At 56.0% G+C, this 115,343-nt stretch carries 99 protein-coding genes and 2 tRNA genes (1 of these 101 running past the window's edge); 35 read left to right on the top strand and 66 right to left on the bottom strand.

The window, feature by feature from the left end:
- On the top strand, positions 1–733 hold the 3' portion of the coding sequence (locus RQ935_RS00500; protein WP_311496733.1) for an amino acid ABC transporter ATP-binding protein. The gene continues 206 nt to the left of window position 1, outside the view; 733 of the gene's 939 nt are visible here — the last part of the coding sequence; the start codon falls outside the window, past its left edge; its stop codon occupies positions 731–733.
- On the opposite strand, the gene RQ935_RS00495 is transcribed toward RQ935_RS00500, so the two are convergent.
- The 4 genes from RQ935_RS00495 to RQ935_RS00480 form a co-directional block, all read right to left on the bottom strand.
- Positions 728–1,363, bottom strand: coding sequence for a serine/threonine protein phosphatase (locus RQ935_RS00495; protein WP_311496732.1), 636 nt, complete (start codon positions 1,361–1,363; stop codon positions 728–730). The two genes, RQ935_RS00500 and RQ935_RS00495, sit on opposite strands and share 6 nt — an antisense overlap.
- Before the next feature lie 68 nt (positions 1,364–1,431).
- Positions 1,432–2,136, bottom strand: a complete 705-nt coding sequence (locus RQ935_RS00490; protein WP_311496731.1) for a histidine phosphatase family protein — start codon at positions 2,134–2,136, stop codon at positions 1,432–1,434.
- Positions 2,137–2,189: 53 nt separating this feature from the next.
- Positions 2,190–3,302 carry a helix-turn-helix transcriptional regulator gene (locus RQ935_RS00485; RefSeq protein WP_311496730.1) on the bottom strand — a complete coding sequence of 371 codons (1,113 nt, stop codon included), beginning with the start codon at positions 3,300–3,302 and terminating at the stop codon, positions 2,190–2,192.
- 86 nt (positions 3,303–3,388) lie between these two features.
- Positions 3,389–3,601 (bottom strand): hypothetical protein, encoded by a 213-nt coding sequence (locus RQ935_RS00480; RefSeq protein ID WP_307741762.1) that lies wholly within the window; start codon positions 3,599–3,601, stop codon positions 3,389–3,391.
- Between the two features lie 225 nt (positions 3,602–3,826).
- Between RQ935_RS00480 and yicI the strand changes: the two genes are divergently transcribed.
- Genes yicI through RQ935_RS00460 form a run of 4 tightly spaced genes read left to right on the top strand, consistent with a single transcriptional unit; the run spans position 3,827 to position 9,225 of the window.
- A complete protein-coding gene (gene yicI / locus RQ935_RS00475) occupies positions 3,827–6,181 on the top strand; it encodes an alpha-xylosidase (protein ID WP_311496729.1) in 2,355 nt (784 codons plus the stop codon).
- Positions 6,182–6,201: 20 nt separating this feature from the next.
- Positions 6,202–7,437, top strand: coding sequence for a sugar ABC transporter substrate-binding protein (locus RQ935_RS00470; RefSeq protein WP_311496728.1), 1,236 nt, complete (start codon positions 6,202–6,204; stop codon positions 7,435–7,437).
- Positions 7,438–7,450: 13 nt separating this feature from the next.
- A complete protein-coding gene (locus RQ935_RS00465) occupies positions 7,451–8,380 on the top strand; it encodes a carbohydrate ABC transporter permease (RefSeq protein ID WP_295026938.1) in 930 nt (309 codons plus the stop codon).
- Positions 8,377–9,225 carry an ABC transporter permease subunit gene (locus RQ935_RS00460; RefSeq protein WP_307741765.1) on the top strand — a complete coding sequence of 283 codons (849 nt, stop codon included), beginning with the start codon at positions 8,377–8,379 and terminating at the stop codon, positions 9,223–9,225. The genes RQ935_RS00465 and RQ935_RS00460 overlap by 4 nt, the downstream gene beginning before the upstream one ends.
- Positions 9,226–9,242: 17 nt before the next feature.
- On the opposite strand, the gene RQ935_RS00455 is transcribed toward RQ935_RS00460, so the two are convergent.
- The 7 genes from RQ935_RS00455 to glgA all read right to left on the bottom strand — a co-directional run bounded on the left by RQ935_RS00455 (position 9,243) and on the right by glgA (position 19,959).
- Complete coding sequence (locus RQ935_RS00455; RefSeq protein ID WP_307741767.1) at positions 9,243–10,382, bottom strand: ROK family protein; 1,140 nt, start codon at positions 10,380–10,382, stop codon at positions 9,243–9,245.
- Positions 10,383–10,416: 34 nt separating this feature from the next.
- Positions 10,417–11,736: an FGGY family carbohydrate kinase gene (locus tag RQ935_RS00450; RefSeq protein ID WP_311496727.1), complete on the bottom strand. Its 1,320-nt coding sequence runs from the start codon at positions 11,734–11,736 to the stop codon at positions 10,417–10,419.
- Between the two features lie 83 nt (positions 11,737–11,819).
- Positions 11,820–12,986: a xylose isomerase gene (xylA, locus tag RQ935_RS00445; RefSeq protein ID WP_296180704.1), complete on the bottom strand. Its 1,167-nt coding sequence runs from the start codon at positions 12,984–12,986 to the stop codon at positions 11,820–11,822.
- Positions 12,987–13,246: 260 nt separating this feature from the next.
- Positions 13,247–16,441, bottom strand: coding sequence for a bifunctional [glutamine synthetase] adenylyltransferase/[glutamine synthetase]-adenylyl-L-tyrosine phosphorylase (locus RQ935_RS00440; RefSeq protein WP_311496726.1), 3,195 nt, complete (start codon positions 16,439–16,441; stop codon positions 13,247–13,249).
- A 60-nt stretch (positions 16,442–16,501) separates the two neighbouring features.
- Complete coding sequence (locus RQ935_RS00435; RefSeq protein WP_311496725.1) at positions 16,502–17,845, bottom strand: glutamine synthetase family protein; 1,344 nt, start codon at positions 17,843–17,845, stop codon at positions 16,502–16,504.
- A gap of 59 nt (positions 17,846–17,904) precedes the next feature.
- The gene (locus RQ935_RS00430) at positions 17,905–18,693 is read right to left on the bottom strand and encodes an ABC transporter ATP-binding protein (protein WP_311496724.1); all 789 of its coding nucleotides are present in this window, start codon (positions 18,691–18,693) and stop codon (positions 17,905–17,907) included.
- 36 nt (positions 18,694–18,729) lie between these two features.
- A complete protein-coding gene (glgA, locus tag RQ935_RS00425) occupies positions 18,730–19,959 on the bottom strand; it encodes a glycogen synthase (RefSeq protein WP_311496723.1) in 1,230 nt (409 codons plus the stop codon).
- Between the two features lie 167 nt (positions 19,960–20,126).
- On the opposite strand from glgA, the gene glgC reads away from it, so the two are divergent.
- Together glgC and serB are read left to right on the top strand one after the other, a co-directional pair.
- On the top strand, positions 20,127–21,365 hold the full coding sequence (gene glgC / locus RQ935_RS00420; RefSeq protein ID WP_311496722.1) for a glucose-1-phosphate adenylyltransferase: 1,239 nt from the start codon (positions 20,127–20,129) through the stop codon (positions 21,363–21,365).
- 3 nt (positions 21,366–21,368) lie between these two features.
- A complete protein-coding gene (gene serB, locus RQ935_RS00415) occupies positions 21,369–22,289 on the top strand; it encodes a phosphoserine phosphatase SerB (protein WP_311496721.1) in 921 nt (306 codons plus the stop codon).
- 48 nt (positions 22,290–22,337) lie between these two features.
- On the opposite strand, the gene RQ935_RS00410 is transcribed toward serB, so the two are convergent.
- The 13 genes from RQ935_RS00410 to RQ935_RS00350 form a co-directional block, all read right to left on the bottom strand.
- A complete protein-coding gene (locus tag RQ935_RS00410) occupies positions 22,338–23,399 on the bottom strand; it encodes a cell division protein FtsQ/DivIB (protein ID WP_311496720.1) in 1,062 nt (353 codons plus the stop codon).
- A gap of 74 nt (positions 23,400–23,473) precedes the next feature.
- Positions 23,474–24,973 carry a UDP-N-acetylmuramate--L-alanine ligase gene (gene murC, locus RQ935_RS00405; RefSeq protein ID WP_311496719.1) on the bottom strand — a complete coding sequence of 500 codons (1,500 nt, stop codon included), beginning with the start codon at positions 24,971–24,973 and terminating at the stop codon, positions 23,474–23,476.
- A 2-nt stretch (positions 24,974–24,975) separates the two neighbouring features.
- Positions 24,976–26,148, bottom strand: a complete 1,173-nt coding sequence (locus tag RQ935_RS00400) for a UDP-N-acetylglucosamine--N-acetylmuramyl-(pentapeptide) pyrophosphoryl-undecaprenol N-acetylglucosamine transferase (RefSeq protein ID WP_311496718.1) — start codon at positions 26,146–26,148, stop codon at positions 24,976–24,978.
- 117 nt (positions 26,149–26,265) lie between these two features.
- Positions 26,266–27,618, bottom strand: coding sequence for a putative peptidoglycan glycosyltransferase FtsW (locus tag RQ935_RS00395; protein ID WP_311496717.1), 1,353 nt, complete (start codon positions 27,616–27,618; stop codon positions 26,266–26,268).
- On the bottom strand, positions 27,593–29,080 hold the full coding sequence (murD, locus tag RQ935_RS00390) for a UDP-N-acetylmuramoyl-L-alanine--D-glutamate ligase (protein WP_311496716.1): 1,488 nt from the start codon (positions 29,078–29,080) through the stop codon (positions 27,593–27,595). The genes RQ935_RS00395 and murD overlap by 26 nt, the downstream gene beginning before the upstream one ends.
- Complete coding sequence (mraY, locus tag RQ935_RS00385) at positions 29,077–30,177, bottom strand: phospho-N-acetylmuramoyl-pentapeptide-transferase (protein WP_311496715.1); 1,101 nt, start codon at positions 30,175–30,177, stop codon at positions 29,077–29,079. The genes murD and mraY overlap by 4 nt, the downstream gene beginning before the upstream one ends.
- Positions 30,174–31,625, bottom strand: a complete 1,452-nt coding sequence (murF, locus tag RQ935_RS00380; protein ID WP_311496714.1) for a UDP-N-acetylmuramoyl-tripeptide--D-alanyl-D-alanine ligase — start codon at positions 31,623–31,625, stop codon at positions 30,174–30,176. Before murF ends, mraY begins: the two co-directional genes overlap by 4 nt.
- Before the next feature lie 72 nt (positions 31,626–31,697).
- Positions 31,698–33,248: a UDP-N-acetylmuramoyl-L-alanyl-D-glutamate--2,6-diaminopimelate ligase gene (locus RQ935_RS00375; RefSeq protein ID WP_311496713.1), complete on the bottom strand. Its 1,551-nt coding sequence runs from the start codon at positions 33,246–33,248 to the stop codon at positions 31,698–31,700.
- A 6-nt stretch (positions 33,249–33,254) separates the two neighbouring features.
- A complete protein-coding gene (locus tag RQ935_RS00370; RefSeq protein ID WP_311496712.1) occupies positions 33,255–35,063 on the bottom strand; it encodes a penicillin-binding protein 2 in 1,809 nt (602 codons plus the stop codon).
- Positions 35,064–35,156: 93 nt separating this feature from the next.
- The gene (locus RQ935_RS00365; protein ID WP_308535105.1) at positions 35,157–35,573 is read right to left on the bottom strand and encodes a hypothetical protein; all 417 of its coding nucleotides are present in this window, start codon (positions 35,571–35,573) and stop codon (positions 35,157–35,159) included.
- Entirely contained in the window at positions 35,566–36,705 is a 1,140-nt protein-coding gene (gene rsmH / locus RQ935_RS00360) for a 16S rRNA (cytosine(1402)-N(4))-methyltransferase RsmH (protein WP_311496711.1), read from the bottom strand. Before rsmH ends, RQ935_RS00365 begins: the two co-directional genes overlap by 8 nt.
- Positions 36,706–36,856: 151 nt before the next feature.
- Positions 36,857–37,288, bottom strand: coding sequence for a division/cell wall cluster transcriptional repressor MraZ (mraZ, locus tag RQ935_RS00355; protein WP_296180737.1), 432 nt, complete (start codon positions 37,286–37,288; stop codon positions 36,857–36,859).
- 293 nt (positions 37,289–37,581) lie between these two features.
- On the bottom strand, positions 37,582–38,001 hold the full coding sequence (locus RQ935_RS00350; RefSeq protein WP_311496710.1) for a DUF3040 domain-containing protein: 420 nt from the start codon (positions 37,999–38,001) through the stop codon (positions 37,582–37,584).
- 164 nt (positions 38,002–38,165) lie between these two features.
- Here RQ935_RS00350 and RQ935_RS00345 point away from each other — a divergent pair, with 164 nt between their 5' ends.
- A complete protein-coding gene (locus tag RQ935_RS00345; RefSeq protein WP_311496709.1) occupies positions 38,166–39,476 on the top strand; it encodes a hypothetical protein in 1,311 nt (436 codons plus the stop codon).
- A gap of 31 nt (positions 39,477–39,507) precedes the next feature.
- On the opposite strand, the gene RQ935_RS00340 is transcribed toward RQ935_RS00345, so the two are convergent.
- Entirely contained in the window at positions 39,508–40,557 is a 1,050-nt protein-coding gene (locus RQ935_RS00340) for a PAC2 family protein (protein ID WP_311496708.1), read from the bottom strand.
- A gap of 115 nt (positions 40,558–40,672) precedes the next feature.
- Between RQ935_RS00340 and RQ935_RS00335 the strand changes: the two genes are divergently transcribed.
- The 3 genes from RQ935_RS00335 (at position 40,673) to RQ935_RS00325 (ending at position 46,412) form a co-directional block, all read left to right on the top strand.
- The gene (locus tag RQ935_RS00335) at positions 40,673–43,081 is read left to right on the top strand and encodes an AAA family ATPase (RefSeq protein WP_311496707.1); all 2,409 of its coding nucleotides are present in this window, start codon (positions 40,673–40,675) and stop codon (positions 43,079–43,081) included.
- 68 nt (positions 43,082–43,149) lie between these two features.
- Positions 43,150–44,391, top strand: a complete 1,242-nt coding sequence (serA, locus tag RQ935_RS00330) for a phosphoglycerate dehydrogenase (protein ID WP_311496706.1) — start codon at positions 43,150–43,152, stop codon at positions 44,389–44,391.
- 221 nt (positions 44,392–44,612) lie between these two features.
- The gene (locus RQ935_RS00325) at positions 44,613–46,412 is read left to right on the top strand and encodes an AMP-binding protein (protein WP_311496705.1); all 1,800 of its coding nucleotides are present in this window, start codon (positions 44,613–44,615) and stop codon (positions 46,410–46,412) included.
- A gap of 44 nt (positions 46,413–46,456) precedes the next feature.
- Here the strand turns inward: RQ935_RS00325 and nrdR are convergent, their stop codons facing one another.
- Together nrdR and RQ935_RS00315 are read right to left on the bottom strand one after the other, a co-directional pair.
- Positions 46,457–46,909 (bottom strand): transcriptional regulator NrdR, encoded by a 453-nt coding sequence (nrdR, locus tag RQ935_RS00320; RefSeq protein ID WP_311496960.1) that lies wholly within the window; start codon positions 46,907–46,909, stop codon positions 46,457–46,459.
- A gap of 94 nt (positions 46,910–47,003) precedes the next feature.
- On the bottom strand, positions 47,004–47,441 hold the full coding sequence (locus RQ935_RS00315; RefSeq protein ID WP_311496704.1) for a LysM domain-containing protein: 438 nt from the start codon (positions 47,439–47,441) through the stop codon (positions 47,004–47,006).
- A gap of 236 nt (positions 47,442–47,677) precedes the next feature.
- On the opposite strand from RQ935_RS00315, the gene lexA reads away from it, so the two are divergent.
- On the top strand, positions 47,678–48,361 hold the full coding sequence (gene lexA / locus RQ935_RS00310; RefSeq protein ID WP_311496703.1) for a transcriptional repressor LexA: 684 nt from the start codon (positions 47,678–47,680) through the stop codon (positions 48,359–48,361).
- 20 nt (positions 48,362–48,381) lie between these two features.
- Here lexA and RQ935_RS00305 read toward each other — a convergent pair whose 3' ends face one another.
- Positions 48,382–50,454 (bottom strand): ATP-dependent DNA helicase, encoded by a 2,073-nt coding sequence (locus tag RQ935_RS00305; RefSeq protein ID WP_399531802.1) that lies wholly within the window; start codon positions 50,452–50,454, stop codon positions 48,382–48,384.
- Between the two features lie 13 nt (positions 50,455–50,467).
- The gene (hflX, locus tag RQ935_RS00300) at positions 50,468–52,036 is read right to left on the bottom strand and encodes a GTPase HflX (RefSeq protein WP_311496702.1); all 1,569 of its coding nucleotides are present in this window, start codon (positions 52,034–52,036) and stop codon (positions 50,468–50,470) included.
- 15 nt (positions 52,037–52,051) lie between these two features.
- Between hflX and RQ935_RS00295 the strand changes: the two genes are divergently transcribed.
- The 3 genes from RQ935_RS00295 (at position 52,052) to RQ935_RS00285 (ending at position 54,799) form a co-directional block, all read left to right on the top strand.
- Positions 52,052–53,035: a hypothetical protein gene (locus RQ935_RS00295; RefSeq protein ID WP_311496701.1), complete on the top strand. Its 984-nt coding sequence runs from the start codon at positions 52,052–52,054 to the stop codon at positions 53,033–53,035.
- A gap of 18 nt (positions 53,036–53,053) precedes the next feature.
- On the top strand, positions 53,054–53,698 hold the full coding sequence (locus RQ935_RS00290) for a methyltransferase (RefSeq protein WP_311496700.1): 645 nt from the start codon (positions 53,054–53,056) through the stop codon (positions 53,696–53,698).
- Positions 53,699–53,869: 171 nt separating this feature from the next.
- The gene (locus RQ935_RS00285) at positions 53,870–54,799 is read left to right on the top strand and encodes a hypothetical protein (protein WP_311496699.1); all 930 of its coding nucleotides are present in this window, start codon (positions 53,870–53,872) and stop codon (positions 54,797–54,799) included.
- On the opposite strand, the gene miaA is transcribed toward RQ935_RS00285, so the two are convergent.
- The 5 genes from miaA to recA all read right to left on the bottom strand — a co-directional run bounded on the left by miaA (position 54,740) and on the right by recA (position 59,450).
- Complete coding sequence (gene miaA / locus RQ935_RS00280) at positions 54,740–55,699, bottom strand: tRNA (adenosine(37)-N6)-dimethylallyltransferase MiaA (protein WP_311496698.1); 960 nt, start codon at positions 55,697–55,699, stop codon at positions 54,740–54,742. The genes RQ935_RS00285 and miaA overlap by 60 nt on opposite strands.
- 10 nt (positions 55,700–55,709) lie before the next feature.
- Positions 55,710–57,206, bottom strand: coding sequence for a tRNA (N6-isopentenyl adenosine(37)-C2)-methylthiotransferase MiaB (gene miaB, locus RQ935_RS00275; RefSeq protein ID WP_311496958.1), 1,497 nt, complete (start codon positions 57,204–57,206; stop codon positions 55,710–55,712).
- Positions 57,207–57,294: 88 nt separating this feature from the next.
- A complete protein-coding gene (locus tag RQ935_RS00270; protein ID WP_311496697.1) occupies positions 57,295–57,780 on the bottom strand; it encodes a CinA family protein in 486 nt (161 codons plus the stop codon).
- Positions 57,781–57,810: 30 nt separating this feature from the next.
- Positions 57,811–58,341, bottom strand: coding sequence for a regulatory protein RecX (locus RQ935_RS00265; protein WP_311496696.1), 531 nt, complete (start codon positions 58,339–58,341; stop codon positions 57,811–57,813).
- A complete protein-coding gene (gene recA, locus RQ935_RS00260; RefSeq protein ID WP_311496695.1) occupies positions 58,338–59,450 on the bottom strand; it encodes a recombinase RecA in 1,113 nt (370 codons plus the stop codon). Before recA ends, RQ935_RS00265 begins: the two co-directional genes overlap by 4 nt.
- A gap of 444 nt (positions 59,451–59,894) precedes the next feature.
- Here recA and RQ935_RS00255 point away from each other — a divergent pair, with 444 nt between their 5' ends.
- Complete coding sequence (locus RQ935_RS00255; protein ID WP_311496694.1) at positions 59,895–60,728, top strand: exopolyphosphatase; 834 nt, start codon at positions 59,895–59,897, stop codon at positions 60,726–60,728.
- Between the two features lie 28 nt (positions 60,729–60,756).
- On the opposite strand, the gene RQ935_RS00250 is transcribed toward RQ935_RS00255, so the two are convergent.
- The 3 genes from RQ935_RS00250 to RQ935_RS00240 all read right to left on the bottom strand — a co-directional run bounded on the left by RQ935_RS00250 (position 60,757) and on the right by RQ935_RS00240 (position 63,673).
- Entirely contained in the window at positions 60,757–61,605 is an 849-nt protein-coding gene (locus RQ935_RS00250; protein WP_311496693.1) for a metal ABC transporter permease, read from the bottom strand.
- Positions 61,605–62,453: a metal ABC transporter ATP-binding protein gene (locus RQ935_RS00245; RefSeq protein WP_311496692.1), complete on the bottom strand. Its 849-nt coding sequence runs from the start codon at positions 62,451–62,453 to the stop codon at positions 61,605–61,607. The genes RQ935_RS00250 and RQ935_RS00245 overlap by 1 nt, the downstream gene beginning before the upstream one ends.
- Before the next feature lie 122 nt (positions 62,454–62,575).
- Positions 62,576–63,673, bottom strand: coding sequence for a metal ABC transporter solute-binding protein, Zn/Mn family (locus tag RQ935_RS00240; RefSeq protein WP_311496691.1), 1,098 nt, complete (start codon positions 63,671–63,673; stop codon positions 62,576–62,578).
- 134 nt (positions 63,674–63,807) lie between these two features.
- Here RQ935_RS00240 and RQ935_RS00235 point away from each other — a divergent pair, with 134 nt between their 5' ends.
- Positions 63,808–64,233, top strand: coding sequence for a transcriptional repressor (locus RQ935_RS00235; protein ID WP_311496690.1), 426 nt, complete (start codon positions 63,808–63,810; stop codon positions 64,231–64,233).
- A 21-nt stretch (positions 64,234–64,254) separates the two neighbouring features.
- Here RQ935_RS00235 and RQ935_RS00230 read toward each other — a convergent pair whose 3' ends face one another.
- Positions 64,255–65,520 carry an alpha/beta fold hydrolase gene (locus RQ935_RS00230; RefSeq protein WP_311496689.1) on the bottom strand — a complete coding sequence of 422 codons (1,266 nt, stop codon included), beginning with the start codon at positions 65,518–65,520 and terminating at the stop codon, positions 64,255–64,257.
- 277 nt (positions 65,521–65,797) lie between these two features.
- Between RQ935_RS00230 and rlmC the strand changes: the two genes are divergently transcribed.
- The 8 genes from rlmC (at position 65,798) to RQ935_RS00195 (ending at position 74,488) form a co-directional block, all read left to right on the top strand.
- Positions 65,798–66,826: a 23S rRNA (uracil(747)-C(5))-methyltransferase RlmC gene (gene rlmC / locus RQ935_RS00225; RefSeq protein ID WP_399531799.1), complete on the top strand. Its 1,029-nt coding sequence runs from the start codon at positions 65,798–65,800 to the stop codon at positions 66,824–66,826.
- A gap of 207 nt (positions 66,827–67,033) precedes the next feature.
- A complete protein-coding gene (locus RQ935_RS00220; RefSeq protein ID WP_004013070.1) occupies positions 67,034–67,561 on the top strand; it encodes a DUF7010 family protein in 528 nt (175 codons plus the stop codon).
- Positions 67,562–68,709: 1,148 nt separating this feature from the next.
- Positions 68,710–68,946, top strand: a complete 237-nt coding sequence (locus tag RQ935_RS09790) for a TIGR04076 family protein (RefSeq protein WP_399531676.1) — start codon at positions 68,710–68,712, stop codon at positions 68,944–68,946.
- A gap of 311 nt (positions 68,947–69,257) precedes the next feature.
- On the top strand, positions 69,258–69,860 hold the full coding sequence (locus tag RQ935_RS00215) for a DUF4097 family beta strand repeat-containing protein (protein ID WP_311496687.1): 603 nt from the start codon (positions 69,258–69,260) through the stop codon (positions 69,858–69,860).
- A 378-nt stretch (positions 69,861–70,238) separates the two neighbouring features.
- Positions 70,239–70,718, top strand: coding sequence for an ABC transporter permease (locus RQ935_RS00210; protein WP_311496686.1), 480 nt, complete (start codon positions 70,239–70,241; stop codon positions 70,716–70,718).
- Positions 70,719–70,785: 67 nt separating this feature from the next.
- Positions 70,786–72,162: an MFS transporter gene (locus tag RQ935_RS00205; RefSeq protein WP_311496685.1), complete on the top strand. Its 1,377-nt coding sequence runs from the start codon at positions 70,786–70,788 to the stop codon at positions 72,160–72,162.
- 45 nt (positions 72,163–72,207) lie between these two features.
- The gene (locus RQ935_RS00200) at positions 72,208–73,545 is read left to right on the top strand and encodes an MFS transporter (RefSeq protein WP_311496684.1); all 1,338 of its coding nucleotides are present in this window, start codon (positions 72,208–72,210) and stop codon (positions 73,543–73,545) included.
- Positions 73,546–73,591: 46 nt separating this feature from the next.
- Positions 73,592–74,488 carry an aldo/keto reductase gene (locus tag RQ935_RS00195; RefSeq protein ID WP_311496683.1) on the top strand — a complete coding sequence of 299 codons (897 nt, stop codon included), beginning with the start codon at positions 73,592–73,594 and terminating at the stop codon, positions 74,486–74,488.
- A 45-nt stretch (positions 74,489–74,533) separates the two neighbouring features.
- On the opposite strand, the gene RQ935_RS00190 is transcribed toward RQ935_RS00195, so the two are convergent.
- The 5 genes from RQ935_RS00190 to RQ935_RS00170 form a co-directional block, all read right to left on the bottom strand.
- Positions 74,534–75,784 (bottom strand): AAA family ATPase, encoded by a 1,251-nt coding sequence (locus tag RQ935_RS00190; protein ID WP_311496682.1) that lies wholly within the window; start codon positions 75,782–75,784, stop codon positions 74,534–74,536.
- 294 nt (positions 75,785–76,078) lie between these two features.
- Positions 76,079–76,474: a type II toxin-antitoxin system VapC family toxin gene (locus tag RQ935_RS00185; protein WP_311496681.1), complete on the bottom strand. Its 396-nt coding sequence runs from the start codon at positions 76,472–76,474 to the stop codon at positions 76,079–76,081.
- On the bottom strand, positions 76,474–76,749 hold the full coding sequence (locus tag RQ935_RS00180; protein WP_296180580.1) for a type II toxin-antitoxin system Phd/YefM family antitoxin: 276 nt from the start codon (positions 76,747–76,749) through the stop codon (positions 76,474–76,476). Before RQ935_RS00180 ends, RQ935_RS00185 begins: the two co-directional genes overlap by 1 nt.
- Before the next feature lie 174 nt (positions 76,750–76,923).
- Complete coding sequence (locus RQ935_RS00175) at positions 76,924–77,562, bottom strand: hypothetical protein (RefSeq protein ID WP_311496680.1); 639 nt, start codon at positions 77,560–77,562, stop codon at positions 76,924–76,926.
- A 111-nt stretch (positions 77,563–77,673) separates the two neighbouring features.
- On the bottom strand, positions 77,674–77,955 hold the full coding sequence (locus RQ935_RS00170) for a DUF5915 domain-containing protein (protein WP_311496679.1): 282 nt from the start codon (positions 77,953–77,955) through the stop codon (positions 77,674–77,676).
- A gap of 83 nt (positions 77,956–78,038) precedes the next feature.
- Between RQ935_RS00170 and RQ935_RS00165 the strand changes: the two genes are divergently transcribed.
- Both RQ935_RS00165 and RQ935_RS00160 read left to right on the top strand, forming a co-directional pair.
- Positions 78,039–78,236: a hypothetical protein gene (locus RQ935_RS00165; protein ID WP_311496678.1), complete on the top strand. Its 198-nt coding sequence runs from the start codon at positions 78,039–78,041 to the stop codon at positions 78,234–78,236.
- The gene (locus tag RQ935_RS00160; RefSeq protein ID WP_311496677.1) at positions 78,220–78,633 is read left to right on the top strand and encodes a hypothetical protein; all 414 of its coding nucleotides are present in this window, start codon (positions 78,220–78,222) and stop codon (positions 78,631–78,633) included. The genes RQ935_RS00165 and RQ935_RS00160 overlap by 17 nt, the downstream gene beginning before the upstream one ends.
- A gap of 277 nt (positions 78,634–78,910) precedes the next feature.
- Here RQ935_RS00160 and ileS read toward each other — a convergent pair whose 3' ends face one another.
- From ileS to RQ935_RS00120, 8 genes are all read right to left on the bottom strand, one after another.
- A complete protein-coding gene (ileS, locus tag RQ935_RS00155) occupies positions 78,911–82,198 on the bottom strand; it encodes an isoleucine--tRNA ligase (protein ID WP_311496676.1) in 3,288 nt (1,095 codons plus the stop codon).
- Positions 82,199–82,548: 350 nt separating this feature from the next.
- On the bottom strand, positions 82,549–82,767 hold the full coding sequence (locus RQ935_RS00150; protein WP_297724064.1) for a helix-turn-helix transcriptional regulator: 219 nt from the start codon (positions 82,765–82,767) through the stop codon (positions 82,549–82,551).
- Positions 82,768–83,250 (bottom strand): DUF2975 domain-containing protein, encoded by a 483-nt coding sequence (locus RQ935_RS00145; RefSeq protein WP_311496675.1) that lies wholly within the window; start codon positions 83,248–83,250, stop codon positions 82,768–82,770.
- A gap of 108 nt (positions 83,251–83,358) precedes the next feature.
- Positions 83,359–84,228 (bottom strand): carbohydrate ABC transporter permease, encoded by an 870-nt coding sequence (locus RQ935_RS00140; RefSeq protein ID WP_282921443.1) that lies wholly within the window; start codon positions 84,226–84,228, stop codon positions 83,359–83,361.
- Positions 84,225–85,145, bottom strand: coding sequence for a sugar ABC transporter permease (locus RQ935_RS00135; protein ID WP_311496674.1), 921 nt, complete (start codon positions 85,143–85,145; stop codon positions 84,225–84,227). Before RQ935_RS00135 ends, RQ935_RS00140 begins: the two co-directional genes overlap by 4 nt.
- Positions 85,146–85,228: 83 nt before the next feature.
- A complete protein-coding gene (locus RQ935_RS00130) occupies positions 85,229–86,497 on the bottom strand; it encodes an extracellular solute-binding protein (protein WP_311496673.1) in 1,269 nt (422 codons plus the stop codon).
- A 54-nt stretch (positions 86,498–86,551) separates the two neighbouring features.
- Positions 86,552–87,766: a hypothetical protein gene (locus RQ935_RS00125; RefSeq protein WP_311496672.1), complete on the bottom strand. Its 1,215-nt coding sequence runs from the start codon at positions 87,764–87,766 to the stop codon at positions 86,552–86,554.
- Positions 87,763–90,870: a glycoside hydrolase family 38 C-terminal domain-containing protein gene (locus RQ935_RS00120; RefSeq protein WP_311496671.1), complete on the bottom strand. Its 3,108-nt coding sequence runs from the start codon at positions 90,868–90,870 to the stop codon at positions 87,763–87,765. Before RQ935_RS00120 ends, RQ935_RS00125 begins: the two co-directional genes overlap by 4 nt.
- A gap of 101 nt (positions 90,871–90,971) precedes the next feature.
- On the opposite strand from RQ935_RS00120, the gene RQ935_RS00115 reads away from it, so the two are divergent.
- Both RQ935_RS00115 and RQ935_RS00110 read left to right on the top strand, forming a co-directional pair.
- A complete protein-coding gene (locus RQ935_RS00115; RefSeq protein ID WP_311496670.1) occupies positions 90,972–92,000 on the top strand; it encodes a LacI family DNA-binding transcriptional regulator in 1,029 nt (342 codons plus the stop codon).
- 134 nt (positions 92,001–92,134) lie between these two features.
- A complete protein-coding gene (locus RQ935_RS00110; RefSeq protein ID WP_311496669.1) occupies positions 92,135–92,527 on the top strand; it encodes an MmcQ/YjbR family DNA-binding protein in 393 nt (130 codons plus the stop codon).
- 120 nt (positions 92,528–92,647) lie between these two features.
- Here the strand turns inward: RQ935_RS00110 and RQ935_RS00105 are convergent, their stop codons facing one another.
- The 8 genes from RQ935_RS00105 to guaB all read right to left on the bottom strand — a co-directional run bounded on the left by RQ935_RS00105 (position 92,648) and on the right by guaB (position 104,278).
- A complete protein-coding gene (locus RQ935_RS00105) occupies positions 92,648–94,753 on the bottom strand; it encodes a neutral/alkaline non-lysosomal ceramidase N-terminal domain-containing protein (protein ID WP_311496668.1) in 2,106 nt (701 codons plus the stop codon).
- A gap of 260 nt (positions 94,754–95,013) precedes the next feature.
- Positions 95,014–96,906 carry an ABC transporter ATP-binding protein gene (locus RQ935_RS00100; RefSeq protein ID WP_311496667.1) on the bottom strand — a complete coding sequence of 631 codons (1,893 nt, stop codon included), beginning with the start codon at positions 96,904–96,906 and terminating at the stop codon, positions 95,014–95,016.
- Positions 96,903–98,621 carry an ATP-binding cassette domain-containing protein gene (locus tag RQ935_RS00095; RefSeq protein WP_311496666.1) on the bottom strand — a complete coding sequence of 573 codons (1,719 nt, stop codon included), beginning with the start codon at positions 98,619–98,621 and terminating at the stop codon, positions 96,903–96,905. Before RQ935_RS00095 ends, RQ935_RS00100 begins: the two co-directional genes overlap by 4 nt.
- Complete coding sequence (locus tag RQ935_RS00090; protein ID WP_307741815.1) at positions 98,618–99,736, bottom strand: GuaB3 family IMP dehydrogenase-related protein; 1,119 nt, start codon at positions 99,734–99,736, stop codon at positions 98,618–98,620. Before RQ935_RS00090 ends, RQ935_RS00095 begins: the two co-directional genes overlap by 4 nt.
- 84 nt (positions 99,737–99,820) lie before the next feature.
- Positions 99,821–101,134, bottom strand: coding sequence for a tRNA guanosine(34) transglycosylase Tgt (gene tgt / locus RQ935_RS00085; protein ID WP_311496665.1), 1,314 nt, complete (start codon positions 101,132–101,134; stop codon positions 99,821–99,823).
- A gap of 17 nt (positions 101,135–101,151) precedes the next feature.
- A complete protein-coding gene (locus RQ935_RS00080) occupies positions 101,152–101,841 on the bottom strand; it encodes a queuosine precursor transporter (protein ID WP_399531662.1) in 690 nt (229 codons plus the stop codon).
- Between the two features lie 135 nt (positions 101,842–101,976).
- Positions 101,977–102,699: an exonuclease domain-containing protein gene (locus tag RQ935_RS00075; RefSeq protein ID WP_311496664.1), complete on the bottom strand. Its 723-nt coding sequence runs from the start codon at positions 102,697–102,699 to the stop codon at positions 101,977–101,979.
- A gap of 43 nt (positions 102,700–102,742) precedes the next feature.
- Complete coding sequence (gene guaB / locus RQ935_RS00070) at positions 102,743–104,278, bottom strand: IMP dehydrogenase (protein ID WP_311496663.1); 1,536 nt, start codon at positions 104,276–104,278, stop codon at positions 102,743–102,745.
- Positions 104,279–104,539: 261 nt separating this feature from the next.
- On the opposite strand from guaB, the gene RQ935_RS00065 reads away from it, so the two are divergent.
- A complete protein-coding gene (locus RQ935_RS00065; RefSeq protein WP_004006969.1) occupies positions 104,540–104,830 on the top strand; it encodes a WhiB family transcriptional regulator in 291 nt (96 codons plus the stop codon).
- 178 nt (positions 104,831–105,008) lie between these two features.
- On the opposite strand, the gene ddaH is transcribed toward RQ935_RS00065, so the two are convergent.
- Positions 105,009–105,791: a dimethylargininase gene (ddaH, locus tag RQ935_RS00060; RefSeq protein ID WP_295026814.1), complete on the bottom strand. Its 783-nt coding sequence runs from the start codon at positions 105,789–105,791 to the stop codon at positions 105,009–105,011.
- A 212-nt stretch (positions 105,792–106,003) separates the two neighbouring features.
- Positions 106,004–106,297, bottom strand: a complete 294-nt coding sequence (gene groES / locus RQ935_RS00055; protein WP_036324231.1) for a co-chaperone GroES — start codon at positions 106,295–106,297, stop codon at positions 106,004–106,006.
- Positions 106,298–106,498: 201 nt separating this feature from the next.
- On the opposite strand from groES, the gene RQ935_RS00050 reads away from it, so the two are divergent.
- The 4 genes from RQ935_RS00050 (at position 106,499) to RQ935_RS00035 (ending at position 111,037) form a co-directional block, all read left to right on the top strand.
- On the top strand, positions 106,499–107,764 hold the full coding sequence (locus tag RQ935_RS00050) for a class I SAM-dependent methyltransferase (protein ID WP_311496662.1): 1,266 nt from the start codon (positions 106,499–106,501) through the stop codon (positions 107,762–107,764).
- A gap of 30 nt (positions 107,765–107,794) precedes the next feature.
- A complete protein-coding gene (gene tsaD, locus RQ935_RS00045; RefSeq protein ID WP_311496661.1) occupies positions 107,795–108,907 on the top strand; it encodes a tRNA (adenosine(37)-N6)-threonylcarbamoyltransferase complex transferase subunit TsaD in 1,113 nt (370 codons plus the stop codon).
- Between the two features lie 148 nt (positions 108,908–109,055).
- Positions 109,056–109,919: a formyltetrahydrofolate deformylase gene (gene purU, locus RQ935_RS00040; protein ID WP_295026808.1), complete on the top strand. Its 864-nt coding sequence runs from the start codon at positions 109,056–109,058 to the stop codon at positions 109,917–109,919.
- Positions 109,920–109,942: 23 nt separating this feature from the next.
- Positions 109,943–111,037 carry a diacylglycerol kinase family protein gene (locus tag RQ935_RS00035; protein WP_295026806.1) on the top strand — a complete coding sequence of 365 codons (1,095 nt, stop codon included), beginning with the start codon at positions 109,943–109,945 and terminating at the stop codon, positions 111,035–111,037.
- Between the two features lie 295 nt (positions 111,038–111,332).
- Here RQ935_RS00035 and RQ935_RS00030 read toward each other — a convergent pair.
- A tRNA-Pro gene (locus tag RQ935_RS00030) sits at positions 111,333–111,406 on the bottom strand.
- A gap of 73 nt (positions 111,407–111,479) precedes the next feature.
- On the opposite strand from RQ935_RS00030, the gene RQ935_RS00025 reads away from it, so the two are divergent.
- Positions 111,480–111,550: transfer RNA gene (locus RQ935_RS00025), tRNA-Gly, on the top strand.
- A 482-nt stretch (positions 111,551–112,032) separates the two neighbouring features.
- On the opposite strand, the gene RQ935_RS00020 is transcribed toward RQ935_RS00025, so the two are convergent.
- From RQ935_RS00020 to RQ935_RS00005, 4 genes are all read right to left on the bottom strand, one after another.
- A complete protein-coding gene (locus RQ935_RS00020) occupies positions 112,033–113,424 on the bottom strand; it encodes an ABC transporter ATP-binding protein (protein ID WP_311496660.1) in 1,392 nt (463 codons plus the stop codon).
- Complete coding sequence (locus tag RQ935_RS00015) at positions 113,421–114,107, bottom strand: energy-coupling factor transporter transmembrane component T (RefSeq protein WP_311496659.1); 687 nt, start codon at positions 114,105–114,107, stop codon at positions 113,421–113,423. The genes RQ935_RS00020 and RQ935_RS00015 overlap by 4 nt, the downstream gene beginning before the upstream one ends.
- On the bottom strand, positions 114,100–114,696 hold the full coding sequence (locus tag RQ935_RS00010) for an MptD family putative ECF transporter S component (protein WP_311496658.1): 597 nt from the start codon (positions 114,694–114,696) through the stop codon (positions 114,100–114,102). Before RQ935_RS00010 ends, RQ935_RS00015 begins: the two co-directional genes overlap by 8 nt.
- 35 nt (positions 114,697–114,731) lie before the next feature.
- The coding region (locus tag RQ935_RS00005; protein WP_311496657.1) for an ATP-binding cassette domain-containing protein at positions 114,732–115,343 on the bottom strand (612 nt) is incomplete at its 5' end.

Here is a 115,343-nt window from a genome sequence, read left to right as displayed (position 1 = left end):
GGTCTGCGTTCTCATTGGACCTTCCGGATCGGGTAAATCAACAGTTTTGCGCTGCATTAATCAGCTGGAAACCATCACTTCGGGTCGGATCTACCTGGACGGGGAGCTGCTGGGTATGTCCGAGGAAAAGGCTCCCCTACCGGGACGGAGACGCTCGTGGTACCTGAAAACCGGCGCTTTGACGGAACGCAACACGGTACTGCGCGAACTGCCCGATAAAGTCGTGTCCGCCCAACGGGAACGCATCGGCATGGTATTCCAGCGCTTCAACCTGTTTCCCCACAAAACCGCCCTGGAAAATGTCATGGAGGCCCCGGTTCACGTTTTGCGAAAATCCCGGGACGAAGCTACCGAACAGGCTCGGCAGCTGCTCGATCGGGTCGGCTTGGGCGACCGAATGGAGCACTACCCTTCCCAACTATCTGGCGGCCAGCAGCAACGAGTGGCGATTGCCCGCGCTTTGGCGATGGATCCTGAACTGATGCTGTTCGACGAACCGACTTCCGCTCTCGACCCTGAACTGGTCGGAGAAGTGCTGCAGGTCATGAAAGATTTGGCTCGGGACGGCATGACCATGATGGTGGTGACTCACGAAATTGGTTTCGCCCGCGAGGTCGGTCACACCTTGGCTTTCATGGACGAGGGGCAAATCATGGAAATGGGCAGTCCCGCCGAGGTCTTGGATAATCCCCGCGAGGCCCGCACCCGCGAGTTTGTCTCGAAGGTGCTATAGGCCAAACCACGCCTGAATCAGCTCGGTTCCACCATTTGCCGCCATGCCAAAGCCTATGGCCAGCGACACTGCTGCGACTGGAATGGCTGTCAGGAAATCCACTAGCGCGTGCTGCTTGGTGAACTGGGTAGCCAGGACGATAGACACGGATATCAGCACAAAAATCGTGCGTAGCCACCACGGCATTTGACCGGTCGCCACGGCCGCGAAAGCAATCATCATCGAAGTGGAACAGTGCAGGCTGGGGGCACAATTGACCCCGCGATAGCTGGTCTTGTACACCAGTGCCAACAGACGCTCGGTCGGACCCTGCCCCAGCTCCTGACGTTGAAAAGTCGTGGGAAATGCGAGGTAGGCTGCAACCGAGACGACCACGCAAAATATCCACGCCATCTGGAGCGCCACCCAGTTTTCTGGTGAAAAATAGTAGAGCCAAACCGGGAATATCACGATGAGCGGAAACCACAGCACATACGGATAGACGAAAGCGGGAATGCGCGGAATGCGCTCATCCAGGCGGCATTGAGGATTATGAAACACGTGCTGAAAACGCTCCGAGCCGAAGTACAGGATAATCTGCAACAACAGGACGGCGGCCTGGATAATTATCAACTTGGTTAGGGTGTTCACGTTTCTATAGTTTTCTGTTCTGCAGATTTCTGGGACTGTGTCGCGTCATTGATACTGAGCGGGTGAACTCAGCTAAGCAGCACGGATTCCAGCTGTTCGCGGGCTTCTTTGGAGGTACGCGGTTGAGCTCCGGGCACCACCGGCCAATCTTCCAGGCGTCGATCCGACCACAGCTCAGCTTTCCAACCGGCGGTCGGGCTGCCGGTGGCCATCGTGAGTGAGCAGTTTTGGCAAGGAAACTGCGCCAACAGGTCGAGGGTCAGTCCCTCGATGCGGTTTGCGCCCCACACGCGCATAATCGCGCCGTGAATGACTGCAGCCACGGTGGCCTGCGGATCGTCCTCCAGCCCGGCGCACAGCCGCGCAATGCCCCGGTCAAAACGCGCCAAGGTTTGCGCCCCGGTTTCCGCTCCGGACATCCGCCGGTCCAGGTCGCCGGTCACCCAGCCAATAGCAGTATTGAGGTATTCTCTGGTGTCCTGCTGGGTCGTGGACATTTCCAGCAGCCCGGCTCTCACTTCACGCAAATCCGGATCCACCTGTACGGGAAGGCCCAAGCTCTGAGCCAGCGGTTCGGCGGTTTGGCGCGCCCGAAGGATGAATGAGCTGGCCAAACGCTGCGGAGCCGCCCCCACCAACTTGTGATATTTATCAACCAAAGCCGCCGCCTGCTGGCGCCCCCTGGCGTTCAAAGGACGCCCCGGCCAGGCCGTATCCAAAGCCCCCGAGAGGTTCGAGTCGGTTTGCCCATGACGAATCAATACCAGTCGCAACGTTTTTCCTTTCTCACCCGCACCCAACCTTAGCTTGTTTTGCCGCCCCGGGTCTATTTGGCGGATTTGTTATCCAGTATCGCGTGCAGAATGGCCACAAGCGCCCCATAGATAGCCAAAGCTACCGGGAAAATAACCCAGCTCATGCCCCAGTTTTTACTGATGAAGCCGTAGGCAAGGAAAACCGCCAACACAATAAGCCAATAGGCTGTGGAAATGGGCTCGATAATCCGAGCGGAGCGCTTGTCCGGAGCCGCCACTGATTCCTCTTGTAAAAGCTGGCGCAAGGCTCTCATTGGAATGGACGCACTGATGAACAGGTAGACGGCGAAGCCGGCAACAGCGACCCCTGCGGGTACCAAACTGACCAGTGTAGTGGTATTACCAGAGGAATCTTCGCTCCACATTGAACCGAGCAACACCATGACAACGGCTGCCATACACAGTAATCCCCCGCCAAACAGTTTGGTGACATAGGTTTGATGGAATTTTTCCCGGCGTTGTTTAGCCATGCCATCCACCCCGTAAGCCGTTTCAAAGGGTTCCTTTTCCAGGTATTCGAATGGTTTAACTCGCATTCCATAGGCAGTGAGCGCAGCCACGCCGGTTCCTACCAGTATCACCATTCCCACCATACCAATGCTTAAGCTTAAGTTTTCCGAAAGTCTCACTCCCGGAAAATCAATGAGGAATGTAAACAGCACCAGAAAGGCAGCCCCAAAAATGCACAGCGCGGTTCCCCAGGCGGCAAGTTTGGAACTTTGTGTTTTCACGTCCAGCAAACCCACCGCTTCTTCCATGGAAACGACGCGCGGCGAGGAGGGGGAGGCATCACTGACGGCGGGTTCCTGAACAGATGTGGTAGCATCGGACATCTCCAGTTCGTCTTTGACCAGGAAATCCGTACTCACCGAGAAAATCTTGCTCATATCCAAAATTCTTGTAATGTCAGGTATTGATTGGGCGCTTTCCCACTTGGAAATCGCCTGCCTGCTGACACCTAACTCGGCCGCTAAGTCTTCCTGTGACCAACCGTTCTTCTTCCGTAGCTGAATGATTTTCTCTGCCATTATCATTTCTAATGCTCCTAACTTAGATTCTTTCGAGTGCCATCGCACCCTCAAATCATTGTGAGAAATTCCCCAGTTGCATTCCAGCACCTCCACCTTGAATCTAATCTATATTCCGCAACTTGTGGTTGCATTTTGCAGGTGAGCGGTTGCTCAGTTCTCTTCGGAGAGTCGGCAAGGGGTTATTCGTAAAAGATTTGTTCCACGACCCCGCGTGCCAAGCGAGCGGTGCGCATCCAGTCATCGGTTAAATCTTGGTGCGCCCCTTCTGCATAGCCCAGCAGCGCCGCGGTAGTCACCAAGAGACGATCGACGGGCAGCACATCGAGCTTTTTCCCGGTAGTCCGCCCTGAACCCAACACGTTGGCGGCGCGAGCGGTATTAGTACTTGCCACTAGCAATGTTCGGGAGCAGCAGGGTAGCAATTCAAATGCTCATCTCAATGAAATCTAGCCCCCCTCATACCAGGACATGTTTTCCGCAAGAATGTGCCAATAAAGTATTTTGTTTTAAGTCTTGACTTAATTGCTGGCGTAGAGTAATCTGGCAACAACGAGTTTGATTGCCTGGCATCCAATGAAGTAGCCGGCAACGCATAACCTAACCTCGAGGGAGGGACAATGAAGTTTACTGACGGCTATTGGTTGAATCGCGATGGATGGAAAGTATTTCACCCCCGCCAGATAGTAGACGTACAGGTGAAAAACGAAACGGTGAGAGCTGTCGCTTCCACCAAGATATTGAATAAACGCGGAGACGAACTCGACTCGACCCAGTTGACCATCAGCCTCACACCTGTATCCGACGGAATAATCAAAGTTAGGCTCGAGCACTACCGCGGTTATCTGGAACCCGAACCTCATTTTGCGCTTAACACTGAGGCTTTCGGGCAAGTACAAGCAGATAAAGAGCACCTACGTGCTGTGGTAATAGCAGGTGATTTACAGGCTGAAATTTCAGGCGCTGACGATTACAACCTCGTTTTCACCAGTCCTGACCACGAACTTACACGGTCAAAGTTACGGTGCGAAGGTATTGCGATTTCCCCGACAGGCGAAAAATACCTCCATGAACAGCTGGTAATACAGCCCGGAGAATCCGTTTATGGCCTCGGTGAACGTTTCGGACCGGTAGTGAAAAACGGCCAGATTGTGGATATGTGGAACGCAGACGCGGGCACCGCTTCCGAACAAACGTACATCAATGTTCCGTTTTACCTGACAAATCGCGGTTATGGAATTTTTGTAAATCACCCTGAAAAAGTTTCTTTTGAAGTCGCGTCAGAGGTTAACACGCGCGTTCAGTTCTCAGTTCCAGGGGAATTCTTGGAGTACTACGTCATCTACGGCCCTACCCCCAAAGAAATCTTGAACCGATACACGAAATTGACCGGTCGTCCTCCCCAGCTTCCTTCCTGGTCTTACGGATTGTGGCTCTCGACCTCATTCACCACCGATTATTCAGAGGATACAGTCAACAGTTTCATCGATCAGATGGAGCAACTTAGCATCCCCCTCTCGGTGATGCACTTCGACTGCTACTGGATGCGCCCCTCGCACTGGTGCGATTTCACGTGGGATCCGGAAAAATTCTCAGACCCGCATGGTATGCTGCGTAGGCTGCACGAACGGGGTATAAAAGTTTGTGTCTGGATTAACCCCTACGTTGGTCAACAGGGTGAAATTTGGCAAGAGGGGAAAGACAAAGGGTATTTCTTGAAAAATGCCGACGGCTCGGTGCGCCAGTGGGATCATTGGCAGTCCGGCATGTCGTGGGTAGACTTCACCAATCCTGACGCTAGGCAATGGTACAAAGAACATCTGAAAACTTTGCTTGACCAAGGAGTAGACTGTTTCAAAACTGATTTCGGCGAACGTGTCCCCACGGACGTAGTTTGGCACAACGGCGCTAATCCCGAACGGATGCACAACTATTACACTCACCTCTACAACCAGACTGTTTTTGAAGCCATCAAAGAGGTTCGCGGGCACGAGGAAGCCATCGTGTTTGCGCGATCTGGCACCGCTGGTGGCCAGCAATTCCCGGTGCATTGGGGCGGAGATAGCGAACCGACTTTTGAGTCTATGGGCGAGACTCTCCGCGGCGGCCTGTCGCTTGGACTGAGCGGATACGGGTATTGGAGCCACGACATGGGCGGATTCGAAGGAAAACCCAACCCGAACGTGTTTATTCGATGGCTGCCTTTCGGTTTGTTATCTTCCCACTCACGGCTCCACGGCTCGTCCTCTTACCGGGTACCTTGGATTTATGGGGATGCGGCAGTCAAGACTGCCCAGCGTTTCACCGCTTTGAAAAATCGCCTCATGCCTTACCTGATGACAATCGCTCGAGAAGCGAGCCAAACCGGGACCCCGATGTTACGCCACATGATACTGGAACATCCCGAAGACAGAGGTTCAGCAAACGTCGATACCCAGTACTATTTAGGTGACAAAATCTTAGTTGCCCCGGTGTTTACCGATGGAGGGACTGTTCAGTACTACCTACCGACCGCGGGTTGGACTAACTTTCTGGATGGCACCCGCAAAGACCAGCTTGGCTGGCATATCGAAACTCACGAGCTGGATTCTCTTCCAGTGATGATTCCAGACGGCACGGTGCTGCCTCTAGGCGCTAACTCGAAACGACCTGATTACGACTGGAACGAGGGCGTCTGCCTCTACATTTTCAATCCGCCACCGGGCGAAACTACGCTCAGAGTGCCCGGCCAGTATGACGATGAGTTGTTCCGCATTTCCCGCCAGGGTCCGGAAGTTGAAATTCTCAGCGAATCAGAGAAAACTTGGTCCGTTTGTGTTGTCACCAACCAAGATGTTCAGGTAGTCAGTGGCCAGGTAACTGATGAGTCTTTCTGTCCAGAAGTCGTTTCCGGGCTAAGAATACTGCCGCAAACCGGGCCAGATGTCGGTAACAAGCGTGTTATATCTTATCAATTCATTGAAACAAACAAGTAACTAATACGAAGGAGAGGACTATGGAAGTCAGTATGAGAAAGCGGGCTATTGCCTTGGCCGCCGCAGCTCTAGTAGCGATGAGCGGTGCCCTAACTGCTTGTAGCTCAGCAGGAGGCTCCGCCAGCAGCTCAGGGGAAATCGAAGTCTGGGATTATGAGGGCCAAGGAGTTTCCAATGAAGCAATGGAATCAGCCGTCAAGGCCTTTGAATCTGAGAATCCTGATTTAAAGATTAAACGCACCTCATTTGCTTTTGGAGATTTATCCAAATCTATCGTCCAAGGCGGTGTAGGTGGCGAAGTGCCTGATGTGGCCATTATCGACAACGTAGACAACCAGAATTTTGCTGCCCTCGGTCTGCTCCAAGACATTACCTCGGAAGTGTCTTCGCTGAAAGACGAATACTTCGAAGGACCGTGGAACTCTACGCAACTGGACGGCAAAACGTTTGGGCTTCCCATGAACTCAAATAACCTGGCTTTGTTCTATAACAAGACTATGTTTGCCCAAGCCGGTATCACGGAGCCGCCAAGTACTTGGGAGGAATTGGCCACCACAGCCAAGAAACTTGCTACCGGCGGAAAATCCGGCTTGGCGATTTCAGGTGTCAAGAATGAACAAGGGACTTTCCAAGTACTGCCCTTTGTTTGGCAAGCCGGCGGCGACATTGACAATTACGCTAAGTACGGTGGCGAAGCCTTGAGCTTCCTCAAAAAGATGATTGACGATGGCGCTATGTCCTCGGCCGTATCTAACTATTCCCAGGAAGATGCCCGCACCCAGTTCACGACAGGACAAGTGGCAATGATGGTCAACGGTCCGTGGGAGATTTCCAACCTAAAGGACGTTGACTTTGAGTGGGGCGTAGCTCCTTTACCGAAGGGACAACGTGTTGCGACAGGTCTGGGCGGTGAAAACATCGTGGCTTTCGCGAGTGCCAAGAACCCGGAAGGAGCACTGAAATTCGTGAAGTGGATGGCCTCTCAGAAGGGCGTTCAGACATTCTGCGATATCTCAGGACAGCTCTCACCCCGCCCGGATTTATCCGGAAAGTTGAAGCTATCCACCGATGCGAATATGCAAGTCTTTGAAAAACAAATGCAAGATACGCATGCACGCTCGTACGGTGAGAACTACAACAAGATTTCCGAAGCCGTTCAGCTTTCCATCCAGGAAGCTTTAACCGGAGCTAAGAGCCCTGAAAAAGCCGCTAAGGATGCTGAAACAACTATTTCTGAACTCTTGCCCAAGAAATAAAGTTAGGGTAACCATGTCAGCGGAAGTATCCAACAAGACAAGCGGAAAAATTAAGAAAAAGCAGGACAGCCAGCTACGCCTGGGACTGCTCTTGGCGACTCCAGCCTTGATTTACATCATCGTATTCATGGCGTTTCCGCTTTTCTACAATTTTTTCCTGAGTCTCACAGAAGCTAACGGTGCGAACCTAATTTCCAGAACATTTACGTTCAATAATTTTAAGAACTACTCAACAGTTCTTAATGATCACGGATTCTGGAACGGTCTGGTTCTATCGTTAATTTTCACCATTGCATGCTTGATAACTCAATACGTCATAGGGTTTGCCTTGGCGTTATTTTTCAGGAGACCATTTCCAGGCAACGGCGTCATGCGAGCCTTGCTACTTGTCGGTTGGATACTTCCGCCAGTGGTTACTGGCACCATATTTAAGTGGATATTTGACTCAGATTACGGAATTTTAAATTACCTCCTTATAAATATGGGAGTAATTGACGAAGGCATCAAATGGCTAACAGTAGGTCCAACCGCACTTTTAGCAATCATTATTGCAAATCTGTGGGTCGGAATCCCCTTTAATCTTTTACTGTTGCTTTCCGGACTTCATACTATTGACGATTCACTTTATGAAGCTGCCCATGTCGATGGGGCAAATCCGTGGCAACAGTTCTGGAAGATTACCTTCCCTCTGATGAAACCTGTCTCGATTTCTGTCTTATTGCTTGGAGTAATTAACACCTACAAAGTCTTTGACCTGATTTATACCATGACCAAAGGCGGCCCGGTAGACGCCACCACCACCCTGCCCGTCTACACCTATCTGGAGACATACAAGCTCTTCCAGTTCGGTAACGGCGCTGCAGCGTCAGTTCTCACCTTAATACTGCCTTTGGTTCTTTCCTGGTTCTATGTACGTTCCCTAAATGAGGAGGATTTACGATGAAAAATGTTCGTTTATCCAGTCAGAGCAAAACAACTATTTTCAAATCTGTGATTGGGTGGCTTATAATTGTCATCTACCTCTTCCCTGTTTATTGGATGATAAATACTTCATTCAAAACAGGTAAGGAAATGTTTGCTAACCCACCCACGCTTATTCCGCAAGACTTTTACCTCGGTTCTTACAAAGCTGTTTTCACAGGAAATTACGGCACATGGAGCGCGCTGCTTAATTCGATAATCATTTCAGTTTCGGTGCTCTTGCTTACCCTGGTTATCGCTATTCCATCATCTTACGCTGTTGCGAGATTACGGACTCGCACTACTACCTCAATGATGGTTTTGTTAACAGTAGTACAATTACTGCCAGCTATCGCCATATCAATTCCTATGTTCGTAATGTTCCGACAAGTCGGTTTGGTAAACACATACGTATCGGTCATTTTGGCGGATATTTCCGTAACTTTACCTTTTGCTGTCATTTTGCTAAGACCGTACTTTAAACAGTTCCCTTATGAAGTAGAAGAAGCGGCACAGCTGGATGGTTTGAATACTTTACAGACTATCATTAGAATCGTCATGCCAACGATTAAACCCGGAATCGTCATGATTGGATCCTTCTCTTTCCTTATGGCTTGGGGAGAATTTACCTTTGCGTTGACCTTAACCACAAATCAAAATATTCAACCGCTCACTGTGGCTTTGAACCGGATTATTGGTCAGTACGGAACCAACTGGAACGATCTAATGGCGGTAGCAACAGTCATAGCGTTGCCTGTGTTGCTGATCTTTATATTCCTGCAGCGCTACATCGTAGCGGGTCTGGCCGGAGGTGCCACAAAGGGATAAAACTGCGTGGGTGTCCCCTACCGGGTGAATTTTCCGAACTCGGTAGGGGCATCTAGGAGCGCTCGGAACCCCCGGATGGCAGCTCCCCGCACAGCTGGCATCTCGTAAGCTGAGCTGGTAATTTGCAGGGATCTTTGCTCGTCAGCGATGGTGTGCAAATGCATCAGTCGGGTTACCTCGGCCTTGTATTCAGCAAAAAAGTTGGTCAAATCTCCGCCGATGATGATGAGAGACACATCTAAGATATTTGTAAGAGCGGCCATGGCCAGGCCTAATGCCCGGGCAGATTCGACTAAGGCAGCTTCATTCCCACGCCGGGTTTCCAGCGCCTCCCGGCCTACATATCTTTCCAGGCAACCTTGCGCCCCGCATTTACATTGAATTCCGCGCGGGTCAATGGTCAGGTGTCCGATTTCCCCCACCCAGCCATGACAGCCCTGATAGAGCTGCCGGTTCTCCACAACGGCGGCGCCGACCCCGATTCCGCCTGAGATATAGGCAAATGTATCCAGTCCGGAGGGACAACCCGGGTGTTTCCACGTTTGGGCCCATGCCGCCATGTTCGCCTCGTTGTGGACTTCAATCGACTTTACCGGGAACTGAATGGAACGCCTTATCTGTTGGCACACATCAACGTTAGACCACCCCAGGTTCGGGGCATAGATGACTCTCCTGTTGTCACCGTCAACCAAGCCAGGCACTGACACCGTCACGGAAAAAATTATTGTTTCGACGGAAAGCTGGGAAACAACCCCATTCAACTCGTGGCCGACCCGGGAAAAAACTTCCTCTGGTGGTAATGATGGGACCTCGAGTTCAAATCGTTTCCAGCACAGTTCCTGGCCTCCCAAGCCCAACCCCAGCAGGCGAATTTCGGAAACCCCAATATCCACTCCCAGTGAGACTAAATTATTGTTCCCCACTAGGACTCTGCCCGGACGACCGGGACCGCCCGTCATAACGGGCGGTAGCTCCTGAATTAACCCCAAAGCGACCAGCTGGTCAGAAAGTCGCGTTGCCGTAGCCCTGGTTATTTGCACCCGGGAAGCAATTGCGGCGCGAGTGAGAACTTCATCAGGACCGGAAGAAAGCACCTCATGGAGCACTCGTCTCAGGTTCATGGCACGCTGGGTGGAAACAGAGACGAACTCTTGCATAACGCTCCTTACGGACCCGAAATCCCCAACAGCGTTATCTTATCAAGTCACCAGCCTGTTTGGCCGCTCCTAACGCCACGTATTCTCCCGGTGGCGCCACCTCGATTTCTATACCAAGCTTGGAGGGCAGTATCTGGGTAACGGCAGGAGATTTAGCTCCTCCACCAATCAGGGTGGCTTTGTTAACCTCAACTCCGCACCCTTGGATTGCTTGCAGGGCATAATCGATAAGTCCCACCAGCCCTTCCACGGCGGCTCGGGCTAGGTGGGCTGGGGCATAGTTTCTCAGAGTCATTCCCCGGATTTCGGCAGTGGCATTAGGCAAATTCGGAGTGCGTTCGCCCTGGAAATATGGAATCATCTGTAACCCGTCCGTATCGGGAACTTGCAAGGCTAGCTGGTCAAAAGTAGACACATCTACACCCAAGAGAGCTGCAGTTTTGTCCATAACTTGAGTTCCGTTCAAAGTACAGGCCAAGGGGAGCCAATTGCCGGTGGCATCCATGAATCCTGTAACAGAGCCAGATTTATCAATAACCGGCTTATCGGAAACTACCGAAACCACACAAGAGGTTCCAATCGAAATAGCCGCTTCGCCAACTCGTAAACCTAAGCCCAAAGCTGCACCCGCATTGTCCCCATAACCCGGAGCTATTTTTGTTCCCGCTCTCAGCTCGATCTCGGGAATGTCGCGAGTTACTTCCCCGCCCAATTCCTGAGGAGATACAACTTTAGGTAAGACGAGTTGCCGTGCCTTGTCCTCGGGAATTCGCAAAGCGTGCGCCAGCAAATCATACCGATACTCACCGATGTGAGTATCTAAATATGCAGTACCGGAAGCATCTGAGCGATCAGTGAACAGTGAATGGATATCTGCACTGCCTTGTATTCTCCAAGATAACCAATCATGAGGTAGGCAAACCGCGGCAACGCGCGACCAGGATTGTGGTTCATGATCAACTAGCCACCTCAACTTCGTAATGGTCAATGAGGCTACAGGAGCACAACCACAGGATTCAACCCAGAAATCTAATCCTTTTTCCTCCACAAGTTGCTTAGCGGCAGCAGCCGAACGGGTATCGTTCCACAGTAACGCATCACGCACGACAGTCCCGTTTTGATCTAAAGTGACCAAACCGTGCTGTTGAGCTCCCACGCTAACGGCTTCCACATCAGCCAGTCCCCCAGCTTGTTTAGCCGCAGAGATAAAGGCTTCCCACCAACGCTCCGGATTGACTGAAGTCCCTTCCGGATGTGGCGCACTTCCCTGTCGAAGAATCTGTTGACTCTCAGTGTCCCAAACCAACACCTTGGTGGATTGAGTAGAGGAGTCCACACCAGCTACAACGGCCATTTTCTGCTCCTAAAGCCCACACATCTATGAAAAATGTTAATTCACACGTGGGTGTGAGACGACGAATCGATTTCGACTAGTCCCTACCCTACGAGGTGACGCATGGCTTGTTGATACAACTCCACGAAGTGATATTCACGCTGAGCGGCCTGCTCCGGGTCAACGGTAGGACTGTTCATGAACTCCGCGTAGGTTTCGCCCTCATTCATGGTAGGTTCGCCCAATTCGAACACTGAAGCCGCTTCCATGAGTTCCTTGGTCAGCGGATCGGCCCGGAAAGCTAACGCTTTGTCTTTCAGCATCAGATACATTTCCATATTGGCCGCCGCGGAAGCCCAAACCCCTTCGAATCCCTCAGTACGCGAGGGCTTATAGTCGAAGTGAATCGGGCCATCGTAGCGGTTCCCGCCGCCGGGGAACCCATTGACCAGCAGGTCCACTGTAAAGAAAGCTGAGGCCAAGTCTCCATGACCGAAGCATTTATCCTGGTCGTACTTCAGCCCCGATTGACCGTTCAAGTCGATGTGGAAAAGTTTCCCGGCGTTCAGCGCTTGCGCCAGAGCGTGGTTGTAGTTCAGGTTTGCCATCTGTTCGTGGCCTGTTTCCGGGTTCAAGCCCACGATGTCCCCATTGTCAAGCTGGGCGATTAACGCCAACGCGTGACCAACCGATGGCAGGAAGATGTCACCACGAGGTTCATTTGGCTTGGGTTCCAGCCCGATGCGCAAGTTGTAACCTTTTTCTTTGATGTAGCCGGCAACAGCGTCTAGACCTTCCTTGTAGCGTTCAAAAGCGGCGTTAAGATCCTTGGAGGAATCGTACTCAGCACCTTCGCGACCTCCCCACATGACGAAAGTCGAGGCGCCCATTTCCGCAGCCAAGTCAACGTTTTTCAGAATTTTCTTGAGGCCGAAACGACGAATCTCCCGGTCGTTGTTCGTCAACCCGCCATCTTTAAAGATGGGGTGGGTAAACGTATTGGTAGTCACCATTTCGATAACTAAACCAGACTGGTCGCAAGCCTCTTTGAACTTTTTAATGATGGATTGGCGCTCAGATTCCGAAGCTGAAAAATTGAACACGTCATTGTCGTGGAAAGTCACTCCCCAGGCTCCAAGTTCAGCAAGTTTCTGGGCGTATTCCCAAGGATCTAAGGCGTCCCGGGTTGCCACACCGAATGGGTCAACCCCCTGCCAACCCACTGTCCAAATCCCGAAAGAGAACTTATCTTCTTTACACGGCTTACGCATTATCTGTGCTCCTTTACACTCGTGGCGTTCATTACCAGCGATTCTATGCTTTATTCCCCGCTGATGTGATAGCCTCCAAAAACCTATTTTGTTTAGTCTTAAAACTAACACGCTAGCTCTAGAGAGTCAAGGGTTTTACTAATCTTTCACGTCCCGAAAACTAAGGTTCCTCCGGGGTGCCCATGTGCCGCGCCGCACCCACACTTTTGCGCGTTGACCCAATCACCAGGAACATAAGAAACACAGAGCATCGCAAGGCTCTAATCGTAAAAGATTTGTTCCACGACCCCGCGCGCCAAGCGAGCGGTGCGCATCCAGTCATCGGTTAAATCTTGGTGCGCCCCTTCTGCATAGCCCAGCAGCGCCGCGGTAGTCACCAAGAGACGATCGACGGGCAGCACGTCGAGCCTTTTCCCGGTAGTCCGCCCCGAACCCAACACGTTCGCGGCGCGAATCGACATGGCCATCATCCACGCAGTGCGCAGCATTTCCGCGTCCGGGGCGGAAATCAGCCCCGCGCTTACAGCCGCGCGCAGGGCGTCTCCGGTAGACACACAGCGCAGCCCCGGCACGTCGCTGGCGTGGCACATCTGCAATAATTGTACCGACCATTCCACATCAGATAGCCCCCCTGGACCCAGCTTGACGTGGCGCACCGCCGCCGCGGTCTTCCCCGCACCAGTAACCTGTCCTCCGCCAATCCGTTCCGCCTCCATGCGGGCTTTCAAGCGACGGATTTCTTTCAGCTCTTTCGCCTCCGGAGGGGTGTCAAATCGCACCGGATCCACAATTGCGGCAAAATCCGTGCGCAAGGCCGGCGAACCCACCACGGGACGAGCCCGCAGCAGGGCCTGACGTTCCCACGCACTGGCCCACCGGGCAAAATAATCCTCCAGCAACCCCAAGTCCTTGGATACTGGCCCGGAGCGACCCTCGGGACGTAAATCAGTGTCGACGCGCCAGGCCCCAGCTTGGGCTCCGTTCAAGATTGAGCTGACGGCATTAACCAGGCTCGCTGCCTCCGCCGCGGCTCGTTTGCGAATTTCTGACGCCGCGGGGTCGGTTTCCGTGCCCGCTGCGGGGGATTCCGCCACCGGCGCGGTCGGCAAATATCCCGCCGCCGGATTGCCCGGCTCTCGCCACGGACGATAGTAAAACACCACGTCAGCGTCCGAAGCATAGCCGGATTCACCGCCGCCGAACCGACCCATGCCCACGACTAAGTGGTCGGCGTAATATCCCCCGGACGCCAGGGCACGAGTCGCCGGCGCAACCTGCGAGGACTGTGGCTCCCCACCACCCTTGTGACCGCGAGCAGTCGGGGCCTGCTGCACGTTGAGCTTTCGCAACGCCAAATCGAGAGCCCCAGCGAGGACCGCTTCACCCACATCGGTCAAACGCTGAGCAGTCCGCAGCGGGTCAATGCCTTGCAGCACGTCCACCATAGCCGCCCGCAACAACTCCCGACCCCGCACTGCCCGCAGCCGCGCGGCTTGCTTGTCCAGATCAGGTTGGCGCTCAAAAGACGCCAGGATTTCGCGCTCCAGCTCCTCGCGAGTCCGCCCGCGTAACTGCGCTTCGTCGTCAAGCCACTTAATAGCGTCGGGATTAGCGGGCAACAACCCCGCCACCAGCGGCGAAGACGACAGCAACCGAGTCAAACTCCGGGCGGCCGTACCCGAATCGCGCAGCAAACCCAGATACCAATGCGTATCCCCTAACGCGTCTGACACTTGCCGGAAAGCCAACAAACCGCCGTCCGGATCCACCCCATCGGCGAGCCAATCCAGCAGCACCGGTAACAGCTGGCGTTGAATCGCCGCCCGCCGACTCACCCCGGTGGTCAAAGCCTCGATGTGCTCCAAGGCTCGTTTCGGATCGCGGTATCCGATAGCTTGCAGCCGGGACTGCGCGGCGGCGCTATCCAAGGCGGCCACCCCCGCCGACAGCTTCGCCATGGCGGGCAGCAGCGGGCGGTAATAGATTTCCTCGTGCAGTCCCCGGACCTTTTGACGCACCTCCTGCCAAGCCTGGGTCAGTTTTTCCCCTTCAGAAAACCGGGTCACGTCAATGGAACGCGCGACTCTGCGCAGCTGGGCATCCTGGGGAAACAGGTGGGTGCGGCGCATCCGATCCAGCTGGGTGCGATGCTCAATGACCCGCAAGAAACGGTAATAGTCCGCCATTTCCTCGCCTTGCTCGCGGCCGATGTAGCCTCCGGTGATGAGGGCTTGCAAAGCATCCAAGGTCGCGCGCACCCGCAGGCTCTCATCGACCCGGCCGTGCACCAGCTGCAGCAACTGCACGGTAAACTCCACGTCACGCAGCCCCCCGGCGCCGAGCTTGATTTCACGCCCGGCTTTCTTTGGATCCAACAGTTTTTCCACCCGCCGGCGCATGGCTCGCGTATCTTCCACAAAGCCCTCGCGTTCCACCGCGGACCACACAAAAGGACGGATGGTACTCAAGTAGCGAGCGCCCAGTTCGCGGTCCCCCGCGGCCGGACGCGCTTTCAGCAGCGCCTGGAACTCCCAAGTCTTCGCCCAACGCTGGTAATAGTCCAGGTGAGACTCCAAAGTACGAACCAGGGCGCCGTCCTTACCCTCAGGACGCAACGCGGTGTCCAGCACCCACAGTGCCGGTTCCGGGCCGGTCGCGGAGCAATAGGAGCCGAGCGCTTGAGCGATAGCGGTGGCACGCCGGTTCGCCTCGGCGCCATCCAGGTCGACGCCGTCCCGGGCTTGTCCCACGTAGATAACATCAACATCAGAAATATAGTTCAGTTCCCGCGCCCCGGTTTTCCCCATCGCCACCACGGTAAAAGCAATCTGTCCCTCCGGGTCGTGGTCGCGGCGTGCCAGGGCTAAACCGGCCTCCAAAGCCGCGTCGACCAGGTCGCTGATGCGCCGGGAGGTCGCCTGGAACTCGGATTTGGCCGCCGCCGTCCCCGCGTGTGCTAGGTCCTCAGCTGCCAGCTGCGCCAGCAGCGCGTAGTAAACCCGACGCAGTTCCAGGTCGTGAGCTTGCGGGTCAGCGACCCAGCACGGGTTTTCGTCGCTTCCCAGGTTCTTTGCCCCCACCGCGCTCAACAGCCGTGCCGAGTAAGTTTCCGGTTCGGGCTGCTGTTCCAGGGGCGCAAGGGCCGCCGGGTGGGTCACCAGGTAGCTGGCAAAAAATTCGGAGGCACCCAGGAGGCGCAGCGTGCGGTTTCCGATTTGGCGGGCACTCAGCGTCTCGGTTATGCCCGACGGGTGGCGGGCGTCCTCAGAAAAGATGCGGTCCAGGCTCAGGAGCACCTGGTCAGGGTCCGCAGTCTGACCCAGGTTCGCGATGAGTTTCGGAATCTCAATCTGGGGGGCTGCCTGCATAATGGCGGTCAAAAGGGTCTTGGCACGCCCGACATCTTCCACCCCGGAGGTCAGCAAGGCCACCGTCTCGGAATACTCTCGAGCCATTCTTTACCCCTTCAGCACCGCAGTCCCACCACCAACTGAGGCAGGAACCTTTGACATTGGCTAATGCAGATGCAGCAGCAAGCGTTTCTCTTGTTCTGTCACCTGGTGGCGGTATTCGGTCCACTCTGCCAGCCGGGTGCGCAAAACGTAATCAAAGACTTCTTCACCCAGAACCGCCGGCACCAACTCGGAGGCCTGCAGGTGGCGAATCGCGTCCTCCAAAGAGCGTGGCAGAGTCTCGATGCCGTAGGCTTTCCGTTCCGCATCGCTCATCTCCCACACGTTGTCTTCGGCTTCTTCGGGCAGTTCCAGGCGCTGTTCAATCCCTTTCAGGCCCGCCTCGATAATCAAGGCAAACCCAAGATATGGATTCATCGCGGGGTCAGGAGCCCGGTACTCGACCCTGGTGTAAGTGTGCAGACCCGGCTTGTGATCCGCCACGCGAATCAGAGCGGAAGGATTATGGTGACCCCAGCAGACGAAAGCTGGCGCCTCATCCCCACCCCACAGCCGCTTATACGAGTTCACGTGCTGATTGACGATAGCCGAGATTTCCTTGGCGTAGTGCAACAAACCGGCGGTGAACTGACGGCCCACAATGGACAGGTGGTCAGCCGCGGCGGGATCATAGAACGCGTTTTGGTCGCCCTCCCACAGCGAAAAATGCACGTGCATCCCGTTACCGGGAAAATCAATATCCGGTTTCGGCATAAACGTCGCCAGCAGACCTTTGACTTCTGCCAGGTCCTCTACCGCTTCACGCGTGGTCACCAGATTATCTGCACAAGACAGGGCGTCAACGGAGCGCAAGTCAATTTCGTTTTGTCCGGGACCCCCCTCGTGATGGGAAAACTCGACCGAAATACCGTACTCTTCCAGCATCCGCACCGCCCACCGGCGAAACGCGTTGCCCGGACCTGCCGATACGTGATCGAAGTAACCGCCCTGGTCCACCGGGCGCAGGCGCTCCTCCAGACTGCCGGGCTGTTTGAACAGGTAAAACTCGATTTCGGGGTGTGCATAAGGCACGAATCCCAGGGATTGGGCCCGTTTCATGGTGCGTTCCAGCACGTAGCGGGGGTCAGAATGCGAGCGGGTCCCGTCCGGGTTGTACACGTCACAGAACATCCGTCCGATAGTATCCTGCGGAATATCCGCAAGCTGGGGCATAATCTGGAACGTTTGAGCATCGGGGAAAAGCAACATATCCGATTCTGCCACGCGGGTGAAGCCTTCCACGGAGGAACCGTCGAAAGCCACCCCTTCCGTAAAGGCTCGTTCCAGTTCTACCGGCGCAATCGTGACAGATTTCAACACGCCCAACACATCGGTGAACATGAGACGCACATACTTTACGTCACGTTCCCCCACCTGGCGAATCACGTCTTCTTGGCGAGAATCCACGATTTTCTCCCTTCAATAGTCCTCTCCGGCGGTTTTCCGGATGCTCAAGGTCTCCTGAACTAAAGTTTCATTCTGGCGGTGTAACGTCCCTGCTCCGTGTGCGCTATGTCCAAGTCCAGGCCGTACATGGCGCTCATAGTCTCGCTGGTCAGCACGTTTTCGAGGGGTCCGGAAGCGAATACGCGGCCTTCCTTGAGAGCCAGCGCGTGGGTAAAGCCGGGGGGGATTTCTTCTAGGTGATGAGTGACCATGACCATAACCGGACTCTTCGGGTCACGAGCCAGTTCCGCCAAGCCGCTCAGCAGCAGTTCGCGCCCGCCTAGATCCAGGGCGGCCGCCGGTTCATCCAAAATCAGCATCTCCGGGTCAATCATGAGGGCTCTGGCCACCAAAACGCGCTGTTTTTCGCCCTGGCTCAAGGTGGCGAACTCGCGTTCTTTCAGGTCAGCCACTTCAAACATACTCATCAGGGCTTGGGCACGTTGCACGTCCACCGGTTCGTAACTCTCTCGCCAAGATGCCGTCACCCCCCAGATGGAGGACAGCACGGCCTTTTCCACGTTTTCCTGGGGAGGAATCTGCGCCGCCAGGGCTGGGGAGGCATACCCCACCCGCTGACGGATCTCGGCGATTTCGGTTTTTCCCAATACTTCGTCTAAAACTTCGACCCGTCCGCGCGATGGGTAAATCCTCCCCGCCAGCATATCGACCAGCGTGGTTTTCCCCGCCCCGTTAGGACCCAGCACCACCCAATGCTGTCCCAGGTGAATCTGCCAGTTGAGGCCTTGCAAAATGGAAGTGTGATTGCGCCACAATTCGACGTTGTCACACCGGGCGACCAAAGTCATACTGTTCTTTCCTATCCGCGGCTGGGCAACTTTGGGTTAATTGTGACGCTGGGCGATGACTTTTTCATATAACGCCATAGTTTTTTCCCCAATAGCCTCCCAAGTGAAGTGTTCTTGGGCGCGTTTGCGTCCGGCCTCGCCCATTGCCTGAGCCCGAGACGGGTCTGACAGCATCTCGGTGATGCGCTGAGCCATCGCCTGCTCGAACTCTTCGGGATGCAGGGGCTTGCCAGTACCGTCATTGACCTGTTCAATGGGCACCAAAAATCCGGTTTCCCCATCGACAACCACGTCGGGAATACCTCCGGTGTCGGTGGCGACCACGGGCAATCCGCAGGCCATCGCCTCTAGGTTCACAATTCCCAGCGGTTCGTAAATCGAGGGGGTCACAAACAGGGTCGAGCCGGTCAACAAGGCAATCATGTGAGCGCGGTCCAGCATATCCGCAATCCACACCACTCCCGGACGCTCCTGCTGCAGGTCGCGCACCAAGTTTTCAACTTCCTCCATAATCTCCGGGGTGTCAGGAGCCCCCGCGCACAAGACAATTTGGGCATCACGAGGTACGTCGCGCAGGGCCCGCAGCAGGTAGGGCAGACCCTTTTGACGGGTGATGCGCCCCACGAAAGTAATGGTGGGAGCCCCTTCTGTCAGTCCGTAGTCCGCCCAAACCTGGCTGCGGAATTCGGGGGTGATATTAGAAAAGTCCCAAGTCGCCAGGTCAATACCGTTGTGGATGACGTGGACGCGGTCAGGGTCGATGGTGGGATAACAACGCAGAATGTCGGCTCTCATAGCGTGGGACACCGCCACGATGGCGTCCGCGGCTTCGTAAGCAGTTTTTTCCGCCCAGGAGGAAATCCGATATCCCCCGCCGAGCTGTTCTGCTTTCCACGGACGCAGTGGTTCCAGGGAATGTGCAGAAATAACGTGCGGAATGTCATACATCAGGGAAGCCCAATGCCCACCCATATTGGCGTACCAGGTGTGGGAATGCACCACGTCAGCACCATCGGTACCAGCCACAAACTCCAAGTCCACTCCCAAAGTGCGGATAGCGGCGTTCGCGTCAGCCAGTCCCTCCAGATAGTCGTACCCGGTGACCCCCGGCTCGCCGCCTTCCGTGCCCGCGGCGCGCGGACCCTCAAAACAGTGCACCCTCACTTCTGCCCGCTGACGCAAAACCTTGGCAAGTTCAGTGACGTGAACACCTGCACCCCCGTAAACTTTCGGGGGGTATTCCCGACTCATCAAATCAACGCGCATAGCAACCTCGCTTCAACAGAAATGGACCCAGTTACAACCCGACCCGTCGTGTCCCCGGAAAATCCCTGGCCAGCGAACCGCGGCTGCACCTCTAACTTATCCCATTTGCAAGTAAAAGATGACCCAAAAGCCCCACAAAAGCTAAAAATTCTCTATAGGGTTAAAGCGTGGCACTATCAAAAGTTTTGACAATTATTCTCGCTGGCGGCGAAGGCAAACGCCTGATGCCTCTCACTGAAGACCGCGCCAAACCCGCGGTACCTTTCGGCGGACACTACCGCCTGATTGACTTCGCACTATCGAACGTGGTCAACTCCGGTTTCCACCGCGTCATCGTCCTGACCCAGTACAAGTCGCATTCCCTGGACAGACACATCGCCACAGCCTGGCATATGTCGAATATTCTGGGCAACTACGTGGCACCGGTTCCGGCTCAGCAGCGTACCGGAAAGCACTGGTACATGGGTTCGGCTGACGCGATTTTCCAATCTGAGAACATCATCAGTGATGAGCGTCCCGACTACGTGCTGATTATCGGGGCTGACAACATTTATCGGATGGACTTCTCGCAGATGGTGGCTGAACACATCGAGTCTGGCCTACCCGCCACCGTGGCCGGAATCCGTCAGCCGCTCAGCTTAGCATCTTCCTTCGGTGTCATTGAAGCTGACGCAACGGGTAAAATCGCAGCTTTCCGGGAAAAGCCCCAAGACGCGGTCGGGCTGCCCGATGCTCCGGATCAGATACTGGCATCGATGGGCAACTACGTGTTCAATACCGATGCCCTGCTCGAGGCACTGCAGCTGGACTCGCAAAACGAGGATTCCAATCACGATATGGGCGGGGATATCGTGCCGTATTTCGTGTCTCGCGGGGAAGCCCACTGTTACGACTTTATCCGCAATGAAATCCCCGGCTCGACTGAACGGGACCGGGATTACTGGCGTGATGTCGGTACTCTTGACGCCTACTACGAGGCCTCCATGGATCTCATCGCGGTTCACCCCGTCTTTAACCTGTACAACCCGAAGTGGCCGATTATGACGACTGTGGACGGCGAACTGCCCCCCGCGAAGTTCGTCTATGGGGACGACTCTCGCATGGGACACGCCATTGACTCTTTCGTTTCCAGCGGCACGATTATTTCCGGAGCCCGTTGTGTTCACTCGGTTCTCTCCCCGGGAGTCCGGCTGAACTCTTGGTCCGAAGTGACGGACTCGGTCTTGATGAACGGCGTGGTACTGGCGCGGCACGCGAGGGTCGACCGCGCTATCTTGGACAAGAACGTTTACGTTGGCGAGGGCGTCACTATCGGCGTTGACCTTGAACAAGACCGGGCGCGCGGTTTCCTGGTGACCGATTCCGGAATTACGGTGGTCCCCAAAGATACCCGCGTCGAGTACTAGCCCATGACAGAAACTTTGCTGCCCCTGCGCTTTACCTGCGTATGGGAGGGGGACTCTGCGGGCGTAGCGCCGGAGGCATTTTTGTCCGCGGTGGTTCGTGTCACCGGACTGAGTACCTCCGCGTCCCCCACCCGGTCTTTGTCAGAAAGTCTGCACCGGCTGTCCCTATACGTTCCTGCCGCACCCCCCACGACTCGTGAACAAAGAGCCGCGTGGATCCGCGCTATGGAGCCTGACCTGGGCTCAGAGGGACTGGCTGTGGCGATAACGACAGGAGAAATGGCGCAGCACGGTCCGGCCCTGGTGGTTTTGGACGGGGACTCCACGCTGTTTACCGGGGAAGGCATTGACCTGGTGGCCGCCCACGCCGGTACGCAGGCGGAAGTCGCTGCCATCACTGCCGCCGCGATGCGCGGAGAACTCGATTTTGCCCAGTCCCTGCGGCGGCGCATGGGAACCCTGCGGGGCCTTCCGGCCAGCGTCTTGGACCAAGTGCGCCAGGACTACCACTTTTCGCCAGGAGCAGCACAAATGGTGTCGGATTTTCATCACCGCGGCGTGAAAGTCGGGGTGGTTTCCGGCGGATTCAGAGAACTGGTTGCGCCGCACGCCACCGAAATCGGGCTGGATTTTGTCAAAGCAAACAGTTTCGAGGTGGCCAACGGCCAGCTAACCGGCAATCCCGAGGGCGATATTGTCACTGATGAAACCAAGGAAACCTGCCTGCGTTCCTGGGCAGCCGAACTCGAAGTCGACCTCGGTCGCTGCGTGGCGATGGGAGACGGAGCCAACGACCTGAAAATGGTGCGTGCTGCCGGTTTGGGAGTCGCCTACCTGGCAAAACCTGCCTTGCAAGCCGCTGCCGATGTGCGCCTCTCGTGGCCAAACTTGGCGGTGCTCTCTGCGCTCACCCTCCCGGACTGACTTTCTCAGCGCGAAAACTCTGTTCGCCCAGAAAAAGGCCGCTCACGTTCAGCGGGTCGAGGGACGCTCCGGGTTCGACACGTCCACGACTTTCACGCCCTGCACCGTAAACAAAAGTTTAGCTACTTGGGCTTTTTCTACCGAATCATGCGAATTGCCCCACACCAAGGTGCGGCCGTCACGCAGTTTGAACTGCAGTTGAGCCGGGTCGTCGGAAGTCACCGAGGCAATCATAGACCGCAGTTCCGCGGGCATATCCCCAAAAGCAGTCAAAGCCGCATCGACCAGTTTGCGGGTTTGCCCACCCAGTTTTTCCATGTCGACATCCAACTGCGGCAGCCCCGCAACGTCCCCAGGGGCAATCTCCAGGACGACTCCGGACCGATCCACCCCCACGACCTTGCCGTTTTGCCGCACGGTGGCTACCGGAACACGCTCCACCACGTGAATATTCAAACCGTGCAGCCAGGCCGGTGAGACCTGGACATCTTTCAGGGCGCTCATTTCGTGCAGCACCGTTTTGGCTACTCCCGCCGTGGCCAAACTGGTGATGGTGCGTCCCTCAAAACGCTGAGTGGCTTGGCACACCTCTTTAACGTCCACGTTGTGCGCACCCGTGACATGGCACTGTGAGAGTTGGTAGGTGAACAGCGGCGAAAAAAACACCACGTACAAAACGATGAGAATTCCCACCAACGCCCCAATCAGGCTGGAAATCCGCAGCCGTATCCGATGACGGCGAATGAACGCCTGCTCCTCCAACCGGTCCAGCAGCGAGTTATCTACGCTTGCCACCCGCAGCGAATCCCAGGGGGAACTCACCTCGAAGCGCGCCCCACCAGAGGGGGTCGCCTTCGGATTGTGTTTGCGCTGAGAAACCCTTTGGGCCGCTTTCACTGCCTCACGATTTGCCTTCGCAGCCTGCTTTTGAGCTTTCTTGGCGGCCTTTTTTTCGTCGCGTTCCTGTTTATCGAGTTGAGCCGGGGTCGGTTTTTTTGACTGCGTCTCAGGTTGGGCTGTTCCCGAGTCTGTCGTGTCAGCAGCGGCGGCGCGGTCACGAGGGCGGCGCGGGGAGTCCTTGTTGAGGTCAACGATTTTGGGGTCAACCACGGGGCGACGGTGCCGCCCCCGGCTCGCGTCGCGTCCCTCTGAGGAATTCCCAAGGGTGGGACGAGGAGGTGGTTTCACGCCTGGCTCGCTTTCGCCTGGGCAGCCTGTTCCACCGAGGCAAAGTCGTGTCCCGCGGCGATAGCGTGGCCCACGTGGGTGATGGAGCCCGCCCCTAAGAACAGCAGCAGGTCGCCGGGGCGGGCAGCCCGGAAAGCGTGCAGCCCTGCCGCGTACATATCCGCCACGTAGGTTCCTTGACCGAGGCGCTCGGTGATGATGTTGCCGTTTACTCCGGGAATCGGCGCTTCGCGGGCAGCGTAGACCGAGCACACGGTCAGGTCGTCCACGGCGGCAAAAACGCGGGCGAAAGCCTCAACGTTGTGGTAGGTCCGGGAATACAGGTGAGGCTGGAAACACACCAGCAGCCGGCCGCTACCAGCTAAGTCGCGGGCCGCCTGCAGAGTGGCCGCAATTTCGGTGGGGTGGTGCCCGTAATCGTCGTAAATGCGCACGTGATCGCGTTCGCCAACCAGCTGCATCCGGCGGCTGGCTCCAGAAAAAGTCCCCAACGCGGCGATGAACTGGGCCAAGTCCACGCCCAGGGCGTAGGCGGCTCCCAGCGCTCCGCCCGCGTTCAGCAGCATATGCTGGCCCCCTATCCGCAACTCGAGCTGCCCGTGAAACACCTGCTGACCAACATCGGTAACACTGACTTGGCAATGTCCGTGGCCCGGCCCCAGCTCGGGCTCGCTCAACTGCACTACGATGTCACCGGCTAGGGGAACCCCGAAACCATAGGAAATAACCCGCGCCCCGCCCACGCCGTGCCGCGCTGGCACCCGCTCGGCCAGCCTTTTGACCCCGGCATCATCGGCACACAGCACCAGCGCACCGCCCTCGCGCAGTCGAGCGGTAAAGTCCACAAAAGCTTGCTCGAAGGCCTCCGCGCTGCCCCAGTGATCGAGGTGATCAGGCTCTATGTTGGTGATAACTTCCACCGCGGGGGAATAGTTCAGGAAAGACCCGTCGGACTCATCGGCTTCAATAACAAAGGCGGAACCCGACCCCAAACGCGCACCGGTCCCCAGTTCGGCGATGACTCCCCCGATAGCAAAGGAAGGATCCGCGCCGATCTTCAGCAGGGCGTGGGCAATCATGGAAGACGTGCTGGTTTTTCCGTGCGCGCCGGCCACCGCCACTAAATCGTGGGAACGGGTGCAAAAATCTAAAGCTTGGGAACGGTGCCAGATTTCTAAGCCCAGAGCTTTGGCGCGAGCAGCTTCGGGATTGTCCTCATGTACCGCCGAAGTCACCACCACAATAGCGTTAGTTGGGACCTGTTCCTCCCGGTGTCCCACAAAAACGGTGATGCCCGCCGCGCGCAGCTGTCCCAGCGTATCGGCTTGCACCTGGTCGGAACCAGACACGTGATACCCCAGGTCATGCAGTAGCAGCGCGAGGACGCTCATGCCGGCCCCGCCGATACCGATTAGGTAAAATGCCTGGTCAGGTGGAACCTCATGGGCTTGTGCGACGTTGGACAAATTCGTGGAACTGTCTTTGATTTCGGGCATGATTAGGCCTCCTCGGGTTTCCCGGCCGTTTCGCCCAGGACTGTTAAGATGAGCGCGCAGAGATTCTCGGCGCCGCGAGTGGTGCCGACTTGGGCTGCCGCCGCCCGCATGACCGCGTTCTGCTCCGGGTCTAACAGGCGAATTAGCAGGTCAGCAGCCGCCTGCTCGGTCAGTTTCTTTTGGTCGAGCAGGAACGCCCCCGCAGCTTGCACGACACCTCGCGCGTTTAGGGCCTGCTCTCCGTTACCGATGGGCAGGGGCACATAGAGAGTGGGAATCGCCAGGGCGGTGTTTTCCGCGACAGTCGCCGCCCCCGCTCGACACACCACACAGTCAGCTAGGGCCAGACCGTAGTGCATCTCAGTGAGGTAGTCTCGCACCTGGTAACGCTGCTCCAGGTGGTGTGCAGCCACGAAATCCCTAACAGGACCGTCCTTGCCTTTCCCGGTCAAGTGAATGACTTGGGCGGAAGGGTTTTCCTGGAACACCCGCAAAAGCGCACCGGGCAAGACTTCGTTGAGACGCTGCGCCCCCAGGGAACCTCCGGTGATCAACACCGTGGGGTGAGAAGCCGGCAAACCGAAAAAATCGGCGGCTTCAGCTCGTGCCGCGTCCCTGGTCTGGGGTGCTTCCAGCTGACGCGCCAGTTCGAGAATGCTGGGGCGCAGGGGCAGGCCGACTACGCGGGTTTCGCCGTGTTTCGCTTTCAGCCCGGTGCCCTCAAAAGTCAGGCCGACTCCGGCGGCGTAGCGTGACCCTACCCGATTGGCGAGCCCTGGCCGGGCATTTTGTTCATGAATAACGATGGGAATACCCAGGCGTTTCGCCGCGAAGTACACGGGAGTGGAAACGTAGCCACCAAAGCCCACCACCAGCCGCACTCCCCGCGCTTGGAAAGTATCGCGCAGCGACGCCACCACACGACGCATCCGAACCGGCAAACGAACCAGGTCCGAACTGGGACGACGCGGCATGGGCAGACGGGGGATGGTCAACAGTTCATAGCCGGCGGCGGGAACCAGCTCGTTTTCCAGTCCCTCGGACGTACCCACCACCAGCGGCTCAAAGTCAAATTCGGTGGACTTCAGCGCGGCGACCGTCGCCAACAGGGGGTTCACATGCCCCGCAGTGCCGCCGCCAGCGAAAACAATGACCGGTTTCGAGATGTCACTCACACCCTCAACTTTAGCGTGTTTTGTCCAGAAACTTTTTCAGGGGCACGGTTCCCCCGGCGGTTGTCAGCAAAGTGTTCCCCCGGGTTCCGCGCCATGCCGACACCGCAGCGCCAGCGTTCAACGGTGTACCCGGCCGGGCAGCGAAACCGCCGCTCCGCGCTGCAAAGGACGCAGCCGAGCTTTCAAGGCTGCATCCGCTCCGGATTCGGCTCGTGCGAAACACATCGCCATGCCCATCGCTGCCATGATGGACAGCAGGGAGGAACCCCCGGAGGAAATCAGCGGCAGAGGCACCCCGATAATCGGGAGCAAGCCAACCACGGCTCCGATATTGATGATGGCTTGGGAAAAAATCCAGCCTATTAGGCCCGCCACGGTGTAGCTCACGAAAGGATTGGTTGCCCGGCTCATCAGCCGCAGCATCGTCAGGCACAGCACCACGAACAAACCCAGAACCAGGAAAGTGCCCAAAATTCCGAATTCCTCGCCCAGAATGGCGAAAATGTAGTCCGTATCCGCTTCGGGCAGATAGGACCATTTTTCCCGGCTGGCGCCCGGTCCGACTCCGGTCAATCCCCCGGTTGCCAACGACCACAAGCCGTGTTGGCGCTGGTAGCCGATACCGGTGGGGTCGGTGGTGGAGGCGTCCATGAAGCCAAAAACCCGCCGCCGGCGGTTGGCGGAACTCATTACGGCCACGGTGACCCCGAAAATTCCCAGCAAGACGATTCCCGCAAAGTAACGCCAAGGAATCCCCGCCACGAATATCGCCGTCAAAATGAGCGCCGCCATCACCATCGCGGTGCCCAGATCTCGACCGACCATGACCAAACCCAACGACCCCACCGCGGGCACCCCCACGTTGATGAGCCAACGTTTCTTGTCCCTAGCCTCCCGCAGTTCCGGATCGGCCAGGACCCGTCCCAACGCCACAGCCAAAGCCAACTTCATGAACTCGGAGGGCTGAATGGTAAAAACGCCGCCGAGGTTAATCCAGTTCGTGTTGCCGCCCGCGGACGCACCGTGCATGCCCGGCACGAACACCATAATCTGCAGCAACCACGCCGCCCCCAGGAACCACCAGGTCCACTTTTGATAAAAAGTCAGCGGAACCCTGGAAGCGATGAACAAAATCAGCAGCGCCGCCACATAAATGAGCGAACGTTTCCCGAAGGACAGAAACGGGTTCACCCCGCTTTCCAGGGCGGTGATGGTCGAGGCGGAAAACACCAAGATAAACCCGATTATGAACAGCAGCAGGGTGGTGACCAATACCAGGTAGTAGCTCAGAACCGGCTGGTTCTTCCATCCCTCGGACAAGTCGCGCAGAGCGGAGTGTTCCTGGCCCGGCGCTGCGGATGGGGCGGGGGCTGAGCTGGCGTCAACTAGGTTGGGCGCTGAGTTTCGCGAGGAAAACTTCGTCAGTTTCGCGTCTCGAGGTGCCTTAGGAACCTTGTTCCTCCCCGCCATCTTGGTTCTCCCCCAGTTTCCGCGCCGCCTGAGCAAACTGGTCGCCGCGCTCGTGATAGTTATTGAACTGATCCCACGAGGCACACGCCGGAGCCAGCAGCACGGTATCCCCCGGAGCGGCCAAAGCTCGCGCCTCTAGTAGCGTCCTTTCCATAAGATTGTCCCCCGGAGCGACCCGTTTCAGCGGGATTCCCGCGCCGTTTTCAGCAAATGCGCTCTCAAAAGGCTCGGGGTCCAGGCCAATCAGCACGGCGGCTTTCACTTTCGGAGCCGCGACCTGCACCAGGGAATGGAAGTCTTGGCCTTTCGCGTCTCCCCCGACTATCCACACGGCGCGCTTGTCGTCAATGTCACGCAGCGAAGCAGCCGCCGCGTGCGTATTCGTAGCTTTCGAGTCGTCGATGTAGGTCACGCCCTCGAAAGTGCCAACCACGGCGCGGCGATGTTTCGCCAGCTCGAACTCGAGAATTCCGCGGCGCACCCATTCGGGCTGTAAACCGTAGGCGCGTGCCAGTCCGGCTGCGGCCAAAGTATCGGCCAGCAGTGCTGAGGTCGGGACTTTCGCGCCGCTCAAGTGTTCCAGGTCGGCAAAGGTCGCCAGTTCGAGGGCCTGGGTTTCGTTGTGTTCCCCAAAAGCCCGGTCCACGATGACGTCCTCAATCACCCCCAGGAAGCCTGGAGCGGGAATGCCCGGAGTCAAGCCGATGCACTTTTCCGCAGGAAATCCCTGTTCCTGGACGAAACGTTTACTGAGCACCTTGGTCGGCAGCTCCTCGGTGGCGGGGTACAGAGCGGCACGCTGCACTCCGCAATAAATTTTCGATTTGTCCCAAGCGTAGTTGTCGGCGCTGCCGTGCCAGTCAATGTGATCGGGGGCAAAGTTCAGCCACACGGAAGCCCAGGGTTTCAGGCTGTAGGTGGAATGCAGCTGCGCCGACGACAGCTCCACCGCCAACGCATCCACAGCACCTTCAGCCGCCACTTGCACGATGGGTGTGCCGTAGTTGCCCACCGCAGTCGCCACCACGCCGCCGGTGATGAGCATTTGGGCCAGCATCCCGGTCGTAGTGGTTTTCCCGTTTGTGCCCGTAATGCACATCCACTTGCAGTTGCGGTTGCCAATGGCTTCCTGGATTTGCCAAGCCAGCTCGACTTCTGACCACATGGGGGCACTGGCCTCGGGAAGGCGATACATGGGATTATGAGGGGCAATTCCGGGGGACACCACGAAAAGTTTATGGCCTTTCCCGGCGGCCGCCTCTCCTTGAAGCTGTTCGCCGGTGGCGGTGCAGTAGTCGACCTGGTCGCCGAGTTCCTCACGAGCCTGTTGGAGTGCGTCTGGGTTCGCATCGTAGCAGGTCACGTGCGCTCCGAGAGTGGACAGCACAGCAGCGGAAGCGCGCCCCGACTTTCCCAGTCCCAAAACTCCGATGGAAGCGCCGGTGAATTGTGTATCTCTCACAGTTTTATCACCCAATCGAAATAGAACAGCCCCACCCCGGCGGCGGCCATCAGCCCGGCAATAATCCAAAACCGCACGACCACGGTAATCTCTTTCCAGCCCAACAGTTCAAAGTGATGATGAATCGGGGCCATCTTAAACACGCGCTTGTGAGTGGCTTTAAAGAATCCGACCTGGATAATGTCGCTGATAACTTCCATCACGAACAGGCCGCCGATGATAATCGCCAGGAACTCGGTGTGCGTGAAAATCGAGACTCCCGCCAGGATACCGCCCAGCGCCAGAGAGCCGGTGTCCCCCATGAAAATGCGGGCCGGCGAGGCATTCCACCACAAAAATCCAATCAGGGCTCCGACCACAGCCGCGCAGAATAACGCGATGTCCAGCGGGTCGCGAATTTCGGAGTAGCACGCCGGAGCGCTGGTACCGTCGATGCCGCAGCGCTGCGAGAACTGCCAGTAGGACATCAAGGCATAGCCGCCAAACACAAAAATCGAAGTACCAGTTGCCAAGCCATCCAGACCGTCCGTCAGGTTAACCGCGTTAGACCAGGCTGCCACCAGGAAGTTTGCCCAAATCAGGAACAGCACGACCCCCAGACCGAAACCGGCGAAAGCCAAATCCAAGTTCGTGTCCCGGATGACAGAAATCTTGGTGGAGGCAGGGCTCATACCCCGTGAATTTTCAAATCCCAGGGCCAGACCAGAAAATATGGAACCCACAGCCAGCTGACCGAGAATTTTCCCAGTCGGATTCAGCCCCAGGGAACGGTGCTGAGAAATTTTAATCCAGTCATCTAACCAGCCGATGAATCCCAGACCGACCAGCAAAAATATGAGAATCAGGGACGAGGCGCTGGGGCCTTTACCACTGGTGATGGCCTGGTGAATGTGGCCCGCTCCCCACCCGATGATGATGGCCAGGATAATGATGACCCCGCCCATGGTAGGGGTGCCGCGCTTCGTGTAGTGTGCGGTCGGACCGTCCTGACGGATAAACTGACCATACTGCCTTTTGACCAGCCAATTCGCATAGAACGGCGTGACCAGCAGCGAGAATAACAGGGCGATAAACCCGGCAGTCAATACCGCAGTCATCGGACGCGGCCCCTTTCCTCAATCTCTTGAGCCAGTTTCCACAGTCCCGAACCGTGCGAACCCTTAACCAAAATCAAGTCGCCAGGACGCACAATTTCCTGCAACAACCGACCGGCAGCGGTAGCATCCATCACCTGATGGCTTTCCCCATCACGCTTCAGCGCGGAATAGGCGCTTTCGATGTGTTTTGCCATGGGACCGACTGTCAACAGCACCGAAATTCCGAGGTTCGCGGCGTAACGCCCGATTTCCCCGTGCAGCTGCGGGGCAGTTTCGCCCAGTTCCAGCATGTCCCCCAGCACGATGACCACGCGCCGGGTGGCTCCCGATTTCGCAATCACGTCCAAAGCGGCACGCACCGAGTCCGGGTTCGCGTTATACGCATCGTCGATGAGGTCTACTCCGTCCGCCAAATGCACCAGGTTCATGCGGTGTTCGCTAACCGGAGTGGCTTTGGACAACACCGCCGCAATCTCGGCGGGAGTCATCCCGGCGACGTGCCCAATCGCCGCAGCCCCCAGCGCGTTATAGACGTGATGCGCACCCAGGAGCCGCAGCTGTACCGGGGCACTGCCCGCGGGAGTATGCAACAGAAAACTGCCCCGCGAAGCCTCGTCCAGACGCAAGTCGGTGACCCGCACCGGAGTGTTCTTTTTCGTCGAAAAGTACATAAGGCGTCCCGAAGTCCGCCCGCTCATCGCTTCCACGCGCGGGTCGTCAGCGTTCAAAATGGCCATACCCGAGGGCCCTAGGTTTTCCAGAATGGTGGCTTTTTCGGCTGCCAGAGCCTCGACCGAAGAGTACGCCTCCAGGTGCGCCACCCCCACCATCAAAACCAGAGCCACATCCAGGGGCGCGATGTCAGTCAGGTAGACAATGTCGCCGGGCTGCGAAGCGCCCATCTCCAAAACCAGGTACTCCGTCGCAGTGTCAGCTTCCAGAACCGTCAGCGGCAGGCCGACCTCGTTATTGAACGATGCCACGGGGGCGACAGTGGAGCCTTTGGTGGATAAAAGCTGTTTCGTCAGGTCTTTGGTGGTGGTTTTACCAGCGGAACCGGTGATTCCGATGACGAGTTTCAGTTTGCCGACTCCCCCGCGAGCTTGGGCTCGCAGTTGGCGCAGGTGCGCCCGTGCCAGCCGCCCCAGAGCGTACTGCGGGTCGGGGACCTGCAGTACTGTCAGCTGGTTCAGTTCGTCTGCGGTGGCCCACCCCTGGTCCAGAATCTCGGCGCGGTCGCTGCTGACGATGGCGACCTTTCCCCCGCGGCGAGCCACGGAACCCAAGAAGTGATGACCGTCTGTATTTTCTCCGGGCAACGCTACAAAAACATCACCCGTACTGACCAGCCGCGAATCGGTGTGCACCCTGCCTTGAATCCGAGTCGAGTTTTCCCCAGGTTCCAAACCAATCGCCTCACGTAGGGCGTCAAGGGTCATATCTATCAAAGGTGGACTCCTTCAAAAGGCAAACGAATCGGCTTCAATCTTATCCCAAGCCGGCTCCGGTCAGAAAAGGACTCAAGCTCGCTTCGCCAGAGCCTCGCGGGCGACCACTCGATCGTCGAGGTCGTACTGTCCATCCGGCGTGAACATGATGGGCTCATGACCCCGCCCCGTGATAACGACGGTGTCTTCGGGACGAGCATCTAAAATAGCTCGCTCAATGGCCACCTCACGCGGAGCGACCTCCACAAATTTGTCCTCGTGCCCTTTCATCCCCGCCATGATGTCCCGGCGAATCCCGCTGGGTTCTTCCTCGTGAATGTCCCCGTCCGTAACGTAGGTGAAATCCGCCAGCTCGGCGGCAATCTGACCCAGAATCGGACGCTTGCCCGGATCGCGCTGTCCATCCGCGCCCATGACCAGCAGCAACCGCCCTTTGGTCGAAATCCGCATGGTATCGAGCAAAATCTTGGTGGAATCCGGGTTGTGCGCAAAGTCCACAATCACCCGGGGTGCTTCACACAGCAACTCCATCCGTCCCGGCACGTCCAGACGGATGGGATTCACGGTGAGGTGGCGCAAAATGTCCCCATCTAGCTGACGTGGGCTGGGAGACAACCCCGTTACCACCATCACGATGGCCAGGGCGGCATTAATCGCGTTGAACGTACCAGGCATCATGACCTGCACGGACGCTTCTTTACCGTCAAAAGCCCGCAACCGCAGTTCGGTGAAACCCCCGTCCAATTCGATGATTTTCCCTTGCCAATCAGCCGGTAGACCCGTCAGGGACAGGGTCACAAAATCATGTTGCCCGCTGCGTTCCAGCTGCTCAGCTAGGCGTTGGCCCCACACGCCGTCAATGATGATAACCTGGCGATCGCTGCGCTGCTGGGAGAACAGCGAGGCCTTGGTCTGGAAGTACTTTTCCATCGTGCCGTGATAATCCAAGTGATCCTGAGACAGATTCGTGAAACCGGCGCAGGCAAAATGTAAGGGATCCACCCGTCCCATCGCCAAAGCATGCGAGGACACCTCCACCACCATGTGATGCACGTTTTCCTGCACCGTCGTGGCTGCGAAGGCTTGCACCTGAGGAGCTTGGGGGGTCGTGATGAAAGCGGGGGCGGTTTTCTTGCCCACCGCAGCCTCGACCGTGCCCACCAGCGAAGACAGGTGACCGACTCGATGCAGCAAATGACGCAAAAGGTAGGTGGTGGTGGTCTTTCCGTTCGTACCCGTCACGCCCCACACGCTCAATTGCTGACAGGGATTATTAAACGCAATAGACGCCGCCCGACCGGCTACGGAGGCCACATCGGGAACGATAATAGCGGGGATGTCCACGTCAGTGAGAAACGCCATCCCAGCCGGATCGGTCAGCACCGCCCCGGCCCCGCGCGCGGCGGCGTCCGCACCAAACTTGGCGCCATGCACATGAAACCCCGGCATCGCCACAAACAGCTCGCCACCGCGCACCACCCGGTTATCGATAACCGCGCCGCGCACACGGCCGTCTTTACCATGAACAGTGCCGTTCACGGCTTGTGCCAAATCCGCGACTTCGACCCACGGCAGGCGAAGCAAATCCGGTGCGTAAGGGTCAAAAGCAACTTCCAAAGTCATATTTCTCTAATCTCCAATCGGATACAACTGCGGCTTAGTGTCTGTGGGCGGGATTCCCAGCTCTCTAATCGTAGCCCCCGCAATCTCTTTAAACGCCGGGACCGCGACCACCGAACCGTATATCGAGGCAGAAGGGCGATGTACCACCACAGTTATAACCACGCGGGGGTTGTTGGCGGGAAACACCCCGGTAAATGACCCGACGGTCCCGGTTTGTGTGCCATTCGCTTGGATAATCTGGGTGGTTCCGGTTTTCCCAGCCACGGGGTATCCCTCGATTTGAGCACCGGGGGCACCGCCCTTCTCAGAGACAACCCCCTCCATCATGGTCAACAGTTTCCTCGAGGTGTCTTTCGTGTAAACCCTGGTGCCCGCGTCCACAGATTTCTTTTCCACGCTGCCGTCGGGTTTTTTCCAAGATTCGATGAGGTGAGGCTGCACTTCCACTCCCCCGTTCGCCACCGTGGCGATACCGTTGGTGACCTGGAGGATAGTCGCCGCGATACCTTGACCGAACATGATGGTGTAACGCTGGCGCCCGTCCCAGTTTTCAGGCGGAGCCAGCAGCCCCGCACTCTCACCAGGCAGTTCGACACCGGTGGGTTTACCAAAACCGAGTTGCCTCAGCTTTTGATACCTGTCGGTATCCGTAATCAGGTCGCCAACCTGGACAATCCCCACGTTCGACGATTTGGCAATAATCCCCGCCGCGGTCAGGGCATAGGTACCGTGGGCACTCGAATCGCGGAAACTTTGACCGTTGGACATGGTGATTTCACCCGGAATGGTAAAAGTATTGGTGGGCTCCACTTTGCCGGCTTCAAGGACCGCTCCCATAGTGTGAACTTTCAGGGTCGAGCCGGGCTCGTAAACCGTAGAGACAGCCTTGGAACCGCGATTCTTTTCGCTGGTTTTGGTAGGTTCTGAGGGGTTGACCGTGTCCGTCTCGCACAGGGCAAGGATTTTTCCGGTGCCGACCTCTTGGACTTCCGCCATGACGGATTGCGCCCCGAACTGGGATCGGGATTTCTCGACCACCTGCTGACAGGTATTTTGCAGGTCCAGCAGGATGGTCGTCTTAATGGTTTGTCCCGCAATAGCGTCTTTGCGATAGTTGTCCTGAACCGGGATGGTTTGTCCCCGCCTGCCAATCTCGGTGAAGTCTTTGCCGTCCACCCCGGCGAGCTTGCTATTTTGGCTCAGTTCCAGCCCCGCTAAGCCCACCCCATCAATGTTGGTGAAACCGACAATGTTTCCGGCCACGTTGCCGTTGGGATAAATCCGTTTCGTGATTTCTTCCGGCTCAATGCCCGGAATCCCCAGCTTCGCGACTTTGCGCCAGACTTCGGGGGTCACTTCTTTGGCGATATACACAAAGGTCGAGGGCTTTTTACCGGGTTGAGCAGTCAGTTTCCCACCCAGTTCGGCGGGGTCGGCTTTCAAAAGCGGAGCCAGCTTTTTCGCCGCTGCCGCCGGCCCGAAAGCCGCGACCTCGGGCCGGTCGAATTGGTCATAGATAATCTTTGGGTTGCCCTTCGCGTCTTTCCCTGCGGTTTTCGGCTGATAATAAGTATTGATTTTTACCTGATTGACCCCGATGTTGTAGCGTTTCACGGAGGTCGCCATCTGTCGGCCTGAGGAGTCCAGAATGTCCCCGCGTTGAGCCTTAATAATGTGGGTGCGACTGCGCTGTTCCTGAGCCGCCGCGGCAAGTTCCGGTCCCTGCACCAGCTGCACCACCACCAAGCGGACCGCAAAAATGCACAGCACCGCGATGATGGCCCCCGCCAACAGGTTTTTTCGGACTCTACTCACCTGACCAGTTTCGTCCAGCTCTGCCAGGTTTTCACGCTCCCACGCCGTGACCGCGAGGGGTTCCGCGCACCACAGACGCTTTCCCGCCAGCCCCTAATGCGCAGCTTTTCCCGGGATGATCTCTCCGGTCGACAACGTCACGTAGCCCTGTTCTCCGGCCGGAACCAATCCGATTTCTCGGGCTTTCTCGGCCAGGTATTGCGGTGATTGAGCCTCGCGAGCCTGGGTCACCAGGTCGGCTTGCTGATCCAGCAACAAGTTCAACTCGTTTTGCATGGCGTACATATCGTAGGAAGTCATCGCCAACTGGGTGTTGATGACGACGGGTACGACCAGCGCGGCGACGAGCATCGCCGCCACCGTCAGCCACATCGGCCACGTGATGCGGCGCTTCTGAAAAGTCGGGACCAGCTGAAGCTGCGGCCTCGGGACGCTCCGAACGGGAAGCGGCATCCCGGCGACGCTGCCGGGTTTACGCAAAGCCAGGCTGGAAGTAGCTGCGTTAGTCACGATGGTCTCCTTCGGTTAGGGGGTGGACAGGGTTTTGGGCACGAAGTTTCGTCAGGGTGGGAAACCGTTTTTCCGCCGGTTTTTGCTTGGTTTTCACAAGGTTCCCCGCGGGGGTTTCCGGGTCGGGTTCCCGCGTCTTTTCCACGGCTCGCAGCCGTAGCGAAGCGGCGCGCGGATTACGGGCAACCTCAAACTCATCAGCTAAACGCGAACCGTGTGTGAGGTCGCGCAACCAAGGCTGAGCCTGCTCAGGCACCACGGGCAACCCCTTGGGAACTGCGGGATGAATCCCCGCGGCAAAAGCCATCTTGACCAGGCGATCCTCGAGGGACTGGTAACTTTCGATAACGATGCGTCCGCCAACCCGCACACCAGCCAGCGCCTTCGTCAGGAACCGTTCCAAATCGCCCAGCTCGTCGTTGACCGCCACCCGCAAGGCTTGGAAAGTACGTTTCGCTGGATTTCCTCCGGTGCGGCGAGCCGGAGCGGGAATGGTGTCGCGGATGATCTCCACCAACTGGCCCGAAACTTGCAAGGGCTGTTCCACACGGGCCCTCACGATAGCTTTTGCGATGGGCCACGCGAACTTTTCTTCACCGTAGGTGTGCAGCACCGCAGCGATTTCTTCTGCCTCGGCTAGGTTCAAGAAATCCGCAGCGGTGAAACCGGCGGTTTGGTTCATCCGCATATCCAAGGGAGCCTCCGGATGGGCATAGGCAAAACCGCGCTCCGCTTCGTCCAACTGCAGTGACGACACTCCCAGGTCGGCCAAAATCCCGTCCACTTGGCTCAAACCGTGCTGTGCCAACACGCTGTCCAACTCCCCGTAAGTCGTGCCGGCGATACTGAGGCGATTGGCAAACTCACTGAGTCGGGATGCCGCCAAATCCCGGGCCTGCGGGTCGCGGTCGATACCGATAATGCGCAGCCGCGGGTGGCGCTCGAACAGATACGCGCTGTGTCCCCCCAAGCCGAGAGTGGCGTCAACCAAAACGGGACCCTGGATACTGCAAAAATCAGCGGTGGAGGAAAGTGGGGTGGCCACGTCTGGTGCGGTAGCCAAAGCGGGTGCCAGTAAATCAGCGCACACCTCAGCCAGCACCGGCTGATGGATTTCGGCAACTGATTTCACGTTTCTTCCTTTTCCTTGAGAGCGGCCCCCGGTTTTCCCAGCGGCTCCCGCGTTAGCCAGGTTTCCCACCGTGTCTGACTGCGGGGAAGAGCATTCAGAATCGGTAGGACACCAAACCCACGCGGGTTTATGCAGTTATCCGCGAGTTTCCTCACAGCAGTCCCGGGAGGATTTCTTCCGAGACTTCAGAGAAGTCCTCCTCGGCGGCAGCCAAGAATTCGTTCCAGGTCTTCAGGTCCCAAATCTCCACTCGGGAACCCGCGCCGAAAACCGCCAGGTCACGCTCCAAGCCGGCATATTCACGCAGTGCGGGCGGGATGTTAATCCGTCCTTGCTTGTCCGGAATTTGATCCGTCGCCCCGGACAGCAGCACGCGGGAAAAGTTCCGCGCCTGCTTGTGGGTGATGGGAGCCTGGCGAAGTTCCGTATACAGGGTTTGGAACTCGCCAGTCTCAAACGCATAAACGCAGTGGTCCTGACCCTTGGTCAAAACGACTCCGCCTGCGAGTTGCTCCCGAAAACGGGCAGGCAGTATCAGGCGACCCTTGTCGTCGAGCTTTGGCTCGTAGGTCCCTAAGAACACGTCCTTCCCTTTCGCCCCTCAGCATGATGCTGAACTTTGACCCGATACCTTTCAGGTTTTCGTTATACCCCACTTTACTCCACTTTCATCCACAAATTTGCAAAAACGCGATGAATTTTGCATTTTTTGCAAATTATTTATTGGAAATTCAGAGAATTACTCGGTGGAGGGAATTTTCGCAGCGAATGTCTCACGGGACGGGACCAGAACAAAACGGGAAACAAAAACCGGCTACCGAAATCGGTGACCGGATGAAAACAGGCGAGTCAGAGACTCACGGAAAAATCAGAGTGCTACTCGCCGTGCTGGCGGCGATCCCACCGCTCGTTTTGACGATCCATAAAGGACGAGTGCGAAGCTGACGCGCCGGCCGGCTGGCTACGAGGAGCCGGTTTCGAGGCAGAAGACTTCGAGCCGACCCCGAAAATTTTCAGAACCCCCAGGACGATAACAACAAACCCCAACACCCCGATAGCGGTACCCAAAAATTCAAAGCCCTTCAGGTAAGGCGTGGCGATGAGCCCTCCGATCAGGACTACTGCCCCAACCAGAACCAAGACGACCCCAAAAGCAACTCGCCGCGGACTGCTCGCTGCGGAACCACTGACCTTCGTGGAAGTCTGGCGCATCCTATCAGCCATTTTGGGATCTTCGTTGTGGAGCTGAGCCTCCATCTGCGCCAGGACTTGCTTCTCATAGTCTGACAATGCCATGACCATGTCCTTTCAGTGCGCGGCCGAGGAAAACACCCCAAACCCAAAACGAATGTGTTAACACAAACCAGTTTACCTGTTTTTACCCTCGTCGCGCCACAGCGGCCGGTACACGAATCCATCGAAACCTGATAAACAGCCACTTTTACTGGTTTAATTGTGCTATGCAAGCGTTGATTATTGGTCTGTGGTGGATTGTAGCGCTGGTATTAGCTGCGATTCTCATCTATCGAGCGCGCCCTCAGAACAGCGTAGAACGTTACCGCATCCGGGCTTATATCAAAGAAGTTGAGCCCCTCACCGAAAAAGACACCATGCGCTCCCTGCCTTACGAGGTCACTGTGCTCCTACCTTCCCAGGATCCAGGCGAAACCAACACTTACTACTACGTAACTTTGAACCCCGAAGACCTCCACGTCGGTCGTGCTCGTACCTGCGCCCGCAACCATATCCCGCTGCCGGTGTGGGTTTCCGCCGTTGATCCGCGCGACATTCGCTTCGAAAACTCGCGCTCTTGGAACACGGAAACAATCATCAACGCGGTTCTGCTCTTGGCCGCTCAGTTCATCATGACGGGTACTTGCCTGGTCAACATGGAACTTATCACGAGCTCCGACCCCTATTTCGTGCTGTTGTTCCCGCCTACAATACTGTTCTTTGCCTTCGCCGCCCTCTACGGCCTCATGCGCTTTGGACAAGCTGTCAGGGTGTGGGTGCGCGTGGCGTCCAACCCTGCCACCGTACCGGCGTCAATCAGTGGAATCCGGCGCATCAGCGGTCATGCCGGTCACCCCGGTGGTTTTGAAGTGTCCCTCATGTGGGCGCCGCTGGGAATGCCGGCACAGTACGGAAAAGTGCGGATTCCCGGCTTCCAGCGCCGCACCAGTCTGCTGCTGCAGAAACTGGTGCGAACCCAACTGGAGGAAGAAGCGAAAGGCGTGTGGCGGGTGACCCCGGAAATCCTCCAGAACCAGACTCGACCCCATACGGCAGTTTCCAAACTGCACACCCCCCAGGGGCCTACGACCGTGAAAATCACTGCCCTGCCGGCAAACGACCCTCGTTTCGACCCGCGCCCACCGAAAGTGCGGGCCGCTGCGGAAAAAGCCCGCCTGAAGCGCGAAGCGGAACTGTTGGCGCAGCGCGAAGCCTTTGAACGCGCCACGGCACGAGCCCGGATTGAGGAAGCTAACCGGGCGGAACTCGGTAGCGAAGAAAACAGTCTCGACGAGGTCGCCGCCCAAGGCCCCCAAGCGTGGTACTACCCGATGAATCCCTCGCGGGTGAACCTGGTGGGAGTGGGTACGGTTCCGGGGAATCGCTCGAACCTGGTTGGGCCCGGCATCGGCTGGCTTTGCATTGCATTACTGGCTGGGCTGGCTGTGGCGTGGCTGGGTTTCATCAGTCCCGAGCTTATGTTCCCGGTTTTCGAAGCCCCCTCCGGTGATCAGCCGCTGGGCGGCTGGACCCGCTAGTCGTCAGGTATTACAGGGATTCCCAGTAGCGTTAATCCTCCGGGGTGTCGCGGCGGTGCCGACCCCGGCGAGGACGGAACTGTTCGATATTGCGCTTTTCATAAGGCGTGTCGCGCAGCGAGGAAATTCCGGAGGCGTCGGCGACCGGGGGAACCTCTTCGTCAAGATTGGAGAGCTTAGCGCCGCGATTCAACCGGTCCGTGCGTTTCAAAAATTCTTCGAGACGGGCCCCGAGTTCTTCGGCGGTGGGCAGCGGCTCTTCGGGAGTCTCAATAATCGCCATCGGCTCGGCTTCGTCAAAGTGCTGTTCCAGAATATCGACGATGTGTTCGGCTTCCTCAGACTGCTCCACCATCTGGTTGATTTGTCCCAAAGTGAGGGTGGAAGCGGCTTCGATGTCTCCCACCGGCAGTGCCAGACCGGTCTTGGCAGCCACCGCGGACATAAGCGCCGCGGCCGCCGGAGGATAGTCCCCTTCTGCCAGGTAATACGGCACCGCCGCAATGATTCCTACCGCGTCCAAACCGGCTTGCCCCAGGGTGAATTCCATGAGCTGATCCATCCCGGCCGGCAGAATCATCTCACCGACCATCTTGGGTTGTTTGGGCAGGCTTTCCGAACGCGCCCCGTGCATATGCACCGGGGTGGGCCGGGTATGGGGTACCCCCGCCGGCATTCCGGTCACGCCAACTGTCTGACGTACTCCCAAGCGCCGGGCAATTTCCTGGACGGTTTCCAAAAACAGATTCCATTGGGCATCCGGTTCCGGTCCGTGCAGCACCAAGAAATTTCGGTCATTGTCGTCACTGAGCAATTCCAGGCGAATTTCGGGCATTTCCACTTCGGTGAACTTCCAGTCCGAAAAACTCAGCCAGGGCCGATGGGAGCGGAAATCCACCAGTTTATCGGAGTTAAAGGTCGCAATAGTCTGATGTGGGAGGGCATCTATCAGGTGCTCCAGCATTCCTCGCCCGGAGTGCCCGGCATCCATCGCCCCGTTGAGGTGATGCAGCATAACGTCGGCGTGGCCGCTCAGGTCCGCGCCGGGCGCTAATAACGTATCAAATTTGTCTGCGTCCATTATTCCCTCGAAAAGTTCAACCCCTAAATGTTATCAAGACTTGTCCCCGATTCGCGCCCCGTAAACCTTTTAGGGCATAATTGATTACCCTTTTGATGCCCTGAGGAGAGATAAATTGGCTGACGCAACGGTGCCGTCGTCTTGGCAATCCGAAATTGCCAAGGAGCAGACTTTCGTTGACCGTGCCTATAAAGCTCTCGATGAAATGCGGGTCTATTACCGTCGGCGCCAGGATGAGGTCGCCGCGGAAATGAGTTCTAACCCCTCGGCTAGGGCAGACCGCGACGCCTTGGCGGCTCACTACGGAGACGAAGCTACCCGCCTGGAAAGCGTAGAAAATCGCCTGGTTTTCGGGGGTCTAGACCTAGAGGACGGAACGAGTTTCCGCATCGGCCGTGTCGGTTTGCGAGACTTTGATGTCACCGATGCCGAGGCTCCGGTTCTCGGCACCTCCCCGGAGCTTTCCTCGTCCCCGGACTCTCCCGAAGACCCTCTGGAAACACCAGCCCCGCCAGAAAAACTTGAGGAAAAACCTGGTGAGGGCGTGTCTCGCCAACTGTTGGTGGATTGGCGAGCGAAAGTCGCCCAACCGTTCTACCAGGCCACGGCGGTGGCTCCGCTGGGGGTCTGGAAGCGGCGGCACGTAGCTACCAGTTTGCGCCAAGTGGTGGGTGTGGAGGACGAACTGCTGACATCCGCCGCCGACACGGACGCCGCTCAGACAGCAACGCTGCAGGGTGAAGGCGCTTTGATGGCGGCGCTATCACGAGCGCGCAGCGGCCAGATGTCCGACATTGTCTCGACTATTCAGGCCGAACAAGACCGGGTGATTCGTTCCGACCTGAACGCTTTTTTGGTGGTGCAGGGCGGACCCGGTACCGGCAAGACTGCCGTGGCACTGCACCGAGCCGCCTACCTGCTCTATGCCCACCGAGACTTACTGAACTCTCAAGGGGTGTTGGTCATTGGCCCCAACCACACGTTTTTGCGTTACATCGAGCGGGTGCTTCCCGCCCTGGGCGAAACCGGAGTGGTCAGCCTGACCATCGGGGAATGTTTCCCCGGCGTGCACACCGTGGCGGAACGTCCGGAGCTGCGCGCCCTGAAAGGCGACACCCGCTGGATTAAAGTCGCCGCCGCGGCCGTGGCCGATTTGAAACGGCCTCCCCACGAGGACCAAGTTCTGCAGTTAGACCACGTTCAACTGAATCTCAGCGCGGCTTTGGTTCGTGAGGCGATGGAAGCCGGTTCGCACGGCGGTTCCACCCATAATCAGCACTGGGCCACCTACGCCAAATTCCTGGTCCGCGAGTTGACGAAGCTCTATGCCGGGCAAACCCCTACCAAAGAGGACATGGAGTGGATGACCGAGGAAATCCGCGGCTCTGCTGAAGTACGCCGGGCGGTCAACCGCTGCTACCTACCCGCGTCTGCTCCCGACTTGCTGGCGCGCCTCTACGCTTACCCGGATTATTTGCAGCGTATTGCCTCGGGAATTTTCACCGCGGAGGAACTCGCTGCCCTACAGCGTCCCAAGACCAGCCCTTTCACGGACGCTGACGTGCCGATTTTAGATGAACTGGCGGAGCTGCTGGGGCCGCTGCCGGGACTGACCGATTCCGCGGCGCAACGTCGCACCCGTGAACAGCGTGAAATCGAGCGAGCCGCGGAGGCTATCGAAGCGATGGATCTGGGTGGAGGGCTCATCAACGCGCGGATGCTGGCGCGGTCAACCCGCGGTGAAGTGAGCTTGTCTCCCCTGGCTCAGCGTGCCCGCGCGGATCGTTCTTGGGCGTACGGACATGTGGTCGTGGACGAGGCCCAAGAGCTTTCGCCGATGGACTGGCATCTGCTGCTGCGCCGGTGCCCTTCGCGGTCTTTCACCGTGGTCGGGGACGTGAACCAAGCGTCGCACAGCTGGTCGAGTACGCCGTCGTGGCAGACTCTGCTGGGACCTGCCATGCGCGCCGCTCCGGTGATGGAGCAGCTCACCATCAACTACCGCACTCCGCGTGCCGTGATGGATTTGGCGCAGAAGGTGCTGGCGGCCAGTCCCGAAAGCGCGGTAGTGCCGCTGCGGTCGGCGCGAGACGTGGCAGGCGCCTTGGCGTTTACCCGGCTGAAGGGCGAGCCACGAGCCAACCTGGAGGAACCGGTGTCCGGGACGGGGAACCTTGTGCCTGTGCTACGGGAAACTCTCCAGGCGGAAACGGCGCGTTTGGAAGCGGAAGTCGGTGAGGGGGCCGGCAAACTAGCGATTATCGTCCCCACCGAGGCGCATTCGTACCTGGCTGCGGCTTTGGGCCTAGACACCGCCGATGTGGTGGCTGACCAGGTGTGTTGTCTGGATTCGCGGGCAGCGAAAGGGCTGGAGTTTGACGTCGTCATCTTGGTGGAACCCGCCGTTATCGCCAGCCAGTCATCCGGGGACCTGTACGTGGCGATGACGCGCTGCACGAAACGGATGCACATCCTGGCCAGTGATTTGCCCGCAGGAATGGACTTTCCCACCACTGAAGGCTGACGACTTCCCGCGAGTTTTCCCCTGACGTGGGATTTCAGCACCGCGCTCTTTTGGTCTAAAGTGGTGCCATGACGAAGATACTGCTGCTTGAAAACCCTCACGAAGTCGCCAACAAAGTTTTTAGCGACGCAAATGTTCAAGTCGATCGGGTAGACGGCGCTTTGGACGAAAACGACCTGATCAAGGCCCTCCAGGGCTATCAGATGGTCGGGATTCGCTCCAAGACGAACCTGAGCAAGCGAGTTTTTGATGAATGCCCGGACTTGGTCTGCGCCGGAACTTTCACGATTGGCACGAACCAAATCGACCTGAAAGAAGCAGCGAAACACGGGGTGGCCGTGTTTAACGCACCTTACTCCAACACGCGTTCCGTGGCAGAACTGGCCATCTCCGAGATTATTGCGCTGGCCCGTCAGCTGCCGGTACGCAACTCTCACCTGCAACATGCCGATTGGCAAAAGACCGCCAAAGGCTCTCACGAGGTACGCGGCAAGACCCTGGGGATTATCGGCTACTCTTCGACCGGTACTCAGCTGTCTATCCTGGCTGAAGCCATGGGCATGAAGGTCCAGTTCTATGACTTGGCAAAGAAACTGCCCATCGGCAACGCGAAACAGTGCGACTCGATGGAGGAGGCTCTGCAGGGTGCCGATTTCGTGTCCCTGCACGTGGACGGGCGCGCCTCTAACGAAAATATGTTTACCAGGGTACAGATGGCTCAGATGAAGCCCGGGGCGAAACTGTTGAACTTGTCCCGCGGTTTCGTCGTCAACCTCGATGACTTGGCCGAGGCCCTTGATTCGGGTCAGATTGGGGGCTGCGCCATTGATGTGTTCCCCGATGAACCGCGCAAAAATGGTGAGGAGTTTCACTCCCCAATTATGGGTAAAGAAAACACCATCCTCACCCCGCACATCGGCGGTTCCACCCTGGAGGCCCAGGAGGACATCGGCTGGTTCGTGGCCGGGAAACTTTGTACCTACCTGCAGTCCGGCGAAACCGTGATGAGCGTAAATATGCCGAACTTGAGCCTGGAACCGACTGGCAATACCAAGTACCGCATCACTTTGATTCACAAGAATATCCCCGGTGTGATGGCAAAGATCAACCAGTTGTTCTCAGATGCCGGGGTGAACATCGAAGGTCAGGTCCTGGGCACCACCGGTGAAGTCGGTTACGTTATCGGCGACATTTCCTCCGAAATGCCCAAGGCGGCGCTCGATGAAATCGCCAAATTCGATTCCACGCTGTCCCTGCGCTGCATTCCGATGGAGGGCTTCGTTCGGGACGAAGAGACCGCGGTTAACTAACTTACCTTGACGGAGCTCACTAGGCCGGAGGCGGACGCGTCCCTGCGGGGCACTGGGTGCCGGGTTAAGAGCCGTTTGGCTGGCAGGAGTTTCGCCGTACCGAGTTTTGCCGCGCTCTCACCAGTCTTTCGCTGGGTCGCCTGCAGCTGGGGGCGCCGGTTTTACCGGACAAATTCCAGGCGAAAAGGATTTGACCGGCAAGTTTGCGTTAGGGTGGACGTATGACTGAAACAGTGGATTTGTTGGAACTAGCTCCTGCCGCGGGGATTCACCTGCCTAGGTACGTGCATACCCCGCCCGAGCAAGATTCTGAGCTGACCAAACGGATGCGTCTGCTTTATAACCCCGACGTTCCCGCCCAAATCCCCGTCACCGATCAGCTGCTGATTGATGTTTTGCGCACTCAGTCCAATAAATATCCGCGCCGCATTGCCTTGGATTTTTTCGGCGCCACCACGACCTACCGGGAACTGGGCGAAAACGTACAACGCACTTCGGCGCTACTGCTTGAACATGGTGTCAAGCGAGGCGACCGCGTCTCGATTGTGGCTCCGAACTGTCCGCAGTTTGTTTTCCTGCTCTATTCCTGCCTGCAGCTGGGAGTGGTGTGCGTGCTGCACAACCCTTTGGCTGCCCCGACAGAGCTGAAGTGGCAAATCGAAAACGCGGAATCAAAGCTGGTTTTTGTGTGGCAAAAGGCCGCCGTAAGTGTCACCGAGTTGGTGCGCAGCATGGACACCGAAGTTATTTCCCTCGATGTTTCCGCGGCTTTGCCGCGCCGGCTGCGTTTTGCCTTGCGCCTGCCGATTAAGCAGGCAAAAGACCTCTACCATCAGCTCTGCGACCCGCAGGCCAAGGATTTGCCCGACTACGATACCTTGCTGGAAAAGCAAAAACCGTATAACCGCATTGTGCGAGTCGATCCGGATGTCCCAGCCGTGATGCTGCATACGGGTGGAACCACCGGCAAACCGAAAGCGGTCATTTTGACCAACCGCAACTTGGTGTCGAACTTGTTTGCCAATACGACCTGGGTGACTAAGTTGCGTCCCGGCAAAGAAACCTGGTTCTGTGTCCTGCCGTTCTTCCACGCTTTTGGCCTGACCCTGTCTCTGAACGGGGCGATTGGTTTGGGAGCCACCGCGGTGTTGTTCCCGAAGTTCAGCACCCGAGCAGCCCTAGCTGCCCAACGCCGGCGTCCGGGCACGTTCATAGTGGGAGTGCCTCCAATTTTTGACCGCCTAGCGAAAGCCGCTGCGGAAAACCCGAAAATAGATTTATCAACGTTTAAATACGCTATTTCCGGAGCGATGCCGCTGACTCAGGAAGTCGCAAAACGCTGGGAAAAAGCCACTTCCGGCTATATCATCGAAGGCTACGGCATGACGGAGACTTCGCCAACGGTACTGGGATCCCCGATGAGTCCCGAACGCAAACTTGGTTACATGGGCATCGTGTTCCCCTCTATCCAAGTGCGGGTCATCGACCCGGATACCCTCGTTGACGTCGAGCCCGGCGAGGTGGGGGAACTCGTGGTGAAAGGACCGGGGTGTTCCCCGGGGTATTGGCGCGACCAGGTAGAAACTGATTTGCTGTTCACCCCGGATCGTTGGTTGCGCACCGGCGATTTGGTCGAGGAACACGAAGGGTTTTTGCGGATGAGTGACCGGCGCAAAGAGCTCATCATTATTTCCGGTTTCAATGTTTATCCCTCGGTCGTGGAGGCGGCCATAGCCACGATGCCCCAGGTGGCAGAAGTCGCCGTGGTCGGCATTCCCGATCAAGCTGACCCCGCCCGGGGTGAACAGGTACACGCGGCGGTGGTGCTCAATCCGGGAGCGAGCCTCAATTTGGACAAGATTCGGACTTGGGTTGCTGATTCCCTACCCCGTTATGCGATTCCGCGTTCAGTTTCTTTCCCGGAGCAGCTGGCGCATAACGAACTCGGAAAGATTCAACGCCGCAAAGTGCGCCAATCCGTTTTGGAGCGGCTTTCCGAGGGGTTCCGTACGCAGGGCTAGGCGCCGAGTGTGGGTCACCGGCCAGCATCCATCAAAACCGGCGGCTAGTTCTGAGATTGGTTCTTTAATGAGGCGATTGCATCCTCAAAGTCTTCGATGGAATTGAAATCGGAGTAAACCGAAGCGAAGCGCAGATAGGCGACTTCGTCCAGTTCCTTTAGCGGTTCCAAAATAGCCTTGCCGACTTCCTCGGAGTTGATGATGGCTTTCCCAGAGGCCCGCAGGGTTTCTTCAACGCCTTGAGCCATAAGAGCGAGTTGGTCAGGGCTGATGGGACGGCCTTGGGTGGCTTTGGCCAGACCGGCAATAACCTTGCTGCGCCGGAACGGCTCGGTCGCTCCGGAACGTTTCTTAATCAGCAGCAGCGTGGTTTCCAGGGTGGTGAAACGCCGACCGCAGCTGGGGCATTCACGACGCCTCCGAATGGAGGCACCGTCATCGGCGGTACGTGAATCAATCACACGGGAATCTTCGTGATGACAAAACGGACAGTGCACGTCGCCCTCCTTCACCGCTGCAAGACTACAGGTTTCACCGTAAGTGCAAACCGAAGTTTTCGCAAGCTGGAGAGTCGGACTGAACCAAATCATTTCAATAAACCGGAACCAACAGCGTTTGCCCGGTATTTAGCACGGAACCCGTGTCCAAGGCATTTGCGTCCATCATGTCCGCCAAGACCTCGTCAGTCGGCACACCGGCGGCATTAGTCGCGGCAATATCCCACAGCGTATCGCCCGGCACGACCGTGTGTTGCATAAAATCCGTGGGAACGAAATCAGGACTGAGCCCCAGCCCCAACACCATACCCAGGAACACCATCACGAGGGCAGCCAGAATAAACAGCCCCACTCGCAAAGCTACGGCATCCCACGACAAAACCGGCCGCACAGCCACAGCGGGTGACGCCGGTGCCTTCGGAACCAAACGCAAGTAAGCCGGGCGCGATTGGCGGGCTCTGAAAGCACGCACCGCCGGGTGATTCGGAGCGAGCTCGCTAACCTCAAAAGTCGGTGCCAAAACTGCTGTCATGGTAATCCCTCCATTCATTCGAACATTTGTTCGTTCGAACATCTGTACGTATAATATAAACCATTGCCGGCGCGTTGTCGAGTCAAAATCGAACATTTGTGCGAATATTAATTTTGACCGCAGTTAGCCTGACAATTGCCAGTCTGACATGGACCCCGGAGACGAAAATCCGCGAGTTACGTCAGACGGACTTTTGCCAGCTATCCCGCGCAAAGTACTCGGATAAAGGAGCAGCAGTGAGCGACCTGACCAAACGACAACAGGAAGTTTTGACGACTTTGTACCAACTCAGTCAAAAGCTCGCCTACCCCCCCTCGGTACGCGAACTCGCCGAGGCCATGGGGCTGTCCTCCCCCTCCTCGGTCAAACACCACCTCGACGTGTTGACCAAAAAGGGCTACCTGCGCAGAGCTCCCAACACACCGCGAGCTTTGGAATTCGTAAAGCTTCCCGAGGGGATGGAAACTTCGCAGCAGAAACCGCCACCCGGCGCGACACAGCCTGCCACCGTCACCACCATTCCGGTGGGCATCGCCGACACCGCGGCGGCGACCACGGTTCCCCTGGTCGGACAGATTGCAGCGGGTGCCCCCATCACGGCAGAGGAAATGGTCGAGGACACTTTTGCCCTGCCCCGGCGCTTCACCGGTTCCGGCGAACTGTTCATGCTCGCAGTAAAGGGCGAATCCATGCAGGACGGTGGCATATTAGATGGCGATTGGGTCGTGGTGCGCCATCAGAGCGAAGCCCGCAACGGTGAAATCGTGGCGGCGATGATTGACGGCGAGGCCACGGTGAAAGAGTTTTCCCGAGCTGACGGGCACGTTTGGCTGCTGCCCCACAACGATAACTACGCACCCATCCCCGGCGATACCGCCACCATTTTAGGCAAGGTCGTCACGGTAATCCGTTCCCTGTAACGTTTGGGTTGCCCCCACCCCTAGGAAACTTTCTGGTGCAGTCGCCGTAAAGCGTCCAACACCACCTGTGCGTCCTCCGTGGGCCACAAGGGCGGCAGGGAGGCTCGCAAAAATCCCCCATACCGCGCGGTGGCCAGACGTGAATCCAGCACCGCCACCACCCCGCGATCCGCGGCAGAACGCAACAGTCGCCCGGTTCCCTGCGCCAGCAACAGGGCGGCATGGGTCAGGGAAACTTCCATAAAGTCGCTGCCCCCGGCTCGTTTGACGGCGGCACAGCGCGCCTCAATAACCGGGTCACTGGGAACCGGGAAAGGTATCCGGTCAATCAGCACCAAACGGCAAGTATTCCCCGGCAAATCCACCCCCTGCCACAGCGAGAGAGTTCCCATCAGACAGGCGGAAGTGTCCTCGCGCATATCGTTAACCAGGGCTGCCATGGAATCTTCACCTTGGACCATAATGGGCAAATCGGTGCGTTCCCGAAGTACTTCCCCTGCCCGCTCAGCCATCTTGCGTGAGGAAAACAGCCCCAGCGCCCCGCCTCCCGAGGCCTCGACCAGCTCCACCAGTCGATCCCAGAACACTTCGGGGTGCTCCCCGCGAGTGGGCGCCGGTAAGTCCCGAGCCAGATACAAAATGCCCTGCCGATCGTGGCGAAACGGCGAGCCGACATCTAAGGTTTCCGGCTGCGGTTCCTCGAGCTGCAAACCCATCTTGTGTATGAGCGGCGCAAATGTGCCCCCCAGCTTGAGGGTGGCCGAGGTCGCGATGATGGCATGTTCACTCCACAATCGATTCGCGAGCTTTCCGGCCACGTCCAGCGGAGCGGTGTAGAGCCGAGGTTCCTGGTCGCCATCGCGTCCCCGACTCAGCCACAGGATTGTTTCGCCGTTCGCGACCGATTCCGGGGTCATCGTCTCAAGAGTATCTAACAGGCTGGTCAGTGCTGCTTTCGCAACGGCTGCTTTCGCCGCATCTGCGTGTTTTTCGCCGTCTACCCCCGCGTCACCCCCACTCTTCGCACTCAACTCGGTTAGGGCAGCCTTCAAGGGCGGCAGGGCGAGCGTCCGACATTCCGCTACTGCCTCAGGCATCTGCGTGAGACGGCTATCTTCCAGATTCTGCAGCGCCACGCCCAGCATGATGGCTTGCTGGGAGAGTTCCTCGCTGCCGGAAACCCCCAAATTGCCCGCCGCCTTGGCACAAGTCGCCAACATATTGGCGCTGAACTCAGTAGACGCCTGCGAACGCACCCTTTCGGCCAGTTCATGAGCCTCATCAACGATGATGGCCTCACACGGGGGCAGCGGATTCTGTTTTCCGGCGGCCTCCAGCCCAATCATGGCGTGGTTAGTCACCACCACCTGCGCTAATGCTGCCTTATCGCGAGCCGAAACTTGGAAGCACTCGGAACGAAACGGGCATTTTTCCCCGACGCATTCCAGGCTGGACAGGGAAACTTGCCGCCAGGCCCGGGCCCCGATACCGCGCGGAGCTTCGTCTCGGTCCCCGGTGGTCGTTTCCCGAGCCCATTCGTAAAGTTTTTTCGTCTCAGCGGCAAATCCCCGCATTTGGCGCGCGGTTTTCGTTCCCCGTCCCGAAGCGGCCTCACCGCCCCCGCCTGCCCCAGGGGCGAGAGAATCTTCCATAGTGGAAAATAAATCGTCCTCGCTGCCCTCGTAACCGCCATTCAATTTGTGCAGGCAGACATAGTTTTGCCAGCCTTTGAGAACCTCCACGCGCAGCTCTGAGCCAGTCACGTTCTTTACCGCCTCCACCGCTAGGGGGGCGTCTTTAGTGATGATTTGGTTTTGCAGAGCCAAAGTTGCGGTCGAAATGACCACTCTGGCGTCCTCGTGCAGGCAGTACAGCAGCGCTGGCAGTAAATATCCCAGGGATTTCCCGGTTCCAGTCCCCGCCTGAACTGCTAATTTGCCATCTGAGCGCAGCGATTGTTCCACCGCGGCCGCCATCGCCACCTGACCGGGCCGCTCACTACCTCCCAACAAAGACACCGCCTCAGTCAACACCTTCTGCAGCTCTGAACTGGGAACATAATCCGCAAAAGCGCCTGCCTCAACGTCGGACATGTCCGCGGTGTCGTTATCTATCGTTTGCGTCACTGTCGACCCCCTCGCTGATTTCGTGATTATCTTCCATTGCCTGATCAAGCAGTTTTGCCCCCAAAGCCGGGGGGACCCAGGCGTCTATAAAGGTGCCGTCCTCGCGGGTCTGGCGGGTCAAAAGCTTGCCGTCACGATAAATCCGTTCCAGCAGACCCGTGTTTTCCCACTTCACCACTACCCGAACCCGCTGCCCCGGCCAGGGCAGTCGCTCGGCGATGGCTTCCTGCAGCGTCTCGATGCCTTCCCCGGTCCGTGCCGAAACGTAGTATGCCTCCGGTAAGGAATGACGCAGCAGCGCGAGGGCGGGAGCTGTAGCCTGATCGATTTTGTTTACCACCATCATGACCGTGACGTCCTCGATGCCCTCCACAGCCTCCAGGGTGGCGTCAACCGCGGCGACTTGCGCCAGCGGGTCGGGGTTAGAACCATCCACTACGTGCAAAATCAAATCAGCCATAGCGGTTTCTTCCAAAGTCGAACGAAAAGCCTCAACCAGTTCGGTAGGCAGGCGCCGCACGAACCCAACCGTATCCGTCAGGGTGTATTCCCGTCCTTCCGGAGTATGGGTCCGACGCACGCTGGGGTCAAGAGTGGCAAACAGGGCATCATGCACCAGCAGATTGGCCCCCGCCAGCCGATTTAGCAGCGAGGACTTGCCCGCGTTGGTGTAGCCCACAATCGCCACCGCGGGTACTCCCCCAGCCTTACGACTGGCTCGTTTCGCTTCACGTGTCGGAGCCAAAGATTTTATGGTGCGCCGCAGCCGAGCCATCCGGGACCGAATTCGGCGCCGATCGAGTTCAATCTTGGTTTCACCGGGTCCGCGCGCGCCGATACCTTCACCCGCGGCGGCACGTCCGCCGGCCTGCCGGCTCATCGATTCGCCCCAGCCGCGCAACCTCGGCAGCAGGTATTCTAGCTGAGCCAGTTCCACCTGGGCTTTGCCTTCCCGTGAGGTGGCGTGCTGGGCAAAAATATCCAAAATGAGGGCAGTGCGGTCGATGACCTTGACCTTTACCACGTCCTCCAGGGCCCGGCGTTGGCTGGGGGCTAACTCATCATCGACGATGACCGTATCCGCGCCAAGAGCCGCCACCTGAGCTTGCAGTTCGTGGGCTTTGCCCCGTCCCAGGAAAGTCGCCACGTCAGGCTTCTCACGCCGTTGCAACAGCCCGGCCAGCACGACAGCTCCCGCCGTTTTCGCCAGGGCGGCAAGCTCTTGCAGCGACAGTTCGGCCTCATCCCGGTCGGCGGCGAAAATCCCCACCAAAATAACTTTTTCCAGGCGAACTTCACGGTATTCAACCTCGCTGATGTCCTGTAGCTCAGAACCGATGGATTCCACCCGCCCCAAGGCATAGCGATCGGCCCACCGCTGGGCTTGCTCGGCAGCGTCGGGCTGGGACCGGGTCGGATTGTCCGACGCGGTCACCTCTCCCGCCAGTGGCGCACCCGAAAGGAAACCCAAGTTTGGGTAATCCTCCTTGTTTTCCTGCAAGTTATAATCCTTCCGCCTAGAATTTAGGGTATCCCCCGGCCCATGCAAGTAAAGGTTTGAGCTTTGGTTTTAAAGGATACAACGGACCCCGGAGACGAAAATTTTGACGCTCCGTCTGCTCGGCGTGCGTCCCCGTTCGGCCAGTCGCTCCCCCGCACGGCTCCCGTCCCTAATCCTGCCGATGAACGCCTTAAGAAACGCCACAAGGCTCTGTTCAATGTGCCTGACTGGCGTTCCGAGGAAGAAATCATCCTCGAAGCGGCCGAACTCGATTCCACCATCATGGTTCCCGAACGACTGCGTCGGACCAAGCCAAAGACCATTGATTCCGGTCCCGCTAGAACCGCCGCGAACCCCTCGCAGCCTGCTGAGATAGAAGCTCCGACAGATCCCGCTGCTGAAATCACCGCATCGCCAGCAACCACGGAGACGACCGGGGACGAAACAGTCTATCCCCATCCCGGCGCTCCGACCTTTAGCGTCCCGGCATCGTCCCCAGAGACGAAACAGGAAAAAAACGCGAACCCGCCCGGCACCGCTTCTGCGGACCACCCCTCAGAAACGGCGCAAAACTCCATCATTCCCGGCCACACACAACGGATTTCGCAGCCCTCGGAACCCCGCGCTTCCGCGAACCATCCCGCAATGCCTACCGGCCCGCGCTCCCCTGTGGAAATCGCCAACATCGCGGCACGGCTGCTGGGAAATTTGCTGGTGCTGATGATTCCTACCCTGTGTGTGCTGCTGCTCTCCGGCTGGGGTCCTCAAGAGATTGCGATTATTTTTGAAGATTTTTGGCCCTACCTCGGTCTGTCATTGCTGGTCACGATCGTTTTAGTCATTTTGGACGAGGCGGCACAAGCCGTGGCGTTGCGCCTGCATATTCCGCAGCTGCTGGAGTGGATGATTGAGTTCGTACTTTCCGCCCTGGGCGCGGGCGTTTGCCTATTTTTCTTTACACACAGCGTTTTGGGGGCGTTCCTGCTGGGGTTGATTGTCAGCGTGCTCACTTCCTTAATCAGCCACGTGGTCGCTAAACTTTTTTGAGACAAGTTAGGAGACCAGTTGAGTTCGCAGCCTGCCGGCGAGCACTATTTCGCAGCCACTCCCCATTCCGAGGGTTCCACTCGGGAGCTAACCGTGTCTCTAGCCGGTCGTGATTTTCGCGTCACGACTGCTCACGGGGTTTTTTCCGGTCATGGTTTGGACAAGGGCACTGAGGTGTTATTGCGTAAGGTGCCCCCTCTGCCTTCCGTGTCAGAGCTGGGGGGGTCAGGAGTTTTCGTCGATGTGGGCTGCGGATGGGGACCGTTGGCGCTAACTTTAGCCGCCGAGCGTCCCTCCGCCCAGGTTTACGCCGTGGACGTAAACACTCGTGCTATCGAGCTGACCAGGGCAAACGCAGCCGCTAACGGATTGCACAATATCCAACCTCTGAGCGAAGCCGACGCTTTTGCTACCCTGGGTCCCAACTCCGTGGATGTTATCTGGTCCAACCCGCCGGTGCGCGTAGGCAAAACTGCCCTGCACGCAATGTGGGAAGCCTGGCGAACTCGTTTAAAGCCAGATGGGGTCGCCTACCTGGTGATGGGACGCAACCTCGGATCTGATCCATTCCTGGCATATCTAAACGAACACGGCTGGACCGGGGAAAAAATCGCCTCCTCGAAAGGATTTCGGGTGCTGCAGCTGCGCCGGAGCGCCACCTGAGGCACCCGAAAGTCCCCGGCAAAGAAACCCGTACCGCTGTCTTCCGACCGCGCTGCGATCGTCACCTACAAAAACGACCGATTCCCTTGTGAACTGCAGCGTTAGGGGTGTCTAAATTATTCGGCCCCCCGTTTTCACCCAAAGCACGAGCCTGCCCCGTAACATTAAATTATGCCGCAGTTGACCGCTCAACGTCCGCGGGTGGTGACACTTGAACGCATCTGCGAAGCCCTCGATGGCGCTTCTCGCAGCTATGTTGTGGACGTTCATGACTCTAGGCGCACAGTGATGTTGCCTGGCGCGACCGCCACCAGTTACATTGACTTGGTGACGGGGGTCTTGCGCGTCCGCTCGGTCTGGCGCGCCACGGTTTCCGTCCGCGAACGCTCTCGGCTGCTACCCTACGTCCTGCACCACAATCGCGAGGCTGTCGGTCCACGAGTGGTGACTTATCTGCATGGTAATCACTATCATCTCTGTGCTCAGACGAACGTCCAGGTCACTGTCGGTATGGGTGACCAGCAGCTGGAAGCACATCTATTGCTGGCTTTGATTATGGCTGACCGGTTCTTTTCCGGTGTGGAAGCTGATTTTCCCTGTGAGCTGGACGCGGAAACGGATTTTTCCCATCATGACCTTTTGCCCAAACAGCACATCGTCCAGATTGTTCCGGGGTTTTCGGATAATTCTCTCACCGCGCCGGTCAGCGTAGAGTCGGTTGCCCAGGCGGCAGCCCGTCTCGACCTGCGAGTATACCGTGACGGGACGGTGCTGCGCCTGCGCGATTCGGATGACTTGATGGTTTTGCGGCTTTTCGGGGAAGACACCTGGCTGTCCACGTCTCTGCTGATTGAGCTGGGGCAGCCGTTCTCTGCCGAAAACTTGTTCGATGCCATCAATGAGTTAAATACGTTCAACGCCTTGGGCGTGACTTCTGTTCTGGGGATGCGAACCCAACCCTACCTGCGTTTTGATTACCTGGTTTCCGTGGGCGAAGGCCTGAGCGAACGCCAGTTAGACACGGAAATCGTGACGGGAATGTCAGTGACCCAGAATCTGGCTGCGAGCCTGCGCAAAAAATCTCCGACCCTGTTCCTCTAAGCTCATGTGACTCCAGGCAACTTCTGCCGCCCGTTTGTCGCGGCGGAACCACTTGATTTGTCGCCGGGACAGCTGTCGGGTCGCTAAAGCGGTGGCCGTGATACCGTCTTCCACCGTCATCTCACCGCGTAGCACCGCCAGAGCTTGGCTGTACCCAGTGGCCTTTTGCGCGGTAATCCCCAACGGGTGAGCCCGGTCGGCAGCGAGTCGTGCCGTTTCCTCAAGCAGCCCTTGGCTAAACATTTCGCGCGAACGCGCATTGATTCGTTCGTCCAGTTCATCAAGGTTTCGCGTCAGGTAAAAGACGTGGGTGTCTGGCTGCCAGTATTCCCCGCGCGGCAAAGTCGCGGAGAATGGGCGCCCGGTAATTTCCATGACTTCCAAGGCTCTGACCAGGCGACGGGCATTGAGCGGTTCGATGGTTTCGGCTGCTTTCGGGTCTTTGCGCTTCAAGATTTCGTGCAGTTGGGACGCCCCGAGTTGCTCCGCCTGCGCCTCCCACCGGGCGCGAACCGCGGGGTCAGTGGGCGGAAACTCCAGCACATCCAGCAGCGCCCGCACGTACAGCCCGCTACCCCCCACTACCAAGGGTAAAGCTCCACGTGCTGCAATCGCCGTCACGTCAGAGCGGGCATATTTCTGATATGCCGCCACCGAGGCTTCTGCATCGGGCCACAGCACGTCTATCTGATGGTGCGGAATCCCGTGGCGCTGGGATTCCGGGGTTTTCGCCGTACCCACGTCCATGCCCCGATAGAGCTGGAAAGCGTCCGCGCTAATAATCTCTACACCGCCCGGAAACCTAGCTTTTAGCTCCGCGTCGCGGGACACTCGCTGTGCAAAATCCAGCCCCAGGTTGCTTTTCCCGGTAGCGGTCGGCCCCACAATCGCAACAATCACGGTTTGGCCCCTAACTCGTTGGTCCCGGCTTACGTCCGGGCATTCCCAAGAGGGTGCCGCGAGGCTTTTCGAGGTGTGCCGCTTCCCACAGGTCGCCGGCGCGAGAGGGGCGAACGGTGAATACGCCGCCCGGAGTGAGGGCGGAATCCGCCACGAGGTGGTGCGGCGCGCCGTGGGTCACACCGACCGTAACAAAATCCCCGGGACGGACCTTAACGCCTTGGGGAACCGCAAAATGAACCAAACGATTGTCCCGGGCGCGTCCGCTCATTCGCGCGGTAGCTTCGTCTTTGCGGCCACCCGCGGTGACCAGGACTTCCACTGTCCGGCCCTCTTGCTTTTCGTTTTCCTCCAAAGTGATTGTTTCTTGCAGTTCCAAGAGCCTTTGGTAGCGCTGCGCCACGATTTCCGGGTCTACCTGGTCGTCTCGGTCGGCGGCGGGAGTACCGGGACGGCGGGAGTAAATAAACGTAAACGCGGCTTGGAACCGAGCCTCGCGCAGCACGTCAAGGGTGTCTTGAAAGTCAGCTTCAGTTTCGCCGGGAAATCCGACGATGACATCGGTGGTGATGGCGGCTTCGGGAATGGCAGTCCTGACCTGCTCGAGAATTCTTAAGAATCGTTCAGACCGGTAAGACCTGCGCATTTGCCGCAAAATCCGGTCCGAACCGGATTGCAGCGGAAAATGCAGGGAAGGCATCACCGTCGGGGTCTGCGCCATGGCGGCGATGACGTCCTCGGTGAAGGCCGCAGGGTGGGGCGAAGTGAAACGTAAGCGTTCCAGCCCCGGCGTTTTTCCAACAACTCGCAGCAAATCTGCAAAAGCGCCGCGCCTTCCGAAGCTCATTCCGTAGCTGTTCACGTTTTGCCCCAGCAAGGTCACTTCCACGGCTCCCGCATCCACTACCGCCTGTACTTCCGCCAAGATGTCCGCGGGATTCCGGTCCCGTTCCCGACCTCGCAGGGAAGGCACAATACAAAAAGTGCAGGTGTTGTTGCATCCCACCGAGATAGACACCCAGGCTGAAGCCGGAGATTGCCGATGCGCCGGCAGAACGGAGGGGAACACTTTCAGGCTCTCCTCGATTTCCACCGCGGCCTCTTGATTGTGTTCGGCACGTTTCAGCAGCACCGGGAGGGCGTCGATATTATGTGTCCCGAAAACTGCGTCCACCCACGGAGCCCGGTCAAGGATTTTCGCGCCTTCCTGCTGGGCGAAGCATCCTCCCACGGCAATCATCATTCCGGGGCGGTTCCGTTTCACATCTGCCAGCTGTCCCAAATTGCCGTAGAGTTTCGTTCCAGCAGCCTCACGCACCGAGCAGGTATTCAAAACCACCAGGTCAGCCCCACCGTCTCCGGCGTTGGTAGCGCGCGCAGCTTTTTGCGGAACCTCCTCAACCGGCACCCAGCCGGCAGCGTCAAGCAAGCCAGCCATGCGTTCCGAGTCGTGTTCGTTCATCTGGCAGCCAAGCGTTTTCACCAGGTAAGTTCGCGGAGTTTCCATCACCGGCTCATTTTATGTCATGCCGCTGATGCCGTCACTTTCGCCGACTAGCGCCAACTGTCGCGACTGCGCTCCGCGTCCGGGATGTTCAACCAAGGTGAGACACCAGCAACTCCAAAGCCGCCCGCACAAACGCCGCGCGGACTTCTGGGCGAGTTCCGGGCCGGTCGATCTCCCGCACTTCTGTGACCTGCGGAGTGTCCAGACAGACATACCCTCTCCCCGGCGCCACGCCTTCATCCGGGCCAGGACCCGCAACCCCGGTGGTAGACAGCGCGTAATCCGAGTGAAATAACCTTCGTGCCGACTCACTCATCTGTACGGCTACCTGGGGGTCATAAGCGGTGTTCGTTTGCAGCAGCTGTGGGCTTACTCCCAGCACCGCGGTTTTCACCGCATCGGTATACGTCACGACTCCGCCGCGAAATGTTTGGGAGGCTCCGGGGATTCTGACAAAAGCATCCGCCAACAGACCCCCGGTCAGCGATTCCGCGCAGGAAAGCGATTGTCCCTGCTCGGTGAGTTTCCCCAGCGCCCTCGCGGCTAATTCATCAGCCGATACAGCGTCACCCATCGTTTCGTCCCTTCACGATTCATCCCCTCGCTAGCTTCGACCGTCCAGTTTCAGTTCCTCCATCACGGTATTGACTACGGTGGTGGCCAGAGCTGAGGAAAACCCGCGTGTCGCTACATAGCGCCACAGCTTGGCTTTCAATTTGCGACAATCGTCAAAGTTGCTCAAATCCAAGCCCCGGCGCGCCGCCGCAAGTTTGCTCTCTAGCAGGGTCCGGGCGTTTTCCGTTTCCCAGTCTGGATTCTCAGCATCCAGAGCCGCTATGCCCGCGGATATAGACTGGGCATCTAACCCACGCTTTTCCATATCCGCTGCCAACTTGGCTCGGGACATCCCGGGGCGCTGGCAACGCTGACGCAAGAACTCCACGGTGTAGTCTCGGTCATTCAGCCAGCCACGAGCGGCGAAAGCCGCCACCACGTCATCGACAGCCTCGTCACCGAATCCCTTTTCAGCCAGATAGTCACGCATCTGAGATTCGGTAACAGCCCGCCGATCCAGCAGGGACAAACCAGTTTCCGCGGCGGCATCTGCCGCCGCATCCACTACTCGCAAACTCATGAGGCTTTTTGAACCTTCTTGACGGACACGCCCTCATCTGCGGAGTCGTCATCCATCACGACAGCGAGTTTCTTGTCCTCGCCAGTCTCTGCCTGCGCTACCGCGTTCGGATCCTCACGCACGCCCAGAGCGATGAGAATCTTATCTTCGATTTCGGCGCTGAGCTCAGGATTATCCACCAAGAACTTCCGCACGTTCTCTTTGCCTTGCCCCAGCTGCAGTTCGCCGTAGGTAAACCAAGAGCCCGATTTCGTCACGATGCCCGCTTCCACACCAAGGTCAATGAGGCCACCTTCTCGGGAAATGCCCTGACCATACATGATGTCGAATTCGGCCTGGCGGAAAGGCGGCGCCATCTTATTCTTAACGACCTTGGCTCGAGTCCGGTTACCGATAGCGTCCCCATTTTCTTTCAGTGTCTCAATCCGGCGCACATCGATACGCACCGAAGCGTAGAACTTCAATGCTTTCCCGCCGGTAGTGGTTTCAGGCGAGCCAAAGAACACCCCAATCTTTTCGCGCAGCTGGTTAATAAAGATTGCGGTGGTGCCGGTGGCGGATAGCGCCCCGGTAATCTTTCGCAGCGCTTGACTCATTAACCGGGCCTGCAAACCTACGTGGGAATCCCCCATGTCCCCTTCGATTTCAGCCTTCGGCACCAGCGCCGCGACCGAGTCAATAACGATGATGTCCAGGCCGCCGGAGCGAATCAGCATGTCCGCAATCTCTAGCGCCTGTTCCCCAGTGTCGGGCTGCGAAACCAGCAAATTATCAATGTCCACACCCAACTTCTGTGCGTAAACCGGATCGAGAGCGTGCTCCGCATCGATGAAAGCCGCGTTCCCGCCCTGTTTCTGAGCGTTCGCCACCGCGTGCAAAGCCACAGTAGTTTTACCGGAAGATTCTGGACCGTAAATCTCAATAATGCGGCCCCGCGGGAGTCCCCCAATCCCCAAAGCCACGTCCAGGGCTACTGACCCTGTCGGAATGACCGAAACATTCGTGTTCACGGCTGAGTCGCCCAGCCGCATCACGGAACCTTTACCAAACTGCTTATCAATCTGACCAAGTGCAGTTTGCAGCGCTTTCGCGCGCTCGTCTTTTGCCATTGTGTATTCCTTTCATCTGCGCGGCTCTCCGCCGCTCCAATAGTTCGGGTGTGATTGTTGAGCTCCTCTCCGAAGCTCTCAAGATGAACTTACGCCCCACCCCGGAAGCGAAAAATCGAAAGGTTTTTTACCTGTGGAAAAGTCCCTTTTCGACTCATCTGTGGAAAACCCTATATCGAACATTAGTTCGAATCATCCGACACGCCGACTGTTCGTAAAAATTCGCCGCCCAGTGCGATTCTGCGCGCCTCCTACCCCGTCCTACCAAGGCACGTAAACTGGCAATATCCCCCGTAGACCTCCACTTTTGACGATTCTTTTACTAAAGAAACCTGTGTGATAAACCTCACAAAATCCATGATTTCCTAAAATTCATAAACCAATTGTCGATATGAAGGCTGTCGCCAGGAAGGCGGCACAAACGCTAAAGCCACGGAGGGCAAAATGAGCGTCGTACTGGGCACGTCTATGCTCGGGATGAGGAACTACCTCACTCCCGGAATGCAGCAACGCGCTGCCATCCGCTCTTTTGCCAAAGCACACGGAACCCTTACCCAAAGTGGCCAAAACCTTTTAAACGCCCTGGATCGTTTTGACCGTGAACAGCTGATTGCCAGGGAAATCCAGAAGAAAAACGACGCCGCTAAAGAGAAGGCTAATCGTGACGGCAACGCTATTAATGCTTTTAGCAAGGTGGGGTCTTCTGCTGTCAATTCCCGGCACGCTTCTACGATGGCTGGCGCCTACGAATCCCAGGCTTTGAGCTACGCCTCCCAGGCTCGTGTCGCCGCCGCCGCCGGTGATGAGGAACAGGCTCGGGCACTGCAATCTAAGGCTATTCAAGCCGCTGATAACGCAAACAAGATGCACGCCAAGGAAGCCGAGCTGGAACGCAAGGAAGCCGAAGAACGCAAGGCTAAGATCGAGAAGGAAGCCAAGGATCGCATCGAACAGCGCAAGGCCGAAGAAAAGGCCCGCGAAGCGCTCGAAGCCGCCCGCCGACGTCGCGAACTCGAAGCCGAAGAAAAGGCCCGCGAAGCCAAAAACCACCTGCAGGAAGCCCACAAAGCCAAGCTGGAACGCCAAAAGGCCGAAATCGAGGTGTGGGGCAAGCGCGTTCAGGAAGGCCAGTTCTGGATTCACCAAATGCAGCTGGTTCAAGAAGGCAAGCATCCCTCCCAAGCTTGGGCGCAGGCCCAGGTGCAGGCTTTCCGTGATGCCTCCGTGGCTGTCGCGACCGTTGCCCCGGATTACACTCCGGTCCTCACTGCCGCGTAATTCCTTTCAATAGGTTCTTTGGTAACGTTTAGGCGCGACGCGCCGCCCAGTTGGTTTGGTTGCGCAAGGCACCAATCGCCCAGCAGACAAGGAAAATCAGGAACGATATTGTCGTGATGTATGGGCTGATGGGAAGGCCGGGGCCCAGCGACAACAAGATGCCACCTTCCGCTGCGATAAGCGCAAAGACAACCGCCAGGACGTGTTGCTTCAAGGGGCTCGCAGAAACCCGCGCGGCCGCCGCTCCGGGAGTAATCAGTAGCGACAAGACCAGCAGCGCCCCCACCATCTGCACCGCTAGCGCCACGACCAAACCGAGGATAAGCATGAACCACAAATTCATCATTCGTGGGGAAACCCCTTTTGACAGCGCCACCACCGGATCAACCGCAGCGTAATACAGTCGGCGCCCAAACAGAGCTATAGCAACCAAAACCATAACTCCGACCACGGCAAACACGGCCAGCTGGTTTTCATCCACGGACACAATCTGACCCGTCAACAGGCCGAATTTGTTGGCGGAACGCCCTTTGTAAAGCGCCAGGAACAGCACCCCGATGCCCAAGCCGAACGGTAACAGCACGCCGATGAGAGCATTTGTGCCCCAGCGTCGAGTGTAGGTCGCGGACATCAATAGCGCCGCCACGATGGACCCCGCGATGGCTCCGCCGGTGACGCTGGCCCCGAGAAATAGTGCCACCGATGCTCCCGCAAAAGACAGTTCGGACGTTCCGTGAACCGCAAAAGCCGCGTCTCGCAGCTGTACCAGCGGGCTTAAAATTCCTGAAACGACAGCCAGGATTGCCGCGGCGACCAGTGATTCCCGAACCAGCGGTACCAGTTGCCAAAAATCCTGGAAGTTGATGATGGCCTCCATTAGTGGCCCGCCTCCTTCGGATTGTGCGGTGACTCGGCTGATTCAAAATGGCTGGCGTGATGGTGACCGTGCAGGGCTTCCTCCACGAAGCCGGATTCGGTCCCGCTTTGCGCCCCCACCACGAAATACGTTCCGCCCAAGTTGATGACACGGACTTCCTCACCATATAAAGCGGACAATGTTTCGCTGGACATGACCTCTGACACCGAACCGACCGCGGCCCGTCCGAGGGCGATATACACCACGGTATCCAGCAGTTTTTCCACGGGGTTTAACTCGTGAGTCACCAGCAGGATTGCGGTGCCACGCGCTGCCAAGTTGCCAAAAATATTTACTATGTCGGTTTGGTGCTTGAGATCGAGAGACGCCAGCGGTTCGTCAACCAGCAGCAAATCGGGACGCTGCACAATGGCGGCCGCGATACGCAAGCGCTGCAGCTCTCCCCCAGACAGTCCGCTAATCGGCGCGTCCGCGTAGCTCTGCGCCCCGACCAGGTCTATCGCCCGCTCGACTTTGTCCCGCGCCCCGGGGGAAGTCCAGAACCCCAGTTTCGCCCCGTCAAGCCCTAGGTAGACCACATCACGTCCGCGAATCTGCACAGATTTCGGGAAACGTCCGTGTTGCGGAAGGTAAGAAATTTTCGCCGAGCCCTGCCGAAAAATGGTTCCCGCGGCGGGTTTCACGTCACCGAGTACCGACTTTAACAGGGTCGTTTTTCCGGCTCCGTTTTGTCCCAGGATTCCCACGACTTGTCCCGGTTCGACCCGCAGGTTCAAGCCGGAAAATACCTGTCGTGTCCCATATTTCAATGCCAGGTCCCGCATCTCCAACAGCGGTTCTTCGCTCATCTGATTCCTTCCCCAGTCCCCCGGTTGCCTTCCTGGTTCCATCTACCTTAACGGATTTCGTCCGGGCTCCAGGAGATGCGCTCTGTTCTGAAGCCCGGACAGTTCTATACCCTATTCATGTATTATTTCAAAGCCTTATCTATCTGTTCTAAGGCAGTGCCAATCCAGCTGACATAGTCGCTGGCCCCCGCCAAGGTCTCGGTCAGCGTCACCACCGGAATGCCTTTAGTCCCAGCGGCATCCTGCAGTGCCTGAGACACCGGGTCTTCCGTCTGGGAGTTAACCAGCAGCACATCAACTTTCCCCTCCGTAATCAGAGCCTTGGTGTCAGCCTGCGTCTTTACGCTGGGCCCGGATTCCGTTTCGGACTGTTCCACGTATTCTTCGGGAGTCAGATCATGGATACCGGCGTCCTCCAACAGGTAGTTCGCCAAAGGTTCGGTCGCCAGGGAATGCTTTTCGCCCCGCGCCTTAATGTTCTCTGCCTGCGATTCCAATTCATCCAACTTGCTTTGGAATGCCTTTGCAGCATCCTGGTAAGCCGCAGCATTATCGCCGTCAGTCTGGCTCATCGTGTTGGCAACTGCCTTGGCGACTTCGCTCACCGCGTGCAAATCGTAGAACACGTGCTCATTGACGGAGCAATGGTGATGATGATGGTGATGGTGTCCTTCGTGCTCGTGTTCGTGAGCTTCCTCACCCTCGTGCTCGTGCTCATGTTCATGCCCATCCTCATGTTCGTGCGCATCCTCATGTTTATGCGCATCCTCATGTTCATGCGAATCCTCATGTTCATGGCCGTCCTCATGGTCGTGACCTTCCGCGTCGCCACAGTCAATGCCGGCCAGCTCCACGGCATTGAGCACAGTCGGTTTATTGTCCGCTGACTTGGCCAGCTGCAGCGCCCAATCGTCGTAACCCCCGCCGTTCACGATTACTACGGAGGCTTGGTTCACCAGCTTCTTATCTTTCACGCTGGCTTCATAAGAATGAGGATCCAAGTTCGGTTGATCGATGGACGTAATCACGTCTGCCTTGTCCCCCACCACGGCTTTTGCCACGGAAGCCCATACGTCAGTAGAGGCGTACACCGTCGGTTTGTCCGCAGCAGCGTCCCCCCCCGTGTCTTTCGTTTGGGTATCGTTTGCGGTCGAGCAGGCGGTCATGCTCACGGCTAGTGCGGCGGCACCGAACAGGGCGCCAACAGTTTTCAACTTCATATTTTCCTTTCCCCACAGGGGTTATAGTTTTTGTTCTTATTGCGAATCGTTCTCATTATCACTCAACTGGAAAACGCTGTCAAAACGAGACACAATGTTAGGTTAGGAGCGCGAAAACGGGAGGGAAACTACCAATGACCACAGGTAAATCGACACCCCAAAGCCCCGCTCGGCAGCGCAAAACGCGACAATTAGAAGCGGTACTTTCCGCGGTCAGAGGAATGACTGATTTTCAATCAGCAGCTGACATCTTTACAAAACTCCAGCTAAACGGCACCCCCGTAGGATTGGCGACTGTTTACCGCAATCTCGCGGCGCTGGCGGAAGACGGCGTCTTGGACACAGTCAAGTCCGCCGATGGCACTACTCTGTATCGAGAGTGCGAGAGTTCCGAACATCATCACCACCTGGTGTGTCGGAGCTGCGGAAAGACCGAGGAGTTCCATCTGAAAGGGCTGGAGGAAACCCTGAACGAAATGGGCCGGGAAATGGGGTTCTCCGCTTTGAGCCACACGGTGGAGCTGACAGGGGTGTGCTCTAAGTGCTCCGCGAAAAAATAATACCCTTTGCTGTATATTAATTTACTGCAAAATCTGGCCTTTGAGCAGCCCGATTAGCCTATCCAGCACCCGCGCGTCTTGACGCAAACCGTTGTGTTCATATTCACTGGTGACCCACAGACGGCAATCTTTTAAGATGCCAGCGGTTTCAGTCGAGAACTTCAACGGCACGTAGGCATCTTCATAGTAGGCTGCCGCCGCAACCGGTACGTCTGCGCTGGCCAGGCGTTCAGTCGAATAGAGTTGCGTCCATTCATAATTGGCCAGTATGTCGGCCGCTTCGCGCAAAGGCCGCAGTTCAGACGATTCATCGAATAGGTCACGAGGCAGATGCTCTCCCGCGAACAGCGTCCCGTCACGTTTCACTTCCCTCGGCATAGTGCGGCTAGCCGCCCAGCGTGTTGCCACCCCGTCCGCGTAACAAGACTCGTGCATGATGGCATAGAGCGGATTGCGCCCTTCGAACGGCAACATTGCGGCCAAATCATGACGAAATGCCGGCGAGAACGGATCATTTTCCAGCAGTTCATGCAACTTCATACCCCCACCTTGTGCACCCAACACAATCCCCACCGTACGCCAACGATCCGCACCGACCTTGTCGCCATTGGGCGTAATAATCTTCCCCTCCCGGGCCAGATTATAAATCTGGCGCACCCGGTCCCGGTCCTCGGGGAACTGGCGATAATAGGTTTCGGATTTATCCATCATGATTCGCCAAGTTTCGGCGTAAACATCTTCAATGGGATGCCCCACTGCCGTCAGTCCGCCGGTCAGGATAGTTCCAGACAGCCCTTCGGGGTGGGAGCTGAGGTAGCGCACGGAAGTGAAACCCCCGAATGACTGCCCCAGCAGCGTCCAGCGTTTCCCGCCCAGGTAATCGCGCAGCGCTTCGGCATCCCGAACAATCTCATCGGCACGCAAGTGCGTCAGGTATTCAGCCTGTTCAGATGGGGTTAGCCCCGCCAGAGGTCCGAAATCCGGATCCGCCGAAACCGGGGTGGATTTCCCGGTACCGCGCTGATCGAGCATAACGACCTGATAGTCCTCAAGGGCACGAGGCAGCCAGGTCGGCTGCGGCGAGGGGTACAACGCGGGCCGGGCCGCCTCATGTCCGGGTCCGCCTTGTAGGAACAGCAGGTAGGGTCGCTTTTCCCCGTCCTTACCGGTGACGACTCGTGCAAATATTTCTATCATTCCCGCAGCTGGATTGAGATGGTCCAGCGGCACTTGCAAAGTAATCTCACGTAGTTTCAGTCCCGGCAACAGTTTCACTTCATCACTCATGTGTTTCAGCTTAATGCCACCTGCTTGGCTTGGCCTTAGACTTGAAGACATGTTTTGCGAATACTTTGAGGCGCGGGTCTGCCGGTCGTGCCCCCTCATGGGGGTGCCTTACAGCCAGCAGGTGCGGGACAAGGAACGGGCCTCACGCCGAGCTTTGGCCTCTCTGGACCGTCCCTCCTCGCGACGAAATCCCGCTCAGACACCCGCTGCGAAGTCGCATTTCGAGTGGCTGCCAACCTACCGCAGCCCCCAGAAAGAATTTCGCAATAAGGCAAAAATGGTGGTGTCGGGGTCCAAGAAGTCGATTGTGCTGGGACTGGCCCCCTCTAAGGATCATCCCGCTGGCGTCGATTTACAGTCGTGTCCGCTGTATGTACCGGCAATTCGCGCCGCTTTCGCGCCTATTCGGGCTTGGCTGCAGCACCTCGGTGCCCGCCCCTATAACATCGCCACCGCTAAGGGCGAAGTCAAATACGTGCTGTTCAGCGCCAATCCTGCGGGCGAGTTGATGGTGCGTCTGGTGTTGCGTTCGAAAGCTGCCCTACATCGGATTGAAAATACGTGGTCCGAGCTTCAGGCCGAGTTGCCCCACCTGCGGGTGTTTTCGGTCAATATTCAGCCCGAACACACCACCGTCATTGAAGGGCGGGAGGAAATCATCCTTTCAGATGAAAAATATATACATATGCCCGGTATCGGCACGGATTTATGGCTGGCGCCGGGGGCGTTTTTCCAGACGAATACCGCCGCATCGCAGGCTATGTATACGCAAGCTGCTGCTTGGGCACGGGAACTCCAGCCGGAAACCGCTTGGGATTTGTATTGCGGAGTGGGCGGATTTGCCTTTGCACTGAGTTCCGCCGGGGTTGCGCAGGTGACGGGCGTGGAAGTCGTGGGGCCGGCTATTGATGGCGCGAAGAAGGCCGTGGCCGAAATGGCGGGTGCGGCTGCGGCTAGCCCGGTGGGGCAGGGAGTTGAGAGCACCGTTGCGAGCTCCCGCGGTGACGCTGTGGCTAGGCCGCATTTCATTACCGCCGATGCGACTAAGTGGGCTACTAATCAAAAACTTGTACCGCCAGATTTGGTGGTGGTGAACCCACCGCGGCGCGGGCTCGGGCCTGAATTATCCTCCTGGCTGGAGCACTCCGGTATCCCCCACCTCATCTATTCCTCCTGTTTCCAGGAAACCCTGGTGGAGGACCTACGCCGAATGCGTTCCTACCGGATTACCGCAGCCAAACTGGTAGACATGTTCCCGCATACCTCACATGTCGAGACGGTAGTATTGATGTCACAAGTTAAATAAGGATAAACACGGATAACAACGTAGAGGAAAAAGAAACGACCTTTTTCTTCTCACTGCCATTTACGATGATAAACTCTATGTGGACAGGGTTAGGAGGAGTGGGGTGTGGACAATAAGATGTTCTGGTAGCTAAGAGAGAGTAGTCTCTTTACACTGCCACGACGGGGAATATCAGAATGTGTAAATTAGCATTTGAAGGAGAAATCAATGAGCTTAGATGAATTGAGGAATGATATCATCATAAAGCAGAAAAAAGGTCTGCCGTTTATTCTTACGTCCGTCGTAATATGGTTATTGATTACGGTTGTCGCAGCATTGGATATAAATATTGCGATGAAAAATATCTTGGTGTTTTGTTGCTCAACGCCTATGCTTCCGCTGTCATGGCTGATAGGGAAGAAAATTGGTGTGGATATATTTTCAAAGGACAACGAGTTGGGAAATTTAGGGTTTTTATTTACAATGAATCAGATTTTATATCTTCTCATTGTAATATGGGTGTTTAACGCCGTACCTGATAAAATGATTATGGTGTACGCAATGGTCTTTGGCGCACATTTACTGCCGTATTCATGGCTGTACAAATCAAAAGTCTACCAGGTTTTCGCAATTATCATTCCTGTTTTATCGCTTGTTTTAGGAAATCTTTTTGGCGGATTTGTTGTTGCAGGAACAGCTGCAGCCGCCGAAATTGCCTTTGTCTTTATATTGCGAAATGAACTGAATGGTATATAGATAAGTAAATGGAATTCTTTATTGAATATGTTCACAAACGCAATAACTACAAAAAGGACACATTTAGCATATGACGAAAGAGAAGACAGACAGAGTCTTAAGCATAGCCATTTCATGCATAGCAATCAGCGCTGCTGCTTTCGGTTTATTTTATTCAAATGCTGGTGAAGCTTTCTAGGTAAAGAACTTATACGGCCAACAAGTGGAACTGTATGAAAACGGAATATATGCCTACAATTCTTGATGACTGTAACCGGCAGGTTTGGTGCAGATTGGATAGGCATTGTCAGAGGTATATTCATGATCTTACTGTCATTTTTGGATGAAAGAAATTATGGGTCCGCACACTAAGGATGGCTCAATACTTTTCGTTCATATATTATTACCCTGCTTAAATATTTAGCGTGTCTATGAATGCATTGTATTTATTAAATGTATCAGAATTTGGATTAAGCATTTTCACTTCAATGGTATTATGGAATAGATATACTAATATGGTCAAAGTAAAAGCTGATACAAAAAACAGCAGAAATATTGGAATCAGCTTATGTCTTGCAATATCCGGAATGCTTACAATCATTATCTGGTTTTTTTGATTGTGCCATATGTCACAGCAAATAATTACAGTGAACTTTTCGGCGTTCTTACAACTGAGGCCACTTACGCAATTGACTTGGGAGTCTTATACCCTGGATTGATAATATGTGCACTATTGATTAGTAGTAAAAAAGATATCGGATACAAAACCGCTCCCATTTTCCATATATCCTATTTGGCGTTGGCACTATGGTTATCTTGCAGTCTGTATACTGCAGCAAGTTAGGAATAGATTTACCGGTGCCTGCCTTAATAGGTACAGTATTATCATTTGTTGTGATTTGCACCTTTGCAATAGTATTTTATGTAAGTCGCTGAATTTCTTTGAAGAGGCTTGAATAATAGAAAATTTCACTTTACAGGAGCAGATTTCCAAATACATAAGAGGAACATTAGAAACATAAAGTAAGATTAACGGTAATAGACAAGAAACTATACCCCGAACTTCGACAGGCATATTGTGCTGATTTTCACTCTGCAGCATGTCCTTGTTATAATATTGGAGATATATTTGATTTTACCGTGATAATAAGCATGACGATTTTTGGCACATGGGACTTGGCACACTAGTAAAAACCTCTGCCGATCCTGGTACTGTTGCTGGTGGACCTAAGATACCGCATTGCTCGGAATTATGGGATACAATCAGTCGTTATATCTATTCCGGTCTACAAGGCGGTTCCATAATGAAAGGCTGGATGGCAAAGGAAAATGAAATGATAGCCTGCTGTTCTGATGGAACAAGACCGGTTATCTTCAAGATAGAACGGATTGATTACGAAGACTAATCCCGGTTAGTAAGGATACTTAAGCTCAAAATTATACCTTAGATACGCACGTTCCAACGACAATCCCATTGCCATCTTCCATCATGCAACGAGCGTTACGATCAGCTTCTTGATGGAGGGTTATCATCAGGGTAGTCTTGAAACATGTAGAGTGTGTCGTTTTGATGTCAAGGGCTGACTAGATGGGCACGTCCACTCTACCCCCCCCGTGAGGTGCACGAATCCGGTCCTGACTAATTGGGATGGCGAAATCCGTTATATGCTAGTATAATTTCTAAAGCAGGAGACTCGCCCACAAAGGAGGCACTAAAATGGCGAATAGCAGGAAGTTCGTAGCAGAGACAAGAGACATTAGCTTAACTGTGAAGAGAGCTGATTCATTCAATATTAGCTATGTTAACTGCGAAAAAGGCAAATTTAAACTCGAAGAAGATCAAAACGCTATAAGACTTATTCAAACAGAAAAAATATCACCTTTTTACTGGTTACAGTGGTTATCTAAAGACAGTCCCGAAGTCATCGTTACGTTGCCAGAAAATATTGATATCTGCGAGATTGAAGCTGAATCAAATCAAGTCATAATAACAGATATCAAGACTGACAAGATTTATGCAGAGGTTCAAAATGACAAGGTAGAAGCAAGAATTGTTGAGGCTAATGATATCTTTCTAAAATGCCTTAATGGTTCTACTGTGGCTAAAAATGTCGAAGTAGCCAACGTATGCACGGTTGAGACAATCAATGGCGCGAGTGTCCTAGAAGGATTAATTACCAAAGACGCCGGTCTGGAAGTAGCCTACGAGAATGGAATTACTGAGATTTCTGATAAGAATAAAGCCAATCTTGGCTATAAATCAGACGAATGTGCTCACTATGTCGTACATTGCCTTAATGGAAAAGCTGTTGTGAAGTAATACGCTTAGGGCGTTTTTATAACCAGCACCATCACCAGTTACAAAAACAGACCATTGGATAACTACTGCATGTTGGATGCTGAGATGACAAGCATATCCGCATTCTATGCTGAGATTAGTTAGAAACAATAAAATTTTAGATTGTTACAAGTAGCTAATTTAACACTTTTAACAATAACACATTTTTATCGTTAAAAAATTGCTTCCACAGTACACCCTGTTACTCAATAGAATGTCGATGTACTAGACATGCATGCAATATGCGTAGAGCGTCTGGCATTGCTCTCACAAAATGATATGCTTAAATAAGTTTTCTCCTAACATGTCGACATCCAAACTATGGCAAAGCAAAGTTAGTAATTAAAGGAAGCAATACTTATGTTGTTTACAGAAGCAGTCCTCTTATGTGCGATATTCTTTATTCTTTGCTTTTTAGGAACCGGAACTGACGCCAAAAACTTAAAGAATTACAGTTCTTATCCTGATGAGGTACAGATCAGAATTAGCGCTATCCCGGAATACCAACACCAGTTCAAGGAACAGAATCCTTTCCTAACCTTTACCGCCAATTTTCTCCTCTTCCTAGTCATATTATTTGTTTTCGGGATATTTATCCGCCAGAGCAACTTTGCGCAAAATTTCCTCTCCCTGCTGATTCTCGGACAAACCTTGAACGTTTTCGACCTAATTGTCATTGATTTGTTGTGGTGGCAACGTACCCCGCGCATCAGATTCTCAAAGCTCCCCCAACCCGCTCTCTACCAGGACCCACGAAAGCACATCTCCGCTTTCATCAGGGCGTTCATCATGTACTTTGCCATCGCCCTAATCGATGGCTACCTGCTGACTCTATTTTGAAACCTATACCCTGAACGCCCGTCTAACCTATGGGCGTGATTACCCCTGAACTACTAGCATAGAAACCGTGGTGTCCTCGGATTCGGAGCAACAAAACAATCCTCGCTGGTCGCGGACTATTTCGCGCGGAGCGTTCACGTTTATTGTCCTGATGGGTATCGTGTCCATGTTCTCAGATATGACACACGAGGGCGCTCGCTCGGTTTTGGGTGAGTATCTGCACCTGACCGGGGCGTCAGCGGCAGCGATTGGTTTTGTCTCCGGTTTTGGGGAACTTTGCGGCTACTCATTGCGCCTGCTCTCAGGCTTTTGGGCAGACAAGACCAAACACTACTGGGGTTTGATTATTTTTGGCTACACCATCCAGGTGCTTGCCATCCCCGCTCTCGCGCTCGTTCCCGACAATGGCTGGATTTTTGCCTGCAGCTTGGTGGTTTTGGAACGCGTGGGCAAAGCCATTAAGAAACCCGCGAAAAACACCTTGGTCAGCTTCGCAGCGGACGAAATCGGTACTGGTAAAGGCTTCGCGCTGCAGGAATTCCTCGACCAACTCGGCGCATTCCTGGGTCCTCTGCTGCTGTTCCTCGTTGGTCTGATTATCGGCACGCAAGACCTGTTCGGAACTTACCGCCTCGGCTTTCTCACCTTGGGCATTCCCGCGCTCATCACCATCGCGCTCACCGTGTTAGCCTGGCACTTCTATCCACACCCCGAAAATTTTGACCAGCCCGTCACCCCACCGGAAAACGCTACCACTCCGACTGACCCGCCCCGAGAACCTTGTGCGCCCGACCCGACCCGCGAGACCCCCACCGGCGATACCTTTACGAACGGCGCCCCCACAAGCGCGTTACCCTCCGTTTCCGCGACCGCCCCGAGTTTTCGTTTCAACCGAGCTTTTGCCCTCTATATGGCCGCTATCTGCTTGTTCGCTTTCGGTTTCGCGGACTTCACGCTGGTTACTCTGCATGCCGCGAAAACTGCGGCATTCCCAAAAGCGGCATTAGCGCTGCTCTACGCGGGGGCGATGGTGGTCGACGCCATAGCCGCACTCATTTTTGGAACCTGGTTCGACCGTATCGGCTTGCGGGCGCTCATTGTCTCAACCCTTCTGACGACACCGTTTTCAGCATTCGTATTCCTGAGCGGCAATCCCTGGTTCATCAGCATTGGCATTGTTCTGTGGGGTCTGGGAATGGGCGCCCAAGAAAGCATCATGAAAGCTGCGGTAGCCAAAATTATGCCCAAGAATCGTCGCGCCACCGGGTTCGGCGTTTTCGAAACCGGCTTCGGAATCGCCTGGTTCCTCGGGTCTTGGCTGATAGGCGCGCTCTATGAGGTCAATATCCCCGCGATGGTTGCAGTTTCAATCATTTCGCAGCTCGCGTCCGTGGGATTTTACCTCCTGACCCTGAAATCTTTGTCGATTTTACCCCCACAATGACCAAACTCACCCAGAAATTAGATGTTTTAACGTTAGGCTTAACGCGTGAACTCTCCGGATCTGACCCCCGCTACGCAAGGACCACGTCGGTGGCCGCGTTCCTGGAATCCCGGCATTTTTCATGCCAAGAAGGAGACCATTGAACCGCTGGAAATCCCCACTACCAGGTGGAAATTCGCCCTCCTGCTGACTCAGGTCGGCATTTATGCCTGTTTATTTGCCCCCATTCAGCTGCTCATCGGCCTGCAAGCCTCGATGATAGCTAACGACCAAAAGGAAATTGTGCTATCCGTAGTTACCGGCTGCGGGGCATTCATGGCGATGATTGCCGCTCCCATTTTCGGAGCGCTGTCTGACCGGACTTACTCAAAATACGGACGCCGGGCGCCTTGGGTCTTGGGCGGGGTTTTATGTGGAGTTTTCGCGCTCGCAGGCTTGACTTTGTCGTGGTGTCCCGCGTCTTTGGCGGGAACGTGGGTCTTGACCCAGGCGGCGCTAAACGCCGCATTTATCGCTACCAGCGCCATTCCGAACGATTCTGTCAGGATTGAGTACCGCGGCGAAATGGGCGGCTGGTTGGGAGCTGGTCAGACCCTAGGGTCTTTGATTGGGGTGGGATTGGCTGCCCTTTGTACGAACTTCATCAGCAACTACATGGGCATCGTGGCAGCCTACGTTGTCTTAGTGTTGCTACTGACCATCTGTGTGACCCCCTACTTGTGGAACTCCAACGACCGTTTCCTCGGTGCTCGCCGAGACCCGATCCCCATCAAAAAGTTTTTCCAGCGATTCTGGGTTCCGCCGCGCAAATACCCGGATTTCATCTGGACTTGGCTCTCGCGACTCCTGATGTTCATACCTTTCATGACGATAACGCTTTACCTGCTGTATTACCTCGAAGATGTGCTGCATTACCCGAATCCGACTACAGGTGTCCTGATTTTGTCCACGATTTATGCGGTGCTCACCATGATTAGCGCCTTCATCATCGGTTTTGTCGCCGACTATCTGATGAAGTACCGCCGGCTCATCTTCATTTCCTCAGTCACCATGGCGATTGGCAGCCTCATCCTTGCGTTCTTGCAAACTTGGACTTGGACGATTCTCGCTGCGGTCTTTATTGGGATTGGCCAGGGTATTTTCATCACGGTAACTTTTGCGATTACCACCCGAGTCCTTCCTCCCACTGACGATTCCGGTCGTGACCTCGGTGTTTTAAACATTTCCGCGACCCTCCCGCAGGTGTTAGCCCCCATTTTTGGAGTTCCGTTAATTGTTCTCATCGCCAGCTATTCCGTGGGCTACACGGTCTTGTTCAGCGCTATGGCCGTGATGTTTGTGATTGGCGGGCTGATGATATACAAGGTCAAATCGGTAGAGTAATCGGGTCTCGTTTCTCAAGCGGCACCGCCGCCAGAATGGAGGGAAAATGACGCAGTCACAAGCCGTAGTGGACAGTTTTGGGGTTCCGTTGCTTCCCCTCGGGTGCGGCGACGACATCTCAGGTTCCCCGGTCGCGAGAATTCCTCAACTGGGTTTCGGCACCTATAAAATTGCTCCCGAAAATGCCCAAGAAATCGTGGAGAACGCGGTGGAAGTGGGGTATCGGCACATTGATACCGCCCAAATGTATGGAAACGAAGCGGAAGTTGGCGCGGCCCTGCGGGCATCGGGAATCGCGCGCAGCGAGTTCTTCTTAACCACTAAACTGAACAATCCCCATCACGAGCCCGATGTGGCCCGCCGCACTTTTGCCGAGTCATTGCAGCGTCTGCAAACCGATTACGTGGATTTGTTCCTCATTCACTGGCCGATGCCCGAGGCTTACGGCGGGGACTATCCCGGTTTGTGGCGGGTGTTGCAAGAGTTCGTGGCGGATGGGCGAGCCCGTCACGTGGGGGTGTCGAACTTTGAAGTTTCGCATCTGCAGCGACTGCTGGCTGAGACGGGGATTTTTCCGCAGGTCAACCAGGTCGAGGCACACCCGTGGTTTGCCAATAACGCGGTTAGGGAATTCACCAAAGCACATGGCGGGGTCATTGAGGCCTGGTCTCCCCTGGCGCGGGGTCGGTTCTTTGACACCCCGGTTTTGATTGAGACCGCCAAACGCCTGGGGTGGACCCCGGCTCAAGTCGTGTTGCGTTGGGCTCTTGAGCGCGGGGACGTGGTCATCCCAAAGTCGAATCATGTTGAGCGGATGCGGGAGAACTTTGCCGTGCTGGAGTTTGAGTTGGATGCGCCCGCGCGAGCGGCTCTCGACAGTCTGGATCGTGGTGAGGCGGGCCGCACTGGATCGCACCCCGACCACGTAAACGGCGCGAAATAAACGTTTCCCGGGCTTCTGACTGGAATCACCGGCGTATTGCGGTCATCAGTCCCGCGGCTCGCGGTACTTGTGAATCTGGCCCTCACCGGTAACGCCATCGATAGCGTAAACCGAAAGCCAACCGTCCTTTTCCACCCCGGATTCGAGGTCGATGACCCCGGGATTCACAAAGTTTTCTCGGCTTTCGTTGCGATGACCGTGCAGTTGGACGATTTCATGGTCCCCCATTTCAGGGAAATTTTTGAACTCGTAGCGCCGCCGGTAGGTGTTGGCGCGAGTTCCCACCCCGAAGATAAAGTAATCATCAGGCAAATCACAATAACCGGTGCGGCGGATTTCGCGGATGGTTTCGGGATATATCCCGCCGTGGGATACAAAATATTCGCGAGCTCCCGGGCGCTTCTCCGGTCCAGATTTCGTTCCCGGAGCATCGGAAACTGAGGGTGTGGCGGGCGTCCCCCCGACTCGGAAGTCATAGAACGGCACGGTGGAACGATACCAGTCTTCGAGTTGTTGGCGGGTCGCGCCAGCGGTCAGTAACTGTTTCACAGATTCCTCGGTGGCGCTCTTGGTGCCTCGTCCTTTCAAGGCGTTCAAAAGGGATTTCTCATGGTTTCCGGTGATCACCACGTTGTCTACGGAGCGCAGGATTTTCCAAACTTTTCCGGCATCGGGGCCGCGGTCAAACAGGTCTCCCACAAAAATCCACTTGGCATCCGGAGTGCCCAGTTCTGCCACAGCCTGTTCCAAGGCGCCCCCGCAGGACTGCACATCGCCAACCACTCGCACCGGCCGATTGCCCAGGTCAACCTGACAAGTTTTAAAACAATCCAGCATCTGCGCCGGGGTGATGGTCTGCGGCGGCGGAACAGAATCGAAGCGATCCAAGAATGACTCAATATCAGGAATCCGGTCTCCCCCGCGTTTGAGGTTACGGGACAGCAATTCCTCCCGGCTAACCTGGGTAAAGTCCACCGCTAAGACGTCGTAGCCGTGAGAATCCGCCAGCGCTTCCCACTGCGAACGAGAGCGGGGCGAGGCGTTGACCGCATCGATGATGACCGGAGAGCCCAGAAACATCAAGTTATCAGCTTGTTCTTGCACAATGCGGCGGGTCAAACGCTGCAAATGCTCCCCGGCGATTAAGACCTTGTCGCCATCGAGAGCGGGAACATAGCGGGAAAACATACGGCGCACTTCATCAGCGCTGACGGAAAACTCTTCGAGCTTATTTTCCTGCACAAACGTCGTTTTGCCGGCCCCCTGCGGGCCATAAAGTATAAAAAGTTTGCGCATCTCTCCGCCACTTTCGCGTGTTTTCGCCTCGTTCTCTCGGGATTTTAGACAGAATGCCGGAATTCCTCTGACTCCGGCCTCCACCTAGATGAGGCTCCTCTTACATCCATTTCTATCAGATTCTCAGCGTTTTTTACAAACACTTAACTTACCCCGGTTGAGATTTATATTGCTCTTGCTTTAATTTGAAATTTTCTTTAGCTTTTTATGTCTGCTGTTCCTCACGACTGTTTGTGCCAAGCTACACATTCTCGCTGATAAACCCCCTTGAAACCACGCGAATTCAGTCGTTACTCACCAGCCCGGGGCGAATGAGCGGATACCTAACTCTCTTGCAGCGTTAGACATCCTCTCGTCGTAAGTCAGCAATCCCTCTAGGCCGTCCCCCAACACTAGAGCGGTTGCCAGGTGAATAGCATCGAGACTGCGCACATTGCTGGGTTCCAACAGGCCTGCGGCATCACATATTGCGGGACTGATGGCAATCAAGGAAATTGCGGAGATGATGGATCGGGCTTGTAATCTGGCATTTTCACCGAGCTTGCCCGCCACCCGCATCAATTCCACTCTGACTAAATCTGAACAATACACTTGCGAATCATGTTCCAGCATCCACTCGTTAAAAGCATCGCTTTCGGGTTCTTTGTGTATGGCTTTAGCCAGCCCGGAGGTGTCCACGTAGTAGGCCATCAATATCGCTCCGATTCACGCATTTGCCGCAAAATGTCGGTCGGAGTCGGTGCTGTTTCACCAGATTCAGGCACTGCGGGTACCTCCCGCCAAGAACGCAGCGCCGGACGCACCAATCCGGCGTCTTTCATCTGTTCGAGGGGGCTCGTTTGCAAAGCCACAATTTTGGCAATAGGACGTCGTCGATCCGTAACCACGACGCTTTCTCCGTCCTGGACCTGTTTCAGGACTTGAGACGCATTTTGTCCAAGTTCGCGCAATCCTACCGTCACCATGTTCTACATGATAGAACATCCTCTAAATCTTCGCAATAGCGCTGACGCGGTTAGTTTACATTCGCGGTAACAAAAGCAACGCGAATTGATACCTCGCAGACAGATTTCAGTACGGCAGCACTACAGAGGGCTCAGAGTCGAGGGATTACGAAGCGTGAAGCCAAAGCAGCAACTTCATCGGATTAAAACCCGCATCTCACGCACAGGCAGCATGTAATTATCTGAGTTGTTACACATAGTTAAACAAGTAATATCCAAATCTCTAATATATTTATCAGCTATTTCTTTATATTCCTGAGGTGATTTTGGGGCAAAATTATTATCTTGAAATGTCATCTCATCAAAGGTGTCGTCAGACGATATATACTCCAAACTGAAGACATTGTGATAATTGGTGATTTTCATATTGATATTACTTTTTTCGCGAGAAACATACCCATCGGATATATACCTGTAATCAGCGATTAATGTTACAAAGTAAATGTTACTCAAATAGCGCCGATATGATACCTTTATCGAGGAATTTAGCGAGTCGAACTTAGAGTCAAAATAGCTCTGTTGGCGATCAAAAACAGCCTTTCGAGCTTGCAGCTTGCTGCTCGCTTCCGCGGAGACTGAATCGAACTGCTTCATTATTACTCCGGGATTGTAAAATGAATATAGATAGTTATCCGCCACTATCTTACCCACAATTTCAATGCGCAATTCGGTAGGCCTGCTAGACGGAGTTGAGCCCTGAATATACGATTCCGGCGAAGCAAGAATAAATAGGCTACATACCCCAGCCAACAGAACCATAATTATCCGCCACATGATAATACTTTATCATGAGCAACACCATGTAGTATAGGTGATTAATCTCTATACCATGCCCCTCCCCGCAGCCTATCGCTGCTCGTTAGGTGACCGCTCAGGTCAGATGTACTAGCTGTGCTTTGAAACCGTGACCTCTAGCTGTGTCCCCTCAATCTCATGGATTTCCACTCCTAGTGACAGCGTTTCCGTAGCAATAAAATCACGGTGGCTCTGCACCCAAGCCACACAAGCTGCCGGGACTCCTTGCGTCAGGTCAATCCAGTCAGCCACGTCCAGACCCGCGTTCTTACGAGCGTCCTGCACCGCGCGAATTGCATATCGGGCGTAGCCTTCCGCTTCCAGCTCCACGGTCACTTCGGTGTCCAGCACCACATAAGTGCCACTGTCCATCAACTTGTTTCAATAGCCCATGTCTAGTTACATGTAGGTTTGAGTCTGTTTACCTACTTGGTTTACTACGCTAAACTAGTCTTGTGAAGCGACGTGAACTTTTAAAACGCCTAGAGCAAATCGCCAAGGAGCGTGGCGAAAGTTTCACCCTTGTTGAAGGTGGCAGCCACACGAAAGCCTTTATCGGCCCGCAAATGATTGCCGTCCCCCGACATCGCGAAGTGTCCGAACTAACTGCTAAAACCATCCTGAAGGAGGCCCGCAATGGCAACGATGACTGAAACAGCAACGAATCAAGAAATCATCGCCGAAGTCACCCGCAGCGGCAAATGGTGGGCGGTCGAGGTCGAAATCGACGGCAAGCGTCATGCCACCCAAGGCCGCACCCTGGCCGAGGCCCAACTCATGGCCACAGACCTGGTTTCCATCTGGGCGGAATTCCTGGAGCGCCCCGAATTGGCCAAAACCCCGGTCCGCCTGATCCCCGTTGGTGAAGTCGGCGAGGCCGTGGAACGCACCAACCGCGAAAAGGCCGAGGCCGCCATCGCCACCCGCAAAGCCCAGGAAGACCAAGCCTCGTTGGTGCGCCGTCTGCGCCGCGACGGCATCAAAGTCGCAGACATCGCACAACTTCTCGGCCTGACCAAAGGCCGCGTCTCCCAACTCGCCCGCGCATAGAGCACACTTAGGTAGCTTTATATTAGAAGCTGCCCCAAAAAGATTCCCTCATTCGTTTTCCAGGTAGCGTTACCACTCAAAGTTCCTCCGCCTACAAAACTTGCCGCCGCAGATGGGCTGGTGAAAGCAAAACCTTCAGAGGTTATTTGTCCCTTTGCATCAGCACTTTTGTCTTTGGAAAATCAGGATTGGCTCATCATCTATGCCCAAAATTAAAAGGCAACCCTCGCGCGGGAAGCCGCACGAGGGTGCTATTGATTCGTGGGAAACGCGAGGCCTAGGCGTGTTTGGCGACCACGATTTCCAGTTCCTTGCCGCTAGAAGGATTGACCCTCACGGACACGGCCAGGGTTTCTCCGGCGATAAGAGCTTCGTGGGTCTTCACCCATTCGAGTTTATCGGCCGGGACTCCCAGCGTCAGGTCAATCCGGTCAGCCACGTCCAGACCCGCGTTCTTGCGAGCGTCTTGCACCGCGCGAATCGCATCGCGGGCGTAGCCCTCCGCTTCCAGCTCCTCGGTCACTTCCGTGTCCAGCACCACGAAAGTGCCACTGTCCAGCACATCAGCAACGGTTCCCGGCTCGGCTGCAACCTTTGTCACCAGCCCGAACTGTTCACCCGTGAGGCGCACCGGCTGTCCACCGAGTTCCACCCCGTCGAACACCACCCCGTCACCGTCCAGGTGCCACTGACCGGACTTTTGCGCCTGGAACAACACAGAAGTCAGTTTGCGCACCTCGGGGGCAAAAGCCTTGGGGTTGAGCGTCAATTCCTGGCTTGATTGCAATCCGGACTCGGCAACACCGAGCACCTCCACGGACTTAACGTTGACCTCGGAAGCAATGAGCGCCGTGTAGTCACGCAGAGCCTCCGGATTCGCCGCGACCACCTGGAGGCGGCTCAGCGGCAAACGCACCCGCAGGTTAGCGCCCTTGCGCAAGGCGTGGGCGCAGGACACCACGTCGCGCACCTCGTTCATAGCGTCCACTAGCGCGTCATCGTACACAGCATCGTCCCAGTCCGGGTAGTCCATCAGGTGTACGGAACGCCCACCGGTCAGCCCCCGCCAGACTTCTTCTGCAATCAAAGGCAGCAGCGGAGCCATCGCCCGCATCAGCGCCTCTAACACGGTGTAGAGCACGTCAAAGGCGGCCGGATCCTCGTCCCAAAAACGCTGGCGAGAAATGCGAATGTACCAGTTGTTCAACACCTCGGTGAACTGGCGGACGTGTTCACAAGCCTCCGGAATGTGGAAGTTATCCAACTCCGTGCGCAAATCGTGGAACAGCTGGCGCGCGGCGGACAACAGATAACGGTCCATCATCGGCAGCGCGTTGACGCTCGCGGCATCATCCACGTCCACGGGCTTCGCCTCGTAGCCCGCGCCCTGCTGACAGGTGCCGGCATAGAGCGTAAAGAAGTAGTAGGCGTTCCACACCGGCAGAATCGTTTGCCGTACCGTGTCGCGAATACCCTTATCGGTCACAATCAGGTTGCCCCCGCTGACCACCGGGGAACTCATCAGGAACCAACGCATCGCGTCCGCACCGTACTTGTCGAAAACCTCGTTGACATCCGGGTAGTTGCGCAGAGATTTACTCATCTTGCGCCCGTCATCACCCAGGACGATACCGTGCGAGATACAGTTCAAGAACGCCGGCCGGTCAAACAGCGCGGTCGCCAAAACGTGCAAGGTATAGAACCAGCCACGGGTCTGACCGATGTACTCCACGATGAAATCGCCAGGGTAATGCGTCTCGAACCATTCCCGATTTTCAAAGGGATAGTGGACCTGGGCGTAAGGCATGGAGCCGGATTCGAACCAGCAGTCCAACACTTCCGGGACGCGGCGCATCGTGGACTCTCCGCTGGGATCATCTGGATTCGGGCGGGTCAACTCATCGATGAACGGCCGGTGGAGGTTATCAATCTTGACTCCAAAATCCCGCTCCAGTTCCGCAAAAGAGCCGTAGACGTCAATGCGCGGATAGGCGGGATTGTCCGACTTCCATACCGGAATCGGGGAACCCCAGAAACGGTTGCGCGAAATCGACCAGTCGCGCGCCCCGGCCAGCCAGTGACCAAAGATACCGTTCTTGGTATGTTCCGGTGTCCAGGTGATTTGTTGGTTCAACTCCACCATCCGGTCGCGGAACTCAGTAACGCGCACAAACCACGAGGACACTGCCTTGTAGATGAGCGGTTTGCGGCAACGCCAGCAGTGCGGGTAGGAGTGTTCGTAAGAGGCGACCTTCACCAGGTAGGGACGCTGGCGCGCCTCACGGGTCGCCACCGGGCCGGTTTCGTCGCGCAGGTCGGCGATGATGTAGCGGTTTGCCTCAAAAACGTTCTTTCCCGCGTAATCTGGGACTTCCCCGGTGATGACTCCGTTTCCGTCTACCGGCATGACCACCCCGATTTGCTGGGTAGCGCAAACGTTCATGTCGTCCTCGCCAAAGGCCGGGGCGAGGTGCACCAGCCCGGTGCCGTCCTCGGTGGACACGAAGTCGGCACTGATGATGGTCCAGGCTTTCGATCCCGGTCCCACGTGTCCCGGCTGGTCTGCCGTGCCATCGGCGATGGCAACAGCTTTGGCCTGCTCGAAGTAATCGAAAATGGGATAGTATTCCAGGCCAACCAGTTCAGAGCCTTTGAAAGGAGCGGATACCTGCGGGTTTTCCCCAAGTTCCTTTTCGTAAGCCGCCAAGCGCGCCTGGGCCAGGATTACGGTTTGTCCCTGCAACTCCCCCTGGGTCGGCGTGACCCGCACGTAGTCGATGTCCTCCCCGACGGCGACCGCAAGGTTGCTGGGCAACGTCCACGGGGTCGTGGTCCAAATCAGCACCATCTCGTCGGTGTCACGCAGACGCATTCCCACCGTGACTGTTTGGTCGGTGCGGTTTTGGTAGATGTCGTCGTCCATCTTTAGTTCGTGGTTCGACAGGGGGGTACCGTCGTGCCAGCAGTACGGCAGCACCTTGAAGCCTTCGTAGATGAGCCCCTTGTCGTACAGGGTCTTGAACGCCCAAATGACCGATTCCATAAAGGTGGGGTCGAGGGTCTTGTAGTCGTTTTCGAAGTCGACCCAGCGCGCCTGGCGCGTCACATATTCTTCCCACTCTTTGGTATATTTCAGTACCGATTCGCGACAGGCCTGGTTGAAGGCCTCAATCCCCATTCCGCCCGGGCCTTCGATTTGTTCCTTGTCCTCGATGCCGAGAATGCGTTCCGCCTCCAGTTCGGCGGGCAAGCCGTGAGTGTCCCACCCGAAGCGCCGCTCCACACGGCGTCCCTGCATGGTCTGGTAACGCCCCACGATGTCTTTCACGTAGCCAGTCAACAGGTGGCCATAGTGCGGCAAGCCATTGGCAAAGGGCGGTCCATCATAGAACACGAACTCGTTACTGCCGTCTTGACCAGCGGGACGAGCATCTACAGAAGCCTGGAAAGTATGATCCGCAGCCCAAAATGCCAGGGTTTCAGTTTCAAGGCTCGGAAAATTCGGGCTGGCGTCCAGGGAAGTGTCCCGGTGTTTGGGGTAGAACCCGCGTTTTTTCTCGCTCATCTTCGTCCTTATCGCGAATCGTTCATTCACGAGGACGCCTGCGACACTCTGTCGGTGGGCGCGGTACCACCTCGCTTGCTCACGTGGTCCCGCAAAAGTCTGGTTGCCGACCAATCGGTGCGGCCAGACTATTGAGTTGGCCAAGTGAGCCGCTCAATATGGCTGTAACGGGCCTGCCCGTCGGAGTCTAGTGAGTCGCGTGCAAGGCACGTAACCGTTCTTTCCGAAGCTCCCCGGCGATATCCGGGCTCAACAGTCCGGACCGGTTCAATGCGGATTCCACTCTATCCAGTTTTTTCTCTGGACTCAAACAAGGTGACCTTTTGCCTGTGGTTCAGAAATTCCAAAGGTTAGGACGGATTATCTCCCTGCGGAGTGTAACTCAAAATGTCTCCCGGCTGGCACTCCAAAACTCGGCAGATTTTTTCCAGTGTAGAGAAGCGGATTGCCTTGGCGTGACCATTTTTCAATATCGAGACATTAGCCGCCGTGATGTCCACAGCCTGGGCAAAGTCCTGAACCGACATACCTCGCTGGGCCAGCAACACCGACAGATTTACCGTAATCACTTAGATGACCTCCGCTAACTCTGCCGCATCGTCCAGTGCGGCTTGAAAAATACTCTTAGCCAGGCTGACCAGGGAGAATAGCCCCACTCCCAAAACTATTCCGCCGAGGAATAAAAGTGGCGGCTCCGGTCTGGTTGCCGGTGTAAAAATGCTCATATGCCCACCGGTTATCGCGACGATACCGGGGCCGATAGCAACCATGAGACGCGCCAGATTAATCCATTTCATGGTTTTAGCAGTAAAAAAATCTCCTTTGCTAACTGCCCTTACCAGCATCATCAACGCCACAATCAGTATCTGCACACAAATGAGCGCCGCTACGGCCGCCAGCGCGTATGGTACGACCAGGTGGCGAACCTCGGGGAATTCCTCCCCCGTTTCCCATGCCGCTAATACGCAAAATAACTGGAGCAACAACACCCCGGGAAGAGCTGCAATCAAGGCAACTTCCGACAAAATTACGTAAGTTCGAGAAAAGTTCATATATCGATTATCGATACTTATATATCGTTTGTCAATAGGTCGGCGTACCTTATGTACATAAAACGCGAGCATTATTCAAAACGCCGCACCTTTCGCATGCCTGCACTATCAACCCTTGACACCGCCCTCTTGCACGCCGCGGAAGAACATCTTTTGGCTGGCCGCAAAGAGAATAATGATAGGAATCAGCGCAATTACCGTGCCAGCAGCCACCACTCGGGGATTGGTCCCAAAAGATGACTGCAAGTACTGCATACCGACTGTGAGCGTGTACTTCTTTGGATCTGAAAGAACCACCAATGGCCACAGGAAGTCGTCCCATGCTTGGATGAAAGACATCAGAGCTACCACCATCGCCATTCCTCTCACATTGGGCCAGACGACGTAACGCAGTTGCTGTAACGTTGAAGCCCCATCAATCGTGGCAGCGTCTAAAACGGCAGGAGGGATGGAGCGCACTGCCGTAGCCATCAAGAGAACGTTAATCGCAGTAATGGCAGTCGGCAGGAAAACCCCCACCAAGGTGTTAGCCGCACCCAATGCCTTCACCGTCAAATACTGGCTGGTCAGAGTGACTTCTCCGGGTAGCATCAGCGTGGAGAGAATCAAGGCCAAGATTACACCACGAAAACGAAAACGCATGGCCGCCAGAGCATAGCCAGCCATAGTGGCCAGAATCACATTTGACACCACCATGGCCACCGACACCAGCAGGGAGTGCCAGGTGTAATCGAACACGGGAATATTTCGCGCCACTTCGGCATAGTTCTCAAAAGTCGGATGTTCAGGAATAAACTTGGGTGGAAATGCATAAACATCCTCGTACTTTGACTTTAATGACAGCGAGAGCTGTAGCAAAAATGGCCCCACAGAAATTATCATCATTAAAATCAACAGTACGTAGCGAAGCACCATATTGGGCAGAGAAGGCTTATTAAAAGAACGGGAAGAGCTACGCTTCATCAGAGTCTTACTCATGATTTCACCGCCTTATTGAATTTAATGTCTTTTCTTTGCGCCTTCCGAATCCGACGTTCCCGACGCAGCTCCTTGAATTCGGTTTTCTGGTTGATCCAGGCCACGAACAATAGCGGTCCAATGGTCAATAGGAACAGAATTACTGAAACAGCCGAGGCGAAACCGAGATTGCCATTTAGTCCTTTTCCGGTTTGCTGAATTAACATCACCAACGATTGTGCTTGTCCGCCCGGGCCGCCAGAACCGTTGGTGAGTACGTAAATCTCAGTAAATACCCTGATTGCTGCCACGGTGATGAGCGCCGAAATCAGCATCATTGCACCCCGGACTCCCGGCACGGTGACATTCCAGAAGCGACGCCACCAGCCGGCCCCATCTATGGCGGCCGCCTCGTGCAGCTCACGGGAAACGTTGCCTAGGGCAGCGAGATAAATCACCATATAGTAGCCCAGGCCTTTCCATACCGTTAGCAAAGCCGCCGAGACAATAATCAGCCAGCGGTTAATCAGAAAGTTTACGGGGGACTGCGTCAACCCTAGGAACTGGAAGGTTTCGTTAACGAGGCCCCGCGAGTCGAACAGCCAGCTCCAGATGATACCAACCACCACTACTGAGGCAATGACTGGGAAATAGTAGGTGGTACGAAAGAGCGAGATTCCAGGCACATTACGCTGCACCAACAAGGCGAGGAACAGCGGCAAGAAAGTCAGCAACGGCACACAAATAACTACGTAGAGCAGACTGGTGACCACGGCGTATCGGAAACGCTCGTCAGCAAATAACTGCACATAATTGGTCAACCCAGTGAACTCGGGTGTGCGCAACGGTCTAGCGTTGGTGAAAGACAGGTAGATTGTGTTCAAAAAAGGCCAAATTGAAAACACGAGTACCCAAATCACCGCCGGTGCTAACAGCACGTAGGGAGTATACCTGTGTGGGGGCTTCATTTTATCTCCTGATATGTCGCCTGGAACCTCGCTCTTTTCGCAATATTCAGAAATTACTTCCCGAGGTTCTTATTTGCGTAATCTGCGGCTTTATCTAAAGCCTCTTGAACCGGGATGTCACCCTTGACAGCTAAGGCTACTTGCTGTTGCAGGTACTTGTCCATATCGTAAGTAAACTGAATTGGATACTCTGGAGTTGCATCACCGATAGCGGCTGCAGCTTGCTCAGTAGCAGTTTTCTGCAACGGAATCTCAATCACCGAAGTAAAGCTGTCCGGATTCTCATTACCTTCCTTGGTGCCGGGGAAGAATCCTTGGGCTATCTTCAGGAATTCGATTTGGTTCGTGTTATTCGTCACGTACTGCGCAAACTTCATTGCCAGATCTGGAGCCTTTGACTTAGCGGACACGGAAATTCCCTGAATAAACAGCGGAGCATGGCCGATGCGCGGCGTGGAGACTGTACTCTCCAGCAATGTCGGAGCTTCCTTTTCCAATTCGGAGGGGAATCCGGCCGAAGCGGTGGTCCAGGCGGTCTTACCTTGCTTGTACAACGCGGAGTTACCCAGGTAATCGGCATTCAAAGCCTCCGGTGGCATTGCTCCTGCAGCATAGGCATCCTTATAACGTTCCACTACTTTCACCGCGTCCGGCGAGTTGAACACGAATTTACCGTTTTCAATAATTTTCACGCCAGCAGCGGATAGGGTACCGGTTCGTGGTACGTCCGCAATCATTTTCACTTCTCCATTGGTTGCGGCAGCAACCTTCTTGGCCATGTCAAACAGAGAATCCAAGTCGGTAGGTAGATTAGTCGTATCCAGTCCCGCCTCTTGGATGGCTTTCGTGTTGAACCAGTTCAAATCCGTACCAAGGTACCAAGCATAACCGTATTGTCCCTTGATGTCGGGGTAACGGTACGCATTAGTAGCGCCATCAACGTATTCATCAAGTTTCTTGGCATCCTTGGCTTCCAAGTCGACCAGCAAATCGACTTGCGCCAATTTATAGGCGAATTCTGGCGGAAGGTTAATCACGTCAGGCAGTTCGCCGGAATCTGCTTGCTGCAAAATTTTGTCCTCATAACCGTCACCTGGCTGGTCAATCCAGTTAACTTTGGTTCCGGGATTGTCTTTTTCAAAATCTGCGACTAGCTTCTCAAAGTACGGCGTGAAACGGTCGTTCTTCAGAGACCAAGTTTGGAAAGTTATTTCCTGGGCTTGGTCGCTTCCAGCAGCTCCGATTGAGGCGCCGCCACCGGTACAACCGGCTAGCAAAAGGGAAAGGGCCGCAATTGGTACGGCAATGTTGCGCAATTTCATGTTTCTCCTTGTGGTTGTATATGGGAAATAAAACAGTTGAAATGTGGTTTGGAACTAATCCTCCACTAGCTTGATTTCTATACGCTTCACCTGCCCTTCTCTAGCCCACCGCACCCAGTTAGCAAAAAAATCTTGGTCCGCATTTAAAAGCTGCCGGTTGTGAGTACCAAGTTCGATTTCTTGGGACTCACGGGAGTGAGCGGGGCCAGGGTTACCCCACTCTCTAATGGCCGCAGCGAAGGCCTGACCAACGGGCTTTACGGCACCATGCTGGTCAAACAATCCCAAGCTATGCTCGAAATGCGGAAAATCAGCAAGGTCTGAGTTGACATCGTGTGAACACCACCAGGTAATCGCCCGCAGGTTCGGACTCAACCCACAATTAGAGTCGCCGCGTAGGTTCAGCACGGTGTCCCTGACAAATTGCGGGATGTCCTCTCGCTCTATCCAATGTTCAGGGGCGCCAACTTCCTGTAACCAAATCGGGCGAGGAGCGGTACCGTAGGCACGCGCCCAAGCATCGGCCAGCTCGCACAGGTAGCGCGCAAACCAAGTCAACTCCACGGCGCTCTTGCCATAATGTGGCGCCACGGTACCAAAGATCCAGGAATGAACCGTAATATTATCCCCGAATTTCACCGCATCGCCAGGAACAAACGGGTGTTTCGAATCGAACCAAATGTCATCATCATGAGAAAAGGTGTGTATCATACCCGGCGCAACACGTTGCGCCTGTGAAAAGAGCGTTTCCAACCACTTCTCTGCCTGCTCGTGAGTTATTTTTTGGGATTGAGGATGGCGCGGTGCGGCAAACTGGATAAATTCATTTCCCAAACTCAAACCGCTAAACCCCGGCAGTTCCCGCAAGGCTTTGCCCAAAGTGAGAATCAGTTGCGATTCAGCAGACACTGCCGCTTCATCAGTGAAAACATTCACCTCGTGCCAGCTTGTAACCCAGGAGGGCAGGAAGTCGAAGGATGACAGATGTCCTTGCAGCACATCGACAGTCGTGTCCAGCCCACACTCGTGAGCTATCTTCACCACGGTACCAACATCATCGATGGCCTGGCTTCGAATGAGGCTGCGATTGGGCTGCAACAACGGCCAAAGAGGAAACACTCGAATGTGATCCACTCCCAGCGAAGCAATCTGTTCCAGGTCAGCTCTGACCTTCCCCGGGTCGAAATCCAACCAGGAATGGAACCAACCTTCCCGTGGTGTGTAATTCACTCCAAATCTCATCGAGGATTGTTCCGTCTGCAAACTCACGACCTAACCTCCCCTGATTGAGAGGAACTAAAGCTGGCTCTCAAAGTTGCAATTTGGAATGCGCCCAGTTCGAGTACGTATTCCCCGTCCATCTGACGCAAGACCGGAGCCTCTATGCTGGGTTGATAACGCAGGTCCGTCGTCCAGACACGCTGAGCCTCGGGAATACGTATTCGCACCTGTTGCGGACCTCCAGTCCCCTCGTATATGCGCAACCCCAAATCCCCGCTTTCATCAGGGCAAAGGCTCATTGATTCCACTACCGCTCCTTCCACACTGACAAGAGGTGCAATAGGGTTGCCATGGTAGTAGCGCCGTCGCAAGTTAATGTCCTGCCCGTCCCTGATAGCCTCCATCACAGTGGCTTGCGGACGCACCCGAAAGTTCCAAGTAAAACGTCCCTGATCTTGTTGAGGGTCAGGGTACTTGGCTGATTTCACCAGGGTTGCCCGCACCAGTTGATAGGTTCCCCGGTCTTGGTGATGTCGAGTGATGTCCCAACCATAAGTCGCATCGTTGGCAATCGCTAGAGCTAAGGAAGCATTTTCGAGGCGGAGCCAGCGATGCGCACTAACCTCAAAGCGGGCCGCATCCCAAGAGGTATTGTCATGGATTGCCCTGGTAAGGTAACCAAACTGCGTTTCAAATTGGGCATGGTCTGTGTGAAGATTCACCCCAAAAGCGAGTTTTAGCAGTTTTTCCTGTTCGTGCCAGTCTGCCTCGACTGAGATATCGACCGCTCGATTGTGCGCACCAAGTTTCCAGGTAATCGCAGCTTCAGAATCGCCAAATGTCATCCGAGAACGCACCCAGGCAAAGTCCTCCTCCAGACCCAGTTCGGGGGCAGACATGCATGGGGTACACAGTGAACCCCGATAAAAGTAGTCAATGTCCCAGGCATCCCACTGATTGGGGAAATCCTGATGTATCTGGAAAATTCCGGCCGGGGCTTCGGCGGGAATAAATTCCACTCCCTGGCGATCCTGCAAAGAAACACAACGACCCGATTCGTCGAAACGCAACTTCAGATAGCTATTTGAGATTTCGTGTTTTTCTCGATTTATCTGCAAGTCATTTGCAGGCGGTTCCACCATCGCGCCTGCCCCGCTGGGAACCGAGAGAATCGGGAAAGACGTGGCGTTGGCCAAACATAGCGAGGTGCTTGTCGCTTCGTCCCCGTTAGCGGACTCATTACCAGCTTGGTCTGCCTTCGTAGGTGACGCAGACCCGAGTGCTTGCAGGCTTTTCTCGATAATACTTTCGCAACTTTGCCGCACTGAGGCATAAATTTCCGCTGTTTCTCGGTAAACCCAGGCGATAGAACTGCCGGGGAGAATGTCATGAAACTGACAAAGCAATACCTGGTGCCACAGCTTTTGAAAATCCTGGTATGGGTAGTCCAGGAGCCCTCGTACGGCTGCCGTTGCTGCCCACCATTCGGCTTCACGCAATAGCGCCTCACTGCGTCGGTTCCCCTGTTTGGCACTGACATGGGAGGTCAGAGTGCCGCGATGTTTTTCCAGATAGAGTTCTCCGACCCAGGTGGGCGGCTGGTCATATTCTGCTTGAGCCTGGTCAAAGAATTCCTGTGGTGTCGCATGGTGAGTTTTGGCAAATCCTTCGAGATTCCGCACTCGCGCCAAACGTTCCAACATTTCCCTAGTGGGGCCGCCCCCGCCATCCCCATAGCCATAAAGCAGCATTGAGGAATTTGCTCTCCCCGCTTCTTTAAAGTTTTCGACCGCGTGGCGTAGCTGAGTTCCGGTCACATCTGAGCCATAGGTATCTGCAGGAGGGAAATGTGTAAAGACACGCGAACCGTCTATACCCTCCCACCACAAGGTATGGTGAGGAAATATATTGGTTTGGTTCCAAGAGATTTTTTGGGTCAGGAACCGCGAAATTCCTGCACAACGAGCTAACTGCGGTAAAGCCGCTGTGTAACCAAAAGAATCGGGGAGCCAAATCTCTTGACAGCTCACGTCAAATTTTTCTGCGAAATAGTTCAAGCCCTCTACAAGTTGCCGGGCTAAGGCTTCTCCTCCAGGCAGAACCGCATCAGGCTCCACCCACATGCCTCCCACCGGGACAATTTTTCCCTTTGCCACGAGTGCTTTTACTCGCTCAAAGAGTTGCGGTTCATCTTGCTCTAACCAAGCCACGTGCTGTGCCGCCGGAAGCGCAAACACCATCTCATGACCGTCTTCTAGCAAACGGACAACATTCGCCAGGGTCCGCGCAACTTTACGCCTTGTCTCCCGCAATGGCCACAGCCAAGCCGAATCAATATGTGCGTGTCCTACCGCAAAAAGCTCGTGCTCGCGGGGCAAGGCGGGACGATCCAACAGTGGTTGCAGACGCTTCTGAGCCAGGGGTACGGTGTCGCACAAGCGTTGAAAATCAAGACAATCTAAGGCACTGGAAATACCAAACAGGACTTCTAATTCTCGATAGGTAAGCTGCGCAGCGGATTGCACTAGCTCCAGCAAAATGGACACATCCAAGGCAAAATCGTAAATATCGCCGTGACGAATCACAATCTCAGCAGCGCGCAGGGTATAAATATCCTCGGTAGATGCAGTAAGTTTGTCCCCCTCATCGGTGGGCTGAAATGGAGGTATATCCAAAAGCAAGGGGTTCGCTGCAGCTTCAACGTAAAACTGAAAATCCTGGGACACGTGCTTCGCAACCGGCAGAGGAACCCACTGGTTACGGGGATTAACCGCTTTAATCGCATTTCCTGCGATATCCCGTACCAAACCTTCCGCTTGAAATCCTGCCGAAACATCAGACCATCCCAAGTCCAGACGCGCTTCAACCACATCGCCTTCCCGGCAGTTCAGGGAATCGACAGCCGGAACCGTGCCCTGAAATTTGAACCAAGTGGTTTCCCAAGCACTTCCCCAGGATTGCCCCACCGTGAATTCGGGGAAAGTGTCTGGGATATCAGCGAAGGAAACTGGCTCACCAATGACGTCCCCTTCGCGAGGAACACGCCAGGCGCTGACTCGTAGCGGGGATACAGGACTATATATGGCAGGAACCAAACGTTCTTCCAACGTACGTTTCACCCGCTGGATCAGAATTTCTGGATTCTCATGCATATCTAAGCACCTTTGCTTCCGTGTAGCATTTGGTACTATGGTAGCTACTAAAACGCTTTAGTACAAGGATTTCAATTAATTTTCCAGTTCCAGAGAGTTGCGTGATTGAGGTGGAGCGTCTCACCATTGATGACATTGCACGCGAGGCAGGGGTATCCATCACAGCAGTGTCCTTTGCCCTCAACAATCGCCCTGGAATCTCTCGCTCGACCAGGGAACGTATTTTAGAGATAGCACACCAAAAAGGGTGGGTTCCACATCCCCTGGCACAGGCACTATCACGAGCCCGTGCCGAAGCTATCGGCTATGTCATCGCACGTTCCCGTGAATCCTATGTTTCCGAACGATTCTTTTTCGATTTTTTGCTGGGACTCGAATCACAGCTCACCGCCGCCGGTTTAAGCCTGGTCCTCCAGACCTGTACCACGATGGACCAGGAGCTGGAAATCTACCGGAAGTGGTCCAAGGAACGTCGCGTGGACGGTGTCGTTATCACCGACCCGGTTTCACAAGACCCGCGCGCGCGGCTCCTCGAAGAGCTTAACCTTCCTGGTGTATTCGTCGGGGAACAAGTGGAAGGATTCCCTTCCCTGGTCACAAATGAATTCGGCCTAATTGCAACGTTAGCTACCCATCTCAAAATGTGCGGAGCTACCAGTGTCACCTATGTGGGCGGCAACGAAGCGCTCCTGCACACCAAGCGCCGCTGTGAGGCTTTGCAGGATTACGGTAATGAGAGCGGAATCAATTTTGGCAGCGTAATCTGCGCTAACTCAACCGAAAACGAGGGACTTTCATCCTCGTTATCCCTCCTTTCACCTCTGGAAGGACTGCCGGCTATCATCTATGACAACGAGGTTTTAGCCGTAGGAGGGGTCAAAGCCTGTCTCAAACTCGGACTAACTATTGGAAAGCAAGTACTGTTGGCATCTTGCGAAGATTCTCCCATTTGCCGAGTTACTTCCCCCGCCATTACGGCCGTTTCACGTGATCCTTCGCTCTACGCGGTGGTCGCCGCAAACCTCTTAACTGAATATTTAGCTGGTAAACCCGCACGCAGCTATACATGTGATGTATCCAGCCTTATTCCCCGAGAATCCAGCGCTACCTCACCCGGTGCAGCATCATGATTGCAATCGAAGCGGACACGGCCTAATTGAATCCCTGTCGGAACTCTCACAAAAATGCCATAACGATACACAATAAAACCGAGAAGCACTACATTTGAGGGTGAATAAACCAGGTAAACGTCACGGGGGAACGCATGAAAACCGAGGAATTGTGGGATCAGGCTCGGGCAGTGGCTCTGGAGCTACCCGGTGCTGAGCCGTGGGTGTATTCCCCGCAGTGGGAGGCCGTAAAAGTGCGCGGGAAGTGGTTCGTGGTCATGGTGGAGGTCCACGGCACCCCGGTTGTGAACTTGGCCGTTCTGCCGGAGGACGGCCTGGCGCTGACCCAGCGCTATGCGGAAATCACTCCCGGCTGGCATATGAACAAAGACCGCTGGATCAGCGTGTACCCCGGCGCGGAAGTCGACCTGGAACTGTTGAAAGTGCTGGTTCAGGAATCTTACCTGAACGTGGTATCGCGTCTGCCGGTTAAGTCCCGCCCGCATCTGCCAGATTCCCTGCGCTACTGGCCCAGCTCGGAGGCCTAGCCCTCCGCCCCTTCTGTTGCACCACCAACTGTTGTCGATTCTCCGCATTGACCAAATCAAAAGTCCGGGCAGCCGGCGGAAACCAGCTGCCCGGACCAGAGGGAGTAATTTCGTTAAGCCCTAGTTCACGGTGAACGGATTAGATATCCCCTCGTAGGGAATAATCCGGTGATTCCAGCCGTTCTTCCAGTCGCCGTCCTGCACTAACCGATAAGTTCCGGCCGGCGTGCCCTGGCGAATCCGCCACTCGACGGTGGTGCGAGAATAGCTGGCGCCTTCACGTTCCCAGCGGTAACTGGTGTCCCAGTCACGGTCCGTCAAGTAATCTTGCCAGGTCCCGTCCTCGGCCTGACGCTGCACCTTGAGGAAAGTCCCACCCACGCGCAAGTTGTTCTTGGGATGAGCCCCGCGGAACACCGCTTTCGCGGTGTCTCCCGGTTGATACTGTTCGAGGGGCTGAATCAGCACTTGGCCAAACTGTTGACGTAACGGCTTGTCGTCCAGCACGACCCCGGCACGATTGACCTTTCCTCGCGTGCTGACCCTGGGCCAAGCATCGTTGCTGACCTCAGCGCCGTCGACCATAGCTTGGGCCAAGCCATCCACCTCTTGCTGCAGGGCGGACAGCTCATAAGGACCAAACTCGGTGGAAGCGCCCTCGTAATGCTGAGCGGCGTACTCTTCACGAGTGGAAACATAACCGGCGTAATCGTTCGTAGCTCCGGAAAAGATGACCTTCTCCACACCGAGCGGCGCCAAAATCTGTTCCACGGATTCCCGCAGGTGGCGTACGCCCATAGTGCCCGTCTCAGTCGGGACACCGACGATAGCCACATTGCCGATACGCAGCAACTGTACCGGCACCACGGTCGAAGCCCAGCCCCACTTGCCATCGGGAAGCAAAACCGGCTTTTCGGCCTGGCACGGATCATTGCCCGTCCAAGAAATCGAGGCAAAGGCAAAGCGCACCAAACCGCCCAAGTCGGATTGATCGACCTTCTTGACCACATCGCGAATCGAGAAGCTATCCTTGGTCATACCTTCATAAATCCCAGGAATTCCCGAGGGGCCGTTCTCGCCGCCAGCAGCAAAGGAATAGCCACGAGCCGGGACGCAGAGTTTCTGGTCCCCGGCGCCTTCCGTATAAGCTGCGTTGACGACATAGTTCTTAAACTGGACGTAGCGTCCCCGATAGTCAACGGCGCCTTTAACTGCGTCTCCGGGACTATTCCATAGCTGCCAAGACGCGTCGAACTGTTCCTGACCATGTTTTTCAGCGTTGTAGTAATCATCGGAGGTTCCCATGAATTCCGGGGTGGAGGACGAGTTGCCCGCCACGGGAACCATATCTCCCGTTCCTGACGCAGGGAACGCCGCCACGAAAGTCTTGTCCTGATTCGGGTCAGTCCCGAACTTCTGTTCATACAGGTATTCCGCGTAACCTTTCGAGTCGGCAGAATACAGGTCCCAGTGCATCGGGAAAGACGTGGCGTGAGTTGAGAACCAGTTGAATACGCCGAGTTTCTCACCGGCTGCGGAAGTAAACTCCAGCTGGTCCATCGTCGTTTCTACCGAGTCGTCGTATTTGCTGACGTCATCGTTTTGCAGGTACGCCCCCAGAGAGCGGTTCCGAGTAATGCCGTGGACGTTAGTGCGCTTCATCTCGATGGTTCCAGGCTCGAGGTTGTTGTGCGCCTTCGAAATTGCGTTGACGATACCGTCCACGGTGATATCCAAAACCTGTTGGCTGAACCCGTGCATAGTCTTATCCTCCGCGGCGATTTCATAAAGTTTATCGGTGGAGGTTCCTGCCGGCGACACATGCGAGTGGGTGATGCCAATCATCACGTTGCCCTCATCGTACAAGCCGGGATACATTGCCTTCAGTTTGTCCAAAACCCGTACCCGCACCGCGTTGAAAATGCCGCCGGTATCAACGCTGACATAAACCACGCGCTTGCCGGTAACCTGATCAGCGACGATAAAGGCATGGGCATACACACGTTGCTGCAGGCCTTTCATCTCTTGGTGCGAGGCGTAGCCGAAAGCACCATTCTCCGCAATAGCGCCGGTCACATCGGAGATGCCGGTGCCTATCAAGTAAGTGCTTTCGGAAGCGCTGGCCTCCGGTGTCAGTCCGGACACGCCTACCAGGCTGGCTCCGACGAGAGCCACCGCCCCGGTAAAGGTTATGGCGAACCGCTTAAATCGTTGTGCTTTGTTCATGTTGTTTCCTGCTCTGCGTTGAGTTGAAGATGGCATGGTCAGCGAAGAACGCCGACAATCTCTAGCATACACCGCAAATTAACTGGATTTATACAGGGTTTATTCACAATAACTTAAGAAATCGGCTCACTTTTGCCATCGCGGGGACAATTATTTCAAAAGCTAAGTAATGCCATTCCCTATTTTGTCCTGTTTTGTCCGCTCAATAGCTTTCTCTATTCGCGCCAGCCGGGTCTGGAATGGTGTGGGTGAGCGGCGAGTTACGGCATTCTTTGGCCCCGCAGGCGGCACAGTGCTGAATCCCGATTCTCCAGGAGATCCTGCGGTTTCCCCTGTTCCACAATGTGGCCCAAATCCAGCACCGCAACCCAATCGGCTTGGGCAATCTGATCCAGGTTGTGTGTAATCTCCAAAACGGTGGGGCGCGGTGTGAGGCCGCGCAGATTGTCGTTGATGCGGGAAGCTAAAGGTGCAGGCAGGTGCGCCGTATGCTCGTCCAAGATGAGGATTGGGGATTGGCGCAGGAGGGCACGAGCCAGGGAAAGCCGCTGACGTTGTCCCCCACTGAGGGCTGCCCCTCGTGAAGACACGCGATGCTGCAGTCCCCCCGGCATTGCTTTCACTTCCGCGTCCATTCCTACCATAGCCAAAGCCCACCACAGTTGGCTTTCACTAGCGTGTGGGCTGGCCAGACGTAAGTTTTCCGCGATGGTCATATCGAAAATTGTTGACTCGGCACTGACTAGAGACACCGCTTCGCGCAGGGACGCGAGGCGGTATTCGCGCAAACCGCGCCCGTCCAGAAAGACCGTTCCCGCATCAGGGTCGTAGAAACGTAGCAAAAGTCGCGCCAGGGTCGACTTTCCGCCGCCCGTCGCCCCCACCAGGGCGGTCCACAAGCCCGGCGCTAACTTGAGGTTGACTTGTTCGATAGTCCCCGTTGTCCTGTCCAACCGTGGGGCCGCGTTGGTAGGTTCGGGATAGCGAAAGCTAACCTGGCTAAATTCCACGGCCAACGGGGTGATTTGCCGCACATTTTCCTGCCCCTCAGGTAACTCCAGTCCGGCATGGGTCAGCTGGTAGACACGTCGCGCCGCAGCCAGGGAGGTATTCAGTTCGGTTCCAAAGTCCACTACGGCTTTAAACCCGTCCCAGCAGCGCAAAACCGCAAACATTATCGCTATCCAGGCAGCCATTTCCAGTGAGCCTGACTGATACAGCGCAGCCCCCACCGCCAGTAAAATCAGCACCGCAGCCATTCGCCACGCGGAGAGGAACGCGCCGCGGAATGCTGACTTGTCAGTCTCGCGCAGGCTGGCACGGACCAGTTCCTCGCCCAGCCTCTCACTGCCGGCAAGCCGCGCTTCGCACAGGCCGTATCCCACTACTTCCGCCAAGCCTCCCAGCGAGTCGGTGACATCCGCGGCAACACGGCCGCGAGCTGCGAGTTTATTTCGCGCGGCCATGTGCCCAGAAGATATACCGTACCAAGGTATCATAAGTCCTACGATGAGAATTCCTGCCACGGCTACGCCAAATTGCCAGGGTGCGACTGCAAAAGTCACCGCGGTAACAATGCCGGGAACCAGGAATGCCGTTATCGCGGGTGCAAAAGTGTGGGCAAAGAATACTTCGATACGATCTATATCTTTCGTGAGCCGCGCCAAGAGTTCTCCGCTGTGGTTATCAGTCACGATGGCGGGAGCTTGGGGATAAATGGCACGGTAGGCTTGGTTACGCAACAGTTCCAAGGCCTTGAAGGCAACCAAGTGGCCCCAGTATTGTTCCAGGTAGCGAGCTAAGCCTTTCAGAAGCGCGGTCCCCGCCATCACTGTCAACAGTCCCCCCACATTGGCGGACACGCTGCGGACACAACCGCAGTCCAGATTGCTCATCACCAGGTTCGCAACCAATACTGCCGGTATGACGAACAGGACTATGCCTAGGAGTTGATCGACCAGCCTGGCAAGGGTGGAAGCGGCTACAGGTCTCAACACTGTGCGAGTCGAGGAAAGCAGCCAGCTGATAACTGTCCGCAGCCCCGCTGCAGCTGGTGTGGAAGGACGCGTTGCGGACGAGGAACTGTCCTGGCCCTCCGCCGAGAGAGACGGCGCGGCGTTCTTTGAGTCTGATGCGTTGTCCAGGGGTGTCACCGCTCCACCAGCTTTCCGTGCTCGACCTGTAAAACCCGGTCTGCCAGCGCAGTCAGAGCCCCGCGGTGCGACACCATGATGAGCGTATAGTCACGCCCCAGGGCTTGGAGAGCCTCCAAAATTTTTCGCTCAGAATTTAAATCAACTTGGGAGGTCGCTTCATCCAGCAACAAAATTTTTCTACCGCTCCCGATGGCCCGCGCCAAGCTGAGACGCTGTTTCTGTCCGCTTGAAAGGCCTATGCCGTTCTCGCCCAAGGCAGTGTCCAGTCCCAGCGGCATCTGTTGGATTTCAGCATCAAGATGCGCCGCTCGCAAAGCATCCCACAATTCGGTATCAGACGCCTGCGGGGCTGCCATTTGAAGGTTTTCCCGCACGGTGCCGGTAAACAGCCAGGTGTTTTGACTAACTAACGCCGAGCGCTGCGCCAAGTCAGCGGTATTACCGGCGACCTCTACCCGGCCCTCACTTGGAGTCAAAAATCCCTTCATTACGTTCAATAAGGTGGTTTTGCCCTGTCCAGAATCCCCCACAATCGCCACACGTTCGCCGGAAGTCACTCTGAGGTTCACCCCTTGGAGGACTTGCTGATTCCCGTAGCGAACACCGACATTTTCCAGATACGCCGTGGGAATCTCAGCATCTCCCGCAGGAACGTCCTCACCCGTAACTTCAGCATCACTGTGAAGAGCAACGGAGGCATCCTCGCAGCTGGCAGCCGAATGGCTAGCCCGCGAGTGCATGAATCCTAAGATGGCCCGCCCGGCGCCCCGTCCGCCCATCGCTATATAGAAAAATGCCCCGAAATGGTCAATCGGTTCCAGCAGCAACATCGCCAGGCCCAGCGCCGTCACCACTTTGCCCAAAGTCATCTCCCCGAGAGACACTAGGTACATTGACAGGGCGGCCACAGACGTGATGACGAACAGCGAAAACACTGCATCGAGTACAAAAATAATGACTTGATTGGAACGTAGCAGGCTCATGGTGGCTCGCCGATTCTCTTCGCCCACTGTCTCCAGTTTGCCTCCAATCCGGTCCGCTGCCCCCAGTAGCTGCAGGGTTGTGAGTCCCTGCAATACTTCCAGGTAGTTTGCCGCTAAAGCCGCCCGGGCCCGTGCGGATTTCGCCGAGGAACGCCGAAAGAGCTTTTGGAACAGCCACACCGTTCCGGCTGCCAACGGCAGGCACAACGCCAGCAACAGCGCCAGGAAAGGGTGAACAAAAATCCCCATCGCCGCCACTATCAGCACCGGCGCGCTGAAAGAGCCTTGCACCTGAGGCAGGAACCCCTGACGATACCGGGTAAACTTTTCGGCTGATTCGGTCGCTAATGCCACAACCTTTCCGGCGCTTTCCTGATTCATCCGCGCAGGTCCGGTGCGAAAACTCTGGGTCAAAAGAGCTTGTCGAACGTGATTTTCTTCACGTATCTGAGACCGCGTCGAGCGCCGCGACAACGAAAAGTGTGCCCCAAATACCAGGACGATGCCCAAAATTGCGAAAACCCAGTGAGGGGTGGCAGGAAAGGACCATTCGGGGTGTAGGTAAGAGTCCAGAATCTGCCCCGCCGCGACAAAAACCGTAATCAGGCCGAGTGTCATGAGCCAAAACAGCCCCAGCACCACGCGATTAGCGCGGCGACCCGCGGCAGTTTGCAATGCCGCAAACTGGGTTTTACCTGGCTTTTTTGGGGCTAAGCGGGAGGTACTCAATAGCTGGTAACCACTTCGACTCGCTGGAGTTCCTTGACGTCGGTATAACCTGTCGTGGCCATCGTCCGGCGCAGCGCTCCCATCATGTTGAGGGTCCCTTCAGCATTGTCGGCAGGACCGAACATAACTTGCTCCAAGGTGCCGACAGTGCCGACTTTGACCCGGGAACCGCGTGGCAAGGTTGAGTGGTGCGCTTCACTGCCCCAGTGCCATCCGTGTCCGGGCGCCTCGTAAGCCCTGGCCAAAGCGCTGCCCAACATGACCGCATCAGCCCCGCAAGCGATGGCTTTCACCACGTCTCCCGCAAAGCCGATGCCGCCGTCAGCGATAACGTGAACATACCTACCACCGGATTCATCCAAGAAGTCCCGCCGTGCCGCCGCCACATCCGCTACCGCCGTCGCCATCGGGACGTGGATACCCATGGTGCGGCGAGTGGTGGAGGCGGCTCCCCCGCCGAATCCGACCAGCACTCCGGCCGCACCGGTACGCATCAGGTGCAGCGCTCCGGTATAGGTGGCAACACCCCCGACAATAACCGGAATGTCCACCTGATGCACGAATTGCTTGAGGTTCAGCGGTTCTGCTTGGGAGGAAACATGATCCGCGGACACGGTAGAACCGCGTACCACGAACAGATCAAGCTCCGAATCCGCCACATGTTCCCACAATTTTTGGGTGCCGGCCGGGCTCATAGCTCCGGCCACGATGACGTCAGCAGCTTTGATTTCTTCCAACCTGGCCCGCATTAACTCCGGCTTGATGGGCTCGTTGTAAATTTCCTGCAGCTTAGCGGTGGCTTTCGCTCCGACTTCGTCGAGTGCTGCCAGTTCTTCGTATAGGGGCAGAGGGTCAACGTATCGGGTCCACAGCCCCTCCAAGTCCAGGACCCCGACTCCGCCCATTTTTCCCAAGGCGATGGCATTTTGCGGGCTCATCACTGAATCCATCGGCGCACCCATGACCGGAACTTTCATATAATATGCGTCAAATTGCCAAGCCAGCGAGACATCGCGAGGATCTCGCGTGCGGCGAGAGGGCACCACCGCGATTTGATCGAAAGAATAGGCTCGACGCCCCCGTTTACCGCGCCCAATCTGGACTTCTTCATTCATGGATTCAGCCTACCAAAATGCACCTCGAGCGGGTGCGACTGGCAACGCCAGAGACCAGTTCCCGGCGTTGCCCTGCCACAACAATTACTCCCGCCCCAGCTGGCTTAAAGTTCGGTGTTTAAAGTCCCGATACGCATCCTCACCAGCGATAATAGCCTGACGGATGCTGTGGACCAGGTGAACGGTGTAGTACTCGTTGTGGATGGTCAGCAGTGTCGAAGCCAGCATTTCCTTGGCCTTCAGCAGGTGGTGGAGGTAGGCGCGAGTGTAGTTTGTGCAGGTATAGCAGCCACAGCCCTCCTGGAGAGGGCCAAAGTCCTCTCGGAAAGCTGCCCGCGCCACATTCGTCCTGCCGGTAGGCAAATACGCTGCTCCGGTGCGAGCCACGCGAGACGGAGAGACGCAGTCGAAGGTATCAGCTCCGTTTTCAATGCCGGCAAAGAAATCTTCCGGTTCTGAGATTCCCAGCAGGTGACGCGGACGGTCCTCGGGTAGCTCTTGACACACCCAGGAACAAATCACGCCGAGGTTTTCCTTTTCCAAGGCGCCTCCGATGCCAAATCCGTCAAAGCGACGCCCCGAGATTTCCATTCCCCCGAGGTCGTGTGCGGCGCGGCGGCGCAAATCCTCCCATTGCGCTCCTTGGATAACTCCGAACAGCATCTGGTAAGACTTGTCGGCACGTTCCACGGTGAGCCGCTCATGTTCCGCCAGACAGCGCTCTGCCCATTTTCGGGTACGTTCCAAGGAAACTACCTGGTAGTCATAGGAATGCAGCAGGGAGGTTAGCTCATCGAAAGCGAAAATAATATCGGCGCCCAGGTGGTGCTGAATCTGCATCGAGATTTCCGGGGTAAACCGATGTTTGGTTCCATCCAGGTGTGAGCGAAAATTAACGCCGTCGTCATCAACCCGCGCTAAGCCGGGGTGAGCTTGACGTTTATCTGGAGGCGACAGTTCAGCGGCTTCTTCGGCCTGTTCCAAAAGTTTTCGTTTGTCCCCGGAACGTTCGTGGTTGCCTTGATCGCGCGAGACACTACGCTCCCGAGCCGAGGCGGCGAATTCTTGACTAAGGACTTTCTTGTATCCTGCGCCCAAACTGAGGACTTGGAATCCGCCAGAATCGGTGAAAGTTGGCCCATCCCAGTGCATAAAAGCCCCCAGGCCACCGGACCTATCGACGAGTTCCGGACCTGGCTGCAGATAGAGGTGGTAAGCGTTAGCCAGCACCGCCGCCGCACCAAGTTCCCGTATCATCTCGGGGACGAGCGCCTTCACCGTCGCTTTTGTACCGACCGGTATAAAAGCAGGGGTGGGAATGTCTCCGTGGGGAGTGTGGATAACCCCCGCTCGCCCCAGCTGACCCAGACGCGCTACAATCTCAAAATTTTCATTCACCCAATCATCACCCCAGGTTAAGAACGTTGTGAAGAAATAGTTTCTGTACTGATTGGTCCATTATTAGCTTTGAGAGTTTGAGAAGATGACATTTCTGTATCAATCGGTACATAATTTTTTTCACCGCGTTTCACCCACCCAATGACCTGAATGCTGAGCGGCGACATGATGATTTCCAACGCACACTTGTACACGTAACCGGTCAGCACGTAGTTGAAAAATTCCGGCCCCGAAATCAACCCGGCAAAAGCGATGGTGCAAAACGCGAGGGTGTCCACCAGCTCCCCGACCAGGGTCGAGGCTATCATGCGAAGCCAGAGGAAACGCTCTCCGGTGCGACCCTTAATCCGCACCAACACCAGAGCATTTAGCAACTGCCCCAGCACGTACCCCGCCAGGGAAGCCGCCACAATACGCGGAACGAACCCGAAAACTTGAGCGAAAGCAGGAGTGATAAAGTCTCCACTGGCCGGCGGCGCTTTGGCAACCAGGAAGAACAGGCCCGATGCCAAGATGGAAATCCCAAACCCGGTCAGGACCGCCCGGCGCGCCCCACGAAATCCATAAACCTCCGAGAGGATATCCCCCAGGATGTAGGTGAAGGGGAACATGACGGCTCCGCCATCAAAAATCAATCCCCACGGTCCGCCGATGAGTTTGGTGGCGGAGATGTTCGAAATGAGTAGCAGCGCTACAAACAAGGTCATGAAAATATCAAAAAAACGGCCCTCGCCCGCAGCCACAAAGTTGACTACAGGGCGCTGAGGTGCCTGTTCAGACTTCTCGGTCGATTTCACTGGTTATACTCCCCTACTCTTAACCCGACACACCCACTGGCGGCGCTAAAACTGAGGCCAGCGCAAGGATACCGGATGAAAATCCGGTATTCGCGCGGCCATGAACTCGTTGAAACTCTGAGCCCATTGACTATGGCCTTCCGCCTGGAACTGCATAATCTCCCCGGGACCCATTTCCAGCAATTCCGGAAATCGCTCAGACATGGCACCGAGCAAATCCAAAGTCGCGGCAACATCGGCTTGAGCGTTGTGAAAATCGTCACGCAACGGCAAATCATAGGCGGTGCAGACGGAGGCCAAGTTACGTTTCCCTTTCCGATAGCGATCTAGGATTCGATCCAACACCAAGGGATCGACAATCGGCTCTAACTGTCCCTCCAGGCGCTGGCGTAAGGTTTGCAAGCCGTGACGTTTCAGTTCCGCTTCCAGAATCGCGAAATCGAAGGTGACGTTGAAACCGACTACGGGCACTCCCCGCCGCATAGTTTCCGCGATAATACCCGCAACTTCCTCGAGTCCAACTCGCGGCTCAACCCCGTTAGCCTGCAAGTATTCATCAGTCAGACCATTAACCCGACCGGCAGCGGGAGGCATGGGAACGCCAGGATTGATGACCCAGTAAAGCGGCGAATCCTCGCCGTTTATCCTACGTATCAGCGACACCGTAGCGATACGGTCACGAGACGTAAAGACACCGGTCGTTTCCGTGTCGAAACCCAAGACTTCCTGATGAAGCCAGGGGGTATTCATGTCATTCATTTCATTCATAGCCAAAGTCTCTCACACACCCTGGAGGCGAAAATCCCCAGCCTCAGTGACGTTGATAGTTCGGGGCTTCCACGGTGACTTCAACATCATGAGGATGAGATTCCCGCAAGCCTGCCTGGGTGATACGCACAAAACGACCCCGATGGCGCAGCTCCTCAATGGTATGTGCCCCGGTATAGAACATCGACTGGTGCAACCCTCCCACCAGCTGATACACCACCGAGCCGAGGGTACCTTGGTAGGGAACCTGGCCTTCGATGCCTTCGGGAACAATCTTGTCGTCGCTGGAGACATCGGCCTGGAAATAACGGTCTTTTGAGTAGGACTTGCGGCCGCGCGAACTCATGGCTCCGAGCGAACCCATCCCGCGGTAGTGCTTCCACTGTTTACCATTCATGAACACGAGTTCACCTGGGGATTCCTCGCAGCCAGCCAACAGGGAACCCAGCATCACTGTCTGAGCGCCGGCAACCAAGGCTTTGGCAATATCGCCGGAATACTGCAAACCACCGTCGGCAATGAGCGGCACATCCGCGCGGGCACACGCTTCTGCAGCCATCATAATGGCGGTAATCTGAGGCACCCCCACCCCAGCCACCACACGAGTGGTACAAATAGATCCCGGACCAACACCGACCTTGACACCGTCAACGCCCGCATCAATCAAGGCTTGTGCGCCCTCCCTGGTGGCGACGTTACCGCCCACAACTTGCACCCCTGAGAACCCCGAATCGTTCTTGATTCGCGTAATCATCTCTAAAGCTAGCTTGGCCCCGCCGTTTGCGGTATCCACAATCAGGGCATCGATGCCTGCCTCGGCCAGGGCCTGAGCGCGTTCCCACGCGTCTCCCCAGTAGCCGATTGCAGCGCCCACCACCAAACGACCTTGGGAATCTTTGGTAGCGTGCGGGAACTGCTCGGTTTTCACAAAGTCTTTGACCGTAATGAGGCCGGTTAGCTTACCGTTTTCATCAATCAAAGGCAGTTTCTCTATACGATTTTCTGCCAGCAGCTTCATCGCTTCTTCGCGAGAGATACCGGCGCGCCCGGTAATCAGCGGCATCGGCGTCATGCATTCCTGCACTGTCCTGGTGCCCCACTGGGTGGTGGGCACGAAACGCAGGTCGCGATTGGTAATGATACCCAGCAATTCGTAGTCGTCAGTCACGACGGGCAAGCCCGATACCCGGTACTTGGCACACAGTTCGTCGAGCTGTTCAATGGTGGCGTTAGGGCCGATGGTGACGGGATCAGTCACCATGCCCGACTCGGAGCGTTTCACTTGACGCACCTGTTGGGCTTGGCTCTCGATGGAAAGGTTACGGTGCAAAATCCCTATGCCGCCCTGACGCGCCATAGCAATCGCCATACGCGATTCAGTCACGGTGTCCATAGCGGCGGAAATCAAGGGGATATGCAGCTTGATTTCTTTGGAAAAGCGAGTGGACGTGTCCACTTCGGCGGGAATCACATCTGTAACCTCTGGCAATAACAGCACGTCATCGTAGGTCAAACCGGTCAAAAACCGCGGTTCAACACCATTTTCAAGGTCTTGCAAGGGATTCGTGATTTCGCTCATATGCCTTCCTTAAATACCTGGGAATAATTCGTTTAATGCTGATGTTTATTCTAACGCTCCAGCGCTAACAGTGCTGACGGGGTGGGAATCGCAGTTCAAGCCGGATTTGCCGGCGATTCGTTCGAATTGGGTTCAGAATTTGGTTCACTACTACTGAAGGACGGTCTGGCGAGCCTAAATCGTCCTGTGGTAGGACGCTGGATTGCCGGCACACCCCCTAATCTTGAAGAGTAAGAAAACACCGCGAGGGAAAGGAAGAAAATGAGTAATGTAACGTATCTCCCCGCTCCGACTATTGAATCTTGGGAATGGCAGGATGAAGCTGCCTGTAAGGATTTGGGGACGGCGGCTTTCTTCCATCCAGACGGTGAACGCGGGGGAACCCGGCGGCGGCGTGCCGCGCAGGCCAAAGCGATTTGCGCGACTTGTCCAGTATTGGAACAGTGCCGCAATTACGCTCTGAATGCCCATGAACCTTATGGCATCTGGGGCGGCATGACTGAGGAGGAACGCGCCGCTTACTGGAAGGAACGGGAGGCTAAATCCGCTTAAACCTGTAGAGCCCGGGCGGGGGCGAATCCGCCGCTAGAAATTGCATATATTTTGGGGGCTGAGCCAGTGGCTCAGCCCCCAAAATGTCTATATAACCGTAAACCTAATCGCCTGCTCCGCCCGCCGAAGCGTTATATTTCGGACGCGCCGGATTGTGGCGAAAAGTCCAGTTTGCCCGTTAGCCCACGTCACCGCGCAGACGCACGGACAGGCAGGTCACACAACCTTCGAGCTTTTCGTACTCGCCGATGTCTACCGCGACCACCTCGTAACCCATGCTCTCAAAGAGTTCCTTGGACTTGGGCGCGGCAGCAGACATCAGAATCTTGTTATCCTCGAGCAGAACGACGTGAGAACCGGGTTCTTCGGGAACTTCCATGAACTTGTCCCACACGGTCGGGTCATCCACCAGCGGTTTGTAGCCGACTACGGTGCCGTCGTACAAGGCGGTGACGCCGCTCTTGAGGTGGAGAACCTTGGTCATTTCCACAGGGATGACTTCCGCGTCGAATTCCTTCAAGTACTCGGCAAGCTGGCGCACCCCTTCTTCGTTGGTGCGGCCACCGGGAGTTTGTCCGACCCAGACTTTACCGTCAAACTTCAGGATATCTCCCCCGTCTACGGTGCCGGGTTCCTTGATGTAAGCCACGCGGTACCCAGCGTCGCGAACAGCCTTTTCAACTCCCGCAACCTCAGCGCGACGCTCCGGAGCTCCAGAGCGAGTGATGATAGCGAGATCCCCATAGACGAAAACAGGATCCTCAATGAATACCGAATCAGGGCAATCCGGAGCGGGCTCGACCTCGACGGTTTCCCATCCGTTATCATTGAGTGCCTTGACGTAGCCTTCCCACTGGCGCAAACCCAGATCATAAGAGACGGCAGACTTTTCAATGTGTGTCACAATGCCATCAGCCATTTTGGGGCTGGGGCGACGAACTAATGCTAATTTCCTAGTCATGCTTTCCAGCGTAGTAGCGGTACGGAAACCCGTCAAGAGATTGGCGCGCTGAGATGACTGGGCTGTTTAGCAAGCGTAACAGGTATCCCCTGCGCCCCTCATATTCCCACGGTTTCGACGTTGCCGAGCTGGGGAGGACCGGGACGGGTGAATCTATAACTTAACAGAAAAGACCGGACATACGTCCGGCCTTTTCAAAGAGCGTGTATCGATTACTCAACTACAGCGAGCAAGTCGCGAGCGGAGAGAATAACGTATTCCTCACCCTGGTACTTGACTTCGGTGCCGCCGTACTTGGCGTAAATGACCTTGTCGCCTTCCTTGACATCCATCGGCACACGCACGCCCTTGTCGTCAACGCGACCGGGGCCTACCGCCACGACGGTGCCTTCCTGCGGCTTTTCTTTTGCCATATCCGGGATGACCAGCCCCGAAGCGGTAACCGTTTCCGCTTCCAGCTGCTTGATAACAACCCGATCTTCCAAAGGTTTAATGCAAACCGACACTGCGATTGCCCTTTCTCTAAGTTCCTGATGATATTTCACCAACCGAGCGCCGTCGCGGGTGGCACCCTGCCAGTCGATTTGTATTTTATGCCGCATTTAGCACTCTCGCAACCCGAGTGCTAAGTCGCTTTCATGTCCCTCTATTTTGGCGCCGTACCGTGAGGTTCCCCCTTTGGCTCCGGTCACCCTTAGGATTGAACTATGGCTGTAAGTTCGCTGGTGCCCGTGTTGAGCAAAGACGGATTCCAATTGCTGGAATCCTTGGGAACCCTCGGACCCTACACGCCGGCGCTCGCAGACCAATTGAGCGCAGGTTTACGGAAACGCGGTGTCGCGCCGGAGCTGGTGGCAGCCATTTTGACCCAGCTGGAGCTGCGCGAGGCTGCGCGGGTCAAATTCGGAGATTTCGCGCAAGGCATGCTGTTCACCCGGGATGGTTTGGAGCAGGCCACGCGTTTACCGGTGGCTGCCGTACACGCCGGACGTTTTCGGGACGCCGGTTGTCACAAGGTCGCTGATTTGGGTTGCGGGTTAGGGACTGAGTCGCTGGCGTTGGCCGGTTTGGGGCTGTTGGTAACAGCGTTTGAACTCGATGAGGCCACCGCAGCGGCGGCTTTGATGAACCTGCGTGCCTATCCCGAGGCTCGGGTCACGCAAGCAGATATTTTGGAGCTGGATTGGCAACAGTTGCGTGCCGAAGGGGTGGACGGCGCGTTCGCGGACCCAGCCCGGCGCGATGCCTCAGGCAGGCGACTGCAGCCGGAGTCTTGGAAACCCCCACTTTCCCGCATTCTCGCTTGGCAAGACGAGATTCCGCACGGGAACCTTGGTGTAAAGATTGCCCCTGGAATCAACTATCAAGCCCTGCCGGCCCCGTGCGAAACCCAGTGGATTTCTGTGGGAGGCGAACTTGTGGAGGCAGGAATCTGGCTGGGCGACTTGATTCGCCAACAGGGACGCTCCGCTCTGTTGATGGACAAGAACGGAAAGATTGTGACTGAACTGCACGATGAAACTGCTGCCCCGTGCAACACGCCTGCCGAGTTGAGCGAGACTATCGCGACCGAAGACGAACTGGGGGAATGGATTTTTGAACCTGATGACGCAATCATCCGGGCGGGACTGCTGGCTCAAGTTGCAGATAAAACATACACAAAAACGGTATCGAAAAAAATCGCCTATCTGACCCGGAATACTGCCCCAGAGACAGCAGACACGAAACTAGGTGGCTGGTTCAAGGTTCTGGAAGTCCTGCCTTTGGACGAAAAGAAGATTCGCGCTGGGCTAAAGGCGCGACCACTCAGGTCTTTGGAAATTAAGAAACGCGGAGCCGATGTGTCCCCCTCCCAGCTGCGCCGAAAACTGCTGACCACAACCGAGAAGAACGGCGAGGATTTGACGCTAATCGCTACGCGCTTGGGTAGCCGACATCGGACTATTCTGTGTCGGCGCTATGCGGAAATTTAAACGCCAGGGAAAACCAACTAAAATGTAGGCGTGTTTAACGGTGCAAAACTCACTTTAGGAATCGAATCTACCTGCGATGAAACTGGAGCCGCCATTGTAGCGGGCAAAACCCAGCTGCTAGCTAATGTGGTAGCGACCTCGATGGATGAATATGCCCGCTATGGCGGGATTATTCCCGAAATTGCTTCGCGGGCGCATCTGGAGTCGTTCCTGCCCGTGGTCAGTGAGGCATTAGACGAGGCGGGGGTGAAGCTCGCAGACATTGACCAGATTGGTGTGTCCGCTGGTCCGGGGTTGATTGGTTCGCTGGCGGTAGGAATCGCCGGAGCAAAAGCCCTGGCCGCCGCTACTGGTAAGCCGCTTTACGGGGTGAATCACGTCATCGGACACCTGGCGGTGGACCAGCTGGTCAACGGTGAACTGGAACTGCCGGCGGTGGGACTGGTCGTCAGCGGTGGGCACACAAACCTATTGCTCATCACTGATTTTGCAGTTGAAGGTGGAATCAGGGAACTGGGCGGCACCCTTGACGACGCTTCGGGGGAAGCCTTTGATAAGGTCGGGCGGGTGCTGGGACTGCCCTATCCGGGAGGGCCACACGTAGATCGCCTGGCCCGCGAAGGCAGACTGGAGGCAATTGACTTTCCGCGCGGTCTGGCCGGAGCAAAATACGCGAAAACCCACCCTTATGATTTTTCATTCTCCGGGCTGAAAACTGCGGTGGCTCGCTATGTGGGTCAGATTGAAGCCGCCCCGGAAGTTCGTAGCCGCCCGGATTTTACCGAGGATTTCGCCCCCGCGCGTGAGGGCAAACCCTGGCTGCCGGTAGCGGATATTTGCCGCGGTTTTTCGGAATCCGTAAACGACTCCCTGGTCAGCAAGACTATGCGGGCACTAACCGATTTCGAGGCAAAAACCCTGGTGGTGGGCGGCGGATATTCCGCTAATTCCCGGCTTCGCGAATGGCTGACGGAGGAATGCGCGCGTGCTGGCGTCACCCTGCGGATTCCCCCGCTGAAGTTCTGTACCGACAACGGCGCGCAGATTGCGGCTATCACGGCGGCGATTGCGGATACGAATTCCCCCAGCCGGGCGGATTTTTCGCCGGTTTCCGCCCTGGACCTCACTACCGTTATCGTCTAAGGCCACCGGTATCACTTAGGCAGAGGCAACTTAACAACCAATCGAAAAACCAGCCTCACCGCAGACCCTTGTGAAAGACCCCGCTGAAGCACACCCCTTGTCGGCTCAGTCCTAAACGAAACCGTGCGGAAAAGGTATGCTAAGAACCATGACGGAAACGAAGTCGAGCGAAACCATAAAGCTGGTGCTCACCCTCTCCTGCCCCGACCGACCCGGAATTGTCCACGCCGTATCCGGTATGGTAGCCGGCGCGGGGGGCAATATTATCCAATCGGCCCAGTTCGCAGACACCGACACGGGACTGTTCTTTATGCGAGTGGAGATGGATGTTCCCAGCGTTCACGACATTAACGCCCGGGTGGAGGCTTTAGCTGCCGATTTTCAGATGGCTTGGGACTTGGACGAAATTGGGCGGGCGCTGCGCACCGTCATCATGGTTTCCAAAGAGGGACATTGCCTGTCCGACCTGCTCTATCGTGTGCGTGATCACTCGATTCCAATTGATGTGAAAGCGGTCGTGGGCAACCACCCCGATTTGGCTCCCATCGCAACGTTCTATCAAGTGCCGTTTATTTTGGTGCCGGTCACGAAAGACAATAAACCCGAAGCGGAACGGCAGCTGCTTGACTTGGTCGCCGCGGAAAAGGTCGAGCTGGTGGTGTTGGCCCGCTATATGCAGATTCTTTCCGACAAACTGTGCCGGGAGATGAGCGGGCGCATCATCAACATTCACCACTCGTTCCTGCCGTCGTTCAAGGGTGCAAAGCCGTATGACCAGGCCCACGACCGGGGCGTGAAACTCATTGGGGCCACCGCGCACTATGTCACGGCGGATTTGGATGAAGGTCCCATCATTGAACAGGACGTTTCCCGAGTGGATCACACGTTTACCGCCATCGATATGCGTAAACAAGGTCAGGACGTGGAACGTCGAGTCTTGGCTCAAGCCGTGAAGTGGCACGCCGAGCATCGCGTGTTGATGAACGGCAACCGCACCGTGATTTTCCGGTAAAGACGCCGAATTGCGAGTAAGCCATGTCAGAACACCGGCCTCCAGACAACGCGAAAGCGGACGAGCAACTTCCTGACGACCAGATTTCGGACAGCACGCAACCAGGCCGACCTCCAGACAGCGCTAACGCGAACGACCGTCCTCTGGACGGTCCCGAAACCGCACCCTCGGAGGGGTGCTATCGCCAAGAAACACGTAACATCCGCCGTGTCGCCTTCATTTTGAACCCGGCCTCCGCCAAAGGCCACGCCCGCAAAACTGCTCGGGTAGCCCGGAAAGTACTGGAGCAACGCGGTCTGGAGATTGTTGATTTTCCAAGTGATACTGCGGCACAAGCCCGGGATTCGGCTCGCCGGGCTGCGGCTGATTCCACGGTGGACGCCATCGTCGTTTCCGGTGGAGACGGGATTCTTTCGCTGGTCCTGCAGGAGCAGGTTGGTTCGGACAAGCCTTTGGGGATTATTCCGGCAGGTTCTGGCAACGACCATGCCCGTCACTATGGGATTCCGCTGAATCCGCGTAAATCCGCGGGCATCATCGCGGATGGTTTCGTTAGTCAAACCGACCTGGGACTCGCGACTTTTACCGATTTGCGCGGCAAAGAACGCCAGCGCTGGTGGTCCACCATTACCTGCGTAGGGTTTGACCAAATGGTGGCGGATAAAACCCAGGAAATGCGCTGGCCGCACGGTTCGCTACGCTACATCTTGTCCTTGTTAATTATTCTGGCGAAGTTCCATCCCCGCCCGGTTCGTCTCAGTCTCGACGGGGTGGTTTGGGGCGAGAATCACCTGACGTTATGCGCCGTAGCCAATGGAAAGTGCTATGGAGGCGGTGTGGTAGTGGCTCCGCAAGCCTCCAGCTACGACGGGGTTTTCTCGATATCGACGTTGAGCTCAATGCCCCGCCGGAAGGTGCTTCGTCCCTTACTGGCTGCCAAGAGGGGGAAATTCGCTGGCGCTCCCGGGGTGACTTTTCACGAGGCTCGCCAAGTCAGCTTAGAGATGGAAGGGTTGGCTCCCATTGCCGATGGGGAACGCTTGGGGTACGGGACGGTCAACTTGGAATGCGTGCCTAGAGCCGGGTGGTTTATTTTGCCGCGGCCCGAGGGGATTTAGGGCACGGTTACGGACCCATCAACACCGCAAAAACGAGTACGTAGCAACACCATTTCGTCGGGGGATTAGCAAGGACTCGCACCGCTCGCCTTGCCCCCCACCACTCAACACCAATTCGTCGGGGGATTAGCAAGGACTCGCTTCGCTCGCCTTGCATACCCCTCCTCGCTCGCAACAAAAAACGAGAAAAGAAAAACAATACGTCGGGGGATTAGCAAGGACTCGCTTCGCTCGCCTTGCATACCCCTCCTCGCTCGCGCCACATGAAAGTAAACTTTCATGTGGCGCTCGCTCGTCGGGGTGACAGGATTTGAACCTGCGACATCCTGCTCCCAAAGCAGGCGCGCTACCAAGCTGCGCTACACCCCGGAAAGGTACAGTTCATCGTACCGGAAAGTTCGAGTTGGAGGAAACCCATCAGACCCGGTAGACTCATTTACACGCGGGCGTAGCTCAATGGTAGAGCCCCAGCCTTCCAAGCTGATTACGCGGGTTCGATTCCCGTCGCCCGCTCTGTTGAAGATGCCGAGCTTTTGCTCGGCATCTTCAACATTTAGCGGACTACGACGGGAATCGAACCAGTTCGCTCAGCGGCAGCGACGCAGTCGCATGAGCCGCTGAGTAAAACGGTGGAGGCGTTAAAAAACGGCACTGATGTGCCGTTTTAGCCGGAACGCCTTAAAAAACCTCCGTCGCCCGCTCCACAAATATGCCCCAACGGGAATCGAACAAATTGCGCGATGGCATCGAGCGAAGCGAGAATGAGCCGCTGAGTAAAACGGTGGAGGCGTTAAAAAACGGCACCGATGTGCCGTTTTAGCCGAAACACCCTAAAAAAACTCCGTCGCCCGCTCCATTATCACGTCGAGAATGATAAATAGGTTCTGGCGTTAGCGGGTATACCCTAATGGGGTCAAAGCGTTAGCGAGTGTATAGCGCGTTTGCCCTGACCTGCAGAAACGCTTTCCTCTCTTTCGGCTGAGCGAGCGTTTGCGTTAGCAGGCGTTGATTTGGTCGAGGCGGACGCTATGGTCGGCGACCTCGGTAACGAGTTCAGCGTCGTGGGTGATGACAATGACGACGGCACCAGTGTCAGCGAGTTTACGCATTACTCGGGAAATCGCGACAAGGTGCTTGTAGCCAACACCGGATGTGGGCTCGTCGAAGATGTAAACTTTCTTGTTCGTAGCAAGCGCTGTAGCAATAACCAGGCGTTGGCGTTGCCCGCCAGAAAGTGCTTGCGGATGGTCAGCCTCGTGGTCGGCAAGGTCGAGTTCTGCAAGGATCGCGTGGGCATCGATGTGTTGCTTTTCGGCTTTGGTCGTGCCGAGCGTGACTTCATCGATGACGGTATCTGAGAACAACTGTCGGGTAGGGTCTTGCATGACAAGGTATGCGTCCCGGCTGGCGAATTTTTGTCCGCCGAGTGTGATGGACGTATGCTTGGCCTTTTCAAGTCCGCAGACGATCCGTGCCAGTGTTGATTTGCCCGACCCGCACGGGCCAATGAGCGCTGTGATTTTCCCTGCCGGAAAGAGCACATGGCCGACATTGAGAACCGTTTTCCCGTGGCGGTAGGCGAAGGTGAGGTTGTCGATCGTGAGCCCTTCACCTTCTGGTTCGGGCAGGCTCGGCATGGGTACGGGCACTAGGGATCGCAGTCCAAGCTGTTTGCGCTCCTCATCCGAGGTAGCGTAGAACTCTTCGCCGGTTGCGGTGAGGGCAATCTTGCCTTTGTCGAAGCAGTAGACACGGTCAGCGATCCCGGAAAGGAAACTTAGCCGGTGTTCAGCAATGATGATGGTGTGTCCATCAGCTTTGAGCCTGGCGATGAGTGTGGCGAGTTGGTCGATAACGTCAGCGGACAAGTTCGCGGTTGGCTCGTCAAAGACGATCAGCGACGTGTTGTTGCACATGGCGACGGCGCAGGCCACGCGCTGCATTTGTCCGCCTGATAGTTGTGTGACGCGGGATTCCAACAGGTCGACGATACCTAACTCGGCTGCGACCTCGTCAATGCGGGCACAGATCTCCTGCGGGTCGCGGCCGAGATTTTCTGGGCCGAAGGCGAGTTCTTGGCGCACGTGGGTGGTGTAGAACTGGGTGCGCGGGTTTTGAAACACTGTCGAACAATGGTGGGCAAGGCGTGGCAGGTCTGTTTGTGCCACGTCAATGTCGTCGACTGTGACGTTTCCGGTAAGGTCGCCGTCGTGGAAGTGCGGGATGAGCCCGTTAAATAGCCGTAGTGCGGTGGTTTTTCCTGACCCTGACGCGCCACACAGCAAGGTGACGGTTCCGGGTGTGATGGTGATGGTTGCGTCGTTGATTGAGGGGTGGTCTGCTCCTCGATAGGTGAAGGTGACCCTAGTTGCTTGGGCTATTGTCATAGGACGATTCTCCATATCGCGAAGCCGATAACGATGAGCAGAATGACTGCGTCGATCACTCGGAATTTCACGACTGTGACCGAGGTGGACTTTGCGGTTCCGCCCAGTCCTCGCACGAGGGCGGCCGATGCCAGTTCGTCCCCGCTGCGTACCACGGTCGATAGCAGAGGGATTGTGAAGTATTGCGCCGCACGCAGTGAGAGCACGGACATCCCGCGTAGTTTCATGGCATCTGAGATCGCTTTAACCTCGTGGCCGATCACGGGCAGCACACGTAAGGCAACCGAGATTGGGATCGTGAAACAGGTCGGGATCCGTGAGCCGGCGAGTGCTTTTTGCAAGGTGGCGGGTCGGATCACGCCGATCGCGTAGGCTCCCATTCCTGCGCTGACACTGAATCGCCACATCCACTGCAAAAACAGCATGAGGAACGCGCTGGCCGTTGACTTCCACACCAGTGGTATCACGAAGACGAGCCCGCCGAGGACCGCAAACGTGGCCAGGTAGACGGCCACCCAGCTCGGGCGCACGAGCGTGTTGGGGTTGATCGCAGCGCTCGCCAGCATCACGGCGGCGAATCCGCCCAGAGCACACACGAACCACGGCGAGTAGGCACTGTAGATCGTGGTGGAAACGATGACGAGCGTTGCGATAATGGTGCGCGGGTCGGGAAGTTTAGACAAGACCGGCCCGTTCAAAGTGTTTACGCGCAATCCGAGTTCCCATCAGACCTGCGATCCAGCCAACGATGAGCATCACGACGAAGAAGCCCAGCAGAATCGGAATCGTGACCACCTGCGCCATCTTGGCGGCGTAGTCTGCGCCCATTTGTTCGGCGATCTGCGACATATATGCGTCTTGGTTCATAAATAGCGGCATCCACGGTGACACGTAGATCGGCAGAATAAACAGTGCGTATGCCAGCGGAACGCGAACTTTCACGTTCTTCGGTCCCTTGGTGATGACTAGGTCGGCGAGCAGGCCGAATACAGCGGCCATCGCGACGCCGCCCACCCAGTGGCCGGTCACGAAAAAGAGGATTTCGATGATAATCAGCATGATTGTCAACGCCCCCATCTTCGGAGTGCGTGCTGTGAACAGCGCAAAGACGATGCCGTTAACGAGGATAGAAAGCAAGAAACCGGCATACATGGCGGCGGGGATGAACCCGAGCATTCCGAATGCAAACACGATGACGAACATCAAGGCGGTGAAGACGCCAATGTTGATGAAGTCGCGCGCGTTGAGGCGCGAGGACGTGGGTGTGGACATAGTTTTTCCTTTCATGATTGTGAACAGTGCTGTGTTTAGACGAGTTGCCATCCGGCTGCGTTGATGCGTTCTTGCCAGAAATCGCGGTATTGACCTGGCTGGTTGACCAGCTCGTCGTGGCACCCGCGCTGGGCGATACGCCCACCGTGGGAGAGCACAATGATTTGGTCAGCTTGGCGAATGGTTTCAAGTTTGTGGGCGATGACAATCAGTGTGGAGCGCTTGCGTAGCTCGTTCATCGCCGCAACAATGTTGGCTTCATTTTCCGCGTCCAACGCGCTGGTGGCCTCATCGAACAGCACGATCGGGGCTTTCTTCACCAAGGCGCGAGCGATGGACACTCGTTGGCGTTCCCCACCTGACAGTGCACGCCCGCCAGCACCCGCCAATGAATTCCAGCCGTCTGGGAGGCGGTTGACGATTTCCGTCACGCCCGACAGGTCAGCGGCCCACCTGATTTCTTCATCGGTGGCTTCGGGGTTGCCAAGGCGAATGTTGGCTTCGAGAGTGTCGTTGAATAAGTAGACGTCTTGGAAGACGAGAGACACCTGGCGCATCAAATCTTCGGTGGTCTGCTCGCGCACGTCCACTTCGCCAACGCGCACGCTGCCGGACTGCACATCCCAGAAACGTGCAACCAACCGGGC

The organism is uncultured Mobiluncus sp. (genome assembly GCF_963511525.1).
Taxonomy (GTDB): Bacteria; Actinomycetota; Actinomycetes; order Actinomycetales; family Actinomycetaceae; genus Mobiluncus.
The sequence above is the reverse complement of the archived record's forward strand: the minus strand, read 5'-3'. Positions and strand labels throughout refer to the sequence as shown.

What these genes read in the sequence shown, in the direction of transcription:
- yicI (WP_311496729.1), top strand. Translation starts at nt 3,827, where the DNA reads ATGAAGTTTACTGACGGCTATTGGTTGAATCGCGATGGATGGAAAGTA.
- RQ935_RS00470 (WP_311496728.1), top strand. Translation starts at nt 6,202, where the DNA reads ATGGAAGTCAGTATGAGAAAGCGGGCTATTGCCTTGGCCGCCGCAGCT.
- RQ935_RS00465 (WP_295026938.1), top strand. Translation starts at nt 7,451, where the DNA reads ATGTCAGCGGAAGTATCCAACAAGACAAGCGGAAAAATTAAGAAAAAG.
- RQ935_RS00460 (WP_307741765.1), top strand. Translation starts at nt 8,377, where the DNA reads ATGAAAAATGTTCGTTTATCCAGTCAGAGCAAAACAACTATTTTCAAA.
- RQ935_RS00455 (WP_307741767.1), bottom strand. Translation starts at nt 10,382, where the DNA reads ATGCAAGAGTTCGTCTCTGTTTCCACCCAGCGTGCCATGAACCTGAGA.
- RQ935_RS00450 (WP_311496727.1), bottom strand. Translation starts at nt 11,736, where the DNA reads ATGGCCGTTGTAGCTGGTGTGGACTCCTCTACTCAATCCACCAAGGTG.
- xylA (WP_296180704.1), bottom strand. Translation starts at nt 12,986, where the DNA reads ATGCGTAAGCCGTGTAAAGAAGATAAGTTCTCTTTCGGGATTTGGACA.
- RQ935_RS00440 (WP_311496726.1), bottom strand. Translation starts at nt 16,441, where the DNA reads ATGGCTCGAGAGTATTCCGAGACGGTGGCCTTGCTGACCTCCGGGGTG.
- RQ935_RS00430 (WP_311496724.1), bottom strand. Translation starts at nt 18,693, where the DNA reads ATGACTTTGGTCGCCCGGTGTGACAACGTCGAATTGTGGCGCAATCAC.
- glgA (WP_311496723.1), bottom strand. Translation starts at nt 19,959, where the DNA reads ATGCGCGTTGATTTGATGAGTCGGGAATACCCCCCGAAAGTTTACGGG.
- serB (WP_311496721.1), top strand. Translation starts at nt 21,369, where the DNA reads ATGACAGAAACTTTGCTGCCCCTGCGCTTTACCTGCGTATGGGAGGGG.
- murC (WP_311496719.1), bottom strand. Translation starts at nt 24,973, where the DNA reads ATGCCCGAAATCAAAGACAGTTCCACGAATTTGTCCAACGTCGCACAA.
- RQ935_RS00395 (WP_311496717.1), bottom strand. Translation starts at nt 27,618, where the DNA reads ATGGCGGGGAGGAACAAGGTTCCTAAGGCACCTCGAGACGCGAAACTG.
- mraY (WP_311496715.1), bottom strand. Translation starts at nt 30,177, where the DNA reads ATGACTGCGGTATTGACTGCCGGGTTTATCGCCCTGTTATTCTCGCTG.
- RQ935_RS00375 (WP_311496713.1), bottom strand. Translation starts at nt 33,248, where the DNA reads ATGACTTTGGAAGTTGCTTTTGACCCTTACGCACCGGATTTGCTTCGC.
- RQ935_RS00350 (WP_311496710.1), bottom strand. Translation starts at nt 38,001, where the DNA reads ATGGCATTGTCAGACTATGAGAAGCAAGTCCTGGCGCAGATGGAGGCT.
- RQ935_RS00345 (WP_311496709.1), top strand. Translation starts at nt 38,166, where the DNA reads ATGCAAGCGTTGATTATTGGTCTGTGGTGGATTGTAGCGCTGGTATTA.
- RQ935_RS00340 (WP_311496708.1), bottom strand. Translation starts at nt 40,557, where the DNA reads ATGGACGCAGACAAATTTGATACGTTATTAGCGCCCGGCGCGGACCTG.
- serA (WP_311496706.1), top strand. Translation starts at nt 43,150, where the DNA reads ATGACGAAGATACTGCTGCTTGAAAACCCTCACGAAGTCGCCAACAAA.
- RQ935_RS00325 (WP_311496705.1), top strand. Translation starts at nt 44,613, where the DNA reads ATGACTGAAACAGTGGATTTGTTGGAACTAGCTCCTGCCGCGGGGATT.
- RQ935_RS00315 (WP_311496704.1), bottom strand. Translation starts at nt 47,441, where the DNA reads ATGACAGCAGTTTTGGCACCGACTTTTGAGGTTAGCGAGCTCGCTCCG.
- RQ935_RS00305 (WP_399531802.1), bottom strand. Translation starts at nt 50,454, where the DNA reads ATGTCCGACGTTGAGGCAGGCGCTTTTGCGGATTATGTTCCCAGTTCA.
- RQ935_RS00285 (WP_311496699.1), top strand. Translation starts at nt 53,870, where the DNA reads ATGCCGCAGTTGACCGCTCAACGTCCGCGGGTGGTGACACTTGAACGC.
- miaB (WP_311496958.1), bottom strand. Translation starts at nt 57,206, where the DNA reads ATGGAAACTCCGCGAACTTACCTGGTGAAAACGCTTGGCTGCCAGATG.
- RQ935_RS00270 (WP_311496697.1), bottom strand. Translation starts at nt 57,780, where the DNA reads ATGGGTGACGCTGTATCGGCTGATGAATTAGCCGCGAGGGCGCTGGGG.
- RQ935_RS00265 (WP_311496696.1), bottom strand. Translation starts at nt 58,341, where the DNA reads ATGAGTTTGCGAGTAGTGGATGCGGCGGCAGATGCCGCCGCGGAAACT.
- recA (WP_311496695.1), bottom strand. Translation starts at nt 59,450, where the DNA reads ATGGCAAAAGACGAGCGCGCGAAAGCGCTGCAAACTGCACTTGGTCAG.
- RQ935_RS00255 (WP_311496694.1), top strand. Translation starts at nt 59,895, where the DNA reads ATGAGCGTCGTACTGGGCACGTCTATGCTCGGGATGAGGAACTACCTC.
- RQ935_RS00250 (WP_311496693.1), bottom strand. Translation starts at nt 61,605, where the DNA reads ATGGAGGCCATCATCAACTTCCAGGATTTTTGGCAACTGGTACCGCTG.
- RQ935_RS00245 (WP_311496692.1), bottom strand. Translation starts at nt 62,453, where the DNA reads ATGAGCGAAGAACCGCTGTTGGAGATGCGGGACCTGGCATTGAAATAT.
- RQ935_RS00240 (WP_311496691.1), bottom strand. Translation starts at nt 63,673, where the DNA reads ATGAAGTTGAAAACTGTTGGCGCCCTGTTCGGTGCCGCCGCACTAGCC.
- RQ935_RS00235 (WP_311496690.1), top strand. Translation starts at nt 63,808, where the DNA reads ATGACCACAGGTAAATCGACACCCCAAAGCCCCGCTCGGCAGCGCAAA.
- RQ935_RS00230 (WP_311496689.1), bottom strand. Translation starts at nt 65,520, where the DNA reads ATGAGTGATGAAGTGAAACTGTTGCCGGGACTGAAACTACGTGAGATT.
- rlmC (WP_399531799.1), top strand. Translation starts at nt 65,798, where the DNA reads ATGGTGGTGTCGGGGTCCAAGAAGTCGATTGTGCTGGGACTGGCCCCC.
- RQ935_RS00220 (WP_004013070.1), top strand. Translation starts at nt 67,034, where the DNA reads ATGAGCTTAGATGAATTGAGGAATGATATCATCATAAAGCAGAAAAAA.
- RQ935_RS09790 (WP_399531676.1), top strand. Translation starts at nt 68,710, where the DNA reads ATGGGACTTGGCACACTAGTAAAAACCTCTGCCGATCCTGGTACTGTT.
- RQ935_RS00215 (WP_311496687.1), top strand. Translation starts at nt 69,258, where the DNA reads ATGGCGAATAGCAGGAAGTTCGTAGCAGAGACAAGAGACATTAGCTTA.
- RQ935_RS00210 (WP_311496686.1), top strand. Translation starts at nt 70,239, where the DNA reads ATGTTGTTTACAGAAGCAGTCCTCTTATGTGCGATATTCTTTATTCTT.
- RQ935_RS00195 (WP_311496683.1), top strand. Translation starts at nt 73,592, where the DNA reads ATGACGCAGTCACAAGCCGTAGTGGACAGTTTTGGGGTTCCGTTGCTT.
- RQ935_RS00190 (WP_311496682.1), bottom strand. Translation starts at nt 75,784, where the DNA reads ATGCGCAAACTTTTTATACTTTATGGCCCGCAGGGGGCCGGCAAAACG.
- RQ935_RS00185 (WP_311496681.1), bottom strand. Translation starts at nt 76,474, where the DNA reads ATGGCCTACTACGTGGACACCTCCGGGCTGGCTAAAGCCATACACAAA.
- RQ935_RS00180 (WP_296180580.1), bottom strand. Translation starts at nt 76,749, where the DNA reads ATGGTGACGGTAGGATTGCGCGAACTTGGACAAAATGCGTCTCAAGTC.
- RQ935_RS00175 (WP_311496680.1), bottom strand. Translation starts at nt 77,562, where the DNA reads ATGTGGCGGATAATTATGGTTCTGTTGGCTGGGGTATGTAGCCTATTT.
- RQ935_RS00170 (WP_311496679.1), bottom strand. Translation starts at nt 77,955, where the DNA reads ATGGACAGTGGCACTTATGTGGTGCTGGACACCGAAGTGACCGTGGAG.
- RQ935_RS00160 (WP_311496677.1), top strand. Translation starts at nt 78,220, where the DNA reads ATGGCAACGATGACTGAAACAGCAACGAATCAAGAAATCATCGCCGAA.
- ileS (WP_311496676.1), bottom strand. Translation starts at nt 82,198, where the DNA reads ATGAGCGAGAAAAAACGCGGGTTCTACCCCAAACACCGGGACACTTCC.
- RQ935_RS00145 (WP_311496675.1), bottom strand. Translation starts at nt 83,250, where the DNA reads ATGAACTTTTCTCGAACTTACGTAATTTTGTCGGAAGTTGCCTTGATT.
- RQ935_RS00140 (WP_282921443.1), bottom strand. Translation starts at nt 84,228, where the DNA reads ATGAGTAAGACTCTGATGAAGCGTAGCTCTTCCCGTTCTTTTAATAAG.
- RQ935_RS00130 (WP_311496673.1), bottom strand. Translation starts at nt 86,497, where the DNA reads ATGAAATTGCGCAACATTGCCGTACCAATTGCGGCCCTTTCCCTTTTG.
- RQ935_RS00120 (WP_311496671.1), bottom strand. Translation starts at nt 90,870, where the DNA reads ATGCATGAGAATCCAGAAATTCTGATCCAGCGGGTGAAACGTACGTTG.
- RQ935_RS00110 (WP_311496669.1), top strand. Translation starts at nt 92,135, where the DNA reads ATGAAAACCGAGGAATTGTGGGATCAGGCTCGGGCAGTGGCTCTGGAG.
- RQ935_RS00105 (WP_311496668.1), bottom strand. Translation starts at nt 94,753, where the DNA reads ATGAACAAAGCACAACGATTTAAGCGGTTCGCCATAACCTTTACCGGG.
- RQ935_RS00090 (WP_307741815.1), bottom strand. Translation starts at nt 99,736, where the DNA reads ATGAATGAAGAAGTCCAGATTGGGCGCGGTAAACGGGGGCGTCGAGCC.
- RQ935_RS00080 (WP_399531662.1), bottom strand. Translation starts at nt 101,841, where the DNA reads ATGACCTTGTTTGTAGCGCTGCTACTCATTTCGAACATCTCCGCCACC.
- RQ935_RS00075 (WP_311496664.1), bottom strand. Translation starts at nt 102,699, where the DNA reads ATGAATGAAATGAATGACATGAATACCCCCTGGCTTCATCAGGAAGTC.
- guaB (WP_311496663.1), bottom strand. Translation starts at nt 104,278, where the DNA reads ATGAGCGAAATCACGAATCCCTTGCAAGACCTTGAAAATGGTGTTGAA.
- RQ935_RS00065 (WP_004006969.1), top strand. Translation starts at nt 104,540, where the DNA reads ATGAGTAATGTAACGTATCTCCCCGCTCCGACTATTGAATCTTGGGAA.
- ddaH (WP_295026814.1), bottom strand. Translation starts at nt 105,791, where the DNA reads ATGACTAGGAAATTAGCATTAGTTCGTCGCCCCAGCCCCAAAATGGCT.
- RQ935_RS00050 (WP_311496662.1), top strand. Translation starts at nt 106,499, where the DNA reads ATGGCTGTAAGTTCGCTGGTGCCCGTGTTGAGCAAAGACGGATTCCAA.
- purU (WP_295026808.1), top strand. Translation starts at nt 109,056, where the DNA reads ATGACGGAAACGAAGTCGAGCGAAACCATAAAGCTGGTGCTCACCCTC.
- RQ935_RS00035 (WP_295026806.1), top strand. Translation starts at nt 109,943, where the DNA reads ATGTCAGAACACCGGCCTCCAGACAACGCGAAAGCGGACGAGCAACTT.
- RQ935_RS00020 (WP_311496660.1), bottom strand. Translation starts at nt 113,424, where the DNA reads ATGACAATAGCCCAAGCAACTAGGGTCACCTTCACCTATCGAGGAGCA.
- RQ935_RS00010 (WP_311496658.1), bottom strand. Translation starts at nt 114,696, where the DNA reads ATGTCCACACCCACGTCCTCGCGCCTCAACGCGCGCGACTTCATCAAC.